The organism is Desulfotomaculum sp. 1211_IL3151, from assembly GCF_036763075.1.
GTDB lineage: Bacteria > Bacillota > Desulfotomaculia > Desulfotomaculales > Desulfotomaculaceae > Desulfotomaculum.
In genome coordinates this window covers 57,672-173,014 of the sequence record NZ_JBAIYV010000027.1, presented here as the reverse complement: position 1 = coordinate 173,014, position 115,343 = coordinate 57,672, and the positions used below count along the sequence as shown (strand labels likewise).

The 115,343-nt window shown below is 42.4% G+C and carries 117 protein-coding genes (2 of these 117 cut by a window edge); 14 read left to right on the top strand and 103 right to left on the bottom strand.

Features of this window, described 5'->3' with window-relative positions:
• Positions 1-1,387 carry the 5' portion of an FtsK/SpoIIIE family DNA translocase gene (locus tag V6C11_RS07185; RefSeq protein ID WP_333530452.1) on the bottom strand. The gene continues 875 nt to the left of window position 1, outside the view, so 1,387 of the gene's 2,262 nt are visible here — the first part of the coding sequence; it begins with the start codon at positions 1,385-1,387; its stop codon lies off the left edge, out of view.
• Between the two features lie 152 nt (positions 1,388-1,539).
• Here V6C11_RS07185 and V6C11_RS07180 point away from each other — a divergent pair, with 152 nt between their 5' ends.
• The gene (locus V6C11_RS07180) at positions 1,540-1,740 is read left to right on the top strand and encodes a hypothetical protein (RefSeq protein ID WP_333530451.1); all 201 of its coding nucleotides are present in this window, start codon (positions 1,540-1,542) and stop codon (positions 1,738-1,740) included.
• Positions 1,741-1,762: 22 nt separating this feature from the next.
• A complete protein-coding gene (locus V6C11_RS07175; RefSeq protein ID WP_333530450.1) occupies positions 1,763-2,191 on the top strand; it encodes a spore coat protein in 429 nt (142 codons plus the stop codon).
• Positions 2,192-2,235: 44 nt separating this feature from the next.
• Here V6C11_RS07175 and V6C11_RS07170 read toward each other — a convergent pair whose 3' ends face one another.
• The 34 genes from V6C11_RS07170 to pdaA form a co-directional block, all read right to left on the bottom strand.
• Entirely contained in the window at positions 2,236-2,445 is a 210-nt protein-coding gene (locus V6C11_RS07170) for a YlzJ-like family protein (protein ID WP_333530449.1), read from the bottom strand.
• Positions 2,442-3,275 (bottom strand): ClpP family protease, encoded by an 834-nt coding sequence (locus tag V6C11_RS07165; protein ID WP_442886049.1) that lies wholly within the window; start codon positions 3,273-3,275, stop codon positions 2,442-2,444. Before V6C11_RS07165 ends, V6C11_RS07170 begins: the two co-directional genes overlap by 4 nt.
• Before the next feature lie 311 nt (positions 3,276-3,586).
• Positions 3,587-5,251, bottom strand: coding sequence for a ribonuclease J (locus V6C11_RS07160; protein WP_333530447.1), 1,665 nt, complete (start codon positions 5,249-5,251; stop codon positions 3,587-3,589).
• A 234-nt stretch (positions 5,252-5,485) separates the two neighbouring features.
• Positions 5,486-6,376 (bottom strand): 4-hydroxy-tetrahydrodipicolinate synthase, encoded by an 891-nt coding sequence (dapA, locus tag V6C11_RS07155; RefSeq protein WP_333530446.1) that lies wholly within the window; start codon positions 6,374-6,376, stop codon positions 5,486-5,488.
• 19 nt (positions 6,377-6,395) lie between these two features.
• Positions 6,396-7,628, bottom strand: a complete 1,233-nt coding sequence (gene dapG, locus V6C11_RS07150; RefSeq protein ID WP_333530445.1) for an aspartate kinase — start codon at positions 7,626-7,628, stop codon at positions 6,396-6,398.
• Between the two features lie 2 nt (positions 7,629-7,630).
• Positions 7,631-8,653 carry an aspartate-semialdehyde dehydrogenase gene (locus V6C11_RS07145; protein WP_333530444.1) on the bottom strand — a complete coding sequence of 341 codons (1,023 nt, stop codon included), beginning with the start codon at positions 8,651-8,653 and terminating at the stop codon, positions 7,631-7,633.
• A 40-nt stretch (positions 8,654-8,693) separates the two neighbouring features.
• Positions 8,694-9,278 (bottom strand): dipicolinate synthase subunit B, encoded by a 585-nt coding sequence (locus tag V6C11_RS07140; protein WP_333530443.1) that lies wholly within the window; start codon positions 9,276-9,278, stop codon positions 8,694-8,696.
• Between the two features lie 14 nt (positions 9,279-9,292).
• On the bottom strand, positions 9,293-10,207 hold the full coding sequence (dpsA, locus tag V6C11_RS07135) for a dipicolinate synthase subunit DpsA (RefSeq protein WP_333530442.1): 915 nt from the start codon (positions 10,205-10,207) through the stop codon (positions 9,293-9,295).
• Positions 10,208-10,313: 106 nt separating this feature from the next.
• Complete coding sequence (gene dapB / locus V6C11_RS07130; protein ID WP_333530441.1) at positions 10,314-11,114, bottom strand: 4-hydroxy-tetrahydrodipicolinate reductase; 801 nt, start codon at positions 11,112-11,114, stop codon at positions 10,314-10,316.
• A 253-nt stretch (positions 11,115-11,367) separates the two neighbouring features.
• A complete protein-coding gene (locus V6C11_RS07125; protein ID WP_333530440.1) occupies positions 11,368-11,637 on the bottom strand; it encodes a YlmC/YmxH family sporulation protein in 270 nt (89 codons plus the stop codon).
• Positions 11,638-11,650: 13 nt separating this feature from the next.
• Positions 11,651-11,992 (bottom strand): hypothetical protein, encoded by a 342-nt coding sequence (locus V6C11_RS07120; RefSeq protein ID WP_333530439.1) that lies wholly within the window; start codon positions 11,990-11,992, stop codon positions 11,651-11,653.
• Between the two features lie 165 nt (positions 11,993-12,157).
• The gene (locus V6C11_RS07115) at positions 12,158-13,426 is read right to left on the bottom strand and encodes a M16 family metallopeptidase (RefSeq protein ID WP_333530438.1); all 1,269 of its coding nucleotides are present in this window, start codon (positions 13,424-13,426) and stop codon (positions 12,158-12,160) included.
• Between the two features lie 155 nt (positions 13,427-13,581).
• Positions 13,582-14,295 carry a polysaccharide deacetylase family protein gene (locus V6C11_RS07110; protein ID WP_333530437.1) on the bottom strand — a complete coding sequence of 238 codons (714 nt, stop codon included), beginning with the start codon at positions 14,293-14,295 and terminating at the stop codon, positions 13,582-13,584.
• A gap of 138 nt (positions 14,296-14,433) precedes the next feature.
• A complete protein-coding gene (gene sleB / locus V6C11_RS07105) occupies positions 14,434-15,120 on the bottom strand; it encodes a spore cortex-lytic enzyme (protein ID WP_333530436.1) in 687 nt (228 codons plus the stop codon).
• Between the two features lie 241 nt (positions 15,121-15,361).
• Complete coding sequence (locus tag V6C11_RS07100; protein ID WP_333530435.1) at positions 15,362-17,590, bottom strand: polyribonucleotide nucleotidyltransferase; 2,229 nt, start codon at positions 17,588-17,590, stop codon at positions 15,362-15,364.
• A 274-nt stretch (positions 17,591-17,864) separates the two neighbouring features.
• Positions 17,865-18,134 carry a 30S ribosomal protein S15 gene (rpsO, locus tag V6C11_RS07095; RefSeq protein WP_333530434.1) on the bottom strand — a complete coding sequence of 90 codons (270 nt, stop codon included), beginning with the start codon at positions 18,132-18,134 and terminating at the stop codon, positions 17,865-17,867.
• 94 nt (positions 18,135-18,228) lie between these two features.
• Complete coding sequence (locus V6C11_RS07090; protein WP_333530433.1) at positions 18,229-18,450, bottom strand: hypothetical protein; 222 nt, start codon at positions 18,448-18,450, stop codon at positions 18,229-18,231.
• Positions 18,451-18,462: 12 nt separating this feature from the next.
• On the bottom strand, positions 18,463-18,693 hold the full coding sequence (locus V6C11_RS07085) for a hypothetical protein (protein ID WP_333530432.1): 231 nt from the start codon (positions 18,691-18,693) through the stop codon (positions 18,463-18,465).
• Between the two features lie 121 nt (positions 18,694-18,814).
• A complete protein-coding gene (locus V6C11_RS07080; RefSeq protein WP_333530431.1) occupies positions 18,815-19,747 on the bottom strand; it encodes a bifunctional riboflavin kinase/FAD synthetase in 933 nt (310 codons plus the stop codon).
• Positions 19,748-19,836: 89 nt separating this feature from the next.
• Positions 19,837-20,769, bottom strand: coding sequence for a tRNA pseudouridine(55) synthase TruB (gene truB, locus V6C11_RS07075; RefSeq protein ID WP_333530430.1), 933 nt, complete (start codon positions 20,767-20,769; stop codon positions 19,837-19,839).
• 1 nt (position 20,770) lies between these two features.
• Positions 20,771-21,742, bottom strand: a complete 972-nt coding sequence (locus V6C11_RS07070) for a DHH family phosphoesterase (RefSeq protein ID WP_333530429.1) — start codon at positions 21,740-21,742, stop codon at positions 20,771-20,773.
• A complete protein-coding gene (gene rbfA, locus V6C11_RS07065; RefSeq protein ID WP_333530428.1) occupies positions 21,735-22,097 on the bottom strand; it encodes a 30S ribosome-binding factor RbfA in 363 nt (120 codons plus the stop codon). The genes V6C11_RS07070 and rbfA overlap by 8 nt, the downstream gene beginning before the upstream one ends.
• Positions 22,098-22,137: 40 nt before the next feature.
• The gene (gene infB / locus V6C11_RS07060; protein WP_333530427.1) at positions 22,138-25,284 is read right to left on the bottom strand and encodes a translation initiation factor IF-2; all 3,147 of its coding nucleotides are present in this window, start codon (positions 25,282-25,284) and stop codon (positions 22,138-22,140) included.
• Positions 25,285-25,319: 35 nt separating this feature from the next.
• On the bottom strand, positions 25,320-25,631 hold the full coding sequence (locus tag V6C11_RS07055; RefSeq protein WP_333530426.1) for a L7Ae/L30e/S12e/Gadd45 family ribosomal protein: 312 nt from the start codon (positions 25,629-25,631) through the stop codon (positions 25,320-25,322).
• A complete protein-coding gene (gene rnpM / locus V6C11_RS07050; protein WP_333530425.1) occupies positions 25,632-25,898 on the bottom strand; it encodes an RNase P modulator RnpM in 267 nt (88 codons plus the stop codon).
• Between the two features lie 12 nt (positions 25,899-25,910).
• The gene (gene nusA / locus V6C11_RS07045; RefSeq protein ID WP_333530424.1) at positions 25,911-27,065 is read right to left on the bottom strand and encodes a transcription termination factor NusA; all 1,155 of its coding nucleotides are present in this window, start codon (positions 27,063-27,065) and stop codon (positions 25,911-25,913) included.
• Positions 27,066-27,085: 20 nt separating this feature from the next.
• Complete coding sequence (rimP, locus tag V6C11_RS07040) at positions 27,086-27,547, bottom strand: ribosome maturation factor RimP (protein WP_333530423.1); 462 nt, start codon at positions 27,545-27,547, stop codon at positions 27,086-27,088.
• A 227-nt stretch (positions 27,548-27,774) separates the two neighbouring features.
• Positions 27,775-28,830 (bottom strand): hypothetical protein, encoded by a 1,056-nt coding sequence (locus V6C11_RS07035; protein WP_333530422.1) that lies wholly within the window; start codon positions 28,828-28,830, stop codon positions 27,775-27,777.
• Positions 28,831-28,952: 122 nt separating this feature from the next.
• Positions 28,953-30,050, bottom strand: coding sequence for a butyrate kinase (gene buk / locus V6C11_RS07030; RefSeq protein ID WP_333530421.1), 1,098 nt, complete (start codon positions 30,048-30,050; stop codon positions 28,953-28,955).
• Between the two features lie 20 nt (positions 30,051-30,070).
• Positions 30,071-30,748 (bottom strand): hypothetical protein, encoded by a 678-nt coding sequence (locus tag V6C11_RS07025; protein ID WP_333530420.1) that lies wholly within the window; start codon positions 30,746-30,748, stop codon positions 30,071-30,073.
• 4 nt (positions 30,749-30,752) lie between these two features.
• On the bottom strand, positions 30,753-31,322 hold the full coding sequence (locus V6C11_RS07020) for an indolepyruvate oxidoreductase subunit beta (protein WP_333530419.1): 570 nt from the start codon (positions 31,320-31,322) through the stop codon (positions 30,753-30,755).
• Between the two features lies 1 nt (position 31,323).
• Positions 31,324-33,102 carry an indolepyruvate ferredoxin oxidoreductase subunit alpha gene (gene iorA / locus V6C11_RS07015; protein WP_333530418.1) on the bottom strand — a complete coding sequence of 593 codons (1,779 nt, stop codon included), beginning with the start codon at positions 33,100-33,102 and terminating at the stop codon, positions 31,324-31,326.
• Between the two features lie 26 nt (positions 33,103-33,128).
• Positions 33,129-34,025: a phosphate acyltransferase gene (locus tag V6C11_RS07010; protein WP_333530417.1), complete on the bottom strand. Its 897-nt coding sequence runs from the start codon at positions 34,023-34,025 to the stop codon at positions 33,129-33,131.
• Between the two features lie 484 nt (positions 34,026-34,509).
• Positions 34,510-35,484, bottom strand: a complete 975-nt coding sequence (gene pdaA, locus V6C11_RS07005; protein WP_333530416.1) for a delta-lactam-biosynthetic de-N-acetylase — start codon at positions 35,482-35,484, stop codon at positions 34,510-34,512.
• Positions 35,485-35,683: 199 nt separating this feature from the next.
• Here pdaA and V6C11_RS07000 point away from each other — a divergent pair, with 199 nt between their 5' ends.
• Positions 35,684-36,958, top strand: coding sequence for a L,D-transpeptidase (locus tag V6C11_RS07000; RefSeq protein ID WP_333530415.1), 1,275 nt, complete (start codon positions 35,684-35,686; stop codon positions 36,956-36,958).
• A gap of 43 nt (positions 36,959-37,001) precedes the next feature.
• Here the strand turns inward: V6C11_RS07000 and V6C11_RS06995 are convergent, their stop codons facing one another.
• The 37 genes from V6C11_RS06995 to V6C11_RS06815 form a co-directional block, all read right to left on the bottom strand.
• A complete protein-coding gene (locus V6C11_RS06995) occupies positions 37,002-41,282 on the bottom strand; it encodes a PolC-type DNA polymerase III (protein ID WP_333530414.1) in 4,281 nt (1,426 codons plus the stop codon).
• A 232-nt stretch (positions 41,283-41,514) separates the two neighbouring features.
• Positions 41,515-42,651: an MGDG synthase family glycosyltransferase gene (locus V6C11_RS06990; protein ID WP_333530413.1), complete on the bottom strand. Its 1,137-nt coding sequence runs from the start codon at positions 42,649-42,651 to the stop codon at positions 41,515-41,517.
• A 10-nt stretch (positions 42,652-42,661) separates the two neighbouring features.
• Entirely contained in the window at positions 42,662-44,368 is a 1,707-nt protein-coding gene (locus V6C11_RS06985) for a proline--tRNA ligase (RefSeq protein ID WP_333530412.1), read from the bottom strand.
• 147 nt (positions 44,369-44,515) lie between these two features.
• On the bottom strand, positions 44,516-45,565 hold the full coding sequence (gene ispG, locus V6C11_RS06980) for a flavodoxin-dependent (E)-4-hydroxy-3-methylbut-2-enyl-diphosphate synthase (RefSeq protein ID WP_333530411.1): 1,050 nt from the start codon (positions 45,563-45,565) through the stop codon (positions 44,516-44,518).
• 12 nt (positions 45,566-45,577) lie between these two features.
• Complete coding sequence (rseP, locus tag V6C11_RS06975; RefSeq protein WP_333530410.1) at positions 45,578-46,621, bottom strand: RIP metalloprotease RseP; 1,044 nt, start codon at positions 46,619-46,621, stop codon at positions 45,578-45,580.
• Positions 46,622-46,639: 18 nt separating this feature from the next.
• A complete protein-coding gene (locus V6C11_RS06970; RefSeq protein WP_333530409.1) occupies positions 46,640-47,791 on the bottom strand; it encodes a 1-deoxy-D-xylulose-5-phosphate reductoisomerase in 1,152 nt (383 codons plus the stop codon).
• 252 nt (positions 47,792-48,043) lie between these two features.
• Complete coding sequence (ytvI, locus tag V6C11_RS06965; RefSeq protein WP_333530408.1) at positions 48,044-49,135, bottom strand: sporulation integral membrane protein YtvI; 1,092 nt, start codon at positions 49,133-49,135, stop codon at positions 48,044-48,046.
• A 23-nt stretch (positions 49,136-49,158) separates the two neighbouring features.
• Positions 49,159-49,941 (bottom strand): phosphatidate cytidylyltransferase, encoded by a 783-nt coding sequence (locus tag V6C11_RS06960; RefSeq protein ID WP_333530407.1) that lies wholly within the window; start codon positions 49,939-49,941, stop codon positions 49,159-49,161.
• A gap of 16 nt (positions 49,942-49,957) precedes the next feature.
• The gene (locus tag V6C11_RS06955) at positions 49,958-50,743 is read right to left on the bottom strand and encodes an isoprenyl transferase (protein WP_333530406.1); all 786 of its coding nucleotides are present in this window, start codon (positions 50,741-50,743) and stop codon (positions 49,958-49,960) included.
• 54 nt (positions 50,744-50,797) lie between these two features.
• Positions 50,798-50,962 (bottom strand): 4Fe-4S binding protein, encoded by a 165-nt coding sequence (locus tag V6C11_RS06950; RefSeq protein ID WP_333530405.1) that lies wholly within the window; start codon positions 50,960-50,962, stop codon positions 50,798-50,800.
• The gene (locus tag V6C11_RS06945) at positions 50,952-51,161 is read right to left on the bottom strand and encodes a hypothetical protein (RefSeq protein ID WP_333530404.1); all 210 of its coding nucleotides are present in this window, start codon (positions 51,159-51,161) and stop codon (positions 50,952-50,954) included. Before V6C11_RS06945 ends, V6C11_RS06950 begins: the two co-directional genes overlap by 11 nt.
• Position 51,162: 1 nt before the next feature.
• Complete coding sequence (gene frr, locus V6C11_RS06940; RefSeq protein WP_333530403.1) at positions 51,163-51,717, bottom strand: ribosome recycling factor; 555 nt, start codon at positions 51,715-51,717, stop codon at positions 51,163-51,165.
• Positions 51,718-51,721: 4 nt separating this feature from the next.
• Positions 51,722-52,438, bottom strand: a complete 717-nt coding sequence (gene pyrH, locus V6C11_RS06935) for a UMP kinase (protein WP_333530402.1) — start codon at positions 52,436-52,438, stop codon at positions 51,722-51,724.
• A gap of 80 nt (positions 52,439-52,518) precedes the next feature.
• Positions 52,519-53,172 (bottom strand): translation elongation factor Ts, encoded by a 654-nt coding sequence (gene tsf, locus V6C11_RS06930; protein ID WP_333530401.1) that lies wholly within the window; start codon positions 53,170-53,172, stop codon positions 52,519-52,521.
• Between the two features lie 194 nt (positions 53,173-53,366).
• Positions 53,367-54,065, bottom strand: a complete 699-nt coding sequence (gene rpsB, locus V6C11_RS06925) for a 30S ribosomal protein S2 (protein WP_333530400.1) — start codon at positions 54,063-54,065, stop codon at positions 53,367-53,369.
• A 201-nt stretch (positions 54,066-54,266) separates the two neighbouring features.
• Complete coding sequence (gene codY / locus V6C11_RS06920) at positions 54,267-55,052, bottom strand: GTP-sensing pleiotropic transcriptional regulator CodY (protein ID WP_333530399.1); 786 nt, start codon at positions 55,050-55,052, stop codon at positions 54,267-54,269.
• 20 nt (positions 55,053-55,072) lie between these two features.
• The gene (gene hslU / locus V6C11_RS06915) at positions 55,073-56,473 is read right to left on the bottom strand and encodes an ATP-dependent protease ATPase subunit HslU (protein WP_333530398.1); all 1,401 of its coding nucleotides are present in this window, start codon (positions 56,471-56,473) and stop codon (positions 55,073-55,075) included.
• 27 nt (positions 56,474-56,500) lie between these two features.
• Positions 56,501-57,031, bottom strand: coding sequence for an ATP-dependent protease subunit HslV (hslV, locus tag V6C11_RS06910; RefSeq protein WP_333530397.1), 531 nt, complete (start codon positions 57,029-57,031; stop codon positions 56,501-56,503).
• 24 nt (positions 57,032-57,055) lie between these two features.
• Positions 57,056-57,952 (bottom strand): tyrosine recombinase XerC, encoded by an 897-nt coding sequence (xerC, locus tag V6C11_RS06905; RefSeq protein ID WP_333530396.1) that lies wholly within the window; start codon positions 57,950-57,952, stop codon positions 57,056-57,058.
• 124 nt (positions 57,953-58,076) lie between these two features.
• Positions 58,077-59,393: a methylenetetrahydrofolate--tRNA-(uracil(54)-C(5))-methyltransferase (FADH(2)-oxidizing) TrmFO gene (gene trmFO, locus V6C11_RS06900; protein WP_333530395.1), complete on the bottom strand. Its 1,317-nt coding sequence runs from the start codon at positions 59,391-59,393 to the stop codon at positions 58,077-58,079.
• A 36-nt stretch (positions 59,394-59,429) separates the two neighbouring features.
• Entirely contained in the window at positions 59,430-61,562 is a 2,133-nt protein-coding gene (gene topA, locus V6C11_RS06895) for a type I DNA topoisomerase (RefSeq protein ID WP_333530394.1), read from the bottom strand.
• Between the two features lie 101 nt (positions 61,563-61,663).
• A complete protein-coding gene (dprA, locus tag V6C11_RS06890; RefSeq protein WP_333530467.1) occupies positions 61,664-62,761 on the bottom strand; it encodes a DNA-processing protein DprA in 1,098 nt (365 codons plus the stop codon).
• A 186-nt stretch (positions 62,762-62,947) separates the two neighbouring features.
• On the bottom strand, positions 62,948-63,856 hold the full coding sequence (gene ligD, locus V6C11_RS06885; protein ID WP_333530393.1) for a non-homologous end-joining DNA ligase: 909 nt from the start codon (positions 63,854-63,856) through the stop codon (positions 62,948-62,950).
• A gap of 188 nt (positions 63,857-64,044) precedes the next feature.
• Positions 64,045-65,328 (bottom strand): ArsB/NhaD family transporter, encoded by a 1,284-nt coding sequence (locus V6C11_RS06880; RefSeq protein ID WP_333530392.1) that lies wholly within the window; start codon positions 65,326-65,328, stop codon positions 64,045-64,047.
• Positions 65,329-65,579: 251 nt separating this feature from the next.
• On the bottom strand, positions 65,580-66,002 hold the full coding sequence (locus V6C11_RS06875; protein WP_333530391.1) for an HTH domain-containing protein: 423 nt from the start codon (positions 66,000-66,002) through the stop codon (positions 65,580-65,582).
• Positions 66,003-66,140: 138 nt separating this feature from the next.
• Positions 66,141-67,592: an SLC13 family permease gene (locus V6C11_RS06870; RefSeq protein ID WP_333530390.1), complete on the bottom strand. Its 1,452-nt coding sequence runs from the start codon at positions 67,590-67,592 to the stop codon at positions 66,141-66,143.
• 211 nt (positions 67,593-67,803) lie between these two features.
• Positions 67,804-68,196 carry a DUF2294 domain-containing protein gene (locus V6C11_RS06865; protein ID WP_333530389.1) on the bottom strand — a complete coding sequence of 131 codons (393 nt, stop codon included), beginning with the start codon at positions 68,194-68,196 and terminating at the stop codon, positions 67,804-67,806.
• Between the two features lie 408 nt (positions 68,197-68,604).
• Positions 68,605-69,036: a transcriptional regulator gene (locus V6C11_RS06860; RefSeq protein WP_333530388.1), complete on the bottom strand. Its 432-nt coding sequence runs from the start codon at positions 69,034-69,036 to the stop codon at positions 68,605-68,607.
• Between the two features lie 53 nt (positions 69,037-69,089).
• Positions 69,090-70,373 (bottom strand): ArsB/NhaD family transporter, encoded by a 1,284-nt coding sequence (locus V6C11_RS06855; protein WP_333530387.1) that lies wholly within the window; start codon positions 70,371-70,373, stop codon positions 69,090-69,092.
• 121 nt (positions 70,374-70,494) lie between these two features.
• Positions 70,495-71,946, bottom strand: coding sequence for an SLC13 family permease (locus V6C11_RS06850; RefSeq protein ID WP_333530386.1), 1,452 nt, complete (start codon positions 71,944-71,946; stop codon positions 70,495-70,497).
• Positions 71,947-72,176: 230 nt separating this feature from the next.
• The gene (locus tag V6C11_RS06845) at positions 72,177-72,560 is read right to left on the bottom strand and encodes a DUF2294 domain-containing protein (protein ID WP_333530385.1); all 384 of its coding nucleotides are present in this window, start codon (positions 72,558-72,560) and stop codon (positions 72,177-72,179) included.
• Between the two features lie 253 nt (positions 72,561-72,813).
• On the bottom strand, positions 72,814-73,089 hold the full coding sequence (locus V6C11_RS06840) for a hypothetical protein (protein WP_333530384.1): 276 nt from the start codon (positions 73,087-73,089) through the stop codon (positions 72,814-72,816).
• A 420-nt stretch (positions 73,090-73,509) separates the two neighbouring features.
• Positions 73,510-75,231 (bottom strand): SulP family inorganic anion transporter, encoded by a 1,722-nt coding sequence (locus V6C11_RS06835; RefSeq protein ID WP_333530383.1) that lies wholly within the window; start codon positions 75,229-75,231, stop codon positions 73,510-73,512.
• 274 nt (positions 75,232-75,505) lie between these two features.
• Positions 75,506-76,303, bottom strand: coding sequence for a helix-turn-helix domain-containing protein (locus tag V6C11_RS06830; protein WP_333530466.1), 798 nt, complete (start codon positions 76,301-76,303; stop codon positions 75,506-75,508).
• A 19-nt stretch (positions 76,304-76,322) separates the two neighbouring features.
• Positions 76,323-76,646, bottom strand: a complete 324-nt coding sequence (locus V6C11_RS06825; RefSeq protein WP_333530382.1) for a hypothetical protein — start codon at positions 76,644-76,646, stop codon at positions 76,323-76,325.
• Between the two features lie 30 nt (positions 76,647-76,676).
• Complete coding sequence (locus V6C11_RS06820; RefSeq protein WP_333530381.1) at positions 76,677-77,171, bottom strand: CBS domain-containing protein; 495 nt, start codon at positions 77,169-77,171, stop codon at positions 76,677-76,679.
• Between the two features lie 149 nt (positions 77,172-77,320).
• Positions 77,321-77,479 carry a hypothetical protein gene (locus V6C11_RS06815; protein ID WP_333530380.1) on the bottom strand — a complete coding sequence of 53 codons (159 nt, stop codon included), beginning with the start codon at positions 77,477-77,479 and terminating at the stop codon, positions 77,321-77,323.
• A gap of 470 nt (positions 77,480-77,949) precedes the next feature.
• Between V6C11_RS06815 and V6C11_RS06810 the strand changes: the two genes are divergently transcribed.
• A complete protein-coding gene (locus tag V6C11_RS06810; RefSeq protein ID WP_333530379.1) occupies positions 77,950-79,476 on the top strand; it encodes an ATP-binding protein in 1,527 nt (508 codons plus the stop codon).
• Positions 79,469-80,824, top strand: a complete 1,356-nt coding sequence (locus tag V6C11_RS06805; RefSeq protein WP_333530378.1) for a sigma-54-dependent transcriptional regulator — start codon at positions 79,469-79,471, stop codon at positions 80,822-80,824. The genes V6C11_RS06810 and V6C11_RS06805 overlap by 8 nt, the downstream gene beginning before the upstream one ends.
• Before the next feature lie 61 nt (positions 80,825-80,885).
• Here the strand turns inward: V6C11_RS06805 and ligD (V6C11_RS06800) are convergent, their stop codons facing one another.
• The 8 genes from ligD (V6C11_RS06800) to V6C11_RS06765 all read right to left on the bottom strand — a co-directional run bounded on the left by ligD (V6C11_RS06800) (position 80,886) and on the right by V6C11_RS06765 (position 90,062).
• The gene (ligD, locus tag V6C11_RS06800; RefSeq protein WP_333530377.1) at positions 80,886-81,860 is read right to left on the bottom strand and encodes a non-homologous end-joining DNA ligase; all 975 of its coding nucleotides are present in this window, start codon (positions 81,858-81,860) and stop codon (positions 80,886-80,888) included.
• A 15-nt stretch (positions 81,861-81,875) separates the two neighbouring features.
• Complete coding sequence (ku, locus tag V6C11_RS06795; protein WP_333530376.1) at positions 81,876-82,718, bottom strand: non-homologous end joining protein Ku; 843 nt, start codon at positions 82,716-82,718, stop codon at positions 81,876-81,878.
• A gap of 128 nt (positions 82,719-82,846) precedes the next feature.
• On the bottom strand, positions 82,847-84,265 hold the full coding sequence (locus V6C11_RS06790) for a SpoVR family protein (RefSeq protein WP_333530375.1): 1,419 nt from the start codon (positions 84,263-84,265) through the stop codon (positions 82,847-82,849).
• Between the two features lie 5 nt (positions 84,266-84,270).
• Positions 84,271-85,422: a sporulation protein YhbH gene (yhbH, locus tag V6C11_RS06785; RefSeq protein ID WP_333530374.1), complete on the bottom strand. Its 1,152-nt coding sequence runs from the start codon at positions 85,420-85,422 to the stop codon at positions 84,271-84,273.
• Between the two features lie 11 nt (positions 85,423-85,433).
• Positions 85,434-87,329 carry a PrkA family serine protein kinase gene (locus V6C11_RS06780; protein ID WP_333530373.1) on the bottom strand — a complete coding sequence of 632 codons (1,896 nt, stop codon included), beginning with the start codon at positions 87,327-87,329 and terminating at the stop codon, positions 85,434-85,436.
• A 384-nt stretch (positions 87,330-87,713) separates the two neighbouring features.
• Positions 87,714-87,869, bottom strand: a complete 156-nt coding sequence (locus tag V6C11_RS06775) for a hypothetical protein (RefSeq protein WP_333530372.1) — start codon at positions 87,867-87,869, stop codon at positions 87,714-87,716.
• A gap of 98 nt (positions 87,870-87,967) precedes the next feature.
• Complete coding sequence (locus tag V6C11_RS06770) at positions 87,968-88,690, bottom strand: type 1 glutamine amidotransferase (RefSeq protein WP_333530371.1); 723 nt, start codon at positions 88,688-88,690, stop codon at positions 87,968-87,970.
• On the bottom strand, positions 88,662-90,062 hold the full coding sequence (locus V6C11_RS06765; RefSeq protein ID WP_333530370.1) for a MurT ligase domain-containing protein: 1,401 nt from the start codon (positions 90,060-90,062) through the stop codon (positions 88,662-88,664). The genes V6C11_RS06770 and V6C11_RS06765 overlap by 29 nt, the downstream gene beginning before the upstream one ends.
• 217 nt (positions 90,063-90,279) lie before the next feature.
• On the opposite strand from V6C11_RS06765, the gene V6C11_RS06760 reads away from it, so the two are divergent.
• Both V6C11_RS06760 and V6C11_RS06755 read left to right on the top strand, forming a co-directional pair.
• A complete protein-coding gene (locus tag V6C11_RS06760; protein WP_333530369.1) occupies positions 90,280-90,759 on the top strand; it encodes a DUF456 domain-containing protein in 480 nt (159 codons plus the stop codon).
• A 59-nt stretch (positions 90,760-90,818) separates the two neighbouring features.
• Positions 90,819-91,151, top strand: coding sequence for a helix-turn-helix domain-containing protein (locus tag V6C11_RS06755; RefSeq protein WP_333530368.1), 333 nt, complete (start codon positions 90,819-90,821; stop codon positions 91,149-91,151).
• 58 nt (positions 91,152-91,209) lie between these two features.
• Here V6C11_RS06755 and ytpR read toward each other — a convergent pair whose 3' ends face one another.
• Complete coding sequence (gene ytpR, locus V6C11_RS06750; RefSeq protein ID WP_333530367.1) at positions 91,210-91,602, bottom strand: YtpR family tRNA-binding protein; 393 nt, start codon at positions 91,600-91,602, stop codon at positions 91,210-91,212.
• A gap of 293 nt (positions 91,603-91,895) precedes the next feature.
• Complete coding sequence (locus V6C11_RS06745; RefSeq protein WP_333530366.1) at positions 91,896-92,720, bottom strand: ATP-binding protein; 825 nt, start codon at positions 92,718-92,720, stop codon at positions 91,896-91,898.
• Between the two features lie 450 nt (positions 92,721-93,170).
• Here V6C11_RS06745 and V6C11_RS06740 point away from each other — a divergent pair, with 450 nt between their 5' ends.
• Together V6C11_RS06740 and V6C11_RS06735 are read left to right on the top strand one after the other, a co-directional pair.
• Positions 93,171-93,353 carry a hypothetical protein gene (locus tag V6C11_RS06740; RefSeq protein WP_333530365.1) on the top strand — a complete coding sequence of 61 codons (183 nt, stop codon included), beginning with the start codon at positions 93,171-93,173 and terminating at the stop codon, positions 93,351-93,353.
• Positions 93,354-93,594: 241 nt separating this feature from the next.
• The gene (locus tag V6C11_RS06735) at positions 93,595-94,356 is read left to right on the top strand and encodes a TatD family hydrolase (protein WP_333530364.1); all 762 of its coding nucleotides are present in this window, start codon (positions 93,595-93,597) and stop codon (positions 94,354-94,356) included.
• A 102-nt stretch (positions 94,357-94,458) separates the two neighbouring features.
• Here V6C11_RS06735 and V6C11_RS06730 read toward each other — a convergent pair whose 3' ends face one another.
• Together V6C11_RS06730 and brnQ are read right to left on the bottom strand one after the other, a co-directional pair.
• Positions 94,459-95,028 carry a hypothetical protein gene (locus V6C11_RS06730; protein ID WP_333530363.1) on the bottom strand — a complete coding sequence of 190 codons (570 nt, stop codon included), beginning with the start codon at positions 95,026-95,028 and terminating at the stop codon, positions 94,459-94,461.
• A gap of 275 nt (positions 95,029-95,303) precedes the next feature.
• On the bottom strand, positions 95,304-96,608 hold the full coding sequence (brnQ, locus tag V6C11_RS06725) for a branched-chain amino acid transport system II carrier protein (protein ID WP_333530362.1): 1,305 nt from the start codon (positions 96,606-96,608) through the stop codon (positions 95,304-95,306).
• A 220-nt stretch (positions 96,609-96,828) separates the two neighbouring features.
• Between brnQ and V6C11_RS06720 the strand changes: the two genes are divergently transcribed.
• A complete protein-coding gene (locus V6C11_RS06720; protein WP_333530361.1) occupies positions 96,829-97,203 on the top strand; it encodes a DnaJ family domain-containing protein in 375 nt (124 codons plus the stop codon).
• A 134-nt stretch (positions 97,204-97,337) separates the two neighbouring features.
• On the opposite strand, the gene V6C11_RS06715 is transcribed toward V6C11_RS06720, so the two are convergent.
• Together V6C11_RS06715 and V6C11_RS06710 are read right to left on the bottom strand one after the other, a co-directional pair.
• Positions 97,338-97,784 carry a CBS domain-containing protein gene (locus V6C11_RS06715; protein WP_333530360.1) on the bottom strand — a complete coding sequence of 149 codons (447 nt, stop codon included), beginning with the start codon at positions 97,782-97,784 and terminating at the stop codon, positions 97,338-97,340.
• Between the two features lie 59 nt (positions 97,785-97,843).
• Complete coding sequence (locus V6C11_RS06710) at positions 97,844-99,373, bottom strand: YifB family Mg chelatase-like AAA ATPase (protein ID WP_333530359.1); 1,530 nt, start codon at positions 99,371-99,373, stop codon at positions 97,844-97,846.
• Positions 99,374-99,516: 143 nt separating this feature from the next.
• Here V6C11_RS06710 and V6C11_RS06705 point away from each other — a divergent pair, with 143 nt between their 5' ends.
• The 4 genes from V6C11_RS06705 to V6C11_RS06690 all read left to right on the top strand — a co-directional run bounded on the left by V6C11_RS06705 (position 99,517) and on the right by V6C11_RS06690 (position 101,612).
• Positions 99,517-99,855, top strand: coding sequence for a DsrE family protein (locus V6C11_RS06705; protein WP_333530358.1), 339 nt, complete (start codon positions 99,517-99,519; stop codon positions 99,853-99,855).
• A gap of 462 nt (positions 99,856-100,317) precedes the next feature.
• Positions 100,318-101,067 carry an SIR2 family NAD-dependent protein deacylase gene (locus V6C11_RS06700; RefSeq protein ID WP_333530357.1) on the top strand — a complete coding sequence of 250 codons (750 nt, stop codon included), beginning with the start codon at positions 100,318-100,320 and terminating at the stop codon, positions 101,065-101,067.
• A gap of 105 nt (positions 101,068-101,172) precedes the next feature.
• Positions 101,173-101,331, top strand: a complete 159-nt coding sequence (locus V6C11_RS06695) for a hypothetical protein (RefSeq protein ID WP_333530356.1) — start codon at positions 101,173-101,175, stop codon at positions 101,329-101,331.
• Between the two features lie 26 nt (positions 101,332-101,357).
• Positions 101,358-101,612, top strand: a complete 255-nt coding sequence (locus V6C11_RS06690) for a hypothetical protein (RefSeq protein WP_333530355.1) — start codon at positions 101,358-101,360, stop codon at positions 101,610-101,612.
• Positions 101,613-101,651: 39 nt separating this feature from the next.
• On the opposite strand, the gene V6C11_RS06685 is transcribed toward V6C11_RS06690, so the two are convergent.
• The 17 genes from V6C11_RS06685 to trmD form a co-directional block, all read right to left on the bottom strand.
• On the bottom strand, positions 101,652-102,020 hold the full coding sequence (locus tag V6C11_RS06685) for a YraN family protein (protein ID WP_333530354.1): 369 nt from the start codon (positions 102,018-102,020) through the stop codon (positions 101,652-101,654).
• Between the two features lie 181 nt (positions 102,021-102,201).
• Complete coding sequence (locus tag V6C11_RS06680; protein ID WP_333530353.1) at positions 102,202-103,632, bottom strand: NADH-quinone oxidoreductase subunit N; 1,431 nt, start codon at positions 103,630-103,632, stop codon at positions 102,202-102,204.
• 3 nt (positions 103,633-103,635) lie between these two features.
• Positions 103,636-105,150, bottom strand: coding sequence for a complex I subunit 4 family protein (locus V6C11_RS06675; RefSeq protein ID WP_333530352.1), 1,515 nt, complete (start codon positions 105,148-105,150; stop codon positions 103,636-103,638).
• Positions 105,150-107,084, bottom strand: coding sequence for an NADH-quinone oxidoreductase subunit L (nuoL, locus tag V6C11_RS06670; protein WP_333530351.1), 1,935 nt, complete (start codon positions 107,082-107,084; stop codon positions 105,150-105,152). Before nuoL ends, V6C11_RS06675 begins: the two co-directional genes overlap by 1 nt.
• Before the next feature lie 30 nt (positions 107,085-107,114).
• The gene (gene nuoK / locus V6C11_RS06665; RefSeq protein WP_333530350.1) at positions 107,115-107,432 is read right to left on the bottom strand and encodes an NADH-quinone oxidoreductase subunit NuoK; all 318 of its coding nucleotides are present in this window, start codon (positions 107,430-107,432) and stop codon (positions 107,115-107,117) included.
• Positions 107,416-107,934 carry an NADH-quinone oxidoreductase subunit J family protein gene (locus V6C11_RS06660; RefSeq protein ID WP_333530348.1) on the bottom strand — a complete coding sequence of 173 codons (519 nt, stop codon included), beginning with the start codon at positions 107,932-107,934 and terminating at the stop codon, positions 107,416-107,418. Before V6C11_RS06660 ends, nuoK begins: the two co-directional genes overlap by 17 nt.
• The gene (locus V6C11_RS06655; RefSeq protein ID WP_333530347.1) at positions 107,934-108,431 is read right to left on the bottom strand and encodes a NuoI/complex I 23 kDa subunit family protein; all 498 of its coding nucleotides are present in this window, start codon (positions 108,429-108,431) and stop codon (positions 107,934-107,936) included. The genes V6C11_RS06660 and V6C11_RS06655 overlap by 1 nt, the downstream gene beginning before the upstream one ends.
• A gap of 5 nt (positions 108,432-108,436) precedes the next feature.
• The gene (nuoH, locus tag V6C11_RS06650; RefSeq protein ID WP_333530346.1) at positions 108,437-109,486 is read right to left on the bottom strand and encodes an NADH-quinone oxidoreductase subunit NuoH; all 1,050 of its coding nucleotides are present in this window, start codon (positions 109,484-109,486) and stop codon (positions 108,437-108,439) included.
• Between the two features lie 20 nt (positions 109,487-109,506).
• Positions 109,507-110,607, bottom strand: coding sequence for an NADH-quinone oxidoreductase subunit D (locus tag V6C11_RS06645; protein WP_333530345.1), 1,101 nt, complete (start codon positions 110,605-110,607; stop codon positions 109,507-109,509).
• 24 nt (positions 110,608-110,631) lie between these two features.
• Entirely contained in the window at positions 110,632-111,075 is a 444-nt protein-coding gene (locus V6C11_RS06640; RefSeq protein ID WP_333530344.1) for an NADH-quinone oxidoreductase subunit C, read from the bottom strand.
• Positions 111,065-111,655, bottom strand: a complete 591-nt coding sequence (locus tag V6C11_RS06635) for an NADH-quinone oxidoreductase subunit B (protein WP_333530343.1) — start codon at positions 111,653-111,655, stop codon at positions 111,065-111,067. Before V6C11_RS06635 ends, V6C11_RS06640 begins: the two co-directional genes overlap by 11 nt.
• Positions 111,646-111,999, bottom strand: coding sequence for an NADH-quinone oxidoreductase subunit A (locus V6C11_RS06630; RefSeq protein ID WP_333530342.1), 354 nt, complete (start codon positions 111,997-111,999; stop codon positions 111,646-111,648). Before V6C11_RS06630 ends, V6C11_RS06635 begins: the two co-directional genes overlap by 10 nt.
• Before the next feature lie 327 nt (positions 112,000-112,326).
• Entirely contained in the window at positions 112,327-112,980 is a 654-nt protein-coding gene (locus V6C11_RS06625) for a ribonuclease HII (RefSeq protein WP_333530341.1), read from the bottom strand.
• 77 nt (positions 112,981-113,057) lie between these two features.
• Positions 113,058-113,912 (bottom strand): ribosome biogenesis GTPase YlqF, encoded by an 855-nt coding sequence (ylqF, locus tag V6C11_RS06620; protein ID WP_333530340.1) that lies wholly within the window; start codon positions 113,910-113,912, stop codon positions 113,058-113,060.
• Positions 113,913-113,990: 78 nt separating this feature from the next.
• A complete protein-coding gene (gene lepB / locus V6C11_RS06615; RefSeq protein WP_333530339.1) occupies positions 113,991-114,548 on the bottom strand; it encodes a signal peptidase I in 558 nt (185 codons plus the stop codon).
• Positions 114,549-114,641: 93 nt separating this feature from the next.
• The gene (gene rplS / locus V6C11_RS06610; protein WP_333530338.1) at positions 114,642-114,989 is read right to left on the bottom strand and encodes a 50S ribosomal protein L19; all 348 of its coding nucleotides are present in this window, start codon (positions 114,987-114,989) and stop codon (positions 114,642-114,644) included.
• A gap of 113 nt (positions 114,990-115,102) precedes the next feature.
• Positions 115,103-115,343 carry the final stretch of a tRNA (guanosine(37)-N1)-methyltransferase TrmD gene (trmD, locus tag V6C11_RS06605; protein WP_333530337.1) on the bottom strand. Its footprint extends 524 nt past the window's final position, so the window shows 241 of its 765 coding nt (coding positions 525-765); its start codon lies off the right edge, out of view — the gene reads right to left on this strand; it ends in the stop codon at positions 115,103-115,105.

The window sequence follows — 115,343 nt, the reverse complement described above, 5'->3', positions numbered from 1 at the left end:
TGGGATCAATCATCAAAAACTTAACTTCGTCCGGCGTAGCCTTAAATAAAATACTAGAAATTAGCGTATTAATGCATACGCTTTTACCAGCCCCGGTGGCACCAGCAATTAACAGGTGAGGCATCTTCGTTAAATCTGCCATAATCGGTGTCCCGGCAATATCCTTTCCCAGTGCTACTGTTAAGTGGGATTCAGAGGTGGTAAATTCTTTTGTTTCTAACAAATCCCTAATATGAACCATCGAAATTTCTTTATTGGGAACCTCAATTCCCACTGCCGCCTTACCTGGAATGGGTGCTTCTATACGAACATCCGGCGCGGCCATCGATAAGGCAATATCATCTGCTAAACCAACAATTCGGCTTACTTTTACCCCGGCAGGTGGTTGTATTTCATAGCGTGTTATAGCGGGACCACGGGATACCTGAGTAACTTTAGCCTTAATACTAAAGTTTTCCAAGGTTTCTTCCAATTTTGCGATATTATCTGTAATATCCTTGGCACTGGAAATGGTTTTATTCCCTTTCATGGGCCGGGATAAAAGATTTAAAGGAGGCAATTTGAAAGAACTAAGATCATTCAATGATAATTGGCCATATGTAATATTGACCTTTTCATGTTCCTTTTCGTTACTGGAAATCACTGTTTTTTCAACTTTAGGTTTCTCTTTCATGACAAAATTAAGCGGCCCTGTTTTTTGATTATCCATATCTTGAATATTTACTTTGGGTTGTTCCGAATTAGAAAAATCAAGATCATCCTGGGAACTGGTGATTATGATGGGTTTGTGATCAGTTGCCTCATCAACTTCAGTAAATAAAAATGCACCTAATCTTCTTCCGGTACCGGTCGCACATTCTTTAGCCCTTGTGGTGAATTTCTGAGCAATAACTGCCATCGAAACATTGGTCATTAATAAAATAGATACCATTAACCCGGTTGTTAACAAGATATAGGTGCCAGCTTTACCAAAGGACTGTATCAATAGAAAAACGATTATTGAACCAATCAGTCCCCCACCCTTGCCAGCTGAAGTCTCATTGGTAATCTGCATTAAAACTTCCATCAGGGTGGCTTTAACTGGCAGCATCAGACTTAATAGAGCAAGTATAATCAAAAATAGCAATATCGCACCGTAAACCTTAATATTTACACCGGTTCTCTTCCGTTCAATGATTAATTTCATGCCAAATATCCCTAGGAACAGCATTAACACAACGCCACCAAAGGAGCCAAAAAGCCCCTTGAGCACACGTCCCACGAAGCCCCCTACAGCCCCTAATGGCGTATTGGCAAAACTAATTAGCCCCAATACAGAAATAGAGATCAACCCTATGCCAAAAATTTCATATTTTAAATCATCTTTTATTTTTTTTAATACATCCAAGCTCGGCACCTCCAACTAATATATACTACAGAAATTTCCAAAACCCTTTAATGAGCTATTAAAGTGGTCCTGGTTGCATAAAGTTTGGGTTGACTAAACATATTAACATATGATAGAGTCTAAATTCAAATTTTGAAGGGAGGGTAACCCAAATGATGGGACAAAGAACAGCCCGCGAATTATTAGATTTAGAAGGTCATTTAATGCTGGAAACAAACCTTGTTGGCCAATTTAATCATTTTGCCCAGGAGTGTACCAATCCTCAGTTACAGCAACTTTGCCACAGTATTTCACGTAGTCGAAAGGATTGTTTTCAGAGACTTGCACAGCACATAAACGTTGGGTTTATGTAATAATAAAAGAGGAGGTGCTTTAATGCAAGGGGACCAAGTAACAGACAAAAATCTTTGTTTATCCATGCTTAACGAATTAAAGTTTAATGCCACTTGTTTGACATCTAGAATTTTGGAGTGTGCCGACCAACAGCTTCGCCAGGATTACATGCATGCCCTTAACCAAACCTTTGATGAGCAAATGCAGGTTTATAATCTTGCTCACCAACAGGGCTGGTATAAACCCATGCAGGCTGAACAAAACATGATCAGCCAAGTGCAAAATAGTGCCCAAAAGATGATGACGGAACAACAGCAAAGTATGATGACGCAACACCATCAAGCACAATATCAAGCCACCCAAGCACCTTACCAGCAAAATATCGTGAATCCAAACACCGGCATCTTTCAAAACTATAATCAACCCAATCAGTACAATTACGGTGGTATGCAGCAATATTACCCCCGCTAAAAAGAAATCCCTTCCGATATTCGGAAGGGATTTCTTTTTAGCGGTTAGCTTGTTACTAAACCAGGATAAACGTCTCGACTTAGGTAATGGGCTGGATTGGAGCTATTAATCCTGACCACTCTTTTCTGACCGGTTTCCGTCTTTTCTAGCAACACTGGTATTCCTGCCACTTCACCAGCTTCATAATCAATATAGGTATTGTTGTCAAAACCATCTAAAACCTGTTCGGCTGGCAGTGGAGTCCATAGAATCATTGTAAAGGACACCTCTCCTTCTGCTCCTCGATCAGTTGCTTTAGCTTGCACATGGCCTGTCCAATACCACCAACTTCATCGATTAAACCGCTCTCCACAGCATCTTTACCAATTACCACCGTTCCTATATCTCTGGCTAATTCTCCTGTTTTAAACATTAACTCTCTAAATTTCTCCTCCGTTACCTTGGAATGTTCAGTAACAAAACGTATTACCCTATCTTGCATTTTATCAAGATAATCATAGGTTTGGGGAACTCCGATCACTAAGCCGTTTAGCCTGATGGGATGAATGGTCATCGAAGCAGTTGGTGCAATAAAGCTATGTCTGCCGGATACTGCGATGGGTACACCAATACTATGACCGCCTCCCAATACCAGGGTTACCGTGGGTTTGGTCATGGTGGCCACGACCTCCGCAATAGCAAGGCCTGCCTCTACATCTCCACCAACGGTATTAAGGACCAACAATACCCCTTCTACACTATCATCCTGTTCGATTCCTACCAACTGCGGTATAATGTGCTCATATTTTGTCGTTTTATTTTGGGCAGGAAGCATAATATGCCCTTCAATTTGTCCTACGATTGTTACACAATGAATATTGCTTTTTACGGTATCCGGTATCGTCGGGGTACCCATTTCTTTTATATTTTCCAAAGTACCCTTTGCCTGCCCCATTACACGCTTAGGTCCCCCAGGGGCTCCAGGATTCCCCGTTTCGGGATTTGGCTGAGGTATATTGGGTATACCAGGTGGCTGCATAGGATTCGGAAAGTTGGGATTAAAGGGCACTTGCCCAGGGGTGTCACCGCTAGAACGTGGTTTCATTAACATAAAAAGAGTCACTCCTCTGGATATTCTAAATTCACTGATACTAGTATGCTTGGATGTTAATGACAAAATGTATGGAAAATAAAAAAAGCTGTCAGCCGTCAGCTTAAAAAAAAATTTACCACAGGCCATAGGCCCTTATAAATTTATGCATAAAGCGATTAACCTTGTGTTCGAAAAGACCCCTAAGAACAGCATGCAAAAAAGCTGACAGCTAATTCATATTTCCATCAACAGTTAGTGAAAATGATCCTGTCCTTAGGCATAGAAAAACCCCCTGATCAAAGATATTGAACAGGGGGTTTTTCCTATACTTCCATAATAATTGGTAAGATCATAGGCCTTCTCCTAGTTTTTTCGTATAAAAACTTTCCTAAATCATCTCTTATTTGGGATTTAATAGCCGCCCATTCGGAAATACCACGGGTACAACACTTATCCAAGGCCAATTTTACCTTATTCTTCGCATCCTCCATAAGAACTTCGGATTCGCGAACATAGACAAAACCCCTTGAAACAATATCTGGCCCGGCTAGGACCTGATTTTTATGTTTATCCATGGTTACCACCACGATTAGAATACCATCCTGTGACAATTGCCTTCTGTCACGTAAAACAATGTTGCCAACATCCCCTACACCAAGTCCATCCACCAGCACTTTACCAGATGTCACCCTGCCTGCTATGCGGCCATACCTTCGGGTAAACTCAAAAACCTGGCCGTTTTCACCAATAAAAATATTCTCTGCAGGGATGCCTAATTCTCTGGCTAGGTCAGCATGCTTTTTCAGCATTCGGTACTCACCGTGTACGGGAATAAAAAACTTGGGACGAACTAAATTAAGCATTAACTTTAATTCTTCTTGACTGGGGTGGCCAGAAACATGAATACCGGAAACAGCCTCATAGATTACCTTGGCCCCTAATTTAAAAAGCTGGTCAATGATACGGGTAACTAATTTCTCATTGCCTGGTATCGGGGTAGCAGAGATAATCACGGTATCCCCGGGCATGATATCCACTTGGCGGTGATCATTCATAGCAATTCTGGTTAAGGCAGACATCGGTTCACCCTGACTACCTGTGGTAAGCAGCACAACCTTATTATGGGGTAGTCTGGCCACCTCATCCAACTCAATTAAAGTGCCTTCCGGTATGTGAAGGTATCCCAATTCACTTGCAACTTGCACTACGTTTGCCATGCTGCGCCCCACCACCGCTACGTGACGATCATATTTATGGGCAACAGAGATTGCCTGCTGTAGTCGATGCACGTTCGAGGCAAAGGTTGCAATAATAATTCGTTCTTGGGCCTGTCTGAAGGTTTCATCAAAGGTATTGCCAACTACCCTCTCAGACATGGTATAGCCCGGCCGCTCAACATTGGTACTGTCTGACATCATGAGCAGTACACCTTTTTCTCCCAAAGCCGCAAACCTGGGCAGATCAATAACCTCTCCATCAACAGGAGTTTGATCGATTTTAAAATCTCCCGTATGCAGCAAGGTACCTACAGGTGTATGAATCGCTATGGCCATAGCATCTGGTATACTATGAGATACTTTGATAAATTCAATTTTAAAGGGACCGATTTGAAAGGTATCTCTTGGTTTTACCGTCTGCAATTTCACCTGATCTAACAAATTGTGTTCCTTCAGTTTCCCTTGCACAAGTCCTAGGGTCAGTTTAGAACCGTACACCGGAACATTGATTTGTCTTAGAACATAGGGTAATGCACCTATGTGGTCTTCATGACCATGTGTGAGCAAAATACCCAAAATCTCTTCTTTATGCTCCAATAGGTAAGTAATATCCGGGATGACAATATCTATTCCCAGCATCTCTTCTTCTGGAAATATTAAACCACAATCAATAATTACAATATTTTCCCCAAATCTCACCGCAGTCATGTTTTTACCGACCTCGCCTAATCCCCCAAGGGGAATTACAGCTAATTTTTGCTCTTTTGCCAAAACCGCACCTCCTATAATCAAAACAAGGGTAATGAGAGTTACATCATTTAAGTAATCTGTGCTTGGTGAGAAACTAGGAGAAGGCGGGGAAATATGAAATTTTTATTGAAGTGGCAAACCGTTCCTTAACCTACCAATAAATTATAACCAAATTAATCCCTAACGGCAATATAATTACCCGGAAGTGCCAAAATAATACAAAAGGATACACTTAAAAGTGCATCCTTCGCTTAACTACAGTAATTCGAGATTATTCATTACTTTTTTAACACTTTCAATTTCATTGGCTGTGGCCTCAACCAGGGGTAATCTTACGCCTCCTACGGCCAAACCCTTGAGAATTAAAGCAGCCTTCACCGGGACTGGATTTGATGTGATAAATAAACCCTTAAATAATGGATATAGTTTCTTATGCAAATTGGCTGCCAGGGTTGTATTGCCCGAGGTAAAAGCATCAATCATCTCTTGAATTTCTTTTCCTGCCACATGGGCTGCTACACTTATAATCCCTTGGCATCCCAGGGCTAACATTGGAAGGGTCATGGAATCATCTCCACTATAAATGGCAAAATCCTCCGGTAAGACACTCCGTAATTCAGAGGCTTGATCAATGCTGCCGGCGGCTTCTTTAATGGCAACAATATTAGGGACATCCTCTGCTAACCTTGCCACCGTGGACGGTAAAACATTAATTCCTGTACGACCCGGGATATTATAAAGGATTACCGGTAAGCTGGTGCTTTCAGCGATAGTACGAAAATGTCTGTAGAGACCTTCCTGGGATGGTTTGTTGTAATAGGGAGCCACCAACATTACCCCATCACAGCCAACCTTTTCTGCCTCTTTGGTTAGGGTAATACTGCTGGCAGTGTCATAGCTTCCAGTACCAGCAATAACAGTTGCCTTGCCACCAACTTCCTCCACAACTGCTTTAAATAATTCTACCTTTTCTTCCTTGGTTAAGGTAGGAGATTCTCCCGTTGTACCGCTAACAACTAAACCATCCGAACCATTTTCTACAAGATATCGAGCAAGTTTTTTTGCTTGGTTGTAATTCACTGACAAATCAGGGTTAAAGGGTGTTACCATGGCTGGTAATACCCTGCCAAAATCCCTCACTGCCATTTTCTTTCACCATCCTTCATTATTCTTTATTGTTTTGTCCTAAATTAAATTTTCGGTGCAGGGCCTTGATTGCTTTTTTCATATTGTTCTTCTCCACTAAAACCCAAATCGTGGTATGTGAATCAGAGGATTGCAATATATCAACACCCTCCTCTGTTAAGGCTTGAACAATACTAGCCATTACACCAGGAACTCCTGTCATACCAGCACCAACCGTGGCTACCTTAGCACAATTTGGTTTGACCATGGGTTGAATACCCAGGTTTTCTAGTACGTCTAATGCCTTTTTGGCAACCTCATCCTTAACGGTCAACATAATTAGTTCAGGGCTAACATTAATAAAATCGATACTGATATCAGCCAAGGCCAGTGAACGAAATATTCGCAAGGTAGGCTCTTCCACCATCACGTTCTTTAAGTCTATCTTAAGTTGGGTAACCCCAGACTTGTGAGTAACCCCACTGGCTACTCGATCTCTGGTAATATCGATGGTTCCATAAACCCCATGATGACTGGTCACTAATGTTCCAGGGGCATTGGAAAAGGTAGAGCGGACACGCAGAGGAATATTCTTTTGCATAGCAATTTCCACTGCCCTTGGGTGAATAACCTTTGCCCCTTCGTGGGCGAGCTGACAAATTTCATTATAGGTTACCGTGTCAAGAATTCGAGCATCTTCAACAATTCGTGGATCTGCTGTCATGATACCTTCTACGTCTGTGTAAATATCAATACATTCTGCATTCAGGGCCACACCCAAAGCAGAGGCAGTGGTATCGCTACCCCCACGGCCCAGAGTCGTTATTTCCCCGTTTTCCGTTACTCCCTGAAAGCCTGTTACAATCACTATTTTACCTTGTTCAGCATAATCGGTAAGCTTTTTAGGCTCTACCCGAATAATACGTGCATCATTATAGTTATTGTCTGTTATGATACCAGCCTGTTCCCCGGTCAACAATACCGCCGGATGTCCCATGTGCTGCAATGTATTGACCATGGCCACGCCGGAAATAATCTCGCCACAGGACATTAACAAATCCATTTCCCTGGAAGGCATATCACGACAAATTGATAAAACGAAATGCAATAGTGTATCCGTGGCATAGGGTTCACCCTCACGACCCATGGCTGACACCACTACCACTGGAGAAAATCCTTCGTTGGCAGCAGCAATAATTTTATTTGCCACCAACTCCCTAAGGTCCTGGGTAACAAGAGAAGTCCCACCAAATTTTTGGATAAGAAATCGCATACTTACTCCTTCTTTATTAAGCAGTCATATTTAAGCAAAAGCTCTGCGATTTGTACCGCATTGGTAGCGGCACCTTTACGAATTTGATCCCCTACCACCCAGAGATTTATGCCATTTTCTAAGGTATTGTCCTCACGAACGCGACCAACAAAAACCTCGTCATGGCTTGAAGTGAATAGGGGCATTGGATATACCTTGTTTGCAACATCATCTTCTACAATAATACCCGGTGCACTGGCCAAAACTTCCTTAGCCTGGGCACTGGTTAATTTACGTTCGGTTTCAATATTAATGGATTCTGAGTGACTACGATATACTGGTACCCGAACAGTGGTGGCCGTAATTTTAATATTATCATCATGTAAAATCTTTTGTGTCTCTTTCACCATTTTCCATTCTTCTTTGGTGTAATCCAATTCCTGAAAAACATCAATATGTGGAATTAGATTAAAGGCAATCTGATGGGCAAATTTATTAGGTTGGTATTCCTTGCCAGCAAGTACGGCCTTAACCTGTTCGGTGAGTTCCTCAATTCCTTCTTTTCCAGCACCTGAAACGGCCTGATAGGTAGAAACAACCACACGCTTAATACCGGCAGCATCATGAATTGGTTTTAAGGCAACCACCATGATAATGGTGGAGCAGTTGGGATTTGCAATAATCCCTTGGTGCCACTTTACATCCTCTGGGTTTACCTCAGGAACTATCAGGGGTACCGCAGGATCCATGCGATAATTGCTGCTATTATCAACTACTACACAACCCCGCTCAACCGCTGCTTTACCATATTCTAAGCTTGCTTTTCCACCAGCAAACAAAGCAATATCCATCCCAATAAAGGAGTCGGGGGTAGTTTCCTCAACGATATATTTTTCACCGCGAAACTCTATCTCAGTCCCTGCAGAACGGGAAGTTGCACAAAGTTTTAATTGATCGATTGGAAAATTGCGTTCGTTTAATATATTTAAAATTTCCTGACCCACTGCTCCGGTAGCACCGACTATAGCTAGATTAACCTTTTTCAACGACTTTCCCTCCTTGAATAGTTAAACCCCCGACCTTAAATTATACCTGAACTAGCACTGGTTGTATTTGTTTCCCTTGTAATGCAGATTCAATTGTATCTATTATAAGATCCATGTTGCATTTTAATGAGTTTGGTTTTCCGGTAGGACTATCCTGACCAAAGGGTACCATATATATATTTTTGGTGTTAATCAGTAATCCTAGGTTTTTAGCGTTGAGACCTAAACCATCATTGGTAGAGATACCGATGACTACAGGCCTTAAATTACGCAAATGTGCTTTTGCTGCCATCAGCACAGGAGTATCGGTAATGCCATGGGCCAACTTAGCCATGGTATTTCCTGTGCAGGGGGCAATCACAACAACATCCACGAGTTTTTGGGGACCAACCGGTTCCGCAGTAACAATGGAATTGATCGGTTCTTTACCTGTAATCTTTTCTAGCATTTCACGCCATTTTGTTGTAGTACCAAAACGGGTGTCTATGGTATCAACAGCAAAACTGATAATCGGATATATTTCAGCACCTTCATTTACTAACTCTTGAATTTTGGGCATTATTTCATCTAAACAGCAATGTGACCCTGTTAGAGCAAAACCAATCCGTACATCTTTTAAACGCATTTGCCGCACCTCCATTATGCCGTTCCTACTGTACCGTCATTACGCTGCAATTCCTGGGCTAACAAATTAGGTATTACCTTTGCTAGTATTCGCCCAGCGGTTTTGGGTGCCACCTTGCCAGGAAGTCCTGGTGCTAAAAGAGCTTTAATGCTCAATCTAGCAGCGGCGTCAAAATCCGTTCCCCCAGGTGGAGAGGCAACATCAATGATCACTGCATCTTCTTTCACTTTGTTCAAGATGCAGTTTGTTAAGACCATCTTAGGCACAGTATTGAAAATAATCTCCGCCTTGGCGATTGCATCTGGTAACTCGTCAAAGGATACTGCTTCCATACCCATCTCATAAACCCTTGCCCGATGAGCTGCCGACCTGGCAACCACTGTGACCCTTGCCCCCATACCATGAAGCAATCTTGCAATACTAGCTCCCGTTCTGCCAAATCCTAATACAAAGGATTTGCTATTATGGATGGTTATTGCAGTGTTTTCCATTGCCATCTGAACAGCTCCTTCTGCCGAAGGAATGGAGTTAAGGATGGCTACTTCATCCAGGGAAAGTACCTGAATAAGTTTTAAGTTGCTTCTTTGGACAATTTCTTTTAACTTCGGTCGGGCAAAGCCTGCAAAAACTGGGGTTTGTGGAGGCAGCTTAACGAGCAAAGCTTCCGTTAGTACCAGCGGCTTATCTTCGTATACACAGTAGATATTGCCTTTCTCAAGTAGACCTGGTACTGGTAAAATTACAGCTTGCACATCTGCCAATGCCTCTTCCAGGTTCCCACAAATGGTGATATGTGGAGGATCACTATTAATAGGCAATCCCAAAACCTTCACATAAGCGCCCAGACGAGATAAAGTAGAAACCAGTACAATCTCCCTGGCATCACCACCCAGGACAGCCACTTTGATTCCTTTTAAATCAGGCTGCAATGTTGTACCCTCCTCTCAGCATCTGTATCACAATACATGATATGAGCCATCGGAGGGGGTGGTGCTTGTACCTAAAGCCTAACAGGCGGTGCGGAAAATGGTATATTTAGTTTTCAAAAATTAAATTTTCTAGTCCATAAGCCATTTGTTTTATATTCATGACCTTTTGCACAGCCATAATCAGGCCTGGCATAAAGGATTCCCTAGAGATAGAATCATGCCGAATGGATAGTGTTTGCCCTGTACCGCCAAAAATAACCTCCTGGTGGGCTACAAAACCCGGCAGGCGCACACTATGTATTCTCATTCCTTCAAAGTTCCCCCCACGGGAGCCTTCTATTTTTTCAAATTCACTGGGCATGCCCTGACACATACTTCCCCTTACTTCAGCAATTGCCTCGGCTGTTTTAAGGGCAGTACCTGAAGGTGCATCCATCTTCTGATCATGGTGAAGTTCAATTATTTCTACATGGGGAAAATACTTTGCCGCCTCTGCGGCAAATTTCATCATTAAGATAGCTCCAATGGCAAAATTAGGGGCAATTAGTCCCCCTATGTTTTTTTCGGCTGCTAAAGCAATAAATTTTTCTATTTCCGTTGTAGACATACCAGTTGTTCCCACAACTGGTCTTACACCATACTTAAGCGCCAATTCAATATTTCCTTGTACAACACCGGGGCGTGTAAAATCAATGAGAACATCCGGTTTAACTTCTGTTAACAGCTTTTCTAAATTGGTAGATATTACAATATTTAATTCGGGCTGGCCAATGATAGCTCCTAAAGTACCATCGATTTCATGATTATCCAAAGCCCCAACTAATTGCATTCCATCGGTATTGGCAACTGACTTGCAAGCTTCCTGGCCCATTTTACCCAAGGCACCTGAAACTACTACTTTTATCATAAGTACCACCGCCTTTATATTTGGTGCAACCTTAAGTATTCGTACTTAATTATCTATTACCACATTTAAGGTTGTCAAGGTAGATACATCCAGTGTATTGTATACCTCTGCTGTTTTTAGAATTTTATGATTATTCGAGTTATTATATCACAGGAAAAATGATAATGCGACATTGGAGTATTCTCCGCTGTCGCAGTTTTGCTTCTTCGTATTCCTTTTAAGTAACCCTGGACCATTGACATTTAACGGACAGCTAATACGAATATTTGTGTAAAGAAGGGTTGCATTGATCCATCTCTACTATTATAACCTCTTCGCCAATCTTACGAATACTATCCCAAGGAATGATCATTTGTTGTTTATCCATCCACATGGTGACAAAATTTGTCCGTCTCGGCAAGATGATTGAAACCACGGTCCCAGACTCAATATCGATTGTAACGTCAGATTCGCCTACTACACCCAACCTAGCACCATTATTTATATTGACAATTTCTTTGCCAATTAATTCACTCAATCTCACGGCAAGCCCCTCCCTATTTAAATCTAAATCTTTTTAATCCTTTAAAAATGCGATTAATAAAAGGGCTTAGAATTGCCAGGATAAAGGATATTGCTGCAACTGGTTCAAGGGATACCCCAGTAAGATTCACCCTTGACGGTAAATCAACCTCTAAAAAGGTGGTTAGCATAATCAAAGATAAATAGATCCCCCCCGCAGTACCTACAAGACCTGCCAGGGATTCAGAAAGAACAGAGGCTTTACTTTCACCAACAACATCCCATTCCTTGCGCATTCTTTTCATTCTTATTCGTTCCTTAACTGAGAAAAAAACTAAAAAAGCTGCCAATATTCCAGCAATCATGCTAATTACCAAACTCCCCCACCTCCTGGTAAATTTTATGGGGCAAATTGGTTAAATATTACTCCAAAGCAAAAAATCCCCCTTAAGGGGGGATTCCTTCGTTTCGCTAACAACCAAAACCACAACTTTACAGTACAAACTGCTGCTATGTTGGCCATGGCTCATGGCGGTAATAATTTAATCCTTCAGCGTTTCCAAAACCCTTTTCAAATCGCCGCAGTCCTGCCAAGGCCCAATGGCGGCCATGGAGAATTTTTCCGGATGAAAAAGATTCCCGGCAACACGGACAATGTCATCGATCGATACACGGTTGAGTTTTTCAACTATTTCTTCCGGACTAAACACTTTACCCAGATATAGCTCGGATTTACCTAGCCGGCTCATGTGTGTATTGACACTTTCCATTGACAGTAGAAGATTTCCTTTGAGTTGGTCCTTGGCCCTTTGTAGTTCCTCTTTTGATATTCCATTCCTTTTAATGTCCTTTATTTCCTTAAATATCAGTTCCATGGCTTGATTTACATTTTCCTTGCTTAAACCAGCATATACACCAAAGATACCAGTATCATAATAGGAGCTATGATAGGAGTATACGGTGTAAACTAAACCTCTTTGTTCCCTGATTTCTTGGAATAGTCTCGAAGATAACCCGCCACCCAATACCGTATTGATGACCTGAGCAATATATAAATCATCATCCTTCAAACGCAAACCAGGTGCACCAATTACCATGTGCACTTGTTCTGTTTCTTTGCTCCGACAGTTCACCTCAATACTATGTGTTGGTACGGTTAGTTCCCTTGTTACCTCATTGCCGGTCAAGCCGGAAAATAACGGTGCAAGCTTTTCAACTACCTGATTGTGCGTAATATTACCTGCCACAGAAACAACAATTCGATTGGGTGTATAATTTTCTTTCAAATATGCACGTAAGTCCTGATAGGTAAAACTGCTTACCGTTTCTGACGTTCCAATAATGGGCCTACCCAACGGATGACCAGACCAAATGGTCTTGGCAAACATATCATGTACCAACTCATCTGGTGCATCCTCATACATTTTTATTTCTTCTAAAATAACATTCTTTTCTCGTTCTACATCCTTTTCGGAAATATTAGAGTTGAAAAGCATATCGGATAATACATCGACTGCCAAATTAAAATGTTCATCTAATACCTTGGCGTAATAACAGGTATACTCTTTGGTGGTAAAAGCATTAAGCTGCCCTCCCACTGCATCCAGTTCTTCTGCAATTTGCTTTGCTGTCCTATGTTTGGTTCCTTTGAACATCATGTGTTCAATATAGTGGGAAATACCTGCGGTTTCATTGCTTTCATCCCTAGACCCAACATCAACCCAGATCCCCAGTGCAACAGAACGAACATGGGAAACTTGCTGTGTTAATATTCTTATTCCATTTGGTAGTACTTCTTTTTGGTAAAACATTACAACACCCCCTGGAAGCGCGATTATGGGAATTTCTCTATTAATGACTGAAAATCCTTTTAAAATTTTGATATATTTTGTCTTTATTGCCACATCAGTGTAAGTATTCCCGGTTTTACTCAGTCTATGAATATTTTATTCTCTATTATTTATTTTTACGGAAGATCCTTAATTAATTCTCCCACTTTAACAAACTCATATCCTTCACTTTTAAGTTGTTTGATGATTGACGGCAATGCTTTAACGGTTGGATCAGTGGGATGCATTAATACAATCGCCCCGTTATGAGCTTTGCTTACCACCCTTTTGACAATGACATCCGGGGCTGGCCTCTGCCAGTCGATTGTGTCGATACTCCAAAGAATGAAGCTATAGTCCTGTTCTTCGGCAGCCCTTAAGACCGCTGGGCCCCTTTCCCCGTAAGGCGGTGCATATAACTTCGGTCTTTTTTGTATCGTATCATAAATTATTTTTTCGGCCTTCTGCATATCCCTTAGGTTGCCGCTTTTGCTTAATTGGTCCGGATGAGGATGGGAATAGCCATGGGTGCCAATTTCATGACCTGCTGCATCCATTTTTTTAAGCAACTCCGGGAAATCTTCCACCCAGGTCCCCCCTGCAAAAAAGGTAATCGAGATATTTTCATCTTTAAAAATGTCTAACATTTTAGGTATGTATTCTTCCCCCCAAAATACATTACAGGCCAGTGCAATCTTTTTCTCATTTTCTTTTCCCTGGTAAATAGGAGCAATAACTCTTTGACGCTTTTCCTGGTTGACCATGATACCTAGGCCAATAAAAAACAAGGCAATTACAAACCAAAGGACTGACTTGTATAGCCATCCCCTCCGTATAAATAATATTCTCATTTTTTCACCCCTTTTTTCCTTCTTTACCAAACTTTATGCCATTAAAGGGATGATTATATCTATAATTAAGAAAGTAAAAAGTAAAAGGGAGTGTCGCAAACTACTAGGCAGTTTTGCGGCACTCCCTTTTATGATAATTTATGAAGCAAAAACGTGATTACCAATTTTTAAGGAAATCGGACGGCTCCAGATCCACTTACTGGTTGCGGTTTTTGGATTCCAATAGTATAGTGCACCACGTGAGGGATCCCAGCCCTTAATGGCTTCCTCTACTGCCCGCATGGCCGATGCATTGGGCTGTAAGTAAAACTGCCCATCGTTTACGGCTGTAAAGGCCCAGGGTTGAAAGATGACCTCCTGGATCGTTCTGCCGAATTGTCCTGAAAGAACCCTATTTAAGACAACCGCAGCAACGGCAACTTGTCCCTCAAAGGATTCTCCCCTGGCTTCGCCATGTACCACCCTGGCTAGATCATATAAGTCCGCCCGTGATAAGGGTAATGATCCTCGGGAGGTAGTTGCAATAGCCGCAGGGGCGTCGGTCGTTTTAGGTCGGGAACTGTTATTACCACTGACCTGACTAATCAATAGATTGGCTGTAGCCTTGCCAACAATACCATCTACCTTTAGACCATTTTTCCCTTGAAACTGCTTTATGGCACTTAATGTACGCCACCCATAGATTCCATCGGCATTTCCTGCTTGATATCCTAAATAGTTTAGATTCTTTTGCAATTGTTGTACATCATAACCCTGCATACCATACTTTATCGTTCTATCACCCAGATATGCTTCGGCCTTTCCTATTGGAAAGATAATTAGCAAAAATAGTATAGGAACCATAAATAATACTAGTAGCAATCTTTCTTTAACGATATTACCACCTCTTTTTTAGACTCTCACCTAGTATGGGGCATAATTATTTTATATTTTTTTACTGTCATTTGGCAAAGCGCAAATATTATTCCTATTTAACTAACTCCTTTATATAACATGGAATAAAAAATATAGCCGATAAATAGAAGTTTTATCAATCGATAACTCCCATTTACCGGCTAATGTGATTTTATTCCTTGGTAGTCTTTGGACGACTAAAGGGTCTGCGTTCTCTTTTTTCAGGTTGCTCTGCATTCCCTTCCTGCGGTGCTGGTGCCAAACCCATATCCCGCATGGCTTCTTTCTTAGAGAGTTTCAGTCTGCCCTGAGGGTCATAACCAATGGCTTTTACTGTTATGATTTCCCCTTCTTTAACAATATCCTCGGTCTTTTCAACCCTTTGGAAATCCAATTGGGAAATGTGCACCAGACCCTCCTTACCGGATAATCCCAATACCCCTGGAATTACCTCGACAAAGCAACCAAAGTCGGTCACCCGGGTAACCTTCCCATCGTATAGCTTGCCAACCTCTACCTCTGAGGTAATGGACTTAATAATTTCCAGAGCCTTTTTACCCTTTTCGCGATCAACAGCAGCAATAAATACTCTGCCATCATCTTCGATATCGATGTCTGCCCCGGTTTCCTCTACTAATTTCTTGATAATCTTACCACCAGGTCCAATGATATCCCTAATTTTATCTGGGTTAATGTTGGTACGAATAATAGAAGGAGCATGCTCAGAGATTTCGGTTCTGGCTGCAGGTAGTATATCTAACATTTTATTCAATATATACATACGACCGCGATGCGCCTGTTCCAGAGCCTGCTCAAATACGTCCCTGGTGATCCCGGGGATTTTAATATCCATTTGCAAGGCTGTTACACCATTGGCTGAGCCAGCAACCTTAAAGTCCATATCCCCCAGGTGATCCTCTAAGCCTTGAATATCAGTCAAAACAGTAAATTTATCCTCTTCCATAATCAGTCCCATGGCCACACCGGCAACAGGTGCCTTTAAGGGAACACCGGCATCCATGAGGGACAATGTGCTGCCGCAAACGCTGCCCATGGAAGTAGAACCATTGGATTCGATGGCCTCTGAAACCACCCGGATCGTATAAGGGAATATTTCTTCAGGCGGAATCATGGGCTCCAATGCCCTTTCTGCCAAAGCGCCATGGCCAATTTCCCGACGTCCGGGAGATCGCATAGGCTTTGTTTCCCCGGTACTAAAAGGTGGGAAATTATAATGGTGCATATACCTCTTCGTTTCTTCGGTACCCAGACCATCTAAAATTTGTTCTTCGCTGATGGAGCCTAGGGTGGCGACAGAAAGAATTTGGGTTTGACCCCTAGTGAAAAGACCAGTACCATGGGTACGAGGCAACACGCCAACTTCTACCGTGATGGGACGAATCTCGTCGATAGCCCGACCATCAATACGAAGTTTATCATGGGTAATAATTCTACGAACTACCTTTTTCTCTGCCTTTTCAATTAAAGCCATGACCTCTCTAGGATTATCAGGGAATTGCTCCAGGAAGTTTTCCTGTAACCCGGACATTACTTCATCCATATAGGATTCTCTTTGTTTTTTGGTCAGCTGCTCTTTGGAACAATTCAATACCGCCTCGCGAATTTTTTCTTCGGCCTTGGGAAGAATCTCATTTTCCAGGGCAGTATCAAATGCTTGTTCTGGTATCTCCATTTTATCCCATGCTAATCCCATGGCTAAGGCATCATTTCTAAAATCTTCGATAAACTTGACAATTTCCTTTACCTGCTCATGGCCATAAATAATAGCCTCTAACATTTGATCTTCAGGTACTTCTTTGGCACCTGCCTCTACCATCATCACAGCATCATCGGTACCGGCCACCACAAGGTGCATATCACTGTTTTGAGCTTGACGCACCACCGGATTTATGACAAATTGCCCATCTACTCTACCGATAATCACTCCACCAATAGGCTTTTTCAAGGGGATCTTGGAGATATGTAAAGCAGCCGATGCACCAATCATTGCTGCAATTTCCGGTGCATTATCCTGATCCACTGATAATACGGTGGCAACCACCTGAACTTCATTTCTCATGTGTTTTGGAAAAAGCGGACGTATGGGGCGATCAATTAATCTCCCAGATAAAATTGCTTTCTCACTAGGGCGACCTTCCCTTTTTATAAACCCGCCAGGGATCTTCCCCACAGCATAGAGTCTTTCTTCATAATCTACAGTAAGTGGAAAGAAGTCAATATCCCTAGTATTTTTTGCCACAGTGGCTGTTACTAAAACTACCGTTTCGCCATAAGTGGCCAATACAGCACCACCGGCCTGCTTAGCCAGGCGACCTGTCTCCAGGGTGAGGGTTCTACCTCCTAATGATAGTTCCCTGATTAATACTTGATTTTCAGACACTATTCTTACCTCCAAAGTTTCTGTACTTGACAAATCTTAACAATTCGACATTTTTATTAGTATATCCTTCTTAGTAGGAGAAAAATACTAAAGACTTTGAATTAGCTATCAGCCGTCAGCTTTAAATAGCCATAGGACATGTGCCGCGAACCTCCTCAAAGGGTAGGTAGGGAGTAATGCATAGCGGGGGATAACGATAGCACCTGCAAATTCGACAGGTTTATCTTTCCCAATTATAAACAATAAAAAAAGCGAGCTAAAAAGCTCGCTTTTTTTATTTCCGTAGTCCTAGTTTTTCTAAGATTGCACGGTAGCGGTCAAAGTTACGGTCGCGCAGGTAGTTAAGCAACGCACGGCGTTGACCTACCATCTTTAAAAGTCCACGACGAGAGTGGTGATCCTTTTTAAAGGACTTAAGGTGCAGCGTTAATTGATTAATCCGCTCGGTTAAAAGAGCGATCTGAACCTCCGGAGAACCAGTATCTCCTTCGTGGGTCTTAAAAGCATCAATGATTTGATTTTTCTTTTCTGCAGATAATGCCAAGATGTTCACCTCCTTATTTTTAGATCCCTGTTATCCAAGACAACCGCCGGAGTAAGCAAATTCCCTAGATAACAGTTCTTTGGGAAAGAAAAAATCATTTCCCAATTATAGTTATTACCAAACGGCCATTTTCAATATCCTTCGCAACGATATCAAAAATTCGACCGGATTTGGCAAAAAACCCCCTAAATCTTGTGGCCGTAGGTATACGACCGGGAATCCCCTTAGCTGCGATTATAATGTCTGACGTAGTTATTCTATCCTGACGCAGGTCTCTTAACCTCTTGCGGGCATGTTCCGTAATAATAATACGCATACATAGCTCCGCTTAACAACTAAGGTACTGATATATCCTATAATCCTCATCTTCCTGAGCCAAAAAAGCATATAACGCATCCTGAAAGGCAACTATTCTTACATTATCCATATTGGATCGTACATAAAGAGATTCCAATTCACGCTTTAAGGATTGAAATTCCTCACTTACACATATTAAAGCAATATGGTTAAGCCAGCGTTTAACCTCCTCTTCAGGAGTATCAAGTTTTGGATACCCCACGGACAACGTCTCCTTTCTTTTTAGCTGGGACGTTTGCCGAATTTATTGTAGCACAATCATTACTAGATGTAAATGTTAGGTATTAATAATTATATTGTGGGTATCCCCTATTTATTCAACTTTAGTTTGAAAGGTCAAATCTGGCACTTTGCACATCCGCCTGAATTTGACTAACCAGATCATTTATTGAATTAAACTTTTTTTCATCCCGTAACCTGCTAACATATTGAACCCTAATATTTTTGCCGTAAATATCCCCACAAAAATCCAATAAATGAACCTCGATATTGGTTCTTAGGCTATTGCCCTGAAAAGTGGGTTTGGTTCCTATATTAGCTACTCCAAGGTAGATCTCATCATCCATTTCTACTTTAACACTGTAGACCCCCTTGGCCGGTACCACCATGCCTTCCGGGCAATTAATATTTGCTGTGGGGAAGCCAAGGGTATTCCCTCTGCGGTCACCCTTTACTACCGTACCCTCCGTAAAGGGGTAATAGCCAAGATATTTCTTAGCAGAAATAACGTCTCCCTCTGCTAATTTACTACGGATGAGAGTACTGCTAACCACTTGGTCCCCCACCATAACAGGAGGAATTACACTTAGTGTATAACCATACTCTGCGGCATAATAATTAAGGTCATCGGTCTTTCCACTACCTTTATAGCCAAAGGTATAATTATAGCCCACCACAATTCCCTTGGTGCCTATTTGTTCGATAAGAATATCTTTAATAAACTCCTCGGGACTTAACCGGGCAAATTCTGGGGTAAAGTGTAAGGGTATTAAGATATCCACACCGAGGCCAGCCATAATCCGTTCCTTTGATTCTTGATCCAGCAACATTGCTGGTGCCATTTGGGGTCTAAGAACCATCAGAGGGTGTGGATCAAAGGTTAGTACAGCCGCTGTTCCCTTTGAGCGGCATGCCATGGACACAGCCTCCCCAATAAGCCTTTGGTGCCCTAGGTGTATCCCGTCAAAGTTTCCTAAGGCTACGGTAATGTTAGAATAAATATCCTTAAGTCCCTTAAGGCTTCTATATACACGCAATTCTTTTACCCCCTGCCAAACACAATTCCACTTTGTAATGATACACAATTTATTGCATGCAACCAATGGTGCGTGAAAATTTAATTATTTTAAACAGAAAAAACCACTTCGGGCCGTAGAATGATACGTTCTGCATCATCCTTTCGATCTATCGCCGCTTTATAAATTCCCAGCAAGCGATTGTCCAGTTGAACCCTGACAAGATCATTGGGGTTTAGGGCCTCTAAACCAGACCTGATTCCTGAAGGATATAAAGTTGCACCTGAACACACCGACTTATTTGCTGTAGGATGAATTTCGACCATCGGTAAATGCTCAACCGCCTTGGTCATCGGTATAACGGCATCAATTAACTTGTTTTCCCGGGACATTATTTCAATTTCTTCCAGTGTAAAGGAATTATGTAAGCCAAAGGCTGCAACCCGGGAGCGCAACAAAAAGGACATATAGGCGCCACAACCCAATGCCTTACCCATATCTGAACACAGGGTACGCACATATGTCCCCTTTGAACAAGTTACATCAAATAATACCCTGGGGTTAGGTGTGCCCCAATCCCAGCTATCCATTATCTTGATTTCATATATTGTAACTGTTCTACTGGGTACTTCAATAATTTTGCCTTCCCGTTCCAGTTCATAGAGTTTTTTGCCATTGACCTTAATAGCCGAAGCCATGGGGGGAGTCTGGGTTATTTCTCCCCCAAAACTTTTTAGTACCTCATTGAATCTTTCGGAGTTAATGGCGGATGCATCTCTATTGTTCAGTATATTACCAAAGGCATCCTGGGTAGATGTTTCCATTCCCAGAGTAGCTTCCGCACGATAGGTTTTATCTCCATCGGTTATAAACCTAGCCAATCGAGTGGCTCGGCCTAAACAAATTGGTAAGACTCCCGCCGCTCCGGGATCAAGGGTTCCTGTGTGGCCGCATTTTTTAATGCCAGTCGCTCGTCTGACAAAATATACAACATCATGGGAAGTCATACCCGGGGGTTTCAATATATTAATAATCCCGTCCAACTTAACACCCCCGGAATAATTCTTTGGCTTCCTTTAGAACAGCTTCCTTAACTTCTAAAAGGTTACCCTTGATGGTGCAGCCTGAAGCACGTACATGCCCTCCACCGCCAAACTTTTTGGCCAATAAATTAACGTCCACGGTATACTTTGAACGAAAACTTACTTTAACCCTATTTTGGTCCAGTTCACGGAAAGAAATAGCCAACTCAACACCTTTTATTTTTCTGGGATAGTTAATTAGACCTTCTATATGCTGATCTTCCGCTCCCACTGACTCAATTTTTTCCTGATTAATACTTATCCAGGCAATTCTACCACATTCACTTACATCCAAGTTTCTTAAAGCTACTTCCAGCAAACGAATTGACTTAAGGGGCTGTTCACCGAAAATAAGGTTTGAGAGAAGTGAAACCGGAACCCCACACTCTAATAACTTCGCAATCTTAACGTGGGTTTCCGGTGTCGTATTTTCATAACGGAAAGAACCAGTATCGGTAACGATGGCGGTATATAGATTGATCGCCAGATCCAGATTGAGTGAAATCCCCAGTTGCTCCAACAAATCCATAATGATTTCCCCGGTGGCTGCTGCAGTTGATTTTACATAATTGTAACTCCCGAAGGGTTGATCATTGACATGGTGATCAATTACAACTACAGGCAGCCCGTAATCTACCAGGGGTGTGATGGTAGAGCCAAGTCGCTCTCGTACTGAGCAGTCTACCACCACCAGTAAATCGTAATTCTTTTCTGGAACACTGCCCACCACTATTTCTTTTATACCAGGAAGAAATTCGTATAAGTCAGGCAATGGATCTGAACTAACCATTGTAACCTCTTTACCCTTTGCTTGCAAAGCCATTCCTAATGCTAAGACAGAGCCAAGACTATCACCATCTGGCATAACATGCCCGCATAATATCGGTCTTTTGGAATTTAATAATACCTCTGTCACAGCCTTAAGGTTATTCATTGGTCTGCTTTGCCTCCTGAGCATTTATCTCATGGAGTATCTCCATAATTCTTGTGCCATGGTCTAGGGATGTATCTAATTTAAAAATCAATTCCGGGGCCTGACGTACTTTAATTCTCCTGCCAATTTCTGAGCGCATGAAACCAGCGGCCTTTTGTAATATATTGACTGTCTCCTGTCTCTGGTCAGCAGAACCTAGAACACTTACAAAGATTTTAGCAAAGGACAGATCTTTGGTTACTTCTACACCCGTAATGGTTACAAAACCTAGTCTGGGATCCTTAATGTCATTACGAATTAAATCAGCAATTTCTTTTTTTATGGCTTCAGCCACACGTTCCGGTCGGTGCGACATGCAACACACCTCCTATGTTTTTGCGGTCAATACCATAGTATTAGAGCTCACGTTTAATGGTTTCCATAATATAAGCTTCAACGATATCGCCTTCCTGAATATCATTAAACCGTTCAATGGTCAAACCACACTCATAACCTTGAGCAACTTCCTTTGCATCATCTTTAAATCGTTTGAGGGAATCGAGCTTCCCTTCGAAAACTACGATGCCGTCCCTGATTATCCGAACATTTGCATCTCTAACAATTTTTCCTTCGGTTACATAACCACCGGCAATGGTACCAATCTTAGATGCTTTAAAGGTCTTCCTTACTTCCACATGACCTAAGACAACTTCCTTAAATTCTGGATCAAGCAAGCCGCTCATAGCCTTCTTAACATCATCAATAACTTCATAGATTACCCGGTAGAGGTTAATATCAATTTTCTCTGCGTCTGCTAGTTTTCGTGCATTATTATCCGGCCTTACGTTAAAGCCAATAACAATTGCATTGGACGCTGCAGCCAGCATAATATCATTTTCATTCACTGCACCTACACCGGTATGGATTAGGTTAACATTAACTTCATCCGTTGTTAGCTTTTCTAAGGCTTGGGCCAGTGCCTCGATGGAGCCTTGCACGTCAGCTTTAATAATGATGGGAAGTTCCTTAATCTGCCCCTCTTGGATATGCTTAAACAAATCATCCAGAGATATTTTTGTAGTGGATCTAAGTACTTCTTCCCTCTTTCTAATCTTCCGCTTCTCTGCTACATCTCTGGCCAATTTTTCGTCTTCCACTGCCACTAAAATGTCTCCGGCTTCCGGTACATCTGAAAGGCCTAAGATCTCAACAGGAGTGCTGGGGGGGGCTTTTTTAACACGTCTGCCCTTGTCATCAATCATCGCTCTAATACGTCCGGATACATGGCCAACAACAATAGTATCCCCGACATTTAAGGTGCCATTCTGAACAAGTACAGTTGCCACTGGTCCTCTGCCCTTATCCAATTCTGCTTCCACAACGGTACCCCTGGCCATACGATCAGGATTTGCTTTTAATTCGTGCACCTCAGCCACTAGCAAAATCATTTCAAGAAGGTTATCCAAGCCAGTGTGCTGTTTAGCTGAGACTGGTACCGCTATGACATCGCCGCCCCAATCCTCAACAACCAACTCATACTGGGTCAGTTCCTGCTTAACTTTATCGGGATTAGCCGTTGGTTTATCAATCTTATTGATAGCCACAATAATTGGCACATTTGCTGCCTTCGCATGGTTAATGGCTTCAACTGTTTGTGGCATTACACCGTCATCCGCAGCAACCACTAAAATTGCTATATCCGTAATTTGAGCACCACGGGCCCTCATAGCAGTAAAGGCAGCGTGACCGGGAGTATCCACAAAGGTAATCTTTTTACCATTTCGTTCTACTTGGTAGGCACCTATATGCTGAGTAATGCCACCTGCTTCCGCAGCAGTCACATTCGTTTCCCTAATTGCATCCAACAGGGAAGTCTTGCCGTGATCTACGTGACCCATAATCGTTACAACTGGCGGACGTTGCATTAAATTGTCTTCGTTCTCTTCAGGTTCAGCCATAACTAATGCTTCTTTATCAACTGCTACTTTCAGTTCAGTCTCAATACCATACTCACCAGCAATTAAAGCAGCCGTATCGAAATCCACTTCTTGGTTGATGGTAGCTAAAATGCCAAGGCCCATTAGTTTTTTAATTACTTCTGCCGCAGTTTTCTTTAACTTCTCTGCTAACTCTTGAACAGTAATTATTTCCCCGATTTGGACTGGCTTTTTATCTAAAATCGGTGGTGGAGCAGGTTGATAGTGTTTCTTTTTGCCCTTGTTGTTACGTCCTTTATATAGCTTGTTGCTTTCTATATTGCCGTCGGCCCACTTGCCGTCTTTTTCATAATTTTTGCGACGATCGCCCTTTGTTTTATCCGGTGCCTTGGTTGGTTTAGGTTGGGCAATTTGTTCCGGCGGCTTGGGAATAGATGGACCGCCGGCTCGGTTTTGGGCTGCCCTAGGCCCTCCTTGGGGTCTGCCTTGACCGCCGCCCTGGGGACGATCACCGTAAGGTCTGCCTGGGCCACCGCCTTGGGGACGATCACCGTAGGGTCTGCCTGGGCCGCCGCCCTGGGGACGATCACCATAAGGTCTGCCTGGGCCACCGCCCTGGGGACGATCACCGTAAGGTCTGCCTGGACCGCCGCCTTGGGGACGATCACCGTAAGGTCTGCCTGGTCCGCCGCCCTGGGGACGATCACCGTAAGGTCTGGCTTGACCGCCGCCTTGGGGACGATCACCGTAAGGTCTGCCTGGGCCACCACCCTGGGGACGATCACCATAAGGTCTGCCTGGGCCACCGCCTTGGGGACGATCACCGTAAGGTCTGGCTTGGCCGCCGCCCTGGGGACGATCACCGTAAGGTCTGGCTTGACCGCCGCCTTGGGGACGATCACCGTAAGGTCTGGCTTGGCCGCCGCCTTGGGGACGATCACCATAAGGTCTGCCTTGGTTGCCGCCCTGGGGACGATCACCATAAGGTCTGCCTTGGTTGCCGCCCTGGGGACGATCACCGTAAGGTCTGGCTTGGCCGCCGCCTTGGGGACGATCACCGTAAGGTCTGCCTTGGCCGCCGCCCTGGGGACGATCACCATAAGGTCTGCCTTGGTTGCCGCCCTGGGGACGATCACCGTAAGGTCTGCCTTGGTTGCCGCCCTGGTTGTTATGAGCCCTGCCGCCCTGATTATTTACATTGGTTGAAGTCTGTACAGATTCGTTACCAACTGGGGATTTGGGACCCTTTGTTTCCTGTATCGGTCTTTGGTTAGTCTTTGGCTTGTCTTCATATCTTCTGTCCGGGGGTCTGTTAGGTACTCTATCAACTAACCCTGGCCCCTTTGTGTTATCCGGTTTAAATAACTGATCTTGTTCCTTCTTCTCTTCCATTCCTTGCCCCCTAACACGTTCTGGCTGAATTTGCGTATTTGTAGATCCTGATTCCTTTTTTTGGCCTTGATTTGCTTTTTTACCAAATTGTTGGTATACCTTTTGTAAATCGTATTCCTCTAAAGCACTCATGTGTGACTTCACAGTTATACCTAGTTCAGTTAATCTATTTATAAGTTCTTTATTTTCTATATTAAGCTCCCTTGCAATTTCATGGACCCTTTTTTTTGTCATTGAACCACCTCCTAAAATTAAAACCCTATATAATTCTAGGCTTCTCCCCCTTCCAGCAGGCCTTCTATGCCTCGGGCAAAGTTGGGATCCAATATCGCTACCGTGGCACGGGGTGATTTACCCAGTGCCAAACCCAGTTGATCTTTAGTAAAAGCTACTCTGGTAGTAACCTTTTTTGACTGACCAATACGGATATATTCCCCTTTAATTCTTTCCGAGGTATTCGTAGCAATAATTAAAAGTTTAACTTTGCCTTTAGCAAGATGCCCCCGAACAGCAAAATCTCCTGACACAACCTTCCCAGCTCGCTGACCTAAACCTAAGAGATGAAAAACTGGACCGCTCACCTATTTCACCATTCCTTGCTTAAGCGTTTCTATGATCTCTGGTGATATAAAGCATTCTAAGGAACGTTCTAACCTTTTTCCTTTTATAGCCCTTTGCAAACATTCAATATTGGAACAAAGATAAGCCCCTCTACCAGATTTCTTACCAGTGGCATCAATCTCCACGGTATTCTGAGGGGTTCGCACCACTCTTGTCAGTTCACGCTTGGGCTTCATTTCCTGACAACCAATACACATCCTTAGCGGAACCTTTTTGACCTTGGGCACTGGATAACCTCCTTATCTTTCTTCACTTTCATTGAATGTTTCTTCAAGTTTATATTTATCATCCCATGTTTCTGACTGGTTATATTCCTCACCTTCCCCCAGGTTATCCTCACCATTATAATCCGGGTAAATATCGGTCATTTGGGATTCGCTTTTTATGTCAATTTTCCAGCCAGTAAGTTTCGCTGCCAAACGTGCATTTTGTCCTTCTTTGCCGATGGCTAGGGAAAGTTGATAATCCGGAACAATTACCCTGGCCACCTTCTCATCTTCCCATACTTCCACGGCTACCACCTTAGCAGGACTTAGGGAAGAAGCAACGTATTTGGATGCGTCTGGATTCCACTTGATAATGTCGATCTTTTCACCGTTCAATTCAGTTACAATATTTTGTACACGCATACCCTTGGGTCCAACACAGGCACCCACAGGATCAATATTTTCATCCTTTGAATACACGGCTATTTTAGACCGGTAACCAGCTTCCCGGGCGATGGATTTAAGTTCAACAACACCTTCTTGCAGTTCAGGTACTTCTAACTCAAAGAGCCGTTTTAATAAGCCAGGGTGAGTCCTGGAAACAAGAATTTGTGGGCCCTTTGTGGTCTTGCGCACCTCCACAATATATGTTTTTAAGCGGCTGCCCGGTCTATAATCCTCACTGGGCATTTGTTCAGATGGTGTTAGGATAGCTTCTGTTTTCCCCAACTCAATAAAAACATTTTTATTCTCAATACGTTGTACAATACCTGTTAGAATATCACCTTCCCGATTGGCAAATTCCTCAAAGATAATATTCCTTTCAGCCTCACGTATACGCTGAACAACTACTTGTTTCGCTGTTTGGGCAGCAATCCGTCCAAAATTTCTAGGGGTTACTTCATCCTCCACCACATCCCCTAAATTAAACCTGGGATCTATTTTTCTTGCATCCTCCAGGGATATCTCAATCCGATCATCTTCGATTTCTTCTACCACAGAACGTTGGGAGTATACTTTGTAATCCCCTGTTTCCCTGTCGATATGAACTCTAGCATTTTGTAGTGACCCAAAGTTACGTTTATAGGCTGACAACAAAGCTGCCTCAATTGCTTCTAATAGAACATCCACGGCAATGCCTTTTTCTTTTTCTAAGTCCCTTAACGCCTCTAAGAACTCGCTATTCACTTGTGCTCCCCCCAATAATCTCAAATTTCAATTGCCAATCTTGCGGCGGCAACCTGTTGATGGGGTAATACAACCTGTTTCCCTTTTATATCCAGGTGAATCCCCTCTTCGTTATATTCCATTAATTTACCAGTAAAACTTTTGACGCCGTTTACTGGAGCAAAGGTAGTTACATTTACCAATTGACCTTTAAATCTTACAAAATCCTGGGGTTTTTTGAGCGGTCTCTCAATTCCTGGTGAGGATACCTCGAGAAAGTAAGCCTGGGGTATTGGGTCCAGCTCATCAAGAAGAGTATCAATTTTTTCCGAAGCAATTTGACAGTCATCTAATTCGACACCTTCTGGTTTATCTATGAATATTCTTAAATACCAATTGCCACCCTCTTTGACATATTCCACATCTACCAATTCCAGGTTCAATCCCTCAATGATTGGCTGCACAGCTTCTGTTACTCTCTCAACAACGGTACTCTTAGCCAAAGATAATCCTCCCTTATTGCCGCAATTACCCAAACTAATACGAAAGAGTGGGAAATTCCCACTCCTCTCCTAAACGCAAAAAATTAATAGTAGGTAAAACAAACAAAAAAGCATAATAAGTATACCATGGAAACAATTTCTTTACAAGGCTAACCCTAATCAAGAAAATTTGTAGAAATATCGTACCCTTATAACAATAATTTTATCCATGGCTTATTCCTCATCCTTCAGCTTGAGTACCCAGAGTCGGGGTCAGGCCTAACATAAATATGGTTAGAAAATATCCAGGGGCGTCGCCAAATACACCCTTTATAAACTTCTACCCTATATACTCCCGGTTCAGGATCGGGTAATTGGATAGCCTTTGTACAACTTTGCAAAAATACTTTGCCATCCTTTATTAATTTCAGATGGGCCTTCTCTGGCAGAATAACGTTTAATGTCATGCCAGATCGATGCATAACTTCTTCCCCCATGTGCCATTTGTCATTTAGGTGTTGTAGGTAAAAGAAAAATTCTTTAACATGACCAGCAAAGTGATTAACTAAATAACTTCGCCCACTTTTGATGGCAGATAAAATTATTTTACGATCATTTTGCACGATGCCTTGCAAAGGTTCCTTGGATAAAATATGCGTTCTTAGGGTTTTAAATTGGTATCGGTAACTACTTAGTATATTCGGTATCCAGCCAAATTGTCGACCCCCATGGGCATCAACCCCTGCTATTGCTGGTACTGGTCGTAATTCTCCCAATAGGTCCCATTTTTGCAAAGTTTCCGGTTGAGGCGGACTTAGGATAGCCTTAGGAAATAGGAAACTTATTAGTAAACCCCTTATGCTCTCAAAGCTTGTCATCCATTGAGAAAAATAATTCCAAATTTCCAAGCCAACGGGCATATCCAAATCCCAATTATCCCAGTGCATGCTACCCCGGAAAATTGTATTTTCCTTTTGATCAGGGTGAGCTAAAAAACCAAAGCCGCCCTGTTCATAAACCTGCTCAACATATTTAGCTGGCTGTTGTTTTTTACAGGGAACTGAACTTATATCATAACATAAAAAATGGTTCTGTCTAGGGGAAACTTCCGCCCCTACCAGAACTAAAACTTCATGCAGATATTGTTCCCCCTGTTGGTGCAGTCCGTCCAAAGTGTCATGATCATTTATAAGTATAAATTTAGCCCCTGACTTATAAGCTGCCTTAGCGATACCCTTAAAGTCTGCGGACCCATCGGAATAACTTGTATGAACATGAACCACGCCTGAATATTGATAAATCATACTGCACCTCGGTTAGATAATTACCTTTCTATTTTAATTTAAATATATGTACATGTATAAAGGTAATATTTGGGGAGAGCTGGGGTCAGGCTTGAATTATTCCAGCCTGACCCCAATGTTTCTTAGACAAAAAATTCTTCCTTTGTTTCATGACGATCTACGTATTCGTTGCACTCTTCTTCACCGCGCAAAATGCGGAGTGCCCCAAGGGCCAGGGATTCTAGCTCGTTTTCTCCTGGTACAACAATAACCGGTGCGATAAATTCGACCCGCTTTGCAATCATGTCTGTCAACATTTTCGAATAGGCAATACCGCCGGTCAAAATAATATTGTCAATTTTACCGTCTATGGTAGGTGCTAATTCGCCAATTCCCTTGGCCACCTGGTAGGCTTGGGCCTCATAGAGCAGCTTGGCCTGTTCATTGCCTTGTTCAATCATCGCTTCAATTTGTCTGCAGTCGTGGGTGCCTAGGTGGGCTTTTAGGCCTCCCAGACCACGTAGTTTTTTCAGTAAATCCTTTTTGCTGTATTCGCCGCTGTAACACATATCGACGATATACAGAATCGGTACACTGCCCGAGCGTTCCGGTGAAAAAGGTCCTGCATCATCCGTGATGACATCAACAATTTTTCCTTTTTCGTGTGCACTGATGGAGATGCCGCCTCCTAAATGGGCCACAATAAAGTTCATCGCCTCATACCCTTTGCCCTGGCTTTGGGCTACCTTTCTGGCCGTGGCTTTACTGTTTAAAACGTGACAAAAACTGTGTCTGACGATTTCCGGAATGCCAGTGACCTTTGCCACTGGCTTAAGTTCATCCGAGGATACAGCATCATAGATATAGGCCGGAATTCCCTTTGGCTGTGCCAGTGCCGCTGCCAGAAGTGCACCCAGGTTGGAAGCGTGGTTCACAATGGGACCCTGAATAATTCGTTTCTTCATGGCCTCATTTACATAGTAGCCCCCCGCTTTTACCGGTGGCAGTTGTCCACCCCTGCCAACCACTGCCGAAAGTTTTTCTAGGTTGAACTTGTGCTTTGCCAGTGCCTGAAGAACCAATTGTTTTCTCATTTCAAACTGATCCTTTAAGCTCTTACACTTTTCCAATTCCTCATTGCTGTGGTTGATGGCTTCCACAAACAGTACTTCTTCATTTTTATACACAGCGGCTTTGGTAGAGGTTGACCCAGGATTGATTGCTAAAATATAGTAATCCATAATCCAGTCCTTTCCTTTTTTTATACAGCTTCAGCTACGTTAGGCTTTTTCCTAAGACTTAAGATAATGCCCAGGGCAATTGACAGTGCTGCTGCCATCATGGTCTGGTATTCGGCAGGTAACATAAAGGTAATGGTATGGGCTGGTATCCAGAAAATTGGTATGGTTCTCAGGATTACGAAGGAGATAAAGCTTTCCCAGTCCGTTGCTCTGGTAATCGACTTGATATCCAGTTGCCCTGCGCCGCTGGCTTTTAATTCAAGGTATTTGTCTGTCATTTTATGAAAACCCATCATCACAGGTCCAAATGTAATGTTCATGACTGAGCTAGTCAGCAAGGCCTTGAGAAATAGGGAATCAGCTCCTGGCAAAACGCCTGCTGCCAAAGCGGCTGTGACACCTCCACTGTAAATCTTCAGCATAAAAGCTAGCACTGCACCGATGAAGCCCCAAATCAAAGCCCTCGCCACAATTTTGGGGGGCAGCAGCCAAAGGCCGTTGCTGATTCTGGCAGCAATTAACTCACCCACTGTGGCCAGAAAAACAAACTTTACAAAGCCCATGGTGAAAGGATGCTCCGCTGATAGTTCTCTAAAAACCTCCCTTGATGCCGGGAAAATCAAAATCAAAGTAAAGCTAACAAGTACAACCACACAAAGGACAGGAACTCCGATGCTTTTTCTATCTGGCTGTGTCAAGTTCTTACACCAACGCCTTTCCAATTTCCAGAGCCTTCAGATTTAATTCCATGAAGGCTGACTTTACGTTTTCTTCCATGATTTTTTTCCAGTTGATGTCTTCTAGGTTCATCAGCTTAATGATCGTTCCCAGTAAAATTACATTCATTACCTTTGGATTGCCAAGTTTTTGTGCTTCTGCCATGGCATTAAAGGCACTGGTGGGTGCCTTTTGTTGCAGTTCCTCCAAAATTCCCTCCGGATAGCTGCATTTACCCATGACCACTGGCATTGGATTCATCTGGTAATTGTTTACAACTATTTTACCTCCGACTTTCAGGTAGCCCAGCCATCTCAGTGCTTCCATTAATTCGAAGGAAACCAGGATGTCTGCCCCACCCTTTTCGATGACTGGGGATGCGACATTATCGCCAAATCTTATATGTGAAGACACCGCGCCGCCCCGCTGGGACATGCCGTGTATTTCGTTCATTTTGACATCGTAGCCAGCTTCCATCAGTCCCTGAGTCAATAATTTGCTGGCTAAAATGGTTCCCTGGCCCCCTACACCTACCAACATGATGCTCTTGGTCATCTTAGTTCTCCTCCTTGACAATGGCCTTCTTGGCACAGACTTGTGCGCAGACCTGACAACCCACACACTGGGTCCTGTCAATTTCTGCCTTCTTGATGTCTGGGTTTACTGACAATGCAGGGCACCCTGCCTTTGTGCATAACTTACAGCCAATACAAAGCTCACTGTCAACCCTATATTTTGTTTTAAAGGCCCCGGCAAACTGCTCCTGATCGAGACTGCTCATTTTTTTCAATACACAAGGCCATTTTGTAATGATAACCGAAGGCTCGTCCAGGGAAAGAGCCCAATCTAGTGTTTCCTTTACTTTGGCTAAATCATTGGGATTAATGACTGCTACATGCTTGGCACCTAAGGCTCGGACCACTGTTTCGATATCGATGATCGGTGCCTCCGTGCCATTGGCATGCTTGCCGCTGCCTGGATTTTCTTGGTGCCCTGTCATGCCTGTAATGCGGTTATCTAAGATAACGTTTACGGTTCTGCTGTTATTATAGAGAACTTCAATTAGGGAGTTTATACCAGTATGGAAAAAGGTGGAGTCCCCTAATACAGATACTACCCTTTTATCCTCACCCTTGAGATCAAAGGCTAACTTAGCACCATGTCCGGCACTGAAGCTAGCTCCCATACAAATATTGAAGTCCATAGCATTATATGGTTCGGCAAAGGCCAGGGTATAGCAGCCAATGTCACCGGCCACCATGACGTTTTTCCGCTTGCCTAGCTCATAGAAGAAACCTCTATGCGGACAGCCTGCACAAAGGGTAGGTGGTCTTTGGATAATTTTTGTTTGGTCATATTCTATTACCGGCAGTTCTGTGCCATAGACCGACTTGCGAATTACATCGGGTGTTAGTTCACCATAGGATGGGAAGGTATCCTTGCCATGGCAGGAGAAACCCAGCATTTTTACTCTTTCTTCGATAATTGGGTCATTTTCCTCAATGATATAAATTTTTTCTTTGCCCTGGCAGAAGGTTTCAATTAATTGATCCGGCAGTGGATAGGTGAAGCCGAGCTTCAGATAACTTACTTCTTCCCCAAATACTTCTTTGGCAAAACAATAGGCAGTCCCGGAAGCTATTACACCAATTGCCCTGCCCTCGTTTTCAATCTTGTTGTAGGGTGACTCATTCGCATATGCCGCCAGCACCTTTTCTCGCACCTCAACCTTTTTCCTCATTTCTCTGGCATTGGCCGGCACGGTAACATACTTCTTAACGTCCTTTACATATGCCTTATAAGGTGTCGCAACTGGCTCTGAAATTTCTACAATGCTCTTGGAGTGACAACCCCTTGTTGTCATGCGAACCAGCACCGGGGTGTCATATGCTTCACTAATGGCAAAGGCCTCCTTGATCATGTCCTTTGCCTCCTGACTGTCAGAGGGTTCAAGCATCGGAATCTTTGCAGCCTTGGCATAGTTTCTGTTGTCCTGTTCATTTTGGGACGAATGCTGCCCCGGCTCATCCGCTGTTATTACCACCATGCCCGCATTGACACCAGTATAGGAAAAGGTAAACAATGGATCCGCCGCAACATTCAGACCGACGTGTTTCATCGAGGCCATACTTCGAACACCCGCAATGGACGCTCCAATTACAGCTTCCAAAGCCACTTTTTCGTTGGGTGCCCACTCAGAGCGAATCTCTTTATACTGAGTCATATTCTCTAATATTTCAGTACTTGGGGTCCCCGGATATGCCGACGCAAACCGCACACCCGCTTCGTAGGCTCCTCTGGCCAAGGCTTCATTGCCTGACAGCAATTTTTTCATGATTTTTTGCTCCCCCTCCTAAGATGTTACGATACTAAGGATGCTAAAAGGATTGAATTTAATTTACCCTCGGCATTTTCTGCCCTGGAGGTCATGACAACCGGCTTTGCTCCCCCCAGTATTACCCCGGCCATCTTGGCCCCAGCGGCATAGAGAAGTGTCTTTCCTACCATGTTGCCAGCTTCAATGTTGGGCATTACGAACAGGTCCACTTCACCGCTTATTTTACTGGCAATGCCTTTATGCTCGGCTGCTTCTTTGCTTAAGGCCACGTCCATGGCCATTGGTCCCTCGATGCTGCAGCTCGGCAACTCGCCCCTTTGTACTGCCGCAACCAAAGCGGCTGCGTCCACTGTAGAAGGCATCTTTTCACTAACTAATTCGTTGGCCGCCAGCACTGCCACCTTTGGTTCAACAATACCCAATTTATTCAGAGCAGCCAAAGCATTGGCGATAATTTGTTTTTTACTTTCCAGGTTGGGAAAGGTATTCATGCCACCGTCGGTATGAAAAGCCAGTTTGGCACAGGCAGGAATTTCAAAGGCTGCCAGATGACTTAGCAGTTTCCCGGTTTTCAAGCCCCTGTTTTCATCCAGTACTGCTTTTAGAAACACGCTGCTATTCAAAAGCCCCTTCATTAAGACATCTGCCTTGCCTGTCCTAACAAGCTCAGCCGCCTTTAATGCTGCCTCTTTTTCGTCCCTTTCATCAATTACCGTAAAATCAAATTTTACTTCATTTTTTTGCGCCAGCTCTGCTATCCGTTTTTCATCCCCTACTAGGATAAAGTCCGCAATGCCTTTTTTATAGGCCTCTGCCACAGTTACGATAACTTCTTCATCGTGGGCAGCAGCAACTGCGATTACTTTTTGGGGCATCTGAGCTGCCTTTTTCCGCAATGCGTCAAACCCGTTGTAGTCCACAGTTTGTCCTCCCTTATCTCCACACTTCCTGAATAGAAAAGCAAACCTGGAATGATTCGCTTTTCTATGTCATTATACCTTACTTAAAATTACCAAAGAATATAATGATGATGGCAATGGGACAGATATAGTTTACTGAAACTTTTAACCACACCTGGTGAAACTTGTTCTTTACATTTACTGCCTCTATGAAATTATCAATGCCCTATATCCATCCTACAAAGATTGCGGCCAAAAATCCACTAATTACGAGCAGGTAATTGCTGGTAATGGGGGAATTTTTAGATACCGACAATTTAAGATAAAACTCAAAATAGAGCTAAAGCCTTCACTTTGATTCTTTCCAGACATCCCTTTAACTAACTTAACTTATTCCCATAGATGCTTTCCTGCGATGCATTATTGATGCTGGCAAAAAAATGGCGTTCAAACTGATAACAGTTTTAAACGCCATTCTTTTATTAAGATCCTATCGCTGATGCCTTTAGTTTATCTCATTTAAACTACGGAATTGATAGCCTTCGGCCTGACATTCCTTAATTAAACTTTCTAACATATCAGCATTTGCCTTATTTACAGCGTGCAGCAGGATCACTGCCCCGCTGTGCAGGCGCTCCTTGACGATGTTTTTATGAGATTCCGGTGTACCGGCATCCGGCTGCCAGTCTGCAAAAGCAACCGTCCAAAAAACATTTCGGTATCCCATTTCGTGGGTAATTTTCAACGTTCTTTCACTATACTCCCCCATGGGCGGGCGTAAATATTGCATATTGGTCCCGGTTTGTTGGGTGAATGCATCACTCAGAGAGGTTATTTCCTTCTTTAGTCTCGTATCGTCCACCGTCGGTAAGCTGGGGTGATGATCCGTATGATTCCCCACGATATGTCCCTCGGCAACCATCCGTTTGACCAACTCCGGATTTCTCTTCAGATAATCCCCGGTAATAAAGAAAGCTGCCTTAACATCTACCTCTTTTAAGGTATCCAAAATTTTAGGTGTATAGCCATTTTCATACCCTTCATCAAAGGTTAGGTAGAGATTTTTACCATTTATGTCACCATGATAAATACCTCTATACTTGTCCAAGAATGCCTTACCCTGTCCACTCACTTCCGGTAACTTATGCTCCTTATTCGGTTTATAATACCAACCCAATTTTTCATTGGAAAGGGTTGGTAGCACGGCTTTATTTTCCCCTTCGGTTGCCGGTACATTTTTAGGTTCTGTTTCTGCAACGGTTGCAGCTTGCTCCACCTTTGTCGTAGTCTCAACCGGTTTTTCAATTTCTTTTTTCTCAGTTGAAGGTACCGTTTGGGGCGCAGTATCACGGATTACCTCCGCCTCCTGGACAATTTGTTTTTCAACGGGATTTGTAGCTATAACTTTATAGGCCATGCCAGAACCCAAGGCCACAAATGCAGCCAATATAAATACAACGGTTTTGTTCATCTTTGCCATTTGTTTAACCCCCTGTAAAATATGTATTCCCATTATTGCCTTTCTTCTATTATATAGTCATAACCAACCCTTTTTGGAAATATATAACTTATTATAAAGTTTTTACTTTAATGCGTAAGGTCCTAATGCTCGTTAGTCCATGTTTCATAGCCTATTTAGCTGATGCTAACAGCGAATGGCTATTACGGAGGTTCTTAAAATGATTATTCAAATAAGTAGAACCCGAATTGTACAGGTATCTGTTCTCTTTTTTTTGACCATAGCTTTATGGTTAACGATCAGCCTTTGGGAAAGCCACCAGGTTCATGAAAGCCCCGAAGGCAAGGTAGTGGTTACTTTTAATTTTCTCGCTCCGATGAAGCCTGCCGCTACCAAAGACTTAATTATTACCCAGGCAGCTACGGGGAAAAAGGTCCCCTTCGAGCACCAATGGTTAACCGCCAGTAAGTTACAAATAATTATTAGTGAAAAATCATTCCCCCTCGGCAGGGAATACCACTATCGCTTTAAAGCGGCACCAGCCATGATCTGGCCCTTTTATGTATGGTCCGCGGGTAAATTTCAAGGCAAGGTTACAGTAAAGTTTATCGGTATTGAAGGCAATCATACGGTTCCCTCTAAGGGACCCATTATATTACAGTTTAACACTAATCTAGACCCGCGTAAAATATCGAATTTTGTTTCGGGACCTGTGCCCGGAAAATTAATACCTGCTGGCACTGACTATAGCCGCTGGGAATTCTGGCCCAATCAAAAATTAAATAACCTATATCGTTACTCAATGAGCATTGCTGCCGGACTCCCTGATCAACAGGGGGGAAAATTGGAGCAATCAATAAAGGCTGAATTTGTAACAACTCCCGAATTTCTAATCGAGGGAGTATTTCCCGTTCCAGGATCAAATAGTATTTGGTTAACCAGGGAAATACTTTTACAAACAAATCAGCAATTAAAATCAGCCAAGGTTGATATACAAGGCCTACCGGGCAGATGTATCATCGAGGACAAAACCATTCGTTATATTCCCGAAAGGATCATGATGCCTGGTACCACCTATAACGTTAAGGCCAGGCTCATTTCAACCAGCAATGAATCCTTGGATTTTGCTTATTCCTTCTCCACCACAAATTTGGGCCAAAATCGCTGGTTAGAGTTAAAGCTGGAACCAACACCTGTCTTATGGCTAATGGAAGGCCCTAAAACCCTCAAAAGCTTTGCTGTCAGGGTTCGGGCAGACCGCCCCATCCCCCGTGGAACTCTTTATGAGGCCAATCGCCAATCCGATGCTAATAAACAATCCCCCTGGATGAGGCTAAACGCAGATATATTACTTCATCCATTACCTGAAAATATGAGGGATCATCATGAACAATTAGGGTTGCCTAAATCTTACAGTTGTATTTATCTCCAAGCCCAGGATGCGAAGGAGTTATTTAATACGCTACCCAAGGGCTTTATGCTAATATCACATTAAGAATAAAAAAAGGAGTGACGCTTGCGACACTCCTTTTGCTTATTTAGAAAAGAGCCATCTGGTCTGATTCCTGAAGGTTGTTGAGACAGCCATGATTTTGTAGGGTTTCAATGACGGTCTTGGAAATTTTCGCCCGGTTTCTTAGGTCATCGATGGAAGTAAAGGGCGCTTGCTCCCTGGCCGCCACAATATTTTGGGCAGCAGAGACTCCCACACCCTGGAGTCCGCCAAAGGGAGACAGCAAACCCTCCGGGGTAATCAGGAACTTAGCCGCAGCGGATTGATCTAAATTGACGGGCAATATTTTAAAGCCGCGACAGTTTGCTTCCAGGGCAACCTCAAGGATGGTTAACATGTTCTTTTCCTTTTGGGAAGCAGCATTCCCCTTTTCTTCTATTTCTTCTATGGCTTTTTTAATTTTGTCCGTCCCCTGGACCATTAACTCTGCATCAAAGTCATCTGCCCGCACGGTAAAATAGGCTGCGTAAAAGGCTTCCGGTCGGTACACCTTAAACCAGGCTATGCGAAAGGCCATCATGACATAGGCTGTGGCGTGTGCCTTGGGAAACATATACTTAATTTTACGGCAGGACTCAATATACCATTCCGGCACACCCTGGGCCCGCATGGCCTCGGCATCCTCTTCCTTAACCCCTTTCCCCTTCCGCACACCCTCCATGATCTTAAAGGCTTGTTTCGGGGGCAATCCCTGGTAAATCAGGTAGACCATAATGTCATCCCGGGCCGAGATGGCTTCGGAGAGCTTACAGCTGCCTGCCCGAATCAAATCCTGGGCGTTATTTAACCACACATCCGTCCCATGGGAAAAACCCGAAATACGTACTAATTCCGAAAAGGTAGTGGGCATGGTATCCACCAGCATCTGACGCACAAACTTGGTGCCAAACTCCGGGATGGCATAGGTCCCTACCTGGGAACCGATGGCTTCCTGGGTAACGCCCAGGGCCTCCGGGGAGGAAAACAGGCTCATGGTTTTGGCGTCATCCAGGGGAATTTCCCTGGCATTTACACCGGTCAGATCTTCCAGCATACGAATCACGGTGGGATCATCATGTCCCAGAATATCTAATTTTACTAAACTATCATGGATGGAGTGATAATCAAAATGTGTTGTTCGGGTATCCGATTTCACATCATCCGCCGGCCTTTGAACCGGTGTAAACATATGCACATCTAAGCTGTTGGGTACAACCATTAAGCCACCGGGATGCTGACCAGTGGTTCTTTTGACCCCGGCACAACCCAGTACCAAACGTTTCATTTCGGCATTTCGTTTCTTTATATTGCGTTCCTCAAAATAGTTTTTAACAAAGCCAAAGGCCGTTTTTTCGGCAATGGTACCAATGGTACCGGCTCGGTAAACATACTCTTTGCCGAATAGTTCCTCGGTGTATTTATGGGCCCTGGGTTGATATTCCCCGGAGAAGTTTAAGTCAATATCAGGCACCTTATCACCATCAAAACCTAAAAACACTTCAAAGGGAATGTCATGGCCATCCTTGATATAGTGGGTGCCGCATTGGGGACAGCTTTTATCCGCCATATCCGCACCGCAACCGGCGGAACCGTCCATAATAAATTCGCTATGGCAACAGTTGGGACACCGGTAATGGGGCGGTAAGGGATTGACCTCCGTTATATTGGTAAAGGTCGCCACCAGGGAGGAACCAACCGAACCCCTTGATCCCACCAGGTATCCATCATCCAAAGATTTCTTAACTAACTTGTGAGCGATTAAATATAATACCGCAAAACCATTGCCGATAATGGATTTTAATTCCTTATCAACCCTTTGCTGCACCACTTCCGGCAGTGGGTCACCATATAATTCCTTGGCACGCTGTAAGGTCATATCTGTAATCTGTTGTTCCGCACCCTCAATGTAAGGAGGATGCAATGTATCGGGGATGGGTTTAAAGGATCCAATCAAAGCCGCAATCTTTTTAGGATGCTGCACCACCACCTGAAGGGCTGTCTCTTGGCCTAAGTAGGCAAACTCCTCCAGCATTTCTTCGGTGGTCTTAAAATATAAGGGTGCCTGATTATCTGCATCATCAAAGCCCTTGCCAGCCATGAGGATGCGCCGATAAACTTCATCCTCCGGATTAAGGAAGTGGACATCCCCTGTGGCAACCACCGGGATACCTAATTTATTCCCCAGCGAAGTTATTTTTTTGTTGAGTGCTTTTAAATCTTCTTCGCCACCCACTTGACCGTTACGAATCAGAAATTCATTGTTGCCCAAGGGCTGAATTTCTAAGTAATCGTAAAAAGAAGCAATCTCCTGCAGTTCTTCATCGGATGCACCTGAAAGGAGGGCTTGATAGAATTCCCCCGCTTCACAGGCAGATCCAATCAGTAATCCTTCCCGGTGTTTGATTAATTCCCGCCTGGGTATACGGGGTTGACGATGAAAATATTGGAGATGAGCTAACGTAATGAGTTGATAAAGATTCCTTAGGCCAATTTCATCCTTAACGAGAATCGTAACGTGCCTTGATCTTAATTTATCCTGACTGACTCCCTTACCAATTTCACTTAGGGCTTTTAAGTCCCTAACCTCCTGCTCAAGCAGCTTTTTCAAGAATAATTGCCACAGTTTACCAGTGGCAGCGGCATCATCCACAGCCCGATGGTGATTGGAAAGCTCTACCTTAAACTCCTTCACCAGGGTAGCCAGCTTATGGTTTTTCAGGTTTGTGTACAGCACCCGGGCAACTCCCAAGGTGTCAATAACAGGGTTTGTCAGTTCCTGTTGCAGATACTTCCGTAAACCAACCCTTAAAAAGCCAAGGTCAAAGGATGCATTATGGGCGACCAAAACTGCATCACCAACAAATTCTACCAGCCTGGCTAAGGCCGTTTTACTATCCGGGGCAGCCTTGATCATCTCATTGGAGATACCAGTCAGTTTGGTTACCTCAAAGGGGATTTCCTTACTGGCCTTTACCAGGGTGCCATAACGGTCTACCTCTTCACCGTTTAAGTATTTCACCGCACCTATTTCAATAATTTCATCTGTTTGGGGTGAAAAACCAGTGGTTTCAAAGTCTATAATAACGTATTCCGTATCTTCTAAAACAAGGTTGTGATTCATACTGATGACCGTTGCTATGCCATCGTCAATTAAGTAACCTTCCACACCATAGATCAGTTTAATGCCTGCTTTTTTTGCTGCGGCATAGGCCTCCGGATAGGCCTGGACAACACCATGGTCCGTTATGGCCAGGGCTTCATGTCCCCAGGCCGCTGCCTGTTTCACTGCATCGGCAGCATTCATGACACTATCCATGGAGCTCATTTTGGTGTGCAGATGAAGCTCTATTCGTTTTTCCGGGGCGTTGTCCTGACGGGTAGAAACCTTCGCTTTACCCAGGTTGATATCGTAGGCCATGACCGTCAATTCCTGGGAGAATTTATCGTACTGCACCGGTCCCCGAATAATAACCCAGCTGCCATTCTTAAGCCTTTCGCCGGTTTCGGTATCGTCTTCTTCTAAAAATTTTTTAACTTCAATGGAATCAGTTTGATCCGTTATATTAAAGGTTAGTATTTGGCGGCCAGACCTTAGTTGTTTAATTTCAACATCAAAGACCTTGCCTTCCACCACAACATTTCTTTCTTCCTCAGTAATATCTTGCAGGGGTTTGGCAGCCCCTTTAATGGGTTTTCCCACGATAATGTTTTCATTTAGGTTACTCTTGGTACCAGTATTTTTCTTTTCCTTTGGTACAGTGACTCTTTCCTCCGCCATTTTATGCCAGAGCATTTTTTCGATTTCATCTTGGCACTGGTTCCAGTCCAGGTTGTTCTCTTGATTTTGTCCTAGCTGAAAAAGTACATTATATTGAAGACCAAAGGTATCTCTTATACAAGTTTCCAGAAATAAGTCGCAATCCCTACCCCGTAAAAGTTCTAAACTCATTTCATCTGGTAAAGTAATCTCCAGGCAATGTTCTTTGCACTGCCAATTGGTGTTGTGCAACCAGCCGCGTACCACGGGAAATTTTTTTACCAATTCTTCTCTAAGATATTCAATATCAAATTCCTGGGCAGTTGCTTTAGTTAAGGGGCAATGATAATCAACCTCTAATAAAACTGGCCCTGGTGTAAGGGAAGCCAGGGCCGATTTTAGAGTCATTTTGTCATTGTTTGATAACTTTTGGTGTAGCTTTAATTTTAACTTCCACTGCTTTTTAGAAACATTAACAGCTACACTGACAACTTGAGTATGTTTGATTACTTCTAAGATACTATCATCTACCCTACGGATATCCAGTACATCCATCAGTGAAACTGCCACTGAAACCCCTCCATACGACTTTTTGTGTGATTCTGTAGACCCTGATTATTGGAAAAAATGGCCATGCTCCGTGAGCCTTGGGCGTTAAGCCATCAGCCATCAGCTTTAATTGCTTGGAAAGGGCCATGCTTTTAGGTTTTTGGCTAATGGCAAATAGCTAAGGGCTAATAACAGACCCTAATGAAATACCACCTAACCCCAAAGCTGATAGCTGACGACTGAAGGCTAATGGCTATTTCTTTACCAACTCTTCCAATACATCAACCGCAGCCTCCGCAGACCGAGAACGGCCAACTGCTCTGGCTGCCTCTACCATGGATCTTTGCAGCGAATGGTTGCTTAAAAATTCATTTACCTGATAAATCAGATCCCTGTGTCCCCTAACCAAACGGGCTGCCCCTACCTGTTCCAGAAATTCTGCATTGCGTTCTTCCTGACCTGGTATGGGATCGGTAATAAACATGGGGAGACCACTGGCCATTGCTTCCGCTGAGGTTAGTCCCCCTGCTTTGCCGATCATTAAATCACAGGCCACCATTAACTCTTCGATGTTGTTAATATAGCCATGCACCTCTAGCCTCTTGGTTAAGGTAGGCTGTATTTTTAGTAATTTATTGCGTAAGGATTCATTGCGGCCACAAACCACAATCATTTGACAAGGTAATCCCGAACTAGCCAATTCCTTAACAATTTCAGCCAGAGGACCCATGCCTAAACCCCCACCCATGATTAAAACAGCCGGCAAGTCCGGCTCCAAATTCCATTGTTGGCGTAACAAACTCTTATTTCTAGCCACAGCGAATTTGGGATCAATGGGAATTCCCGTGGCCTTCACTTTATTGTTTTTTATTCCTTGTGCCGCAAAGTCATTGACCAACGGTTCGGCTGCCACTAAATAGCAGTCCACCGCATCGAATAGCCAGAAAGAATGAACCGTAAAATCAGTAATGGCGGCAACAATCGGTACATTACATTTTCCTTGTCCTTTTAAATGAGTTAAGATTCCTAATGGAAAGGGATGGGTACAGAGAATCGTCTGTGGCTGCATCTTCTCGATAAAGTCTACTAGCTTTGGAGCAGCCAGACGATTCATAATCCGATTAAACTCATTTTTTGCAAATCCAGAAAAGGGTTTTTCCTTCTCTGCCTGTTTGTATAAATAGCCATAAATTACCGGAGACATCTTTATAATTTCCATATAGGTCCCCAGTACTACTTTTTCCAGCAATGGGCTGGCATATCGAAAGGTATCAAGAATAACCACTTCGGCCTGGGGATTTCTACTCAAGATTTCTTCTTTAATAGCAGCAGCTGCCCTCATATGACCTTCGCCGGCAGAAACAGACAATAGGAGAACTTTCTTTAACATACTTGTACACCTATAGAGTTGGTAACAGCTCTAAAATCTTCGTTACCACATCCTTAACAGAGGTCATTTCTGTTACACCTGAGCGGCGTTGACGCATTTCCACTATTCCATCTGAGGCTTGTTTACCAACGACAATTCTTACGGGATAACCGATGAGATCAGCATCTTTAAATTTCACGCCGGGACGCTCGGCACGATCATCCAGTACGGTTTCCACCCCGGCTTGATTTAAAGTATGATACAGTTCTTCCGCCACTTTCATTTGACTTTCATCTTTGGTTGCTACTGGAACAACAATGGCCTGGAAAGGCGCAATATTGGCCGGCCAAATAATACCGTTCTGATCATAATTTTGTTCGATGGCGGCAGCCATGGTTCTGCTCACCCCAATGCCATAGCAGCCCATAACAATGGGACGTTCCTTACCATTTTCATCCAAGAAGGTTGCCCCCAGGATTTCACTGTACTTCGTACCCAATTTAAAAATTTGACCCACTTCAATACCACGGGCTTCCAGTAGGTGAGCACCGCATTTGGGACAGGGTTCCCCAACCTTAACCAGACGAATATCTTCAACAATTTCCGGCGTAAAATCCCTTTGGGGATTTACATTGATAAAGTGTACATCTTGTTTGTTTGCCCCTGCAATGGCATTGGTCATGGCCATGACATCCAAATCAGCCACAATGCGAATGTTCTTAAGCTGCACAGGACCCACATAACCCACAGGCGCACCTGTCACTTGCTCAACCGTTTTTTCGTCGGCCAGTTCCAGCGTAAGGGCACCCAGAATATTTAATAGCTTCACTTCATTAACATCCCGATCGCCCCGCACCAGAGCCGCCACCACTTCTTGATTCGTTTTATAAAACATGGTTTTGATGACTTGCGTTGGTTCAATACCCAGAAAGGCTGCAACTTCTTCAGCGGACCTTTGACCAGGTGTGCTCATTTCCTGCAAGGGCAGCTTCGGAATAGAGGGGTCTGGTCCAGTAGTTGGCTGTGTGGTGGCCTTTTCTACATTGGCCGCATAATCACAGGCCGAACAATACAAAATAGCTGCTTCCCCTGACTCTGCTAACACCATAAACTCATGGGTGCTGCTGCCGCCAATGGCACCGGAATCGGCCTCCACCGGGCGAAACTGTACGCCACAACGGGAAAAAATATTGATGTAAGCCTCGTGCATTTTCTGATAGCTAACCTCAAGTCCGGCTTCATCCCGATCAAAGGAATAAAGGTCCTTCATGATAAACTCTCTGCCTCGCATCAAACCAAACCTGGGTCTGCGCTCATCTCTAAATTTGCTTTGAATTTGATAAAGCAATAAAGGCATTTGTTTATAGGAACGAACGTCCCCCCGGACCAGCGTGGTGATTACCTCTTCATGGGTGGGTCCCAGGCAAAAGTCACGCTGATGTCGATCTTTCAAGCGGAATAATTCCGGTCCATACACATGCCAGCGACCAGAATCCAGCCATAGCTCGGCTGGTTGGATGATGGGCATTAATAATTCCTGGCCACCTTGTTTATCCATTTCTTCCCTAACTATCTGCATAATTTTCTTCAGCACCCTTTGGGCTAAGGGTAAATATGTATAAACACCGGAGGCTGTTTTTCTAATAAACCCAGCCCTCAGTAAGAGCTGATGGCTCACTACCTCAGCCTCTGCAGGAACTTCTCTTAAAGTTGGTACTAACATTTGACTAACTCGCATGTTTTGATCCTCCTGATACATCTAAATTAGAAAAATGGCCCTGGGTCGTGGACATTTAAGCAATCCGTATATCATTCTTTGCTGGTGCTGTACGATCATCCTTAAATTCTTATACTCTCTGATCGTATAAAATCGTGCCGCAGGTTTTTAGATTTTTTCTATTTCTTTGAGAAGTTCTTCTAATAGCTTGTCTTCGGGAACCTGTCGGATAATTTCTCCCTTACGAAAAATCAAGCCCACTCCTTTGCCACCGGCTATGCCCACATCTGCTTCCCTGGCCTCACCGGGGCCATTGACTGCACAACCCATGACAGCAACCTTGATGGGCTTGTCCACCGCAGCCAGTCTGGCTTCCACTTGTTCAGCTAAGTGAATTAAATTTATTTCTGTTCTGCCGCAGGTGGGGCAGGAAATCAATGCAACGCCCCTTTGGCGCAGTTCGAGAGCCTTCAAAATTTCCCACGCTACACTTACTTCATGTTTCGGATGACCCGTCAGGGACACCCTTATGGTATCACCGATTCCTTCTGCCAACAGGGCACCAATACCAACGGCTGATTTGATGGTACCGCTTTTGACCGTGCCGGACTCTGTTACACCGATGTGCATTGGATAATCCACTACAGCAGAAAGCTTACGATAGGCTGCCAACATCAGGGGAATATTGGAGGCCTTTAAGGATATTTTGATCTCTTGATAGTTCAATTCCTCCAACAGCCGAATGTGGTTTAAAGCACTTTCCACCATGGCCTCGGCGGTTACCCCACCATATTTTTTTAGCAGTTCCTTTTCTAAGGAACCAGCGTTAACACCAATACGAATGGGGACCTGCCTCTCCCTAGCGGCAGCCACAACTTGTTTTACCTTTTCTTTGCCGCCAATATTGCCAGGGTTAATTCTCAAACCAGCCATGCCGGCCTCTAATGCTGCCAAGGCCAGGCGGTAATCAAAATGAATATCCGCGATCAAGGGCGGCTCGCTGCCAGCTATAATCTTTGGCAAAGCCTCTGCCGCTGCTTTGTCTGGCACAGCTAGCCGAACCACTTCACAGCCCGCTTGAGCCAGTTCTTCGATCTGGCCAATGGTGGCTGCCGCATCTCTGGTATCTGTATTGGTCATGGACTGTACCACCACAGGGGCTCCCCCACCGATTTGTACATTGCCGACCATGACAGGGCGTGTTTTTTTAAACTGCATCATAAACCTCCGCTAACGATTGCCAAACATCAGGGAAACAATATCGTTATAGGTAATTACCACCATCAGCAGTAATAAAAGACCAAAGCCTATCAGATGGATAAAACTCTCTTTGTTAGGTTCCACTGGTCTGCCAGTGACTTTTTCCCAAAGCAGGAATAATACCCGGCTGCCATCTAAAGCTGGTATCGGCAGCAGATTAAAAAGACCCAGGTTAATACTTAAGAAGGCTGCTAATTGCATGAGTTGGTAAATACCAAAGGCCGCGGCCTTGCTAATCTCGTTGACAACTCGTACTGGTCCGCCCAGATCCACAGGGGCCTGTTGGGTAAACATCTGGCCAATAAAGGAAAGTATTAAGCCGGATATTTGCACAGTAAAAGTTGTGCCCGCTGCCAGGGCAGCCAGGGGGTTGAGTTTTTTCATTTGTGGTTCCGTTGGTTTAATACCAATCTTGTATTGTCCCGATTCATCCTTGATGGTTGTGACGTTCAGTTTTACCTGCCCCGTACCTCGCTGAATTGTTAAATCAAGAGGTTCTCCGGGGTATTTATTGGTTTCCGCAACCAGTTCGTTCCAATCTTCTACAGATGTATTATTTACGGCAACAATGCGGTCACCTACTCTAAGACCTGCTTTTTCAGCAGGAAAACCTTTAATAACTTCTCCCACTTCGGTTGTGGCATAGGGCATACCCTGAAACATAAAGATAAAAGCAAATAAAACGATGGCCAAAACAAAATTCATGAGGGGTCCCGCAACAATAACAGAAGCCCTTTGCAGCGCTGTTTTATAGTTAAAGGTACGATTAATGGGTATCCCATTATCTTCTTCTTCGTTGGGATCCATGCCAGCCATGCGAACAAAACCGCCCAAGGGCAAAAGCCTAAGATTATAAATGGTTTCGCCTCGTTTATAGCCAAATACCTTGGGTCCAAAACCCAGGCTGAATTCATGGACCATAATCCCTACTTTTTTAGCAACAAGGAAATGGCCTAATTCGTGGATAAAAATTAACAAACCAAAAACTACAACCGAAGCGATAAATGTTTGCATATTTCACCTCAAAAAAATCTAAATAAATTTTCTTGCCTCTTGACGGGCCCACCGATCAATCTCTAAAATCTCTTCTAATTCAGGCGAGCCTAGGAATTGATGGTTGTTTAAGGTATTTTCAACAATAGCAGGTATTTGCATAAACTTAATCTGTCCGGCCAAGAATGCCTGCACAGCAACTTCGTTGGCAGCATTTAACACCACTGGGGCAGTCCCCCCCTGTTTTCCAGCAGCGTAAGCCAGAGCCAAAGCAGGGAATTTAGAGGTGTCTGGTGCTTCAAAGGTTAAGCCATTAAGCTCGGTTAAGTTTAGTTTAGGAAAACGATTAAACCAACGATCTGGATAACTGAGGGCATATTGGATAGGAATTCTCATATCGGGCATACCCAAATGAGCAATAATGGAGCCATCGCCAAATTCCACCATGGAATGAATGATGCTCTGGGGATGAACAACTACATTAATGTCGTCATAGTCAACGTTAAAAAGCCACTTAGCCTCGATGACTTCCAATCCTTTATTCATTAAAGTAGCGGAATCAATGGTAATCTTTTGTCCCATGGACCAATTAGGATGTCGCAAAGCCATCTCAGGTGTGACCTGTTCAAGTTCCTGCCTGTTTAAAAGTCGAAATGGTCCCCCGGAAGCGGTTAACTGAATTTTTCTGAGGGCTGCTTTCTTCTCCCCATTTAAACATTGCCAAATTGCTGAGTGTTCACTGTCCACTGGTAATATCTGAACTTCATTTACCGCTGCCAATTTGCTAACATATTGCCCAGCCGCAACCAATGTCTCTTTATTGGCCAAAGCTATTTGCTTTTTTGCCTTGATGGCAGAGCAGGTAGGTATTAGCCCCATGGCGCCACTGAGGGCAGTAACAACTACGGCTGCCTCTGGGCATGTAGCAGCCGCTATCAACCCATCTAAGCCATAGAATATTTCCGGGGTTACTTTATCTTTGTTCAGTTTCTCTTTTAGCCACATAGCGTCCTCTTCTAACTGCAGTGAAACCAAAAGAGGTTTGTGTTTTAAACATTGTTCTAAGAGTTTTTCACGGTTTCTACCAGCAGCTAAAGCTACAACCTGTAAAACATCCGGGAATTGATCCACAACCTCTAGTGTCTGTCTGCCAATAGAGCCTGTACTCCCTAGAATAGATATATATTTCATTCATAACCTCCCATGACCTAACAGCCACAAACTACGGATAAAAAAATGTCAAGCTCGTCTTCACTGTTATTTGTAAGGCACGGTCTTAACCGTTCCCTACAAAGCAACGCTAGCAAACAACGGAACGGTCAAGACCGTTCCCTACACCTAAACACACCGTTCTAAAAAGTATTATCTCCTATCCCGAAAAAATCTTTGTCATCCTGAGCAATAGCGAAGAATCTTTTTTATCATTAATGGCTACAGTTAATTTTATTTCACTTTTGGGGTTTGAATTCCTGCTTTTACCACTGCTTGAATCGCAATTAACAGAATCGGTCCAACGATCATCCCCACAAACCCCAACAGCTTAAAGCCAACAAACAAAGCTATCAGAGTGGCTAAGGGATGTAAACCAAGGTTATTGGCAACCACCTTGGCCTCTAATAATTGTCTTGCCACCAGGATGAGACCATACAATATTAATAGTTTTATACCAAAGACCATCTTACCCGAAACCATTGACCAGATTACCCAAGGAAGGATAACCGTGCCAGGTCCTAGTACAGGAATTATATCAAAAAAACCAATTACAAGACCCATTGTCAAAGCATATTCTGCTCCAATGATATATAAGCCCACTATGCTAATAAAGGTACTGATGCTAACTAATATCCCCTGGGCCTTTATATAGGAGATAAAAGCATTAAAAACTTCACTGACTATATATAAACTTCTTTGGCCATAGGGTGCAGGAATTAATTTGACCCATTGCACGGCCAAGGTTCTTTTGTCTTTACTAATAAAATAAGTTGCCAATAAACTAACAATAATAAAGGTAATAAAAACTGGGACAGCAGAAAATGTGCTATATAAGGAGTCAAGGGTGACTCCTAAAAGATTCTGCAAGTTCTCAGCAATTGTCCCAAAGGATGATTGTATATATTGGGTAATCGTAGGAGGTAACTCCCCATATAACTGCTGCAATCTAGGTAAAGAATTTTCTACCCAATATTGAATCTCCTGGATAAAAAACGGAATATTTTTTGATAAGTTTATTAGTTCCGTGATTAATCTTATGATCAATAGCGAAAGGATTGTACCAAAAAGTGCAAACAGCATAAGCATCGAAAATGCAACTGCTGGCCCTCTGGACAGACGCACTCTATGCTGCAAAATTTCTATCATCGGTTCCAGTAAAAAACTAATAAATATGGCTAAAATAAAGGGGATAATCAAAGGAACAATAAACGAGAGTCCTTTGATAAAATACACCGATAAGTTGTCAATAACAAAGAAAGCTACTAAAAGAAGTAGACCGGCCAAAACGATATTCAGGGCGGTCTTTAGCCAATCAGGAAACATGTGTCACCTCAATAATAATATAATCAAATTATAAACAATTTAACTCCGTAGTATACCAAAGGGGCTGTTAACAATAGGCTATCAAAACGGTCCAAAAAACCTCCATGACCCGGAATGATCTGCCCCGAATCCTTAACTCCTGCCTGCCTTTTTAGTGCAGACTCCACTAGATCACCCAATAAAGCAGTTATACCAATGAATATCCCAAGGGTAATCATTGAAATAACCGATACGGACGGAATATAATTGACAAATATGCAGGCAATGATTACGGAACCAATTATACCCCCCAAGGCCCCTTCCACCGTCTTTTTGGGACTCAAAAGGGGTGCTAATTTATGTCTGCCCAGGGCCCTGCCCACGAAATAAGCAAAGGTATCACTGGCCCAGGTGGTCATTAATAACAAAAGAACCCAGAGAAAACCATTTTCTAATTCCCGGGTCAAATAAAAGAAAATAAAATTTCCTAAATACAAAACTGCAGTTAAGTTACCAAAAACATCCAAGGGGCTTGTTCGAGGATATAATAAGGCCATCATTAGTAAATTGAATATTACCAAAAAGACATAGGTCAGGCCAATATATTCATCTTTATATAAGTATGCACTGGTAAAGATAATTAAACCAGCAATTTGGATCATCCATTTTTCTGAATTAAGTTTTAATCCTTTTAAAATAACCGACATTTCCAAACTGGCAAAGACATAAACACCGAGGGAAAATAGCCACAATGCCCAATGACCATACCAGGCAGCTAAGATAATAATCGGTATTCCTATGACTGCGCTCATCACTCGCAGGTGCAACAATTCGTCCACCAACCTACTTTTTGATTAGTCCACCGAATCTTCGTTCCCTTTGTTGAAAACCAACGATTGCCTCTAATAAATGCTGGCGCTGAAAATCAGGCCACATCACGTCTGATAACCAAAACTCGGTATAAGCCAGTTGCCAAAGAAGAAAATTACTAATTCTGCAGTCACCAGAGGGACGTATTAACAATTCTGGATCAGGCATGCCGGCAGTATAAAGACTTTGGCCTATTAATACGTCGTTTATTTCTTCACATTTAATTTCGCCCTTGTTTACCCTATTGACGATTTCTATAACTGCATCGGTAATTTCTCTACGTCCACCATAGTTTAGGGCGAGGTTTAAAGTCAATCCAGTATTATTGCCGGTTTTATGAAAGGCTCTAGCTAAGGCTTGCTGGGCCTGCGAAGGCAGTTCGTCCAGGCGACCAATGGCGTTGATCCTTACATTATTGTTATGTAGTTCTTCAATTTCTTTTTCCAGGTATTCTACCAGTAAATCCATAAGAAAGGAGACCTCATCCTGGGGTCGTTTCCAATTCTCTGTGGAAAAGGCATAGCAGGTTAAGTACTGAACGCCTAATTCTGAACAAAGCTTAACAACATTACGTAAAGTTTCAGCACCTGCTCGATGCCCTAAGGATCTAGGCATACCTCTTCGCCTGGCCCAACGACCGTTACCATCCATTATTATGGCAATATGTTTAGGAATACGATTTCTGTCTACGGATTGAAGGAGCATATTTTCATCGGCCATTTCTTTTCTGTTAAACAAGTTGGTAATCCTTCGTAACATACTTACAGCCTCCAATAAACAACCCCCTCCGGCTATGAAGGGGGTTTATGAAAATTACTCTTCAATAATGGCTCCGGTAGGGCAAATGTCCAAGCATGTACCACAATCCTCACAGGCCATGGTAATTCTAAAAATTTCCCCTTCCTCAATGGCATTGTGTGGACAGGAATCCAAGCAGGTTCCACAAGCCATACACTCATCGGTGATTTTATAGGCCATCGTGTATACCTCCCTTCTCCTCACATACCACTGTTAACACCACGTGTTTGGTGTCTTTAACTTCTGTTTTAACCACACGTTTATACCCATCAGGAAAATTTCTAGTCGGTTTGGTGATAACAACCGTTGCCATATACCCAGCTTCTCTAAGAAGGGGTAGTGCTTTGCTTAACTTATAACCCAATATATCCGGCAGCATACTAAACTTGCATAATCTCCTGCTCTTTGGCTTTTACTGTTTCGTCTATTTCTTTAACATATTTGTCTGTTAGTTTTTGTAAATCATCCTGCCCTCTTTTTACTTCATCTTCAGGAGCACCATTTTTTTGTTTTGCCTTGAGGGATTCATTGGCATCCCGACGAATATTACGAACAGCTACGCGCCCCTCTTCCGCTTTTTTCTTGATAATCTTAACCAACTCTTTACGACGTTCCTGGGTTAGCTGAGGTACCGCCAAGCGAATTACTGTTCCATCGCTGGAAGGTGTGATGCCAATATCTGATTTCATAAGGGCTTTTTCAATTTCAGGAATAGCGCTTTTATCCCAAGGCTGAATAACAAGCATGCGTGCTTCTGGAACTGAAATATTTGCAAGCTGGTTTATCGGGGTAGGAGTTCCATAATATGACACAGAAATCTTATCCAACAGAGAAGGGGTTGCCCGACCTGCACGCAATGAACCGAATTCCTTACGTACAACATCTACACTCTTCTTCATATTACCTTCCGCAGAAGAGATAATTTCCTTAACCATTTATTTACCCCCCAACAAAAGTACCTATCCGTTCTCCTAGAACTGCCTTCTTAATGTTTTCCTTGGCATTTAAGTCAAAAACTAACAGCGGGATTTTATTATCCATGCAAAGTGATACAGCTGTTGAATCCATTACCTGTAAGCCACGGTTGAGAACCTCAATATAGGTTAGCTCGTCAAACTTCTTAGCATCAGGATGTTTTAAAGGATCCGCCTCATAAACCCCATCCACTTGTTTAGCCATCAAAATAATTTCTGCTTCAATTTCTGCGGCACGTAAGGCAGCGGTGGTATCCGTTGAAAAATAGGGGTTACCCGTTCCCGCAGCAAAGATGACCACTCTACCCTTTTCCATATGCCGGATGGCCCGACGGCGAATGTAAGTTTCCGCCACTGTTCTCATTTCAAAGGAGGTTTGCACACGAGTGTCAACCCCTATCTTTTCCAAAGCATCTTGCAAGGCCAGTGAATTGATGACTGTGGCTAACATACCCATATAATCAGCCGTTGCCCGATCCATACCCTTCGTGCTGCCAGAAATTCCTCGCCAAATATTGCCGCCGCCAACTACAATAGCCAGTTGCACTCTATATTCACTTACATCCTTTATCTGGCTGGCTATTGAGTGAACAACCTCGGGGTCAATGCCGTATCCTTTTTGTCCGGCTAACGCTTCACCACTTAGCTTAAGGATGACCCGCCTAAACTTGGGAGTTACCATTAAGGGTGTCCTCCAGTCTGGTAGTTCTGTTATTCTACAATACTTATAAAAATCCTTTAATCAATTTAGAAAATGAGAAATTATGCCTTAATTTGTGCAGCAACCTCAGCCGCAAAATCATCTTGGCGTTTTTCTAAACCTTCTCCCACTTCATAACGACTAAAGCGACGAACGTCAATTTTTTCACCGATCTTGGATACAACCTCATTAATTACATGCTGCACGGTTTTATCAGGATCTTTAATAAAGGGCTGTTCAAGCAAACATACTTCTTTAAAGTATTTTTCGATACGCCCTTCAACCATTTTCTCAACAATTTTTTCTGGTTTACCTTCATTTAATGCCTGGGCTTTTAAAATTTCTTTTTCTTTTTCAATCTTTTCAGAAGAAACTTCTTCACGACGAACATACTCTGGCTTAGCAGCAGCGATTTGCATAGCAATATCTCTGGCTAAGTTGCGAAAATCTTCGTTTTTGGCAACAAAGTCTGTTTCACAGTTGATTTCTACTAAAACACCAATACGTCCGCCACCATGTATGTAAGCTTCAATAATACCTTCTGCTGCAATTCTGCCAGCCTTCTTAGCAGCAGCGGCAAGTCCCTTTTCCCGCAAAAATTCAATGGCCTTTTCCATATCTCCAGCCACTTCAGTTAAGGCTTTTTTACAGTCCATCATACCAGCGCCGGTACGCTCTCTTAACTCTTTAACCATGCTTGCAGAAATCTCTGCCATGATCAAAATCCCCCTTTTTTAACCCACTAGGTAATCTTGTGGTATTATAACCATATCTTTTCTCTGACAAACATTGGCATGATTTTGCCTTGGTTTTCTTATATTTTCATCAAATTAATGATTTATACATTTTAATAAAGTATAAAAAAAGGTAGAGGACTCCCGTACTAGCAAGACGCCCTCTACCTAACATACTATTCTGCGACTTGTTCGCCCTGCTTGCCTTCCAAAACTGCATCGGCAATCTTACCGGTAAGCAGTTTTACTGCCCGAATAGCGTCATCGTTACCGGGAATTACGTAATCTACTTCGTCAGGATCGCAGTTTGTATCAACAATGGCTACAATGGGAATGCCAAGTTTACGAGCCTCAGCCACTGCAATGCGCTCCTTCCGGGGATCAATTACGAAAAGTGCCCCAGGCAGGCGACGCATGTTTTTGATTCCACCAAGGAATTTATCCAGTTTCTCTTTTTCATGCAGAAGTTGAGAAACTTCTTTTTTGGGCAGAACCTCAAAGGTTCCATCCTCTTCCATGCGCTCAAGTTCATGTAATCTATCAATACGATTACGTATGGTTTGGAAGTTTGTTAACATACCACCCAACCAACGCTGATTTACAAAGAACATTTCGCAACGTTCGGCTTCTTCTTTAACAGCTTCCTGGGCTTGCTTTTTAGTACCTACAAACAGTAAAGTACCAGCATCCGCAGCCAGTTGTTTAACAAAATCGTAGCATTCTTCCACTTTCTTAACGGTTTTCTGCAGATCAATAATGTAAATACCGTTACGATCAGTGAAGATATAAGGTGCCATCTTGGGGTTCCAGCGACGGGTCTGGTGTCCAAAATGAACGCCTGCTTCCAGTAGTTGTTTCATGGAGATAACTGCCATAGCTAGTTACACCTCCTCCCTCAATTGTTTTTAATCCTCCGTTATCCTCATCTCCGGCAAGACCTTCATCAAGGCAACCTTGCACAAATCAGATAACGTGTGTACTCAACACCAAGGGATATTTTAGCATAATGCGACAACCAACGCAAGAGAAAAGCCACAGTTTTTTATACTGTGGCTTGTTTGTTTAATGACGAATCCCTAGTTATGCTTTAATCTTTGCAATTCCTCTATTAAACGATCATTCAATACCCGAATATAGGTCCCCTTCATACCCAGGGATTTTGACTCTATTACACCGGCACTTTCAAATTTACGTAGGGCGTTGACGATAACGGATCGAGTGATACCCACTCTGTCAGCAATTTTACTGGCCACCAAAACCCCTTCGTCACCTTCTAATTGCTCAAAGATATGCTGTACTGCATCCAGTTCGGAGTAAGAAAGTGTGCCCAGGGCAATTTGTACCGCTGCTTTTTTCCTTGCTTCTTCTTCCATTCTGCCAGCTCTGGCCCGCAGAACCTCCATGGCAACAACCGTGGCACCATATTCAGCAAGAATTAAATCTTCATCAGTGAAATTTTTGTCAAACTTAGCCAGCACGAGAGTTCCTAGACGGGAACCAGCCCCGACAATGGGAACTACCGTGGTTACTTTGTTTTGGCCTTTGCATTTTTCTTCTTGGAAGAATACACAAGCATCATAGGTTTGGCAGAAGTTAGCATGGGTTTCATTGATAGCAAGTAATCCCTCATTGTATTCCTCAGGAAAACGTTTAGAGCCTTCAACAATATCCTTCATGATATCACAGGCAAATTGGGGCATAAATTTATGACCCAGTGCTCTGCCACGACGGTCAATGATATAACAGTTTGCCTCAATGTTTTCAGAAAGCACCTCTGCTATTTCACCAAAATCCACGGGATAACCAGCAGATTTTTGTAATAATTTATTGATTGTTCTTGTTCTTTCTAATAAAGTTCTCATTCTGTCACTCTCCCTAAATTTTAAAGAATATAACGACTAAGATCACGATTTGTTACAATGTCTTTTAGCTTCTCACGAACATATTCACTGTCTATAGTGAGTGACTGCCCTTTTAGTTCCGGAGCCTCAAAGGAAATATCCTCCAGAAGTTTTTCTAAAATGGTGTGCAGCCGCCTTGCGCCTATGTTTTCGTTTTGTTCATTTACAGTATAAGCAATATCCGCAATTTCTTCAAGTGAATTTTTTGAAAATTCAATTTTAAGCTCTTCAGTTGCTAAGAGTTCTGTATATTGCTTTATTAAAGAGTTTTGCGGTTCAGTTAAAATCTGCACAAAATTATTTCGGCTTAAACTCTCCAACTCTACTCTGATTGGAAAACGTCCCTGTAATTCTGGGATCAAGTCAGATGGTTTTGTGACATGAAAGGCACCGGCAGCTATAAATAGGATATGATCTGTTTTTACCGGGCCATATTTGGTCATAACAGTGGAGCCTTCAACAATTGGCAGAATATCCCTTTGTACGCCACCCCTTGATACATCCGCCCCGCCGGAAATTCCTTCCTTTGTGGCAATTTTATCAATCTCATCTAAAAATATAATCCCATTATCCTCAGCCCGCTTGACAGCTTGTGTGGTTAGCTCCTCCATGTCAATTAATTTCTGGGCTTCCTGTTGGGTTAATATTTTACGGGCTTCCCGTACAGTAACTTTACGCTTGCGTTTTTTTCTGGGAAAGATACTGCCCAGAACATCCTGCATGTTGACGCCCATCTCTTCCACACCGCTATTTGTAAAAACCTCAAGCATGGGCGTGCTTTGATCTTCTACTTCAATTTCCAAATACTCATTTTCCAGCTCGCCCCGGGACATTTTCTCCTTTAGCGTTTCCCTTTCAAACCGAATTCTGCTATGCTGCTGTTCCCAGGACTTATCCTCTGGTTTATCTTCCTGCACACCGCCAAAAAGCATTTCAAAAGGGTTTTTGGTTTGTGCCGGCCGATTAGGGTAAGGAGCCAAAAGTTCAATTATTTTTTCTTCAGCCAATCCTTTGGCCCGTTCTTCTACTTTTTCCATTCTTTCCTGCTTAATCATGCGAATGGACGTTTCGACCAAATCCCTGATCATGGATTCTACGTCCCGTCCCACATAGCCAACTTCTGTAAATTTGGTTGCCTCAATCTTAACAAAGGGTGCTTTGACTAACTTTGCTAATCGACGGGCTATTTCGGTTTTACCTACCCCTGTTGGGCCAATCATCAAAATGTTCTTCGGTACAACCTCATCAATCAATTCTTCTGATAATTTACTGCGGCGATACCTGTTTCGTAAAGCCACTGCCACTGCTTTTTTGGCGTTCTCTTGACCTACAATATATTTATCAAGCTCTGCCACTATCTCCCTAGGTGTCAGGGCTGCCATTGGCTTCACTCCTTTAATACCCTTATTTTAAATTTCCTCCACAGTGATATTTTTATTAGTATAGACACAAATATCTGCGGCTAAGCTTAATGCCTCATAAGCAATTTCCCTGGGTGAAAGATTTGTATGTTTTGTCAAGGCCTTGGCGGCAGCCAAAGCATAGGGACCCCCAGAGCCGATGGCTGTGACGCCTTCATCCGGTTCTATGACCTCGCCATTGCCTGACAAAACTAATAGATTTTCCTGGTTGGCTACAATCAGCATCGCCTCCAGGGATCGCAAGTATTTGTCTGTACGCCAGGCCTTGGCCAATTCAACCGCAGCTCTCATTAAATTGCCATGATATTCTTCCAGCTTACCTTCAAATTTTTCAAACAGCGTAAAGGCATCTGCCACTGATCCAGCAAAGCCGGCTAAAACTTGACCATTATGAAGCCGTCTTACCTTTTTGGCAGTATGTTTCATGATGGTATTTTGCCCAAAAGTAACTTGACCATCGCCGGCTATGGCAACCTTTGCACCCTTTTTTACCGCTACAATGGTAGTTGCATGGAACATAAGCATCACTTCCTCGTTATCAGTCTAAGCCCTAGGGTGACTCATTTTATAAACCTTTTTCAATTTCTGTCTGGTTACATGGGTATAAATCTGGGTTGATGACAAAGAAACATGACCTAGTAATTCCTGAACAGTACGTAAATCCGCCCCATTATCCAGCAAATGAGTAGCAAAAGAATGACGAATTTTGTGGGGACTCACTTTTAATTTTATTTTTTCCTGCTGGCAATATTTATCAATGATTTTACGTATGCTCCTATCACTTAAGCGGGAACCTTGGTAGTTAAGAAAAACCGCTTGACAGTTCTTCTTAACCAACGACCCCCGTACAGTTTTCAAATATTCTTCTATAGCTGCCATGGATCGATCATGAATTGGTACGATCCGTTCCTTGGCTCCTTTTCCCAGGACCCTGATATATCCCCTGATCAGGTCAAGCTGGTCAAGATCTAAGGCCACCAGTTCTGATACACGTATGCCACTGGCATAGAGTAATTCTAAGATTGCCCTATCCCTAATTCCCAGTGGCGAATGATCCGGTGCCTCAACCAATTTTTCAGTTTCTTCCTGATACAAAAATATGGGTAGTTTTTTTTCTTTCTTAGGATTGGCAACTCTAAGCATCGGATTGCTTACAAGCAACCTGTCATTTGCTAAAAACCGAAAAAATGCCCGCCATGAGGCAAGTTTTCTTGCCACTGTTGCCCTACTTAATTCTTTTTGTTTCAGATATGCTAAAAATCCTCTTATTAAGGAACCATTAATTAACGAAGGATCTATCCTTTCGATGGGTTTTTTTAGTACCAGCGAAAAATAGTCTAAACCATCAAATATATCCTTTTGGTAGGCATTGATGGTATGAATGGAAAAATTCTTCTGGAACTTCAGATAATCAATGAAATTATCAAGCAAGTTATACATTTTTTCTTACCCATATTATTTCGGTGTCGAATTTTGCAATATAATAAAATATATCATAAGACTTTTTAAAATTGCAACTACCTTTTGACAATTTGAATTTAAATTGTCATCCCTTTTGGAAATTTTAAACTCTTTCCTCTTCTAACCATTCCGCAAGAGTTTTTAGGGCCCTTTGGGCCTGGGCTTGACCTCTTTCCCTTTTTCCTTTAATGCGAACCGGGAGTTCCGGGAAAAGTCCAAAGGTAATATTCATGGGTTGAAAATTTGTCTCAGCGGCAGTGGTTATGTAGTTAATTAAGGCACCATGAGCGGTTTCCCTGGGGAATATTACCAAATTCCTTTGTTGTATCCGGCGAGCAGCATTTATTCCTGCGATTAGCCCAGCGGATGCCGATTCAACATAACCTTCCACACCAGTTATTTGCCCCGCAAAAAATATTCCCGGGTGTTCTTTCATTTGTAAAGTTGGTTCCAAAAGCGCAGGGGAATTTATATAGGTATTCCTATGCATCACCCCATAGCGAACAAACTCAGCATTTTCCAGACCGGGTATGAGACTAAATACCCTTTTTTGTTCTCCCCATTTTAAATTGGTTTGAAAACCTACCAGGTTAAAGAGCGTTCCATTCGCATTATCCTGCCTTAATTGAATCACTCCGTGGGGTCTTTTGCCGGTTCTTGGGTCCGTTAGCCCCACTGGCTTTAATGGCCCATAGAGAAGTGTATCTTTGCCCCTGGTAGCTAGCACTTCCACCGGCATACAGCCTTCAAAATGAACCTGTTTATCAAACTCCTTCAGGGGTGCCCTTTCTGCATGCATTAGCGCATCATAAAACACATCGTATTCTTCACGACTCATGGGACAATTAAGATAAGCTTCTTCCCCCTTGCCATAGCGTGAAGCCCGAAAAATCTTTGTCATATCAAGGGATTCAAGGGTCACGATGGGTGCTGCGGCATCATAAAAATAAAGATACTGCTGACCCGTAAGCTTTGCAATTTCCTGGAATAAGGCCTCCGAGGTAAGTGGGCCGGAGGCCACGATGGTGATTCCATCCTGAGGTAGTCTGGTAACTTCCTCACGATGAATCGTTATTAGGCTATGTTCTTCCAAAGCCTTGGTAATATGTTGGGAAAATCCCTCCCGGTCAACTGCCAAAGCACCCCCGGCAGGAACTTTATGGGTATCTGCAGCAGAAATAATTAGGGAGTTAAACTTCCTCATCTCTTCTTTTAATAAGCCCACTGCATTTTCCACAGCCGCCGCCCTGAGGGAGTTACTACATACCAATTCAGAAAAATAGGCTGTGTGATGGGCCGGGGTATACTTCACTGGTCTCATTTCATAAAGATCCACAGGAATGTCCCTCTGGGCCAATTGCCAGGCTGCTTCGCAACCTGCTAAACCAGCTCCAATGATTGTTACCCTATTTGCTGTCATTTTTAGTAAGCCCCCTATTGTATTACTTCGAATGCTCTATTTCTTAGTTTTCTTGGCTGGTTTCTTTTTTTCCCCTTTTGCATCGGCAAGGGCAGTATCCCCCTTGCTGGGACAATGTTCATTGATACAATACAATTTATTTTCCTTGGTCTTAGATTTCTTTTCCACCATCATGCCACTGCAGTGGGGGCATTTCTCTTGGGTAGGCAGATCCCAGGTGACAAATTCACACTCCGGATAACTGCTGCAGCCATAAAATTTTCTTCCTTTTTTACTACGCCTTAGTACGATTTCACCCTTACAATTAGGACAACCTACACCGGTTGGTTCCAGTAAAGGTTTGGTATTCCTACACTCAGGAAAACCCGGGCAAGCAAGAAATTTTCCAAAGCGGCCAAGTTTAATAACCATGTTCTTGCCGCACTGCTCACATATTTCATCGGAAACTTCATCGGCCACTTGTACTTTACCGATGGCCTCCTCTGCTATCTCCAGGGTTTTGGCAAAGGGATCATAAAAATCCTTTAATACACCATTCCACAGTTGCTCTCCCTCCGCTATTTGGTCAAGCTTTTCCTCCAACTCAGCGGTAAACTCGATGTTGATAATGTCTGGAAAATGTTTTTTCAATAGTTCTACAACAATAACCCCTAATTCTGTGGGATAAAATTGCTTGCTTTCCCTTACCACATAACCACGTCTTTGAATCGTTTCAACAATTGGTGCATAGGTACTGGGGCGTCCGATCCCTTTTTCTTCCAATACCTTGACCAGGGTAGCATCGGTGTACCTTGGTGGCGGTTGTGTAAAGTGTTGTTTTGGGGACAAGGACTTAGCCACTACCTTATCTCCCTTGCTCAGGTCTGGCAGAATTTTTTCTTCTTCCTTACTGCCATCGTCGTTACCCTCTATATAGACCTGCATAAAGCCGGGAAATTTAACAATGGAGCCGTTAGCCCTAAACAGATAATCCCCGGCGGCGATATCCATGGCAGTGGTATCCATAATAGCCGGTGCCATTTGACTGGCTAAGAAGCGTGCCCAGATTAATTTATATAATTTAAACTGATCATTTGTCAGAAATTGTTTCATGCTTTCAGGGTTACGATTGACAGATGTGGGCCTGATGGCTTCATGGGCATCCTGGACCTTACCCTTGGCCAAAGTTTGCCTTGGTTGCTTGGGGACATAGGCCGGACCAAAACGCTCGGTAATAAATTCTTTGGTTTCCTGTACGGCTGTTTCAGATACACGGGTTGAATCGGTACGGATATAAGTAACCAATCCCACTGGGCCTTCCTTCCCCAATTCAATACCTTCATAAAGCTGTTGAGCCACCACCATGGTTTTGCGTGAAGTAAAATTTAGTTTTCTTGAGGCCTCCTGCTGCAGTGAACTGGTTGTAAAAGGTGCTGCAGAGTTACGCTGTTTCTCTTTTTTGACAATGTTGGTAACAAGGTAATTTTGCCCCTTTAGGTCATTTAAGATTTTATCCATTGCTTCTTGGTTCGAAATATCAATCTTTTTATCCTTATATTTATGAAGCTTGGCCTCAAAGGGGGATTTGCCGGATTTTACAAACTTACCTGTCAGGGTCCAATATTCTTCCGGTATAAAAGCTTGAATTTCTTCCTCTCGATCACAGATCAAACGCACTGCCACAGACTGGACTCTGCCTGCGGATAACCCCTTTTTAACCTTACGCCAAAGAAGGGGGCTTAGATTATAACCCACTAACCTGTCCAGTATTCTCCTAGCTTGTTGTGCGTTAACCCTATCTACATCGATGGGACGTGGTTGCTTAACAGCAGCCTGAATTGCATTTTTCGTTATTTCATTAAACTCAATACGACAAGGGCTGTCTTCATCTAACCCTAGAAGTTTCGTTAAATGCCAAGCAATTGCCTCACCCTCGCGATCCGGGTCAGAAGCTAGCAATACTCGATCAACTTTTTTGACAGCCGACCGAAGTTCTTTGATGATATCCCCTTTACCGCGAATGGTTATATATTTAGGAGAAAAGGCATTTTCTACGTCTACACCAGTCTGACTTTTTGGCAAATCCCTTACATGACCCATGGATGCCTTAACAGTATAGTTTTTTCCTAAATATTTACCAATGCTTTTTGCCTTAGCAGGTGATTCAACAATTACTAATGTTTTACTCAAATTGGTACACCCCATTTACTACTGCTCTCAGATGTAGGGGTTTTACCACCCCTTACTACTTTTACTGTATAAATATTCATATTGCTTTAGAACTCTTTTTGCTATAACCTTGCATCAATATACATTTTTCCTGATAGACATTTAATCAACCCTTTTATTTCCAATAACGTCAATGCCACTGCGACTTCTTTTGGGGCTAACATGCTTAAACTTATAATTTTTTCCAGTGTTATTGGCATTTCTGATAACAGTGCTAAAATTTTACTTTCATTATCGGTTAAATCAACACTTTTTAATCGATCCTCTGCCTGGTAAGAGAATTTTTGCTTCATGCCCAGCTCATTCAGAATATCCAATGTATTTATGATTAGGGCTGCTCCCTGCTGGATTAATTTATTCGTACCCATGCTCTTGGCGTTGTTGATGTTACCAGGTACCGCCATCACCTCTCTGCCCTGTTCCAAGGCAAAGTCGGCCGTTATTAAGGCCCCGCTTTTTGCCGCGGCTTCTACCACTAAAACAGCATTGCTTAAGCCACTGATAATTCGGTTCCGACTGGGAAAGTGCCAGGGCTGAGGCAATGTACCAGGTGGGAATTCTGTAATAATGGCACCCTTTTCTATAATTTGTTGCATGAGTCTGGCATTTTCCCTGGGGTAGACAACATCTGGCCCACAGCCCAGAACAGCAAGGGTAACGCCTTTACCGTTTAGGGCCCCACGATGGGCAGCACTATCGATCCCCCTGGCCAAGCCGCTGACAATCGTAATACCCTCCATTGCCAGTTCACTGGATAATTTTTCAGTTATGACTAAACCATTGGGGGAGGGTTTGCGGGAACCAACCATCGCTAAACAAACATCGTGAATACTTGGTAAATTACCCCTAACGAAAATAGCTAGCGGAGGGTCATGGATACTCTTCAATAAATAAGGGTAGTTATCGTCCTCTATGGTTATTACTTTACCATTCATTTCACCCAGTAATTTTCCCAGTTTATCAAACTTTATCGTACTTCTTCGCTGGACTAGCTTCCTGGCACCTTGGTTGCCCAAAACTTCTTGTAAATCTTTTTCAGAAGCTTGCCAAGCTGTGGCTGGGGACCCAAAATGATTGATAATATCCCAGACTCGGCGGCCGCTGCCCGGCAAAAGAGTTTGCCAGCCAACCCAGTATAAACGTTTTTCCAAAATCCCCACCCCAGTTATCGGATTTCTACCCCTTTCGGGATAGCAACTGGGTTTTCCTTCCATTAGCAAGGTTTTTTATTAACAATTTTATCTTAACCTTCATGCCATCGTCATAAACCATTTATGAAAAAACTAGCCATGTGCCGTGGGCAATGATTAAAAGACTTCGCTAAGAGCGGATGGTTGACGGCTATTTTATACTAACTTTAAAACACGGGAGATATCCTGGGGGTTTTGACAGAGATCACGATGTAAGTCCCCAAAATATTTCAGGCGCTTAAAAATCGTATGCAAGTTAAAATCACCTGGCAGAAAGCTGAACTTTTCAATTTCCTCCCACATTACGGGTGTGGATACGGGAGCTCCCGGCAGGGGTCGTAAACCGTAAGTCCAGGCCATACTTTTGCCCCTCGTATTTTGTAAGTAATCCACGTAGACCTTTTGGGGATCTCTTTTGGCTACGGTTCTCTCAATGGTAGCCTTTTCCGAAAATGTATCGGCAACAGCCTTGGCTATTAGACCCATGGCCTTGGTCACTTGGCCAAAGGAGAATACAGGCCTTAGTGGAATGAAAATATGAATTCCCGTAGCCCCGGAGGTTTTAGGATAGCCTCGAAGTTTTAAATGATCCAAAACCTTTTTTATAACCAAGGCCACTTCCAGCACATGCTGAAAGCTTGCTTGTTCCCCGGGATCTAAATCTAGAATAGCGATATCCGGATATTCAATTTGATTTAATTTTGATAACCAAGCATGTATTTCGATACAGCCCTGGTTTGCCAACCATACCAAAGTGGCAATATCCTCACAGGTAATGTAATTAACCACTTTATCTGAATGTCGAATGGGTATTGTTTTTAGCCATTCCGGGGCATAATCGGGACACTCTTTTTGATAAAAAAAATCTCCCTCAATACCATTCGGATACCTCTTCATAACCAGGGGACGGTCTTTTATGTAAGGGAGTAGGTAGGGCGCAATGTCCGTATAATACTTTATCAAATGAGCTTTGGTCAAGCCCTCCGGCCAGATTAGCTTATCTAAATTTGAAAGTTTTATATTTTTTCCCTCAATTTTTACATCTTGCGCAGCGGCAGTAACCACTTCTTCTCCTCCCTTCCATTTATTTATATTTGCCCTGATTTTATTAGAAAATCTTGGCTCGCTTGTGCCCTTAAGGGTGCACTAATCCACGCGAGCCTTAATTTTTCTTATACGATCATCCTTAAAATCTTATTCTATCCGATCGTGAAAAAAATAATAGCCCGGTAGAATTTACCGGGCTACTAAGACTAAGTAAGATAGAAGAAATACAAGTAAATAGTAGAAATGACAATGGATACAAGCATTAACGGAAAAGCTACCTTCATAAAGCCTAAGAAGGTGAATTTTATTCCTTGTTTCTCAGCCATGCCAATGACAACCACGTTGGCGGAAGCTCCAATAATGGTACCATTACCACCCAGACAGGCACCAAGGGACAGGCACCACCAGAGTGGTTCAAGGTTCGTCATGCCGCCTAGACGTCCCATATCCTGAATTAATGGAATCATGGTTGCCACAAAGGGAATATTATCCACAAAGGCTGAAGCAATGGCAGACAGCCAGAGGATTAACATACCTGTGGTAAGCAGTTCCCCACCCGTTATTTCTAAGGCCTTGGCCGCAATCCATTCAATAATGCCAACTTCCACCAGACCACCAACTAGAATGAACAGTCCGGCAAAGAAGAAAATAACAGGCCATTCTACCGCCTCAAGGGCGTGTTCTGGTTCTTGCCTGGTTATCAATAGCAATAACGCCGCTCCAGCCAAAGCAATGGTAGCAGATTCTAAGTGTAAAGCCTGATGCAATAAGAAGCCGCCAATGGTTAAAGCAAGCACAAAAAGCGATTGCTTGAGCAGTTTTTGATCCTTAATTTCATCCTTTTCGTTCATATTCATGATGTTTTGTTTGAGTTCCTCACGCACACTAAAGGAATTTCGATAGATTATTTTTAACAAATAAACAGTTACGATCATGATTACGATGACAACTGGAAGTAAATTAACTACAAAATCCATAAAGCCTAAGCCCACAGCAGAACCAATCATGATATTAGGCGGGTCACCGATGAGGGTAGATGTACCACCAATGTTTGACGCCAGGATTTCAGCTAATAAAATCGGCATGGGGTTAATTTCCAAGGATCTAGCAATGGAGAAGGTAACTGGTACAATTAATAATACCGTCGTGACGTTGTCCAATAGGGCTGATAAAACAGCGGTAATAACGGACAAGGCCACCATAATAGCCACTGGTTCCCCTTTACTATACTTGGCAGATTTTACAGCTAGGTATTCAAATACCCCTGATTGTCTGGTAATTCCCACAATAATCATCATACCAACCAGCAAACCAATCGTATTGAAATCAATATGATGAATTGCTTGCTCCTGATTTAATACACCAGCAATAATGAAAATCATCGCACCAACCAGTGCGATAATCGTTCTGTGAATTTTTTCTGAGATAATAATAGCGTAGGTTAATAAAAATACGACACTCGCTAAAATGACTTGACTATTTCCTTCCATATACATCCCCTCTTTATAAATTTATGATATTATAACTTAATTCTGCCAAATGTTATTATAACTCTGAAGTTACAATCGCGCAATTAAAAATCGTTTTTTGTCACATTGTGTTGAGTTTTAGAATGAAGATCATCAATCCGTCTTAATTTAAGTAAGAAAATGACTGCCATTATTAATATGACAAGTAATAGGCACACTGAAAAGACACAACACCTGTGTTTTTACTTTTTCCGTAAAGTGAATTGCTTTATTTAAAAGAAATTAAGTGGCAGTTTAAAACCATAGCGCACAGCCATGCTAGTGATAATTAGTTTATAAATAGAAATAATTTGCTGTTGATAAAGCTCATATTGTTTAATCATTTGTCCTAAAGTTACTAGAATAATTGTCTCACCCATTACCTCTTCACCCTGGCTAATCTTTAATTTATAACGACCCCCACCTGGTATGCTTGGTTGAAAAATCTGAGGGCGTTCAATGGCAACCCCCATTTCCTCCAACTCCCTAAGGTAACGATAAACATGGCGTTTACTGACACCACAAGCATCCACCAGTTGCTGCAGGGTTACACCGTCAGAGTGAGCACTTTCTTTAAGCTCCCTTAAGACAATTCCTAAGTTCACTTCATAATTGTGTTTACCACGTTTGGTTTTAGACTGCGATGGAGGCGCCACTTTCAGAGGACATCACTCCCCATCATACCCGTTTTCATCCCCTACTGGTGCCGTTTGCAGCGTGGGGAACTACAAGAGAATTCCGAAACACCTGGAAAACCAGGTGTTTCAGAACTTTTTTGCGTCTTGTTAGCTTACTTAGTTTATTAAAGCAGCCATCCCGATCATCGGCCAATAAGTGAAGATCATGAGCACCAGCAAGCACAGAATCATAGCACTGGCAGGAATACCCGTTTTGAAAAATTCGCCGGTGGTAAATTGTCTGGACTCGTAAGCCATGGCATTGGGAGCAGCACCGATTAATAGCAACATGGGCATACCAGCCATGGCAGTGGCACCATAGAGAATCAGCTCTGGGTTAACTCCCATGTAGCTGGCAATAACCAAAGCAATGGGCATGGTAATAGCGATGGCAGCTACGTTCATAATAAAGTTAGTCAAAATTAATACCAGGAAGCAGATACCAACCACAAAGACCAGCCAGTGAGCATTAACTAACAGACCCAACCACTTGACAGCCAGCCATTCAGCAGCTCCGGTTTGCCAGAGGCAGAAACCAATACTCATGGCACCGGAGAAGAGAAACACGATATTCCAGGGAATTTTCTTTTCTAAATCTTCTACAGTCAAGACCCTTGTTAAGAAGAAAATGATACCTGCTAGCAGCAACGGCACCGCCCGATCCATGGACTTTAAAGCAGGTATAATTGCTTGGAGAACCAACATAGCCAAAGCACAAAATACTATAACACCAACAAAAATCTCTTGTTTGTTAACAGGACCAAGTTTTGCGTATTCTGCCCGGGCTTTTTCCCTAATACCAACAATCTTTGCCTTCTCGGGCTTATAAATCAGCAATAACATCCCCCAGATTAAGAAGACGGTTGCCCAACCAAAGGGAGCCAAGTGCAGCGAAAAATCAACAAAAGAAACTTCTACACCCGTGAACTCTGTATAGAAACCAACTGCCGCAGGGTTACGGGCACCACCCAGCAGAGTACAAATACTACCAGCACCAGCTGTATAGGCCATACCGATAAACAGCGCCTTGCCAAATTTAGTCGGTTTACCATCCGCATCCCCTCCATAGAGGGCAAGAATTGTAATTAATATTGGGAACATGGTAGCGGCCACAGCAGTGTGAGCCATAATATGAGTTAATAACGCCGTAATCACAAAAACACCCAATAGTATCTTTCTGGTGTCTTCACCTACTACATCCAGCATTTTATAAGCAATACGTTTGGTAATGCCTGATTTAGTAAATACAATACCAATTAATAATGAACCTAAAATAAACAACACCGTGGGATCCATAAAATCTTTAAAGGCGTCCTTAGCAGGACGGATAAGGAATAATGCCTGGATAACACCGATAGCAATACCAGTAACACCAATGGGGATAACTTCAAATACCCACCAAATACCTGCCAGCAGGAATAAACCGATGGCAGCTTTACCTTCCTGTGACAACTCAAAGGCTTTACCGGACGGATCAACGGCCGGACCAAACTGTGGGGCTAAGTAAAAGGCAAAAAATAAAGCGATACCTAACAGGATAAAAAATGTTCTTTTAGCATTTGCACTCATTAAAGAATACACCTCTCTTTATTTTATTTCAGGTGTTTGTTGTTGATTTAGCTGTAATGACTACTGGAAATAAACTACTACCCTACCACCCCCTCAGGACAATAAAAAGACCAGCATTCAAAGAACAGACATACGTCCCCGAATCGCTGGTCTACCTACACCTAGTTTTACTCTGTGTTTAGCCTACCAACTACGAATATTGACTAACGAATCAACCCCTTTGGTTAGGAATTGTTTTGTCAGCACTTTTAATTTTTTTCTCTAAGTCTAATTCCAAAATAAATACTTCTATCTGTTCGCCTGTTCTGATACTGATATCTCCGTGACTGCTTTTCACTTTGCATTTTGTAATGTCGTAGATAATCTTTTCAATTTGCTCTACATAAGTATCTCTTAATTCCATTCTTAGTTGTTTAACTAAGGCTCTTCCCTTACGGGTGCTGCTAACATGTTTTTCCTCTTTAGTCAAAACTCCAGTTGATCTTACAATGACCATATCCCGGCAAATCATCGCCTTTGTTATTTCTGGTCCCCGTCCCACTAACTCCCTTTGAAATTTAATAAAGGCCTCGCATATTTGTTTTTCCAATATATGCTGATTCAAACGGCCCTCCCCCTTCGCAAAAACTCATAAACCATTTTCAAAGGTACTTTAAAAGACTTGTTACATTAAACACAATCTTCGTCATGTGAATGACAAAACTATCTCAATCTTGGGTCAACCGATAAAATAATATTTATATAGAACTCTAATCCTTAATAAAGTTAATAAAAGCAGCATTTAAAATATCACTGACAAATTACTATGTCTTGTAATGACAACTCCTTGTGTCTTAAAGGTACAAATTTAAAATAATTCTGTACAGCTTCAATAATGGCTTTGTTCCAGTCAAAATAGCAATTAACTCTTTTTAGCTCTAATAATGTGCAAAAATCTTAGTTTTACACTTTTTTAATAAAAAATTCCCCTGTGTTTTTCTCGTGAGAAAGACACAGGGGAAAGGACTGTGTTTTATATTTCACAATACCTATCCATTAGTTTAACTAGAACATTTAACGGTAATTTGCAACCACCTTTGAGGGCCAGGAGATATAAGGTAATGTTGATCAAGAATAAGTATTGCTTATACTGCTTGCGATAGCATTCCCGGGCTTGATGCAAAATCATTAAGAGCATCCATTCTTCCGATTGGGAGTCTGATTTTAATTTATAATGACCACCACCGGATCTGCCGGGATAATTTACCAAGGGTCTCTCGATGGGTAGTCCGATCTCTTCCAGTTCCCTAAGATAGCGATAGATATGCCTTTTGCTAACAACACAAACATTTGCTAAATGCTGCAGGGTTACCCCATCCGCATGAGAACTAGAACGCAACTCCCTAATAACAATATCCAGGTTTTGTTCGTGATTATGTTTACCTCGTTTTGGTCCAGGGATCATTGTTTTAATTAATTCCAGAGGACATCACTCCTCTACATACCAGTTTGCGATAATTATGTCAAATAAAAGAAGTATAGATATACGGTAGAGATGACAATGGATACCAGCATTAAGGGAAAGGCAAGTTTCATAAAGCCCACAAAGGTCCACTTAACACCGCGTTTTTCCGCCATTCCTGCCACCACTACGTTAGCGGATGCACCAATTATGGTTCCATTGCCGCCAAGACAAGCACCCAGGGATAAAGACCACCAGAGGGGATTGAGGTCAGTCATACCGCCTAATCTTCCCATATCCTGAATTAATGGAATCATGGTAGCAACAAAGGGTATATTATCAACAAAGGCAGAGGCAATGGCTGATAACCAAAGAATTAACATACCTGTAGGAAGTAATTCCCCACCCGTAAGCTTTAAGGCCTCTTTGGCAATCCATTCAATTATACCCACTTCTTCCAATGAACCAACTAGAATAAATAGCCCAGCAAAGAAGAAAATAACCGGCCACTCCACCGCAGCCAAAGCATGTTCCGGCTCAGCACCACTGATTAGTAACAGCAGTGCCGCCCCAGCCAAAGCAATGGTGGCAGATTCTAAGTGTACATATTGGTGCAGCAGAAAACCGCCAATTGTTATGGCAATGACAAATAGAGATTTCTTTAATAATACAACATCCTTTATTTCATCCTGAGGATTCATCGCCATAATATTTTGCTTTAATTCTTCTCGAACCACCATTTGTTTTCTGAAAATGATCCGTAATAAAAACACCGTAACAACCATAATGACGATAATTATTGGGGCAAGATTGACTACAAAATCCATAAAACCAAGACCAGTTGCCGAACCAATCATAATATTGGGCGGATCACCAATCAGAGTCGATGTGCCACCAATATTCGATGCTAAAACCTCTGCAAATAAAATAGGAGATGGGTTTATTTCCAAGGCATTAGCAATGGAAAAGGTCACTGGAACAATTAGCAGCACGGTTGTCACGTTATCCAACAAAGCAGATAGTAACGCGGTAATTACTGACAAGGATACCAGGATAGCCAGGGGCTCACCTTTACTACTTTTCGCTGCCTTTACCGCCAAATATTCAAAAAGCCCGGAATTTCTAGCGATACCAACGATGATCATCATGCCCACTAAAAGGCCGATGGTATTAAAATCAATGGCTTCTACTGCTTTTTCCTGATGTAGAATCCCACCCACAATGACAACCATAGCACCTAAAAGTGCTATAACTGCCCTGTGAATTTTCTCTGAAATAATAATAGCATAAGTGAATAAAAATATTGCTGTGGCAAAAATTACTTGGCTGTTTCCTTCCACATTTCTCCCTCTCAATCTGATTAGTTTAAGGGTCACATTATGTCGACACACCTGAAATTATACTCCGGATGTGTCGACTGTCAACGAAATCTTTAACCATCACCAGGGGTTGCCAGCAACTTTATTGCACCAAAGCGGACATGCCAACGAGCGGCCAGTAGGTGAAAATCATTAACACCAGTAAGCATAAAACCATCGCACTGGCAGGGATACCGGATTTAAAGAACTCGCCAGTGGTAAATTGTTTGGACTCGTAAGCCATGGCATTGGGAGCAGCACCGATTAATAGCAACATGGGCATACCAGCCATGGCAGTGGCACCATAGAGAATCAGCTCTGGGTTAACTCCCATGTAGCCGGCAATAACCAAAGCAATGGGCATGGTAATGGCGATGGCCGCCACGTTCATAATAAAGTTAGTCAAAATTAGTACCAGGAAGCAGATACCAACCACAAAGACCAGCCAGTGAGCATTAACTAACAGACCCAACCACTTGACAGCCAGCCATTCAGCAGCCCCGGTTTGCCAGAGGCAGAAACCAATACTCATGGCACCGGAGAAGAGAAGCACGATATTCCAGGGAATTCTCTTTTCCAGATCTTCTACAGTCAAGACCTTCGTTAAGAAGAAAAGTATCGTGGCAAGCAGCAACGGTACGGCACGGTCCATGGACTTTAAGGCAGGTATGGTAGCTTGGAGAATTAACATAGCCAGGGCGCAGAAGACAACCATACCAACAAAAATCTCTTGTTTGCTTATTGGACCCATTTTGGCATATTCCGCCTGGGCTTTTTCCCGTAAACCAACAATCCTATCCTTTTCGGGCTTATAAACAAACAACAACAATGCCCAGATTAAAAAGACCGTTATCCAGCCAAAGGGGGCCATGTGTAACGAGAATTCAAGGAAAGAAACATCGATACCTGTGAACTCCTTATAGAAACCAACTGCGGCTGGATTACGGGCGCCGCCCAAGAGGGTACAAATACTGCCAGCACCGGCTGTATAGGCCATACCAATAAATAGAGCCTTACCAAATTTGGTAGGTCTGCCATCTGGACTTTCTCCATAAAGAGCTAAAATTGTTATCATAATTGGGAACATGGTTGCAGCCACAGCAGTGTGAGCCATAATATGGGTTAATAACGCTGTAATAACAAATACACCCAGTAGGATCTTTCGAGTATCTTCACCTACTACATCCAGCATTTTATAAGCCATACGTTTGGTAATCCCTGACTTTGTAAATACTAAGCCGATCATTAATGAACCAAGAATAAACAACACCGTAGGATCCATAAAATCTTTAAAGGCATCCTTGGCAGGACGGATTAAGAATAATGCCTGAATAACACCGATGGCAATCGCAGTTACACCGATAGGGATAACTTCAAATACCCACCAAATACCTGCCAACAGGAATAAACCGATGGCGGCCTTACCTTGTTGTGACAACTCAAAGGCTTTACCGGAGGGATCAATGGCTGGACCAAACTGAGGAGCTAAGTAAAAGACAAAAAACAGAGCAATGCCCAACAGGATGAAAAATGTTCTTTTAGCACTTTGACTCATGATATACACCTCTCTTTATTTTTACTTCTAGGTGTTAGATTGCTTTTTCTTTTTGGCTGTGTTGACTACCTTGGAACAAACTTCTTCCTTCTCACCTCCCTTGAGAAAACAAAAAGACCAGCGTTCAACAAAGCAGATCAATCTGCCCTTTGATAACGCTGGTCTGTTATCACCAAGATTTGCTTAGTGAAATACCCACCAACTTGAGTGATCATCTGGTAACAGAACCCTTAAGAAAGAGCTTCGTCACCAGTGGATTTAATTTTCTTCTCTAAATTAGTGTCTAAAATAAAAACTTCTATGCATTCACCTGTTCGAATACTGATATCGCCATGACTGCTATTTACCTTGCATTGTGTAATATCCGTGATTATTTTTTCGATTTGTTCTACATAGGTGTCCCTAAGCTCCATCCTTAACTGCTTTACTAAGGCTCTACCCTTGCGGCTGCTACTGACATGCCTCTCTTCCTTCGTCAAAACCCCGGTGGATCGAATAATTACCATATCCCGGCAAATTATTGCCTTCGTACACTCGGGACCTCGACCAACCAGCAGCCTTTGAAATTTCACAAACTCATCACAAATCTTTTTTTCTATAACGGACTGTGACATATACCAGCCCCCTTATAATGACAAATTACCTAGGTTCAATTTGTCACTACTTTTGGTGGTTTAAATTTAATAAATCACAAAATTAATGTACAGGGTGATATTCGTTAATTTATGTGATTTTTATAACTTGTTCTTAAGCAATTAGCCTCCCGCTTTATTTTTCGTGGGATTAAATTTTTTTGTCATCACAGACACCTAATGGCTAATAAAAAAACCCCCGATTTAACTTTAAAATCAGGAGTTATACTTAACTTCACACTGCACTGGGTGCTATCTCTTTGTCTAAAAAGAATAGTCTTTCTCTCTTCTGGTTGACTTCCAATTCACCTTCCCGGCATCTAAAATGCTGACATTTGGTAGGAATTATGGCAATATCTGTTGTAATCATGTAATCAATTTCCTCGGGTGCCTGACGTTTTACTTCATCTTCAACTAGCTTAATGGCTTCTTGCATTAGACTACTTAGTCTTAATCTAATTTCACAGTTATCTTTTTCCGTACACAATCCACATTTGGAGAATCCAGCCATAAATCTACCCCCTTACACTATAAATATGACCGAAACTAAAAAAGCCAGCACAATGTACAACAAAAATTTTCGTTTACATGTGCTGGCCTACCCCATGCCAAGTTAGCCTTCGCATATTGTCTGCCTGTTATATTTTATATGCCTTATTCCGATGACATAATGCTTTGTCTTACCATAACGGTTTCGTGAAATTTTGTACAGCCCCAAAGAACATCTTTTAGTAAAAGTAGAGTCCTGTTACTAACTATTTCTTTTATATTCTTTAAATTACTTATACAGCATAAAAAAGCGATGCTTCATCGCTTCTTTATGCTGTATAAGTAATTAACTTTTTTCACAATCTGTAAAATATTTAGCCCGTCTATATTGTTTTAATTAAATAAATATAATAAAATATTGTCTCAATTTCCAAAATAGCCTTTAAGTATGCACATAACCTTCCTGATTACTGTAACTAACCTTTCGTACAAAGGAACTTGCTTCATCCAGGGGCTTGCCGGAGGTTGCAAACACTTCATCGTCTTCCATAAAAATATTTTCCTTGCCGATATGCTCCACAATATGCATTTTATCCAACATCTTAAGTATTCTTGGTGAAACACCTGTTAGAATAACCCGCTTGCCGTCACCATGGGCACGGTTTATGAACGCTTCAACAACCTCTAAAGCTGTGATATCGATAACGGAAATACCCTTAAAACGAATCATAAAGACCTTTGAGTCTGAATAGCCATCTGAAAGTTTTCTTTCCAAATCCGCGGATGAACCAAAATACAGGTTGCCTTCTAATTGGAATATAGCAATCGACGGACTTTGACCGTTGATGGACTGCTCCACAAACCTGCCATCATTAGCCTTAACTGGTGCCAGTGTTTTAACAGTGGCTACACCCGAATCCTTTAAGTAGAGTATTAAGGAAAGTGCTACACCGGCATAGATTGCCTGTTCAAGTTCGGGGGCCAAAATAGTTGTAAACATGGTAACCAATAAAACAACGGCGTCATTGCGGTTCGTCTTAACAACCTTGACCAGAGCCTTTTTATCGATCATGGAGTAGGCCACAACCATAATTACGCCCGCTAAACTAGCATTGGGAATATATCTGGCATAGGGAGCAAAGAAAATCAACACAATCAAGATAATAAAACCTACTAATACACCTGTCAGACGGGTTCTGCCGCCATTCTGGAAGGTAATGGCCGAACGGGTAAAGGAACCGGAACCAGCAATACTGCTAAAGAAGGCTCCGCCCATATTAGCAACACCCTGACCAATAAACTCCTGGTTGGGATCTATTTTTTGCAGAGTTTTAGAAGCAATGGCCTTAGAGATCGCTACTGCTTCCACAAGTCCAATGATAGCAATTACCACTGCCCCGGCACTAAGATCAACCGCAGCAGATAAACTAAAGTTAGGCATGCTTAGGGGTGGGATGGCTTGAGGAATTTCCCCTACTACCTTTATGCCATATTTTTCCAAATCAAAGACCATGACAAGGATTACCGATAGAACAACACCCAATAAAGCACCCGGAATGTTTTTGCTAATTCTTTTCGATATTAGAATAACTGCAATGGTAAATATCCCGATACCAAATGCCACATAATTCATTTTATCGAGGTTTTGGAAGCAAGCCACTACCTTGCCAACACTGGATAAGTGACCAGAGGGAAGCTTAACCCCTAGCAGATTATTGAGTTGCCCCATGGCAATAATGATACCGGCACCGGCTGTAAACCCAACAATCACGGCATGGGATACATAGTTTACCAGCGACCCAAGTCTAAAGGTACCCATGATAAACTGTATGGCACCAACCATGAAGGTAAGTAAAAACAGGTTGCCAAAAAAATTATCCTGCCCTATATAGGCGGCCATATAAGCAGCTATTAACAAGGAGATGGCATTGGTTGGACCTGTGGCCAACTGATTTGAGCTGCCAAAGGAGGATGCTAAGATGGTTAAGACAATCCCTGCATAAAGCCCATAGGCAGGGTGTACACCGGCAATCATGGCATAGGCCATTGTTTGGGGTAACGCAACCACGGCTACAGTTACTGCCGCGATAAAGTCAAAACGAAAGTCCTTTTTATCATAGTTTCTCAAGGTGTCCAATATGGGTACGTACTTTAAAATATTCATAGTACATGCCTCCACAAATAATTTTTCGTTAACAATAAGGTGCTGTAGACATGATGTAATTAAGGAGCAAATGTGAAATTTAGAGCTTCGTTAGTTGCAAAAAATTCTTGTTTTTATTTGTTTTTATCGCCAGTTAAATTAAGGTCACCCTCTTATACTGCACATCCTCTCCCCTCTACCTATTTAGCATTATCAAAATGCATAAGTTTTTAAGGATGCTACTATTAAACTTCCATGACGTTAATACACCATTTAAGGAATAAAAATTTAATCTTTAATAACTAATTAAGTACTTACTCTTGGTAGATACCACATCATTTTTATCTAGTCTTCTTAATCTATTGTGGTGCAGAATGTCTTTACAGTTATGAAGAACCTTAAAACGAAGATGCCCAGGCTCAATGATATCGACTTCTTTTCCCCAACTCGTCAGCAAGCCGGCCATTTCTTTGCCTCTTTTGGTGCGAATTTGAACTAAGGATGAACCGTCCTTTAGCTTTTGTTTGGAGATAATGTCACCACCTAGAACTTGATATACACTACTAAGAACCTTTGCGGATACCCTAATTTTTATCTCCTCCCAAGAACTTTCGGATGTTTTTGAAATAATCATTGTCTGACGACTGGCGTATAATGCGTCATCACTTGTAAAGGAGAACAAAGGTATTTCAAGAGGGATAACTATTCCCACTTGGCACATGCATTTCCGGACTAATAATTCTTGTAAAAAATAACGAGCATACAGTATTTCATTCTTAACAAAGTCAAGTTCTGATAACATATTCAACATTAATAACTCACCGGAAGAATCCTGTTCCTTTTCTCTTAGGGTGTAACCCCCTGGATATTCGGGATTATGACTGGCTGTTTTTAAAATTTCATAACCCATTTTTTGCAATTCGTTTAAATAACGATAAATCTGCCTGGTACTTACACCACATTTCAACGCTAAGTATTCCAGTGATGCACCACCACAGTCACTATAATCCCTTAATTCACTTAACATTATTTTTAAATTTTCCCCGTGGTTATGTTTAGCCTTGCGATTTAACTTTTTATCCAATACAATCACTCCATCACTTTTTACTCTCTTAATGGTAGAAATATTGGAGGATTTTTGCTTCGCCGGATGCATAGTCCGTTTGGGCTTCCACCAGCACTTGTAAAACCCTTAGCTTTTCTTCCGCATCCATATTTACCAATGCTGCTAAAATACTATTTAGATCAAACCCAACAACACCTTTACATATTAGATCAGTCAAAACCAAACTAGTGCTTAACAGGTTAGCATTTAAATGCGGGTATGCTGCACAGAGCTTGGTGGCACTAGCCAACTTATCTAGATCTAATCGCTCGGAAATATTCTCCATTGCCCAAAGGCAACCTCGTTTTTTTAGGTAAGATTCCAGTTCCATTTTTACCCCTCACTCTTGTAAGCTAAAGGATTAGAAGGTATTTGCTTCTACCAATTCGCTCACTTCTTTAAATATTTCCACCGCCCTAATCATGCCAACTATTTCTTCCTTCTCTTCAACCGGCACCAATTCAATTTCATGATTGGTCAGCAGTAAAATCGCTTCCAGAATACTGTCACTCACCTGAAGCCTTTCTGCCTGAACAGGTTGCATGACATCCTTAACCTTTTTATCCGCCTGGGATAAGCAAACAGCCTCAAATATCCCATCCCAACATTTTGCTCCATCACGTTCAACCGGAATCGATCGAATAATGTCTCGAAAACTTAGCGTTCCAACCAATTGCTTTTTATTATTGAATACAAGTACAGACCGATGGGCCTGTGATCCAGCCATTTGCCCAGAATAGAAAGTGTTTTTTAGAACAAACATAGCGTCCCGTAAAGAATTCTCCAAAAATACAGTTGCATAGTCCTGAATAGGCACCATGATATCTCGTACTTTTTTTTCCGTATTACAGGGCACTAATACTCACACCCTTTATTTAGAAAAACTTGACTGACGCATACCCTAAAGCCAAACTTGATCTAAGGTGTCCTCCGGATATGACGTCGGCCTTCGTTTAGCCCTTTTGTATACCTGAAAGTTTTGCTCCCGATGATATACCCAGAAAACTAAGCATCTAAAATATCTTCTTTCAGTTCCTCATCTTTCCCCAGGGAACGATATTTCCTAATGACTTCCACAATTAATTCACTGGTTTCAATTTCATTGTGAATGTTACAAGCATCAAATTTCTCCTGAACCCATTCGATAAATTGTGCACTTGTCATATAAAGACCTCCCCATTTTAATCATCATAACCCACTGAGCATATTCTTGTTGTCGTAATTCAGACTGATTGATTGTTTTCAAGCACTAAATAATCCTAAGATCACTAGGAGTTGCTTTTTTTGGTCAAAAGCAAACATTTTCATTTCTGCAATTCTTCAAATATGCTATAATGTAACCCAAGCAAAGACCTATATATTTTTTATTCTTTTATTATTATCTTTAATGCAATCTTGATGCCAACCATAAAACGTTATAGCTAGCGGCTTTGTATTTTTAAAATTGTTTGTTTTTAAACAACGCTACCTTCCCGCAGCATTTTTTAGCCTACCCACCATTTAGTTCCGAAAAAAATCCTTACTGCGCCTGGTTTTGTGATTACCGTAACAAATACCAATGCGCTGTCTGTTTTAAAGCAGTTAATTTTTTTAAATGTATATTATTGAACACTTCAAAGGGGAGGTAGGATGCTTTGTTACCAACCTTAAAAAATAAATCCTTTGCCATTCAAATAATGGTTTTGGTCTCCGCTATCTTATTGATTCCAATTTTAGTCATGGTTTATGATATTTTCTTTTCCGGTGCCAAGGATGAAATGTTATTAAAAACCAAGGAAGAACGCCTGGGTACCATTGTTAAGGCAACCGTGAGTTCTTTAGATAAACATCTGGAACAATCGGTTAAAAATGGTTTTGTAGAGGATCAATATAAAAAGTCTTTGGAAGAGGCCTTTAAAGTTACCGCCAAGCCATTAACTGATGCCAATCCTGGTGTGCGTCTGGGCCTTTATCTGGCAGATTCAAAGGAAATTTATGTTTTTGGTTTTTTGCATGAATATCGTCCAGAGAAACCCTCGGATGTAAAAGCCAGGGAGCAAAGGATATTTGATGAGGCTTCTTCCGGAATAGTAGCGGTGTCTGCCACGAAAAAGCCATTATCCCGGATCACCGGATCACTGGGAGATCAAGCCTTTGAATGTTTAATGCCTGTCGTACTTAACGGGGAGCTCATTGCTGTTGCGTGGGCAGATGAGCGTGTGCATCCAGTTTTTGCCCAAAGCAGACAGTTTAGTTTTATTACCAGGTACCTAACCTTACTGGGATTATTCTTCGGTCTAGGTGCAGCCCTCTATGTGATTCACAATTTAGCATCTGAAATTCAAGTTATTAAAAAAGGGCTGTTGAGCATGGAGGAAGACCTTGATAAACGGCTGCCGGCCATGCCTGGGGAGATCGGGGAAGTGGTGCAGTCCATTAATAACCTGGCAGCTTCGCTAAAGGAGAAAAAAAGGCTGCAAGATGAATTAATGAGGTCGGAGAGGCTGGTGGCTCTGGGACGACTGGTTACGGGAGTAGCCCATGAATTGAGAAACCCTTTGGGCATCGTTAGAGCCACGGTTCAAGTCATGGAGGGAGAATACAAAAATCTGGAAGGAATAAAAGACTATTCCAAGGTCATTTGTGAGCAAATTGACAGAGGAAATAAAGTTATTCAAGAATTATTGGACTTTGGCAGACCCAGTAAACCAATTGTCAGTCCAACGGATTTAAATTGGTTGCTTGAATCTGTCCTTACCTTTACCCACCCCATGCTGAGACAGAATAATATTAAATTAATGAAAGAATATGCATCACTACCTAAGGCAAACATTGATTCGGACCGCATTAAGCAGGTCTTTGTCAATTTAATTATCAATGCCATTCAGGCCATGCCTGACGGTGGCAGCCTAACAATTAGAACCTTTGCTGAAAAGGATTATCTTATCGTACAATTTAGCGATACTGGAAAAGGTATTACGGCTAAGGATCTCCCCCGCATATTTGACCCCTTCTATACCACAAAGGAGGATGGGGCTGGCCTTGGCCTATCCATCTGTCATCAGATCATTCATCTGCACAAAGGGGCCATCTGGGTGTCGAATACGTCACCAGCAGGCACAACCTTTGATGTTCGTTTACCCCAATCCAACCCACAGGAAGGAAGTGTTGTGATTGAATAAAATATTAGTAATTGACGATGAAGAGCATATGTGTTGGGCCTTGGAAAAGGGACTTCGCCAAGAGGGTTACCAGGTTTTTACCGCCACCAGAGGTAGTCAGGGTCTTGATATTATCCGCAAGGAAACTCCATCATTGGTTATCTTAGATTTAAAAATGCCAGAAATGAATGGGTTGGAGGTACTGATTAAGGCTAAGGATATGCTCCCCAAATTACCTGTGATTATGATTACGGCCCATGGCACAATTGATACTGCCATCGAAGCGATGAAATTAGGGGCCACTGACTATATTACCAAGCCCTTTGATCTGGATGAGCTTAAATTAGTGGTTAAGCAGGCTTTAATGGTTAGCCATTTGCAAGAAGAGGTAACCTTTTATCGTTCGGAAATAAATAAAAGGTATGGCCAAATTGTTGGCAACAGTCAGGAAATTCAAGAAGTCTGTTCTTTAATAGAAAAGGTTGCAGATAGTAGTGCCACGGTTTTAATAACAGGTGAAAGTGGCACCGGCAAAGAAATAACAGCCCTTTCTATCCATCAATTAAGTTTCCGTCGGGAAAAGCCCTTTGTGCCCATTAACTGTGCCGCACTTCCTGAGTCCCTATTGGAAAGTGAGCTATTCGGACATGAAAAAGGTGCCTTTACTGGGGCGGTGGCTAGAAAACTGGGACGATTTGAATTAGCTCATGAGGGTACTCTTTTTCTGGATGAAATCACCGAAATGCCCCTGTCCATGCAGGTAAAACTCCTGCGTGTATTGCAAGAAAGGGAATTTGAAAGGGTTGGCGGCACCGACAGTATAAAAATCGATGTTCGAGTTATCGCAGCCACCAATAGAGATCCCCTTGAATGTATTAAAAATGGTACCTTCCGAGAGGATCTATATTACCGGCTCAATGTTTTACCCATTCATTTGCCTCCCCTAAGGGAGCGTAAAGAGGACATACCCTTATTGGTTATGCATTTTATAAAAAAATTCAACCCTTCACGGGAGCAAAGAATGTCTCCGAATGCTATGGGTTTATTGATGTCCTACGAATGGCCCGGCAATATTCGTGAGTTGCAAAACGTTATCGAAAGAGCCATTATTTTAGCTCAGGGGAACGAAATAAACCCCCATAACCTGCCAAAGGAAATTCAAAAGACGGATAATACGAAGGTCGCGTCAAACCAAAAACTTATCATTAATTTCCCTGAGAAAGGCATCTCCTTTGATGAAGTGGAAAAGGAACTAATTTTATTAGCCCTGGAAAAAAGCCAGGGCAATCAGACCAAAGCTGCCCAATTGCTAGGTATTACCCGCTCCGCATTGCTTTACAGGGCTCAAAAGTATCAAATAAAGCTATAAATTTGGTGGTTAGTGGTTGGTCGTGGGTTTTGGCCGTGGGCTTTTGATGCATGTTATGTTTTTAGGTCTTTGGCTCATGGCTCACGGCCAATTGCTTTATCGTACACTCCTCCGGCTTCTTATCTTCCCTAAGCCCCTGATAGCTTGGGTGCCTTAGGCGACCATCCGGGCTTACCTCTGTGTAGGTCACTTCGCATACCAATTGGGGTTTGACCCAAAGAGGAGCACGAAATTCCCCTTTGCTTGGGGTAAAAACTGCGGCATAAGTTTTGATTTGATTCAGCTCTGTCAATAAATGTGCTTCCTCATCCCGGGTAAAGCCTGTCCCCACCTTCCCTACATAAACCCATTCCCCTTGATGAAAGCAAACCAGTACGAGGGAACCAAGTCTTCTGTATCCATCACCTTTTTCCCAGCCAGCAATGACCAACTCTGCTGTTTTATTGTTGCGTATTTTTCTCCAAGTAGTTGCCCTTTTTCCAGGAGTATAAAGGCTATCTAACCGTTTGGCCATGATGCCCTCAAGACCTACCTTTTTAACCGCCTCACTAAATTCAATGCCTGAACCATAAACATACTGTGACACAATTAAATCGGGACCCTGCTCTACCGTTTCTTCTAAGGCTGTTTTTCTTTGCGCCAAAGGTAGATGCATCATGCTAATACCGTCTTGATACAAAATATCAAAGGCTATAAAGGTCGCTGGCATTACTTTGGCCAATCTTTTTACTATTAGCGAATCAGCTATTTTACCCCGGGATTGCAACTTACTAAAGGAAGGTTTCCCTTCATCTAAGACCACTATTTCACCGTCAAGGATTACTGGTTTGTTGCTTACCTTTTGATGAAGTTGCTGCAATTCGGGAAATCTTGCTGTCAAATCCATAAGGTTACGTGATAAAATTGTAGTTTCTTGTTCCAGGTAGGCCAGTCCCCTATAACCATCCCATTTTATTTCATATAAAAAGTCATCACTATTAAAGGGTTCTGCTGGTATGGCTAACATCGGCTTTATCTTCGGCAAAACTTTACGCATGACTTCGCTTCCTTATCATGAAGCCGTTGCTTTTTTAGCCCTGCTGGCTTTCTTCTTAACGGTCTCCGTTTGCTTGTTATTATCCTTTTCTTTTTGGGCCAGATCGATACTGGCCTTTAAAGCCGACATTAGATCCACAACCTTTTCAGTTTGTGCAGTGGGTACTGTTTCCACTTCTTCGCCGGCGATCTTTGCTTGGATTACTTCTAAGAGCTGTTGCCGATAATCATCGGTGTATTTTTCTGGTTGAAAGGCTGCTGACAAATTATTAATTAAACTTACCGCCATTTTCAATTCATTGTCATGGAGTTCTACTTTATAATCCAATTCAGGGATACCCTGTGGTTTTCTAACCTCGTCGGGATAAAACATGGTGCTTATACTAAGAATTCCTTCGGCGACCCGGATGGCAGCCAGTGATTCCTTATTACGAATAACCACTTTGGCAATGGCTACCTTACCTGTTTCCTGCATGGATTTTTTCAGTAGTTCAAAGACCTTTTGGCCTCCCTCCCCCGGTGCCAGGTAATAGCCCTTTTCAAAATACAATGGATCAATGTCGGTTAAATCTACAAAATCAACGATATTAATACTGCGACTGCCCTCCACCGGTAAACTCTCAAAATCTTCATCCTTCATTACTACATATCTTCCCTTTTCGTACTCATAGCCCCTGACGATTTCCTCATTATTAATTTCTGTATCGCAATAGGGGCAATATCTGCGATATTGTACGGGCGTTTTGCATTTTTCATGTAAATAATTAAATTTGACATTTTTCTTTTCTGTGGCAGCATACATTTTAACCGGGACATAGACTAAACCAAAACTAATGGCACCTTTCCAAAGGGGTCTCATCATTCATCCTCCTGCTTTTTTTCTTAGTATGTCCCCCTCGCTAGCAAAAAGTCTCCTATACCAACCATAAATACATGAACCAGCAGAAAAATCCGCTTCCCTTATGTATGGGCAGCGGATTTTTTATTTCATAGAAATTTTCGATTGCCCTTTTCCCCGTCAAAGGAAAATAAAGCCGGTTTATTATCGATTTTGGTTTCCAGGTGAACGGGTCGGTTCCAAAGATTATAAACATGAATGAGTGTCTTTTCCAGATATTTAATATCAAGTTCCCTGTTTTCAAAGATATTTTTTAAGTATAACTCTCCCCGCAGGTCATAATCCCCATCTTCCACCATAATCACAGGAATACCGCAATTGGTCATACTGCTTACCAGATGGTCCCTGACCTTCTCCCAATTTTTCTCTACGATCTTCCAATCATGCCCAATTTTTCTGTAAAGGTATAAATCCAGTTCCTCCACAAGTTCCTTTGTTAGGTAATTTCTCAGAAAGGATGCATCATTATCGATTTCCCTGATTTCAAATATTTTCTCTCTGCCAGCACCCGCCCCATATTCTTGATCCCATCTTTTTTCTATATCCTCAAACATTTTTAGACCAAGGTAATAGGGGTTGATGCTGTTGCGGGAGGGCAGGATAACACCCGCGTTCATCTTGGCAAACTCAATCACTTCTGCTTCATCTAAGTCCATTTCTCTCATAATTCTCAGATGCCAATAGGTGGCCCAGCCTTCATTCATAATCTTAGTCTGCATTTGAGGCCAAAAATAGATCATTTCATCCCTTAGGGTTGATAAAATATCCAATTGCCATTCTTCCAAACCCTTGGCATTTTCCATAATAAATAAAAGCAGATCTTTTTCTGGTTGCTGTGGCAGGGTCTTTTTCTTTCTGGCACAGTTTCCTTGACAATTACAGCTAGGGGCTGACTTTTCCAGGTTCCATAGGTCATCATAGGGAGTCCCCTTATCGTTACCGGAACAGCATACTTTTTCCTTTTTCTCTTGGTCCCTAGGATCCTTTTGCTTAATCATCCTGTGGGGTTCAATATGCTCCTGAACGGACATAACCGTGTCAATAAAGGACTCCACCCTTTGTTGGCCGTGAATTAATTCATACTGGCGAATTCTTTCTGCTGCCACGGCCATCGATTCAATAATGTCTTTAGGATTGGTAGAGCTAAAATAAACATTGTTTTTAAAAAAATCACAATGGGCCAGCACATGGGCTGAGACCATTTTATTTTGAATAATTGTATTGCCCTCTAATAGGAAGGCATAGCAGGGGTCTGAATTTATAACCATTTCATAAATTCTGCTTAGGTTATAATCGTATTGCGTTTTCATACGGTGATAGTTTTTGCCGAAACTCCAGTGGGTATAGCGAGTTGGCATACCATAGGCACCAAAGGTATAAATGATATCACCGGGACATATTTCAAAACGCATGGGATAAAAATCCAGATTAAACCCCCTGGCAATTTCAATCATTTTCGGGATAGCTTCTTCCAGTTGTCGTATTTCTTCTGTGATTTGATCTCTCATTGAGTTTACCCTCCCTCTTGGTCGGGTTTTTTAAAGAACGCTTTTAAGGCAGGATATACCCCTGATTTATCTCGAATCGTCACACTGAGAAAGCGGGAATGGTTTAGCTTTTTAAAGAATGAATTTAAGGTGCTGGTATAGTAGTAGGGGCCTTCTATTTCCCCATAACCCACCAGACTGCACTTACTCAATAACTGATCGATTAATTGAATACATTTTTCATTATCACTGGTCAGGTTATCACCGTCCGAGAAATGAAAAGCATATATATTGTAATCATCCTTTGGGTATCGGGCATTAATTAAATCCAGGGCAAGCTGATAAACGGATGAACAACGGGTTCCCCCACTTTCTCCCTTGGTAAAGAACTCTTCTTCACTGACCTCTTTGGCCTCGGTGTGGTGTGCCAGAAATACGATTTCGACATTTTGGTATTTGGTCCTGAGAAAACGAACCATCCAGAAAAAAAAGCTCCTGGCAATATACTTTTCAAAGGGTCCCATGGAACCGGAAGTATCCATCATGGCTAGGACCACGGCACTGGATTCAAATTTAGGTACAACCTCCCAGGTTTTATACCTTAGATCCTCCGGGGTGATACCATGAATACCAGGTTTACCCTTTAATGCATTCCGCTTCAAAACTTCCAGTATGGTTCTTTTACGGTCAACATTACTTTGAATCCCAATCTTACGAACGTCCCGAAATTCTACGGACTCGGAAGCTAACTTTTTATTCTTTTTTTCTTCTAAATTGGGCAGGCTCAAATCCTCAAAGACAATTTGCTCTATTTCATCGATGGTAACATCTGCCTCATAATAGTCATGACCGGGATCTTCACCCGCTCCGGGGCCTTTGCCCGGGGCCTGTTGCCCAGGATCGCTGCCCAGTATATCGCCAACCTTACTTTTTCCGTCCCCCTGCCCCGTATGTTTCTGTTTTCTAAAATCATAACGAAAGCGATATTGTTCCAGCGAACGAATAGGTACCTTAACCACTCTCTGGCCATCGGACAAAATAATACTTTCTTCACTAACAATATCTGCCAGGTTCTTTTTGATTGCTTCACGTACCTTTTCACGGTGACGGTGTTGGTCAACCTCACCTTTACGGTGAAGTGACCAATCCTCCCTCGATATTATAAAACTATATGTCACTGCTATCACTCCTAGCGGCTTAACAAGCTACCTACATATTTTAGAAGCTCATTGGCACAAACAGGGCAATATCCATGTTCAGCAATTAATCTGGCACTTACTTCGTTGATTCTTTTTAGCTGCTCTCCATCCGGGGTTTTGCTCGATGTCGTAATTTTTACAATATCCTTTAAATCCGCGAAAAGCTTTTTCTCAATGGCTTCTCTTAATCTTTCATGGCTGTTGTAATTGAACCTTCTATTTTTCCTGGCGTAGCTAGACAAACGAATTAAGATTTCTTCTCGGAAGGCCTTTTTGGCATTTTCTGATATGCCAATTTGTTCCTCAACGGACCGCATTAGTTTCTCATCGGGATCCATTTCCTCATCGGTAATTGGGTCTTTGATTTTAACACCATTACAGAAGGCTTCTACATTATCCAAGTAGTTATTAAACAATACCTTGGCAGATTCTTCGAAGGAATAAACAAAGGCCTTTTGCACTTCTTTTTTAGCCATTTCATCGTATTCTTTACGGGCAATGGAAATGAAGTTGAGCAGCCTTTCTTTTTCCTCTTGGGTTATGGAAGGATGCTGGTCAAGACCATCCTTGATTGCCCTTAATACATCCAGGGGATTGATACATTGGGTATTGGTTCGAATAAGGGCAGAGGACAAGCGGTTTATTACATAGCGTGGATCAACCCCGCTCATGCCCTCATCAATTGCTTCATTTTGAAGCTCTTTTAAATCCTTTTGTTTGAAACCCTCCACGTCTTCTCCGTCATAAAGCTTCATTTTCTTTACAATATCCATGCCCTGTTTTTTCGATTCCTTTAATCTGGACAAAACGGAGAAAACGCTGGCAACCTTTAAGGCATGAGGGGCTATATGAATAGCACTTAAATCGCTTTGTTTGATTAACTTTTCATATATTTTCACTTCATCCGTGACCTTTAAATTGTAAGGTATTTTCATGACAATAATACGTGACTGAAGTGCCTCATTTTTCTTATTGCTAATAAATGTGCGATACTCATTTTCGTTGGTATGAGCAATGATCATTTCATCCGCATAAATCAAGGCAAATCTGCCGGCCTTGAAATTGCCTTCCTGGGATAGGGACAACAGGTTCCAAAGGAATTTTTCGTCGCATTTAAGCATTTCCTGGAACTCCATCAGACCACGGTTGGATATATTTAATTCACCGTCAAAACGATAGGCCCTGGGATCAGACTCAGATCCATATTCAGCAATGGTTGAAAAATCGATACTGCCGGTCAAGTCGGCAATATCCTGGGATTTGGGATCTGAAGGGGTGAAGGTACCAATTCCTGTACGGTTATCCTCTGACAGGAAAACTCTTTCCACCTGGACATTTTCTATTTTACCGCCATACTCAGTTTCCAGCATCATACGGCAAGATGGACAAAGCTCACCCTCAATATAAACGCCATATTCCTTCGAAAACTCTTCCCTTAGTTCCTTGGGAATTAGATGCAGGGGTTCCTCATGCATCGGACAACCTTTAATGCCGTAGAGGGCACCCTTTTCCGTTCGACTGAATTGTTCCAGTCCACTTTTAAGCATGGCAACCAAGGTAGACTTACCACCGCTTACCGGACCCATTAACAAAAGAATTCTCTTGCGAACATCGAGACGACGGGCTGCCGGATGAAAGTATTCTTCCACTAATTTTTCCAGTGGTTTATCCAGGCCAAATATTTCCTTCGAAAAGAATTTATATTCCTTACTGCTTTCTTTCTCATTGACCCCAGCTTCTTTAATCATATTGTATATCCTAGCATGGGCCAATTGAGTTATATAGGGCTTTTCCTTGACTATTTTTAGATAATCGTGAAAAGAACCCTGCCAAGCTAGACTATTTTCTAATGATCGGTAATCTTCCAAACGCTTAAGAAAATCCACCCCTTTTATCACTCCTTTGCACTAGAAATCGGTTAGACAAAACTTACTATAAAATTTATATGCCGACCGTGATATAAAAAGACGGTTTGTACTAAAAGTAACTTTTTTGTTATCTTTTTGTACAAGTAGCTGGATATACAAATTTTGTTGTAAATTTTGTCTATTCTATTCTCTTATATATAAAAAGTTACCAAAAATTTTATCGGGTAGATCCAATTTTCTGAAAATAAAAAGACTTAGCACTATAATGTGGGGAACAAAACAGGAGTCGTTCCCAATTTAAATGAAAAAGGAAGTGTCGCTTGCCTACTAAAAGCAGCTTTGCGACACTCCCTTTGGTTGCAATAAAAATGAGTCAGGTGACGATCTCCTGACTCATCAAGACTAGTGATGGTACTTTTTTTCTTCTTCAGTTTTTTCCAGATCAAGTTTCGTAATGATTAAATTTTTGTCTTCCATTAATGATTTATCAATATTTAAATTAGGTACCAAGCGGTAACAAACTTCTTCTCCCTCAATCCAAGTTAAAAGGTATTGCATGCAACCACCCCCGTAAGAGTATTTTGTATACAGTATTAGCTCTTGTGATTATTCTAACAAATTGTAAGCTAACTGACAATACCTTTTTCAATTATTTATTATTTAATGTGCCTGTCTACCATAACTTTAACTGCCTGATCCTCAAAACGATCTTCCAATGGCAATAAATCTTGTTTTATGCCCCGTCGCTCTAAAGAAAGCTTAATGAATAGATCCGTTAGTTTACTATTTTTAGGTAAAAGTGGCCCATGTAAATAAGAACCAAAAACGTTTTTATGCCTGACCCCTTCTAAACCGTCCTGACCATTATTGCCATAGCCAGTAATTACTTTACCCAGGGGTTCCATATTACCAATAAAGGTTTGACCCGAATGATTTTCAAAACCTACCACCTTGATGGTTTCAGCTCCAATTTTCATGTCTATGATAACATTACCAATCAGTCTTGCATTGCCGGCCTTTGTATAATGATCTAAAATACCTAAGCCGGGAATCCTTTGACCATCGGTGGTAAGGTAATATTGACCCAGCATTTGATATCCCCCACAGATGGCCAATACCACCAGTCCTTGGTTAATGGCTTCGACCAGGGAATCTTTTCTTGCCAGCAGATCCGCAGCCATTAAATTCTGCTCTCTGTCAGATCCCCCGCCAAGAAATAAAAAATCAATATCATGGAAATTCACCGGTTCCCCAACATTCACTTCAACAAGTTCCACCGGTATTTGCCGCCAGCGACAACGTTGTAAAAAAGCAATTACATTGCCCTTATCACCATACAGATTTAATAAATCAGGATACAGATGGCAAACCTTTAACATGGGTTTCCTCCTTTTCTGCCAACTCTAGTAATATCTTCTGTGCTGGCCAAAGGGCAGTATAGGTTGAAAAAAGATAGGCACTTTCTCCGGGACCCTCTAAGGTTTTTTGAATGGCCGCTGTCATGTCCCCGTCAATTGTTATTTTATCAGTAGGTACACCTGCATATTTAAGGCGTAGGGCCATTTCCTCCCCTCGTAAGCCTGAACAGGTAAAGGTTTCAATACTAGCCTGGGCCTCGGCTAAGTGTTCAAAATCCACATCCCAGAGCCATGAGATATCCCTGCCATCCGCATCATTATCATTAATGGCCATCCATACGTTTTTTGAGCCAGGTATACTGAGCAGGGTAGAAATTCCCTCATTAAATCCAGTTGGGTTTTTAACTAGATTTAATAGGGCTGTTTTCCCATGGTAGTAAAAGGTTTCCATCCTTCCTACGGCCGGTTTATACTTGAGCAGCCCCTGTTGAATCTGTTCAACCGATATTCCTACTAGATAACCTACCGAGAAGGCGGCCAGGGCGTTATACAGGTTATAAAAACCCTGGGTATTAATCGTTAAGGTAGCTTCCCCTTGGGGATAGCGAACCCTGCATTCTAATGAAGTTCCCAGGTTGTGAATAGCCCTGGCCTCAACTTCAGGTTCTTTACGTTTAAAGCCACATTCTGTACAGCTATAGGACCCTAATTGGCTATACTGAAAAGAATCATAATGTAGTTCATTGCCGCAATGGGGACAAAATTTTGATTCTCTGGTTTGCTTGGTCTCATTTTCTGAACGCTGGTTGGGTGCTAACCCATAAAAACTGGCGGTATGACCCGTTACCTGCTGCATTTGAGCCACCAGTGGGTCATCTGTATTTAATACTAAATGCACCTTTGGTAAGGTTTTTAAGGCTTCCCTAACCAATTTAACAGTGGTGTCTAGTTCACCATAACGATCTAATTGGTCACGAAAAAAATTATTGACCACTACATAATGGGGTTTTACCTCCTGCACCACCTTGGGAAAAGATGCTTCATCTACTTCCAGCAAGGCAAAATCACAATCAATTTTGCCTAGTAAACTTGCCTGTTTGATAAAGGCTGAGGTTACCCCAGTAATTAAATTGGCACCTTCCTGGTTGATAACTACTTTGTAGCCGCCGGTTTCTATAACATTGGCAATCATATTATTGGTTGTTGTCTTGCCATTGGTGCCAGTAACCATTATTACACCTTTACGGGCTTGTCTTGCTAGATCCGCTAAGGTACCCTTATAGATCTTTCTGGCCACCACCCCTGGTAACGAAGATCCTTTCCAGCCAAACTTTCGGCTCGCAAAGGCGGCCAACTTTGCCAGCCAAACCGCCAGGATTAGTCTAATATTCATCTACAACCCACCATTATCATAAATTCTGATTAACAACGATTATTATATCCTGCTTCCTTTTAATTGGCAATTATTCCTACCAGGTAAATAGATATCTCTACTAAACAGGCGTCAACAAATTATTCTTTTTCTATTAGACATTGTGGTAAGATAGGGTAAAGGCCTTGAGCTGTGTGCCATGGCCCATGGCACACAGCCTATAAAAAGAGGTGATTCAATGTCCACTCCCGGCTTAATTATTGCGTGTATCTTTTTCATTGCCGGCATGGCTGGGATTATTCTGCCCATCCTGCCTGGTGCTCCTTTGTTGCTTATCGGAATGTTGATCTATGGTTTTTTTGAACATTTCACTCACTTAACCTGGTCCTTTTTTGCTGGACAGCTAATCCTGGTAGCCTTTATTTTTGCCGTTGATTATTTATCAAACATCTGGGGTGTCAAGAAATATGGCGGCTCCAAAACCGCTGTCCGTGGTTCTCTAATTGGTATGTTTGCAGGACTTTTACTTCTGGGTCCCCTGGGTATCATCCTTGGACCCTTGCTGGGTGCTGTTATCGGAGAATTATTGGCTAAACGCAGTTTTGATCAGGCTATAAAATCTGGTTTTGGTACCCTGTTAGGATTTTTAGGAGGGGCCCTGATAAAGCTATTTATACAAATTTTAATGATTGTTTGGTTCTTTAGTGTTATTCAATAAATTCGACAGAGGCAAAAATGAAGTATCCCGAGGACTTGAGAAAGAAAGAGTTGATCATAATGGATAAAAATAAAATTTATTTACTGGGAGCAGTTATTTTGTCAATTTCCATATTCGCTAGTTCAATCATAATAAGTACTTCATTCAATCATCTATCCGCTAGCATAAAATCTTTTGAACATATTCTGTTAAATCAAAAAGAAGAAAAAAATGTAATGACACTGGATGAAGCAGCCGATTATCTCCATATCAGCACGGAAACTTTAAAATATATGTCGAATGAAATCTCTGGCCTACAAATACCCTATTTAAAAGTAGATGACCAATATATTTTTACCAAACAAGGTCTAGATAAATGGCTGGAATCAAACCATTGGGATCTAGATTATTAATCATAAAAAGGGCTGTAACACAGAACCACTAACCGTTTTTTGTGTAACAGCCCCTTTTTTATTCTGCAGTTTCTGTTTGGGTTATTTCCTTAAAGGGTACGGGGGTTCCTATTTCAGTGTCGCTGGCTAAGACCCAGATACCATCTATATCTCGCTCAAACCCTAACTCATCCTGGGCACAAATCATACCATTGCTTAAAACTCCCCTGAGTTTCCCTTTCTTAATTTTTCTGCCTCCGGGAAGTTTAGCCCCATGCAAGGCCACTGGTACCTTGAGTCCTGGTTCTACATTCTTTGCCCCACAAACGATTTGTAGTGGTTCCTCTTGACCAACATTTACAGTACATACTGTTAGTTTTTCGGCATCAGGATGTTTTTCCGTGGCGATTATTTCCCCTACAATAACCTTGTCGCTGGTTAATAATTCTTCTGCCATTATTTCTTCCGTCATTTCATACTTCCCCCAATCTTTTTACTCGCTCTAGCTTTTTATTATATCTTGTCCCAATGCATATTGAAAAGTTTACCCTCCCAAAAACAAGAAAGTCAAATGAAAAAAGTCCACAATAAGTGGACTTTTTAAAGGTTGTGTGTAGGCAAGAGTTAAACCGCAACGGATGCAGTTAATAACCCCCACCGTTATTGTATTCATTATACTCCAAAGATTTTAAAGGTCAAGGGATTTGCATTATTTTCTTATAGTTCTTTTTTTCACAGGTACTTTCCCGTTTCCTTCGTTTTTCATTATGGTCTTAATTGAACCGCCTTTTCCTCCCTCAATACCTCTCGAATATCTCTTTCCCTTTCTAACCATAATGGCCGACACATTTGTTCGATTCTGGAGACCGTCCGCTCGCCAATTAAGCTTGTTAAATCCCCAGCTAAAAATAAGTTGGTGGTAATGATTGTCGGCAGTTCATGATTCACTCGGTAATTTATAATATTATAAAGCTTATTTTTCGTCCAGTCTGTATAATTATGGGCACCCAAATCGTCCATGACCAACAACGGAACCCCACAGGCAGCTTCCACCAGGCTATATTCCGTATAATCACCCGTATTGCTATAAGTGGCTTTGATTTTTTCTAACAAATCTGGAACAATAACAAACAAAACTTCCTTATCTGAATTGCGCAGCACGTGATTTACTATGCAACAGGCTAGAAATGTTTTACCCGAACCAACAGGACCTTGTAGTAATAATCCTTCATAGGCATTTCCCTTGACAAAATCCCTCGCAAATTCCTGGGCATATTGATAGGTTTTTTGGGCAATTTCTAAATAGGTTCGTTTTGATAGGGGTTCCTTGATATTATTAGAATAATAACTAAATTGAAAGTTGTTAAAAGAATGCTTAAGCATAGACTTTGGTATTTGGCAATTTTTAAACTTTTTTTCCAATGCTTTGCGTTTCACACACTGACAAGGGACAGCCAATTCACCCTCCATATAGATGCCCCGATCCTGGCACCTATTGCATTCACACTTAGTCCTTTGTTCAATAATAATATTTGACTTTTGTTTTCTCATTAAATCTTTTACTATTTTTTCGGGGTTAAAGTAATCCATTCTTCGCCCTCCAATTAGGAGTTAAATATTTTTACCCAATTAGCTGAAATTCGACCCTTGTTGGGTATAAATGGTTTTCAAACCTTTAAGATCAGTCTATAATAAATCATAGCATAATAATAAGGAGTAGAAAATGCTTGCATCTTGGGTTTGGATTATCGCTACCTTGTTTTTCTTGCTTGGCATTAAAAAATATTGCCCAGCCAAAAGGACCTTACCATCCCTCTTGATGGCATGGTCGACTGTGGTTTTCCTGGTTTCCTTTGTGATGTTTATTGACGGGATCGTTAATCAGTCTGATAGTTTTACCTGGGAACCAATGGTTTTGTCTTTTGGTATATTCCTTTTTTGCTTGCCGATGTATTTTAAATATCTAGAACTAAAGAATAAGCAGAAAAAGTCATCCACTAAGAAACCAAAGGCCAGCGCATGATAAATGGAGGTGTATTTTTGACTGATTTAAATGTTCAATTTGTGTGTCCTGATTGTGATCATTCTTTTTCCCTAAGTACCCAGGAAATATTGGAAAGTGATACCCTCTCCTGTCCTTCCTGTGGCTGTCCTTTATCGGAGGATGAACTAAAGCATTTGAAAATTGCTATTAACTATTCTCAAGAAAAAAATACACATTAAGTAAGGCTGCTATTAGCCGTTAGCCCATTGACGATAAGCGATTGACCTCTCGCGCCGTAAATGACACCAGCAAAGAATGAAATTTCATGTCATCCAGAGCGACAGCGAAGGATCTTGGATCTAACCTTTCAATACTAGAAAGATCCTTTGCTACCGCTCTGGATGACAAAGACTTATGCCAACCACGGTAGCCTGATTATTTTTCAGGATAACCAATGTCTAATATAAAGGAGGTTGAATTATGTCTTACTTAGTTGACAGTCATCTTCATGTTACAATGATGTCTTACCAGGGCTTACAGGCGATGGCTGAAGGTGGTATTAAAAAGGCAATTACCTGTGCCATTGTTTTAGGTGCCCAGCATGCTGAAAGCTACTTTGACCATTTTCGTCAGATAACCGGCTTCTATAAGAAAAATGCGGATGGATTAGGTATTAAACTATATAGTACCATCGGTGTACACCCAGCCGGCATACCCCACGACTGGCCCAGGGTAATTGATGCTCTGCCTGATTTTTTAAAAATTGAAGGGGTTGTGGGTCTTGGTGAGGTTGGTATGAACCAAGGGTCTCAATTGGAAAGGGATGTGCTCAAGGCACAATTTGAGGTTGCCCGGGATCATAAGCTCCCAATAATTGTTCATACCCCCTTTGAAAATAGGCTGCCAATTACCGAATTGACACTAAACATAGCAGCCCAGGCAAACATTCCGCCACATTTATTAATAATTGATCATGTAAACCTCGACATCCTAGATATGGTTAATCAATTTGGGGCGATGCCCGCCATTACCATCCGTTCCAGAAACGTAACCACCGAGGCTTTGTATGAAAATATGGAACAGTTTCAGCATGGTATGTTAAACTGTGATTTCAGTAACCTATTCCCCAATGATCCCACCGCTGTGATAAAAGCCTATCAGTACTTAAAATCACGTGGGGTAAGTGAAACAATTATAGAAAATATAACTTGTAAAAAGGCAGAAAAAATATTTAATATTTAGGCTCGGATGATTCTTGTTAACATTTTTTCTTGTAGGAAATGGTCTTGACCATTCCATTTTTGCCTGCGTTGCGTTGAACGGAACAGTCAAGACCGCACCCTACTAGCCGCAAAAATAATTAAGGGCAGAAATGATTGTTACACCAATTGCCACCATTAGGCTAACATAGCTTACCCTCTTATTCTCAATGGCAGAAAGCCTTAGACTAATAAAATCATAGGCGCGGCTTTCTTTATGTTTGATGATACGAAGCATTTGATTGGATGATACCATGGAATTTGTTTGATCCGAAAATATTGTAACATTTTGATACTCAAACACTTCCTGTTCAAATTGCCGCAGGTCCTCTGATATTTCCATCAATTCCATTAGCTTATCTTCCCAACGTTTTTTCCAAAAAAAAACTCCTGTTTTATACAATTTAATACTATCAAGAACTTGTTCTAAACTCTTTTCAAATTTTCTTGCCTCGTGAAATAATTCGCAGATCCAGATGTTATCAATATCAATAGACATATGCTTGTGCCTTAAAAGAACATCTTTCATATCAGTATATTCAGCAATAAATTTATCTTCATCGAAGTTGTCCCAATTTATTCTATTGCCCTCTGAACCTGATATTTTCTTAGCCCTTTCCAGCCCCTTAAGCAGTGCTTGACCTTTGTGATACAATAATTCACCTCCAGGGGAATATCTAAGGTAATTAAACCCTGCAGTCAAAAATCTGCAGGGTTTAATTATAGAGCTTTCACTTAATGACCGGGGATAGCTGAAAATTACTCAGCAATGGTGGATCAATGGCGGACTTATTTAGGCATAGTAATTCTCTTTTTCCTTAAATAATATTCCAATGTTACTATTTTATCTTACTTAATCAATTTATATTTATTATGCATAAAAATACCCCACAGGCCACATGGCTGCAGGGTATCGGAATTTGTTTTACATTAATTCTGTTGTTTTGGCGAAACAAATAGTCCCAATGCAGCCGTTAACAGGGCTGGCATGACCCAGCCTAGACCCTGGTCATGCCAAGGTATCATAGCCATTAAATTTGTAATGCCCTGAACTTCCGCGCCTATTTTCGTTGCTATCATTTCTACCAGACCAGTCAGCACCACTGCCGACGTGCCAATAATAGATGCAACATATACCATCCGATTGCCATTAAAGAGATTATGGCAAAGGGCTAGCATTACTAACACGATAATTATCGGATAAACTGTTACCAATAATGGGACAGATACTTCCAATATTTTGGCAAGACCCATATTTGCTAACAATAAACTTACCAGTACAGTAATGATACAAACACGATTATAACTTATCCTATCATTGCTTAAGCGGTTGAAAAAGTTACCGCAACAGGCCACTAATCCAATGGCAGTGGTTAAGCAGGCTAATGTCATGGCTATGGCAATAACCGTTCTACCAATGGAACCCAATAAGGTTGTGGTTAAAAAAGATAACATTTGGCCAGGGTTGTCCCCGGCAAAGGAACTACCAGTTGTAGCACCAATATAAGCTAATCCCAAATAAATCGTCGATAACCCTGTAGCAGCAATTATGCCGGCCCAAATGGTAGCTTTTTCAATGACCTTCTTATTTTTTATTCCCTTGGCTTGCAGTGCATTTACGATTACCATGCCAAAGATTACCGAGGCCAGTGCATCCATGGTATTATAACCTTCCAAGAATCCCTTGGAAAAGGGTGCTTCGAATTGTGCCACACCTATGGTACCCTGAGGAGCAATAATACCTTTAATAATAACGATTGCTAAAAATATTATCAAAAATGGTGTAAGTATTTTTCCAATATCATCAACTATTTTAGAACCACGTAAAACAAAAAGTAACACAACTACAAAAAATATTAAGGATGTAATGGCTAGGCTTAAACCAGATGCCTTGCCGATAAATGGAACCACTGCTACTTCATAAGTGGTAGCGGCGGTACGTGGAATAGCTAAGAGCGGTCCAATGGATAAAACGACAATCGTAGTAATTATTTTGCTAAAAAGCGGGTGAACTCTATTGGCTAAATATTCCAAGTCCCCCCCTGCTTTCGCCACAGCCATAACCCCCATTAAGGGTAGTCCTACACCAGTAACAATAAAGCCAAACATAGCAGTCCACAAATGCGCCCCTGCCTGTTGTCCTAGAAAGGGAGGAAAAATAAGGTTTCCTGCACCAAAAAACATAGCCAGGAGTGCTAATCCTGTAAAAAACACTTCTTTCTTCGTTAATTGCATGATAAATCCCCTTCATTAGTGTTTATTGTACTGTATAACGTTCCGGTCACATGTACAGGTTATTTTTTTCAACATATATTATTTAACTCCATTTTCTTTAGAGTGTCAAGGTGTCCGTGTTAAGTTAGTTTGATTGAGTAAAAAAATAACCTGTTTAATTATTAAACAATTTTACACCGGGAAACTTTGTAATATAATATAAATTGAAGGTGATTTTCATATGGATATTTTTACGCTAATTGCAGAAAACAAAATAAAAGAAGCACTTAATAGGGGAGATTTCAATGATCTACCCGGCAGTGGTAAACCGCTGCCCCTTGAAGATTTGTCCCATATACCCGAGGACCTCCGTGCTGGTTACCGTATTCTGAAAAATGCTGGTATTGTACCGGAGGAAATAGAAATAAAAAAGGAAATTATTTCTCTAGAAAAACTTATTAATTATTGTTATGACAAAAACGAAAGGAATCGTTTAACAAAAAAGCTTAATGAAAAAATACTTAGATTTAATATATTAATGGAAAAAAGAAGTGCAGCTTCCCCGGCCCTAAGTATGTATAAGGATAAGATTTTGGCTAAATTTCAAGGGTCTTAGAGATAAAATGGGCGTGTTGCCTGCTACTAAAGAAAGTAGTTTGGCAACACGCCCATTTTATCTCTTTATAACCTTTTGAAAGTCTTTATGCAATTTATGGTGCGACCGTAACGGAACGACACGGGGGTCGCTCCCTACATTTTGAAGGTTTTAATAATATCTGCCCTACTTACCATTCCTATGATTTTATCATTTTCAGTTATGGGGATTCTTTTTATATTGTGTTTAATCATTAAATTGGCCAGATCACTGACTTCCGTTTCCTTTGCAGCAGTTACTACCTTAGTGGTCATTATTTCAGAGGCCTTTAGGGCTGCAAGTTTTTTAAAATCTTCTTTATACTGTTCCATGCCGCCAAAATAAATAACCGCTCCTAGGATGCCAAAATACCTGGGAGTCCGGGGGTTCGCTTCTTTGTGCAGGAGGTCCCCCTCTGTTACTATTCCGATCAGATTTTCTTCTTCATCAACCACTGGTACACCGGATATCTTTTCTTCTATTAATTTTTCGGCGATTTCTTTAATAGTAGTATCACCTTTTACAGTAATAACATTGGTACTCATAATGTCCTTGGCCTGCATAAATTCTACCTCCTCTATCGCTACTAGTATTCTATCCACATTTTTAAACTAAAAACACTTCAGCTCCGTAGTATTCGATCAAGACTCCGGTATTGAATAGCCTCAGCCAAATGATTCGCCGAAAGATGTTCACTTCCTGCTAAATCAGCAATGGTTCTGGCAACCTTTAAAATACGGTCATGGGATCTTGCGCTCAGGCCCATTCTTTTAAAGGCCTCTTGTAATAACTTTGCTCCGGCCGCATCCGTCCTGCAATACTTGCGAACTTCCCTCGCTCCCATGGCTGCATTACAGGCTAAGGAGCTTTTATTAAATCTCTCCCTTTGGATAGACCTAGCCTTTTCCACCCTAGCCTTGATGTCAACTGAGGATTCCCCAGGAGGTACGTTATTTAATTCTTCGTAGGATATCTTAGGTACTTCCAGGTGAATATCAATGCGATCCAATAAAGGTCCTGAAATTCTGTTAATGTATTTTTGGGCCTGATGTGGCGTGCAGGTGCATTCTTTTTCTTTGTCTAATTGATAACCGCAGGGACAAGGGTTAGCGGCACCAACCAGCATAATATTAGCTGGAAAGGTAAAGCTGGCAGCAACTCTGGAAACACTGACGCACCCGTCCTCCAGTGGTTGTCTAAGTGCCTCTAAGCTGTCTTTATGAAATTCCGGAATTTCATCCATAAAGAGTATACCATAGTGAGCAAGACTTATTTCACCCGGTTTGGGAATTCTTCCGCCACCCACCAGACTTGCGGTTGAACTGGTGTGATGGGGTGATCGAAAGGGCCGTTGACGGATTAAAGGGTTTTTAGCAGGCAATTGACCGGCTAAGCTATAAATCTTAGTTACCTCCAGGGATTCTTCAAAGCTAAGCTCCGGCAATATGGAAGGTAATCTTCTGGCTAACATGGTCTTCCCACAACCCGGACTACCTAGCATAAGGATATTATGCCCTCCGGCTGCAGCAATTTCCATTGCACGTTTGGCGGCTAATTGGCCACGTACATCTGCAAAATCTAACCCTACTCCATCAGAATGGGCCGTGGTCAACTCTTCTAATGAAAAGGGTATTAGTTTAGTTTCCCCCCTTAGTGCCCCTGAGAGTTCGACTAGATTTGTTAAACCAAATACTTCAACATCCCTAACCAATGCCGCCTCTGCCGCATTGTCCAGCGGCACAATAACCTTTTTTATTCCTAGGTCCCTGGCTGCCATGACCAATGGCAATACCCCATGGACACCCCGCAGGGAGCCATCCAAGGACAGTTCACCAATAAACAACATTTCATTCGTCAGTTCGGGATTAACTTGACCAGTGGCTGCTAAAATACCCACGGCAATAGGTAAATCATAAACTGGCCCTTCCTTACGCAGATCCGCAGGGGCTAAATTTACGGTTATTCTCTGAATGGGGTAATCCATAAAGGAGTTTTTAATAGCAGAGCGAACTCTGTCCTTAGACTCCCGAACGGCAATATCGGGGAGGCCAACAATATCCCAGCCAGGTAAACCATGCGTAACATCTACCTCCACCCGAACCCTTTGACCATCTAAACCAAGTAAAGCCACACTATCAATAATTGCTAGCACTTAATTTCCCCCATCTAAACTTCCCCACCTCTTTTTAGATCTAGTTCACCATAATTAATAAGTTTCCTTTAAATTTAGGCAATATTTCGAATTAATTAAATATGCTATAATTAAGATAAAATCTTTAATGGGGTGATAAATAAGTGCAGGACGAGCTTGTGGTAATTTGGACCAGTGGGGATCGGGATGTGGCAATAAAGATGGTGTTCATGTATTCCACTAATTCTATGCTTAGGGGTTGGTGGGAGAAAATTACTTTAATGGTCTGGGGGGCATCTTCTAAGTTATTAACCGAGGACAAGGAACTACAAGACCATATAAAACGAATGCAGGAATTAGGTGTCAATGTAATTGCCTGTAAGTCTTGTTCTGACTCTTACGGTATTACTGAAGCGTTACAGGCACTGGGAGTAGATGTCAAATATACCGGTCAGATATTAACTAATTATATAAAAAATGGCAATAAGGTAATTACATTTTAGATTTTGGCTTTGTTTACAACTGTTTCGCATGCCTATTTAGCTGGATTGCCATTAAATATCTTGATTTACATTAAAGGGACGGAAAGTCCCTTTTTCTTTTAAATGAAATGGTTTATATACCATCATCTTCTTCGGGTTAATTTTTTAAAAATAGAAAAAATAATTGCAAGGAGGTGTATTTATGTTTAATGACTATCATAGAAATCATGGACCCGGCTTAATGTTTATGACCTTAGCCTCAATAGCGATGACCCTTCCCTTCTTGTGTTACATGAGAAGAATGTCCCACTCCTTGGAAAAAATCTCGGACAAAAATTATTCCTAAACCGACCGCCCTTTGGGGCGGTCCTTTTTATCTTAAGGGTGATTTATTTCAATTTTGTTTACAATTTGTCAAGGAAAAGTAAAGCTATTGGTGGAACTAAAAATAATTGGCCCTTATAATAATAATTTTATGAAAGGATGTCTCAACTGCTATATCAGGATCGAATAATTAAGCTTGTGGAATCAATTAAAACTGCGGGTAAAGTTTTGGCACTAACTGGTGCCGGTATCAGCACAGAAAGTGGTATCCCCGATTTTCGTAGTAAAGATACTGGTTTATGGCATCGCTATGACCCGCAGGAAGTGGCTAGCATCAAAGCACTAAAAAAAGACCCCAAATCCTTTTATGCTCTAAATTTTCAATGGTGGGATACATGCCTTCGGGCTAGGCCCAATAAAGCCCATCTGGCTTTGGCACAGCTTGAAGCGATGGGTTGGCTTTTGGGTACCATAACCCAGAATATTGATGGACTGCATCAACAGGCAGGGTCGCAAAGGGTTTGGGAAGTACATGGCCATTTAAGAGAATGTTACTGCTTAGTATGCCAACATGATTATGGCCTGGAACAGCTTCGCCATCGTTTTCATTGCCCAAATTGTGGTGGTTTACTGCGTCCTCAGGTTGTGTTGTTTGGGGATAGGATGTCAGAGGATTATTTTATAGCAGAAAAGGTTATGTCAGGTTGTCAGTTGTTATTAGTAATTGGCAGCAGCTTACAAGTGCAGCCGGTTGCTTCGTTACCCTATTTGTCCCGGGGTATTGTGATTATTAATAAAGAACCCACTGCCTGGGATGAACAGGCCCAATTAATCTTTCGTGAACCAGCCAGTAAAGTACTCTGGGACCTTGTTAACAGCATGGAAAAAAGTACTGGACCTTATTATTAGCCGTCAGCTTCGCTGCCACCCACCTCTATCAGGGAGCGGATGATGGTTGTTATCGACTAAGTAATATGTTAACATAAGCAAAAACAAGTGCAGGGGTGAAAGATTTTGGATGATAAGCGTCCTAGTATTTCGAAATCACTGCGAACAACTGGCATAGTATTTATTATCATTAGCTTTTTTGTAGAGCAAAAAGTGGAGTTTGGCTTGCTAGGTATTGGCTTCTTTGTACTTGGTACGATGCAATTTAAGTGGCCAAAGAAATAAAAATATAAATAAGGAGGAATTCATTAATGGGTGGCGGACCTAATTTAACCTATCACCGTTCTGACACTCCCCGTCCCTGTTATGTTGAGATTCAATTTGGTACCCGGGGTACTGCCTGCTTACGTTTTGGGTGCACACCAGCCTGTGTGGCTTGTGCTTATTCCCGTCCTAAAAACACACCGTCCTGTTATGAGAGCCTGCCTGGCTTCCCCGAGGACTGTATTTCGCGCTACTTTATTCCGGAATGCAAGAGCTTTTGCAAATATGCCCAGTCTGGTTAGTTAGATGGAAAACTAGCTAGTTGGACAGTTGGAAAGGCATTAAAAGGCGTTTTTGATGTGGTTTATTTTTTCAAGTTGACCCTCTTTGTTGAAATAAACTGCCATAATATCAAAGCGGCAAGGTACTCTGGTAAACTCAGGTCTGGTCATTAGAAAATAATTGGCCAATGTTCTGAGTTTGTTTTTCTTGGTGTAGTTTATACTTTCTTCGGGTAGACCAAAATTCTTGCCCGACCGGGAGCGAACCTCTATAAATACCAAGATTCCTGGTGAGTCCTTGGCAACAATATCCAGTTCACCTAATTTACAACGGTAATTTCTTTCCAGCAAACGGTAACCCATTTTCTGAAGATATTTACAGGCCTCCCCTTCCCCTCTTTTTCCCAGGGCTTTTCTCTGAAAGGTCATATTCTCCCTCCTTCCATGACTCCTAGTGACTTGTACCAAATTTCTTGATTCTAGCTAAATTTTCCTCCACAAATTCGCCATTCGTCTTTTGGCTTTTGCCTTGCTGTCTTCGCTAAAAAAAATCCCCACATAGACAATGATCTACATGGGGAGGAGAAGTTATGAAAACGGGGGTCACGTTTTATCTTATTAAAAAGGATTGGGCAGCCATATTTGCCATTTCAGACAATGGGCCGGGATAAATACCTAAAAGAATGGTAGCCACCATGGTAATCACCAAGGTTATGGCGGTGGCTCCTCCCAATCGGATGGGTGAGGCATCCTTCGGTTCATCCCTAAATATTACGAGTATCACTCTCAAGTAGTAATAGACGGAAATCATACTCATGATTAAGCCTAAAAAGACTAACCACAGATGATCTTGAACCACCGTTTGGAAAAGATAGAACTTTCCTACAAAACCTGCCAATGGTGGAATACCTGCCATTGATAAAAGAGAAACCAGCATGACACTGGCTGCCAGCGGAGCCCTTTGAATCAGTCCGGCATAATCTGCTATTTCATCACTGCCGGTTTGGTTGCTAACCGCTGCCACCACGGTAAAGGCCCCTATGGTTGCAAAGACATAGAGAAAGGCATAAAACATAACACCTTTAATGCCGGCCTCTGAAACAGCGACTAAACCAACCATGATATAGCCTGCCTGAGCAACGCTGGAATAAGCAAGCATCCTTTTAATGTTTGTTTGGGGTATCGCCACCAAGTTGCCAATCACCATGCTTAAAGCAGCCAAAACTGCAATCAGCCCAACCCAGTGTTCCTGGATCACACCGAAACTGCCAATAAACAGCCGAACGAAAACGGCAAAGGAGGCTGCCTTGGAAGCTACGGCCAGGAAAGAGGTTACGGGTGTAGGTGCTCCTTCGTAAACATCCGGCGACCACATGTGAAAGGGCACCGCTGATATTTTAAATCCTAAACCAGCCACCAGCATAACCAAGCCTACGATTAACAGCGGGGAGTCTACCCCGGCAGCAACTTTACTGGCAACTTCTCCAATCAGGATGGTTCCTGTGGTACCATATACCAGACTTAGACCATAAAGCAACACAGCCGTTGACATGCCAGCCAATAGCAGATACTTCATGCCAGCCTCTAAAGATTTGGCCTCTGTGGAGCGAAAAGCTGCCAGAATAACAAAGGAAATGGTCATCAGTTCAAGTCCCATATACAGGGTAATAAAATCACCGGCTGAAATCATTACCATCATACCAAGGGTGGTAAACATAATGGTTGAGTAATATTCAAAGTGATTTTTTACCTGCTGGTCGACATATTTGTACGAACCGAATACAACCAATATAGCCGAGGTTAGGCATAGGATTTTAAAGAACATGGCATAACGATCCACAATATACATGCCATTTAACATGACTCCCTGATTGGACCAGTTAGCCACGGTAACACCCAGTACCAGGATTAGTCCCATTAGAGCAATGCTCCCCAATCCCTTTCTTGATTGGGAAGGAACAAGCAACCCCAAAACAAAGGTTAGTAATCCTACTCCAAACAAGGCAAGCTCTGGCATTAGCAACGAAAAATTAAGTTCCATTTATTATCTCCCCCCTAACTGCAGGGCTTCGTTGATATGCGCTAGAATGGGCGCTACCCCGCTATTCACCATGTCAAACAGCAGTGAGGGAAGAATACCTCCGATAACTAGAACCCCGCCCAGGACAACCAGTGGCACCAGTTCCGGTCCTCGAATATCCTTAATGTCTTTGTATTCTTCTCTGGCAGGTCCAAAGAGGGTGTTGGCACCGGCCCGCAATACATACAAAGCGGTAATAATAATCCCGGCAATGGCGAGAACTGCCAATATACCATAGACCTTAAAGGATTCCACAAAAATAGTAAACTCTGGTATAAAACTGACTAAACCGGGCAGGCCCAGAGACGCCATGGCCGCCATCATAAAACCAACGGACAAGCGAGGCGCGTAATGGGATATTCCTCCGAGATCCGGAATCCAACGAGTATGGGTCTTCTCATAAATAAAGCCAATCATGGAGAAGAATAATGCTGCCATAACACCGTGGGCAAACATGTTTGCCACGGCCCCATTGACCCCTACTACACCCAGGGTAGCTACCCCCAGCAATACATAGCCCATGTGGGACACAGAGGAATAACCAACAACATATTTAAGATCCTTTTGGGCCAAAGCTCCCATGGCTGCATAGGCCACACCGATCACACCCAAAACAGCAATATAAGGGGCCCAAAATTTTGCTCCCAGGGGCAGTACAAACACCGCAAAGCGAATCAGACCGTAGCCCCCAATTTTCTTTAAAACCCCTGCGTGAATCATGGATACCGCAGTGGGTGCGCCGGCGTAACCATCCGGTGACCAGGAGTGAAAGGGCCACATCGAAAGCAAGGAACCAAAACCAATCAGCAACAAGGCAAACATATAGATTTGGAATTGCTCCGGAAAAGCTACCCGAGACAGGGCTTCGAAGCTCATATTGGGTACACCCGTTATCTGCAAAGCTTGCACAAAGATGGCAATTACACCCACCAGCAGGAATGCCGATCCAATTAATAAATAGATGGTCAGCTTCATACCGGCATATTCCTTGGTGACCCGTTTCGAGCTGCCCCAGATAATAACCATAATATAAATGGGAATAACCACCACTTCATAGAACAGGAGGAAGATAAACAAATCTTGGGCGATGAAGGTTCCCATCACACCGGCAATTAAAACCAGCAGGTAAATCATCAATTCCTTGGCCCGCAGAGTAATGTTCCAAGAAGCAAATACCGCTGTAAAACCGATTAAGTTTGTTAGCAGCAGCATGGGTAGGCTTAGGCCATCCACCGCCATGTACCAAGAAACTCCCAGATCACGAATCCACGGAACTGGTCCACCAAAGTCTACCCACTGTAAGCCGCCCACGGATTGGTCATAGCCGAAATAAACGTATAGACTTAGGAGTAAAGCTGTTCCTGTACCAGCAGCTGCTACCCATTTACACAGCTTATCTTCTTCTTTGGGGATAAACATGATCACAAAGGCAGCCAGGATAGGAGATAGTAAGGTTAAGGTTAGTACAGGAATATTCATTATTTAACACCTCCCATGATACCAGCGGAAGTTGGATCACCAAAGGCCAGTACCACAGTTATGACCAGCAGTCCAAGGAAGAACACCAAGGCATAGGTCTGCAGTTTACCGGTTTGAAAATAACGAAAACCTTTTCCAGTTAAGCCTGTGAGCTCTGACATATCATTAATGAATTTATCCACCACATGGATATCAAACCAATACAGTACCTTTGCTCCACCATCCACAACCTTTTGATTAAACCATTGATAAAGTTCATCAATGTAATACTTGTTGTAGGAAATCTTGTAAAGGGTCGGGTATTTCTCTGCCAGCTGTTGGGCCCTTTGCTTTTCTGTATCCTTACAGTAAAGGGTATAGGCTAAGCCTATGCCAGCCAAGGCCAGAACGACGGATAGTGCCATCAGCCCATAGGCAGGTGCTGCCGCATGGGGATGTCCAAAATGAATCCATTGACCCCAAGCATTGGCCCAGGGAGTACCAATTAAACCACCCACTGTGGCAAACACTGCCAGAACCATCAGCGGGAAGGTCATACTTAAAGGGGACTCGTGAGGGTGATTTTCTGGTTTTTCCGCACCGAAAAAGGCTAAGAAGATCATCCGCCACATGTAAAAGGCGGTTAAAAATGCTGTAAAGGCTGCCATCGCAAATAAAACATAGCCCAGTCCATGGCCATGTTGGGCATACTCCATGGTTACTGCCAGAATTTCATCCTTCGACCAGAAACCGGCAAAGGGTGGGATACCGGCAATGGCTAAACCGCCAATGACAAAGGTCCAACCGGTGATGGGCATTTTTTTGATCAGACCGCCCATTTTCCAAACATCTGCCTTGTCATGCAAAGCATGCAGCACAGAGCCTGCTGCCAGGAACATTAGTGCCTTGAAGAAAGCGTGGGTCCACAGGTGGAACATACTGGCGGAAAGGCTGCCAACCCCTAAAGCCAACATCATATAACCCAACTGAGAAACCGTGGAGTAGGCTAAAATACGCTTAATTTCTCTTTGGGTAATGGCAATGGTGGCGGCAAATAAGGCAGTAAAGGCACCAATAAAGGCCACTACTTCCATGGCACCAGGAACTTCAGTAAAGAGGAACATGGTTCTGCCTACCAGATAGACACCTGCCACTACCATGGTGGCAGCGTGGATCAGGGCAGAAACCGGTGTAGGCCCTTCCATGGCATCCGGCAACCATACGTGCAAGGGAAATTGACCAGATTTACCAATGGGACCGATAAATACAAGTATCGCAATGAAAGTCAGCAAACCAAGGGATAAGCCATACTGCTCATAGTTCGGAACCCTTTGGGCCAACTCAACTAAATCGAGGGTGCCAAAGATAATTTGCAAAAACAGTAAGCCCAATAGCATACCGAAATCGCCAATACGAGTTGTCATAAAGGCCTTTTTGGCTGCTTCTCTGGCCGAAATCTTAAAGGTATAGAAACCGATGAGCAGATAAGAGCAAAGGCCCACCAATTCCCACATAATAAACATCTGCAGTAGGTTACTGGCGATGACTAATCCTAGCATAGAGGCTGCAAAGAGTGACAGGTAGGAGAAAAATACCGAGTACTGAGGGTCACCCTTCATATAGCCTGTGGAATATATCTGAATTAAGGTTGCCACCAATGAAACCATGAAAAGCATCATGGCAGAAGTGGGGTCCAGTTTTACCCCAACGTTGACTGTAAACCCTTCCATACCAAACCATCTGAGGGAATAAACCAATGGCTCTTCAATAAAATGCGGATTGGTAAAAACCCCATAGGCGATGGAAGCAGCCAAAACAAAGGATGACGCCATTGCGGCAATCGCAATTGACGAGCTAAGTTTCGGCCAGGGTCTAGTAAGAAAAACGATCAGGACAAAGGCCAAGGCTGGTAGTAAGGGAACTAGCCAGGCATGACCTAAAGCAAATTCAACCATTTCTTTAACACCTTCCTTCCAACCCGCGGGCTACCATTTCATTAGATCAAAATCATCTAAATTAACGGAATGCCTTTTTCTATGAATAGCAATCACAATGGCTAAGCCCAGTCCAACCTCCGCAGCAGCAACGGTAATGATAAAGATTGCAAAGACCTGACCGAAGAAGGCATCCGGGGTAAAAAATTTATTCATGGCCACTAAATTGATATTTACCGCCGAAAGCATTAATTCAATGGAAATCAGCACAGCAATGGCATTTTTCTTGGAAATTACCCCAAAAGCTCCAATCAGAAAAAGAGCTGCACTTAACCCGATAAAATAGGAAGGATTAAGACCGGTCCCCATTCGCCTTCACCTCCTTAACCAACAACAAGGCACCTGTTAGGGCTACAGTCAAAAGAACGGCCGCCACTTCAAAGGGAATGGTAAAGTCATGCAGTAGGATGGGTGATAAGGCTTGCACGGTTTTTTCCGGTACGGCCTTTGTACTTACAATCCATTGGCTGCGGGCCATCAGTAGTCCTATACAGACAAAGAGCCCACCCACCACTGGAAAAGCAATTTTATAGCGACCATTTAGAGGATTGGAGTTCCTTATATCCTGTCTCTGCACCAACATGATGCCAAAGACGATCATAATACAAACAGCCCCGGCATAAACCAATACTTGCACCGCTGCTACAAAGTCGGCGTTTAACATGAGAAAAATCCCTGCCACACCGATAAAGGTCACGATTAACCAAAGAACACTGTGCACCAAGTCTTTTAGGGTTACCACCAACAAGGCGGAACCGAGGACTAACCCGCTCAGCAGGACAAAGGCGATTAATTCAAAAATATTCTCCATTAAGCTTCCTCCTTGCCTGTTCCTTCGGGATTTTCCTTTGCTGCTTCCTTCGCTTTCGCTGCTTCTGCAGCAGCCTTTGCTGCCGCCGCTTGCTTTATTTCTTCTTTCTTCTTTTCGATTTGTTCCGGTGTCACAAATTGCATTTTTATGTCCGGACGGTGATATTGGGTTAACTCAAAATCATTGGAGAACTTAATAGCATCCTTGGGACAAGCTTCTTCGCACATACCACAAAACAAACAATATTGCTGGTCAAACTCATAGTTTGTGACTACCTTTTTCTTGTCCACTGTCTCTGTTTCTAATTTGATTACCTTATTGGGGCAAGCATTTACACACTGGTTACAGGCAATGCATTTGTCATAATAAAATTCCGGCCTACCATAAAATCTATCAGGAAGAGGTAATCGTTGTTCTGGGTATTGTACGGTTACCTTTGGTTTAAAAAAATGCCGAATCGTAATTCCCAGACCTTTTATGAGACCTTTGCCATACAATACAATCACCTCCCTATGGTTTGATACAGGTATTTACCGATGCCAGTTAAGAAAATGTTAGCAATGGAAAGAGGCACTAACACCTTCCAACCAAATTCCATCAATTGATCCACCCTAATCCGTGGGTAAGTCCAACGGAACCACATAATCACGAAGATCATGATGTACACTTTTAAAAGGAACCAAATCCACGAAGGAATAAAGGTAAAGTCAAAGGGTGCTTGCCATCCTCCTAAAAACAAAGTAGTGGCCATCACGGAAACCAATACAACGTTGACATATTCGGCCAGGAAGAACATGGCAAATCCCATGCCGCTATACTCGGTAAAGGGCCCACAGATAATTTCTGATTCACCTTCAACCAGGTCAAAGGGAGCCCGGTTGGTTTCTGCAACTGCGGCAATTAAATAAATTAAAAACCCAAGGGGCTGCAGAAGAATAAACCAAACGCCATCCTGTGCCTCGATGATTTCACTCATATTGAGGGTTCCGGTAAGAATGATCACACCAACAATGGATAAAATTAAAGGCATTTCATAGCTAACCATTTGGGCCACTACCCTCATACTGCCAATTAAGGAGTACTTATTGTTAGAGGCCCAGCCAGACAACCAAACAATAACCGTTGAAAGGGATGCCACTGCCAGAAAATAGTAAACCCCAATGTTCATATCAATGGCCACCATGCCCTTACCAAAGGGAGCAACCGCAAAGACCGTCAGAGGTGGCATAAAGATTAGGACGGGTCCCAGTAAAAATAATTTCTTATCGGTACATCTGGGTATAATAATTTCTTTGCTTATTAACTTTCCAATATCCGCCGTGGTCTGTAACAAGCCCATGGGTCCAACCCGGTTAGGTCCTATCCGGCATTGCATGTAAGCCGCCACTTTTCTCTCCATATACACCAGCCATAGGGCACTGACCAAGATATAGACGAGAATGCCAACTAACTTTAAAACCATCACTAAAAAATCAGATGCCCCACCGGATAGGCCAGCGGATTCCAGCAGGGTGCGGGCCCCACTGGCTATGCTAACAAATAAATTTTCCACGTTGCCTCACTCCCCACAATCTAAGCATCAACTTCACCTAACACGATGTCAATGCTACCTAAAATAGCGATGACATCGGCAATTTTCCAGCCCTTCAGCATCTCATCTAAATAACCAAGATTAACAAAGGATGGGCGACGGAAATGAACCCGGTAGGGTTTGGTACTTCCATCACTAACAACATAGGTGCCCATAACTCCTTTGGAGCTTTCTATTTCTGCATAGGCTTCCCCAGCGGCAGGTTTAATGACTTTAGAAACCTTTCCTTTAATGGGTCCCTCCGGTATATTAGCCAGTGCTTGCCTGATAATCTTGGCAGACTGTTCCATTTCTAATAGACGAACATAGTAACGATCAAAGCAATCCCCTTTGGTACCCAGTGGAACCTCAAAATCAAACCGTTCATAAATACTATAGGGTCTAACTTTTCTTAGATCGTGATTAATGCCGCAGGCCCTTAGTACCGGACCCGATAAACTCATATCAATGGCTTGTTCCGGTGTCAAAATGGCTACATTTTTGGTTCTGGCTTGAAATATTTCATTGCCGGTAATTAACCCATTGTACTCTTCGATGGCTGCTGGCAGATAATCAATGAACTTTCTGCATTTTTCAATGAAGCCATCGGGAATATCCGCCGCCACACCGCCAATTCTCATATAGCTGGGTGTCAGGCGGGCACCGCAGATCATTTCAAACAAATCCATAATATCTTCCCGATCCCGGAAAGTATAAATAAAGCCAGTCAAACCACCAATATCTGCTGCATAGGCTCCCGTGGCTACCAGGTGGCTGGCTATTCTTTGCAATTCCCCTACGATAACCCGAATATATTCCGCCCTTTCGGGAACTTCAATGTCCATTAATTTTTCCACAGCATGGACATAGCCCCAGTTCATTAACATACCGGCTAAATAATCTAAGCGATCGGTATAGGGTATCACCTGCTGATAGGTTCTGGACTCAACTAATTTTTCAATGCCTCTGTGCAGGTATCCTGGTACAGGAACTGCCTTGACCACCGTTTCACCATCAAGGGTTAAGATGATCCTGAAAACACCGTGGGTACTGGGGTGCTGAGGCCCTAAATTTAACAAAAATTCCTCGGTTTTTATGGACAATTTGTATCACCTCTCAATTCAGGCCTAATCACGTCCACCCTCCCATTGGTAATCCCTGCGGAGGGGGTAACCTTCCCAATCATCGGGCAACAGAATTCTTCTTAAATCTGGATGATCTGTAAAATTAATTCCCAGCAGGTCATGGACCTCCCGCTCCTGCCAAATGGCACCACCCCAGAGGGGCACCATGGAGGGTACCTGGGGGTTATTTCGATCCACCTTGGTCTTTATATGGAGCATCTCCGGCTGCCCGACGATGCAAGGGTTATATACCACTTCCAGATACTCCAGGTAGTCTGCCCCAGTTACATTCGTAAGGTAATTAAAGCCATAATTTTCTTTTAAATCTTGCATAAACTGAACCAATATATCCACAGGCACTGTTAAATAACCCTTTTCAGAAACCTCTAAGGTGGGGTATTTATTCGTGAGTTCCGACATTACCTCGGTCAGTGGTTTACCGTCCATGACCACGTGTCACCACCTCTGGATTAATTATTTTTTCTTTTAGCTTCATGAATGCATGAATGACCGCATCTGGCCGGGGCGGGCAGCCTGGCAGATAAACATCCACCGGGATTAGCTGGTCCACACCTGGTACTACACTGTAGGAATCCACAAAGGGTCCACCGGAAATGGCACAACTGCCCATGGCAATGACATATTTAGGTTCTGCCATTTGTTCATATAGCCGTACCACAAAGGGGGCAGCCTTTTTGGTTACCGTACCACACACCAACATCACATCTGCCTGGCGTGGGGATGCCCTCATTACCTCATAACCAAATCTCGATAGATCAAACCGAGCCATATTGGCCGCCATTAAGCCCTCAATGGCACAGCAGGCCAAACCAAAACCCATCGGCCAAAGGGAGTTGGCCCTGGCTAAATTTAAAAGCTTCTCTAGGGGACCAACGGATACCATGCGGGCCACTTCGCCAATGACCGCCGGTTCCGCCCCGATTCTTTTCAGTCTTTTAACGGTTTCTTCATACATTTCATCTTTAACTGCCGGGTCGGCAGCTTTGTTTTGATCCTTTATTTCCACTCCAGGGCACCTTCCTTCCAGGCATACCAAAGTCCCAAAACTAGAATAAAGATGAATAAAAACATTTTAATAAGTCCTTCTAAACCAAGCTCTTCAAAACCAACTGCCCAGGGATAAAGGTAAATTACTTCCACATCAAAAATCACAAACATCAAAGCATAGGTGAAATACTGGGTCTTAAAGCGTACCCAGGTGGCTCCTTCTGTGGGTACACCGCATTCGTAGGTCTCCAGCTTAAATTTGTTTTTACTGCGGGGATGTATAAGGAAACTGGTCAACATTCCACCGGCTCCAAAAACAATTCCCACAACAATAAACAAAGCTACGCCTACCCAATCAGACATACTAGTCACTCCTTTCTTTAAAAAAATGGTAGGTTAATGATTAAAACTTGGGAACTGCCCAATGGCCAAGTAATTTAAGATGCAATATTCAAGCCAATATCTACAAATGTGTTACCTAATTTCCATGCGAAATAAATCAAGGTTTATCATATCCCAATTGTCTAAAAAACAAACTGTCAGGTTGACTCTGTAACATTATGTAACAACCATCGACCGTTTATCTGTATCGATTCGGAACATAGCTGTGTTAGGGGTTAGATTTTGTCGCACTATTCTGATGTAGCTAAATTATCCTAATATTTTGTATTTTTAATGTATTGAGTTTACTTATTTTACTATAAATAACTCCTGTTGTTCAACCGTCGCCTTAGCGACAATTTTCTTGATAAAGGTCCGGCGATGAATCGGTGTGGGGCCCTTTGCCAACAATGCCTCTACATGAAATTTGGTACAATAACCCTTATGCTTGGCAATGCCGTAACCAGGATATAGCTGATCCCACAATAAACATTGCCTGTCCCGATGCACCTTCGCTAAAATTGAGGCTGCGGCGATGCCGTGGGATAATGCATCACCGTGAATTATTTTTTCCTGCGGAGTATCCAGGTCAATGGTTTCCCCATCAATTAACAAATACTCCGGTTGTACCCTTATATCCTTTTTATCCCTTAGGTTTTCCACTGCTCTTTTCATGGCCAACCTACTGGCCTGACGAATATTTATTTGATCAATTAGCTGATGATCAACCTCGCCTATACCTACGGCAATGGCTTCGTTATAAATAACATTATATAGGTTTTCTCTTTTTTTACTAGTAAGTTTTTTAGAATCATTTACTCCTTCAATCAACAAACCAATTGGTAATATCACCGCAGCAGCAACTACATTGCCCAAAAGCGGCCCCCGGCCAGCCTCATCGCAAAAACCAACCAAGGTCATTCCTTGCTGCCAGAGTTTTTCTTCCAATGCCAAAGAAACCATGCTAATCTACCCCTCATAAAATAATTCCCACTGGATTACTTCGATCCCAGGGGAACTATTCCTGCCTTATGGTCCTTTTACACCGGAGGTAAATCAAGAGTATGACGCCCAAGAAGTCCTTCCCGAAATTCTTTTAAAACAAGTTGAGCCGCCTTCAACTCATCCACCACGCCGCCCGACACCAACATGCCTCTTTTGGCCCCAATGGCTGTCAATAGCACCGATGTTTCCGGGCTGAGTTCCGTTAATTTATATCTTTCTTTTAATTTGTTAGGGTCATGTTCCAATAACCACTGCAATAGTTTTAGTGCTACCTCATAAATATCAATTACCTGTTCTTTGATTGCTCCGGTCACGGCCAACTTGAAGCCAACCTGTGGGTCTTCAAATTTCGGCCATAATATACCAGGGGTATCCAATAACTCCAGGGAACCCTCTGTCCGAATCCACTGTTGTCCCTTGGTAACACCAGGCAGGTCACCCGTCTTGGTGACTCTTCTACCCACGATACGATTGATAAAGGTAGATTTGCCCACATTGGGAATTCCCAGTACCATGCAGCGAATGGCCCTGGGCCTGCGTCCCTTGGCTGCCAGCTTAGCCATTTGCTCAGCTACCAAGGCAGCGGCTGCCCGGGGCACTTCTTTAAGCCCCTCTCCTTTAAGGGTATCCAAGGCAACTGCTTTAATGTGGGGTTTTTCTAGGGCTCTCAACCAAAGTTTAGTCAGGTTGGGATCAGCCAAATCACTTTTATTTAAAATAACTAACCTTGGTTTCTGATCTAATATCTGATCGATCATGGGATTACTGCTGCTAACTGGAACACGGGCATCCAGCAGTTCAAAGGCTACATCCACCAACTTTAAAGCCTCTTGTACTTGACGTTTGGCCTTTGCCATATGCCCCGGAAACCATTGTATTTGATTTTCCACTGAAAACCCTCCATAAAATAAAAGCTTCCGTAAGAGTTTACCCAAAAATAGCCTCTACGAAAGCTTAAAGTTTGAAACTTATTTAGCTAAACTAATCCGATTCATGGGCCAGTAAATAACTTCAGCCTTACCAACAATTAATTCTTTATCCAAGAAACCCCAAACCCTACTGTCATCACTGTTATTCCGATTATCACCCATCATAAAGTAGTGGCCTTCAGGAACCTTTTCGGGTCCATAATCCTGAAATCCAAGCCCCTTGGGTAAGTAGTTTTCTGGCACAGGCTGATTATTTATATATAAAACACTGTTTTTTATTTCGATTGTTTCGCCTTCTTTAGCGATTAGCCTTTTTACAAAGTTCCTGCTGGGGTCCAGGGGAAATTTAAAGACAATGATATCGCCCCGCTGAGGCTCTTTTAAATGATAGGTGACTTTGCTTACAATGATCCGATCACCGATCATTAGATTAGGCTCCATGGAACCAGAAGGAATGTAAAAGGGTTCTAGTATAAAAAGACGTATCACAGCAGCTAATAAAACCGCTATGACAATAGACTCAAACATCTCACGAAGGGCCGATTTTTGGGGTTTGGTTGCATTTTGTTCTTCTTTCTGAGGATCCAACTGCTTCATGGTCATAACCTCCCCAAAAGCTTAGAAAACTTGTCTGACACCTTACTTTAAAGGGCATGCCAAAAAGGGGACTGGTTTTCAGTCCCCTTTAGTTTAGCGAGTGTTAAGCTCCTTAATACGGGCTTTCTTCCCACGCAGGGCACGTAAGTAGTACAGTTTGGCCCTACGCACTTTACCGCGACGAAGCACTTGAATGCTGTCAATTTTTGGGGAGTGCAAAGGGATAGTTCTCTCTACACCAACGCCGTAGGATACACGACGAACGGTAAAGGTTTCACTCAAACCACCGCCACGACGACGAATACACACACCTTCAAAGGCCTGAATACGTTCGCGGTTTCCTTCTTTAACCTTGTAGTTAACCTTCAGGGTATCACCAGGTCTGAAAGACGGAATTTCTTTTTTGAGCTGCTCTTGTTCTAAAGATTGAATGAGGTTCATTTGCTTGACCCCCTTCCTCGCCTAGACGTTCTTACCTTCCCAAAGGCAGCGGACCGCCCGTAATTAACCAACATGAAAAATTATATCATATCCTGCCTTAGTGGGCAAGATTTCTATTTATTCTTTTCCAGTTTTAAGGCTTGCAAAAGCTGCTGCAGTTCAAGCAAAACCTTTTTATCTTCCTTGGTTAGTTCTACTTCCTGCAGCAGTTCGGGTCGTCGTTCCAGGGTCCTTAGGAGAGACTGTCGTCTTCTCCATTTACGAATATTCTCATGGTGACCGGACAATAGAATCTCTGGCACTTCATAGCCCCTGTAGACCCTGGGCTTGGTATAGTGGGGGTGCTCCAGTAAG

Coding starts and splice junctions, on each gene's coding strand:
- V6C11_RS06775 (WP_333530372.1), bottom strand. CDS start 87,869: ATGCAATACCTTTTAACTTGGATTGAGGGAGAAGAAGTTTGTTACCGC.
- ku (WP_333530376.1), bottom strand. CDS start 82,718: ATGAGACCCCTTTGGAAAGGTGCCATTAGTTTTGGTTTAGTCTATGTC.
- hslU (WP_333530398.1), bottom strand. CDS start 56,473: ATGGCAGCCCTGACACCTAGGGAGATAGTGGCAGAGCTTGATAAATAT.
- rpsB (WP_333530400.1), bottom strand. CDS start 54,065: ATGGCAGTTATCTCCATGAAACAACTACTGGAAGCAGGCGTTCATTTT.
- frr (WP_333530403.1), bottom strand. CDS start 51,717: ATGGTTAAGGAAATTATCTCTTCTGCGGAAGGTAATATGAAGAAGAGT.
- V6C11_RS06755 (WP_333530368.1), top strand. CDS start 90,819: ATGGATAAAAATAAAATTTATTTACTGGGAGCAGTTATTTTGTCAATT.
- V6C11_RS06690 (WP_333530355.1), top strand. CDS start 101,358: ATGGGTGGCGGACCTAATTTAACCTATCACCGTTCTGACACTCCCCGT.
- V6C11_RS06835 (WP_333530383.1), bottom strand. CDS start 75,231: ATGAATATTTTAAAGTACGTACCCATATTGGACACCTTGAGAAACTAT.
- V6C11_RS06955 (WP_333530406.1), bottom strand. CDS start 50,743: ATGTTACGAAGGATTACCAACTTGTTTAACAGAAAAGAAATGGCCGAT.
- nuoL (WP_333530351.1), bottom strand. CDS start 107,084: ATGGTTGAATTTGCTTTAGGTCATGCCTGGCTAGTTCCCTTACTACCA.
- V6C11_RS06760 (WP_333530369.1), top strand. CDS start 90,280: ATGTCCACTCCCGGCTTAATTATTGCGTGTATCTTTTTCATTGCCGGC.
- V6C11_RS06680 (WP_333530353.1), bottom strand. CDS start 103,632: ATGGAACTTAATTTTTCGTTGCTAATGCCAGAGCTTGCCTTGTTTGGA.
- V6C11_RS06860 (WP_333530388.1), bottom strand. CDS start 69,036: ATGATCCCTGGACCAAAACGAGGTAAACATAATCACGAACAAAACCTG.
- ytvI (WP_333530408.1), bottom strand. CDS start 49,135: ATGTTTCCTGATTGGCTAAAGACCGCCCTGAATATCGTTTTGGCCGGT.
- rbfA (WP_333530428.1), bottom strand. CDS start 22,097: ATGTCGCACCGACCGGAACGTGTGGCTGAAGCCATAAAAAAAGAAATT.
- V6C11_RS06700 (WP_333530357.1), top strand. CDS start 100,318: ATGTCTCAACTGCTATATCAGGATCGAATAATTAAGCTTGTGGAATCA.
- V6C11_RS07110 (WP_333530437.1), bottom strand. CDS start 14,295: ATGAGAATATTATTTATACGGAGGGGATGGCTATACAAGTCAGTCCTT.
- V6C11_RS07035 (WP_333530422.1), bottom strand. CDS start 28,830: ATGATTTATCAATATTCAGGCGTGGTTCATGTTCATACAAGTTATTCC.
- V6C11_RS06825 (WP_333530382.1), bottom strand. CDS start 76,646: ATGGAACTGGAATCTTACCTAAAAAAACGAGGTTGCCTTTGGGCAATG.
- V6C11_RS06720 (WP_333530361.1), top strand. CDS start 96,829: ATGGATATTTTTACGCTAATTGCAGAAAACAAAATAAAAGAAGCACTT.
- V6C11_RS06840 (WP_333530384.1), bottom strand. CDS start 73,089: ATGGCTGGATTCTCCAAATGTGGATTGTGTACGGAAAAAGATAACTGT.
- lepB (WP_333530339.1), bottom strand. CDS start 114,548: ATGAAGCAGTTGGATCCTCAGAAAGAAGAACAAAATGCAACCAAACCC.
- pyrH (WP_333530402.1), bottom strand. CDS start 52,438: ATGGTAACTCCCAAGTTTAGGCGGGTCATCCTTAAGCTAAGTGGTGAA.
- V6C11_RS06815 (WP_333530380.1), bottom strand. CDS start 77,479: ATGACAAGTGCACAATTTATCGAATGGGTTCAGGAGAAATTTGATGCT.
- rseP (WP_333530410.1), bottom strand. CDS start 46,621: ATGCAAACATTTATCGCTTCGGTTGTAGTTTTTGGTTTGTTAATTTTT.
- V6C11_RS07180 (WP_333530451.1), top strand. CDS start 1,540: ATGATGGGACAAAGAACAGCCCGCGAATTATTAGATTTAGAAGGTCAT.
- pdaA (WP_333530416.1), bottom strand. CDS start 35,484: ATGGCAAAGATGAACAAAACCGTTGTATTTATATTGGCTGCATTTGTG.
- V6C11_RS06640 (WP_333530344.1), bottom strand. CDS start 111,075: ATGGACGGTAAACCACTGACCGAGGTAATGTCGGAACTCACGAATAAA.
- V6C11_RS06630 (WP_333530342.1), bottom strand. CDS start 111,999: ATGTCTGATTGGGTAGGCGTAGCTTTGTTTATTGTTGTGGGAATTGTT.
- nuoK (WP_333530350.1), bottom strand. CDS start 107,432: ATGGGGACCGGTCTTAATCCTTCCTATTTTATCGGGTTAAGTGCAGCT.
- dapG (WP_333530445.1), bottom strand. CDS start 7,628: ATGCGATTTCTTATCCAAAAATTTGGTGGGACTTCTCTTGTTACCCAG.
- V6C11_RS06845 (WP_333530385.1), bottom strand. CDS start 72,560: ATGTCACAGTCCGTTATAGAAAAAAAGATTTGTGATGAGTTTGTGAAA.
- xerC (WP_333530396.1), bottom strand. CDS start 57,952: ATGTATAACTTGCTTGATAATTTCATTGATTATCTGAAGTTCCAGAAG.
- dapB (WP_333530441.1), bottom strand. CDS start 11,114: ATGATAAAAGTAGTAGTTTCAGGTGCCTTGGGTAAAATGGGCCAGGAA.
- V6C11_RS07020 (WP_333530419.1), bottom strand. CDS start 31,322: ATGACCAAGAGCATCATGTTGGTAGGTGTAGGGGGCCAGGGAACCATT.
- V6C11_RS06880 (WP_333530392.1), bottom strand. CDS start 65,328: ATGGAAGGAAATAGTCAAGTCATTTTAGCGAGTGTCGTATTTTTATTA.
- V6C11_RS06870 (WP_333530390.1), bottom strand. CDS start 67,592: ATGAGTGCAAATGCTAAAAGAACATTTTTTATCCTGTTAGGTATCGCT.
- V6C11_RS06625 (WP_333530341.1), bottom strand. CDS start 112,980: ATGGTTTCTTTGGCATTGGAAGAAAAACTCTGGCAGCAAGGAATGACC.
- rplS (WP_333530338.1), bottom strand. CDS start 114,989: ATGAACCTCATTCAATCTTTAGAACAAGAGCAGCTCAAAAAAGAAATT.
- V6C11_RS06685 (WP_333530354.1), bottom strand. CDS start 102,020: ATGACCTTTCAGAGAAAAGCCCTGGGAAAAAGAGGGGAAGGGGAGGCC.
- V6C11_RS06970 (WP_333530409.1), bottom strand. CDS start 47,791: ATGAAATATATATCTATTCTAGGGAGTACAGGCTCTATTGGCAGACAG.
- tsf (WP_333530401.1), bottom strand. CDS start 53,172: ATGGCAGAGATTTCTGCAAGCATGGTTAAAGAGTTAAGAGAGCGTACC.
- codY (WP_333530399.1), bottom strand. CDS start 55,052: ATGAGAACTTTATTAGAAAGAACAAGAACAATCAATAAATTATTACAA.
- V6C11_RS07090 (WP_333530433.1), bottom strand. CDS start 18,450: ATGCGTATTATTATTACGGAACATGCCCGCAAGAGGTTAAGAGACCTG.
- V6C11_RS06765 (WP_333530370.1), bottom strand. CDS start 90,062: ATGAATATTAGACTAATCCTGGCGGTTTGGCTGGCAAAGTTGGCCGCC.
- V6C11_RS06735 (WP_333530364.1), top strand. CDS start 93,595: ATGTCTTACTTAGTTGACAGTCATCTTCATGTTACAATGATGTCTTAC.
- V6C11_RS07115 (WP_333530438.1), bottom strand. CDS start 13,426: ATGTTTTACCAAAAAGAAGTACTACCAAATGGAATAAGAATATTAACA.
- ligD (WP_333530377.1), bottom strand. CDS start 81,860: ATGCGTAAAGTTTTGCCGAAGATAAAGCCGATGTTAGCCATACCAGCA.
- buk (WP_333530421.1), bottom strand. CDS start 30,050: ATGGATTACTATATTTTAGCAATCAATCCTGGGTCAACCTCTACCAAA.
- V6C11_RS06850 (WP_333530386.1), bottom strand. CDS start 71,946: ATGAGTCAAAGTGCTAAAAGAACATTTTTCATCCTGTTGGGCATTGCT.
- infB (WP_333530427.1), bottom strand. CDS start 25,284: ATGACAAAAAAAAGGGTCCATGAAATTGCAAGGGAGCTTAATATAGAA.
- trmFO (WP_333530395.1), bottom strand. CDS start 59,393: ATGACAGCAAATAGGGTAACAATCATTGGAGCTGGTTTAGCAGGTTGC.
- V6C11_RS06770 (WP_333530371.1), bottom strand. CDS start 88,690: ATGTTAAAGGTTTGCCATCTGTATCCTGATTTATTAAATCTGTATGGT.
- V6C11_RS07140 (WP_333530443.1), bottom strand. CDS start 9,278: ATGCGTTTAAAAGATGTACGGATTGGTTTTGCTCTAACAGGGTCACAT.
- V6C11_RS06715 (WP_333530360.1), bottom strand. CDS start 97,784: ATGCAGGCCAAGGACATTATGAGTACCAATGTTATTACTGTAAAAGGT.
- hslV (WP_333530397.1), bottom strand. CDS start 57,031: ATGTTCCATGCAACTACCATTGTAGCGGTAAAAAAGGGTGCAAAGGTT.
- V6C11_RS06945 (WP_333530404.1), bottom strand. CDS start 51,161: ATGCTGCCGGATATATTGGGTTATAAGTTAAGCAAAGCACTACCCCTT.
- ytpR (WP_333530367.1), bottom strand. CDS start 91,602: ATGACGGAAGAAATAATGGCAGAAGAATTATTAACCAGCGACAAGGTT.
- V6C11_RS06990 (WP_333530413.1), bottom strand. CDS start 42,651: ATGTTAAAGAAAGTTCTCCTATTGTCTGTTTCTGCCGGCGAAGGTCAT.
- dapA (WP_333530446.1), bottom strand. CDS start 6,376: ATGGCAGTGAGGGATTTTGGCAGGGTATTACCAGCCATGGTAACACCC.
- V6C11_RS06985 (WP_333530412.1), bottom strand. CDS start 44,368: ATGCGAGTTAGTCAAATGTTAGTACCAACTTTAAGAGAAGTTCCTGCA.
- brnQ (WP_333530362.1), bottom strand. CDS start 96,608: ATGCAATTAACGAAGAAAGAAGTGTTTTTTACAGGATTAGCACTCCTG.
- ispG (WP_333530411.1), bottom strand. CDS start 45,565: ATGCAGTTTAAAAAAACACGCCCTGTCATGGTCGGCAATGTACAAATC.
- V6C11_RS06745 (WP_333530366.1), bottom strand. CDS start 92,720: ATGGATTACTTTAACCCCGAAAAAATAGTAAAAGATTTAATGAGAAAA.
- V6C11_RS06675 (WP_333530352.1), bottom strand. CDS start 105,150: ATGAATATTCCTGTACTAACCTTAACCTTACTATCTCCTATCCTGGCT.
- V6C11_RS06950 (WP_333530405.1), bottom strand. CDS start 50,962: ATGGCCTATAAAATCACCGATGAGTGTATGGCTTGTGGAACCTGCTTG.
- V6C11_RS07175 (WP_333530450.1), top strand. CDS start 1,763: ATGCAAGGGGACCAAGTAACAGACAAAAATCTTTGTTTATCCATGCTT.
- V6C11_RS07165 (WP_442886049.1), bottom strand. CDS start 3,275: ATGAAACCACGTTCTAGCGGTGACACCCCTGGGCAAGTGCCCTTTAAT.
- V6C11_RS07070 (WP_333530429.1), bottom strand. CDS start 21,742: ATGAATAACCTTAAGGCTGTGACAGAGGTATTATTAAATTCCAAAAGA.
- V6C11_RS07170 (WP_333530449.1), bottom strand. CDS start 2,445: ATGATTCTATGGACTCCACTGCCAGCCGAACAGGTTTTAGATGGTTTT.
- iorA (WP_333530418.1), bottom strand. CDS start 33,102: ATGAAAAAATTGCTGTCAGGCAATGAAGCCTTGGCCAGAGGAGCCTAC.
- V6C11_RS06660 (WP_333530348.1), bottom strand. CDS start 107,934: ATGGAGAATATTTTTGAATTAATCGCCTTTGTCCTGCTGAGCGGGTTA.
- V6C11_RS06790 (WP_333530375.1), bottom strand. CDS start 84,265: ATGAGAGATCAAATCACAGAAGAAATACGACAACTGGAAGAAGCTATC.
- V6C11_RS07000 (WP_333530415.1), top strand. CDS start 35,684: ATGATTATTCAAATAAGTAGAACCCGAATTGTACAGGTATCTGTTCTC.